A 108,049-nucleotide genomic window follows, 5' to 3' on the forward strand; every position below is an offset into this window, starting at 1 on the left:
CCCCCACGACTACCATCTGTACATCACAAATCTACCGAGAGAAGAGTTTTTCCCGGCAGATCTAGGGACGCTGTATCGGTGTCGATGGGAGGTAGAAACGCTGTTTCGTGAGTTGAAGACTCAATACGAACTAGATGAGTTCGACACGAGCAGCCCTGTTGTGGTGGAGATTTTGCTGTATGCGGCGTTGCTGTCGCTGCTAGTGAGCCGTGAGTTGTTGGATCTGGTCTCCGAGCAGGCTGACGACGAGATCGTGTTTCCACCGGAACGCTGGGCGGCGACCTTCCGGTCGCACGCCCAGCTCATTCTTCACGAACTCGGTGAGTTCCTCGGCTACTCACCACCGCCGCTGTTGGAGCGGCTGATCGAAGACGCACAAAAGATCCACCAGCAACGACCGATCTTACAAGAGACGCTCGCTACCGCTACTCAACCAAGGTGTGAGGCTTAGCTAAAGACGAATGGATCGACTGGCCGCCGACCGACGCGTCGGGCGTGCTCGCCACGAACAGCGCCGATCCGTTGTTCCGGTTCTCGTACCCCGCCACCCACGTCGTCGCCGACACCCGGGCGTTCACGCCCGCCGCCTCGAACTCCTGCTCAATGGTGAACGACTCCGGCGCCTCGCCCTCGTACCCCGCTTCCGAGGCCGCGCCAGATGGGATTCGGGCCGGGCTCGCGTCGAACTCGTAGCTCCCGTCTTCGCCGCCGGCGCAGCCGGCGACGGCGACGGACGTCGATGCGGCCATCGCCGCGAGCAGTCCACGTCTGTGCATGAGCGAAGGTAGGTATACTGGGACGCTTAAACGTATCGGCGCGAGGACTGCGATCTGATAATCGCCGTGCGCCGGGTATCAGCTCCGCGACTCGAGGCACAAAGTTCACGGTGGGGCGTGTGCGAGGTGAGTCAAATGGAACGCCGAGGACAGACGGGGCTGGTGGAAGCGCTCCTCCTTGACGTGATCCGGCTCCACGAGACGTGGATGGAACTCGTCTTCCCGCGGCAGCTCGATCCGAGTGCGGTGCTGGGGAAATGGAAACCGGAGACGCCCGTCCAGACGGTCGGATACTACCTCTGGTCGATACTCGGCGCCCCCCTCGTCGCCGTCGCGTACCCGCTTCTGCTCGTCGGGTTCGCTACGCGGTTCCACGCCGCGAAGCTCGACTCGGCGGTCGCTCGCTTCGGGGTGCTCGGGGCGGTCCTCGTCGCGACGCTCGTCTGGGGGTCGCTCACGCTCCTCGCGCACCTGCAGCTGCCGACCGAGGTGATGCTCGGTATCGCCGGCGCCAGTGTCGTGGCGGTCGTCTCCGCGGGCGCGGCCGCCGGGTTCTCGAAGCTTGGCGGGCGGTTCGTCAGCGTCCTCTTCGCGTACCCGTTCGCGATGACCGCGATCTTCCTCCCGCCGGTGGTCGCCGGGCTGCTCACGCCCTCCGTCTCGAACCTGGTGCTCGACCCGAGCTACGACCTCGCGGTTTGGATACTCGACACCTTCCTCGCGGTCGGCGGGATCAACGAGACGCTCCGCGGCGCCTTCGACTTGGAAACGTTCGGCGAGCAGTGGGGCGTCGCCGGCCTCGGCTACGTGCTGATGTGGGTTGGCATCTCCGTCCCGCTCGGGTGGTTCCTCGGGGTGCTCGTCGCCCTCGCGAACCTGATCCGCCCGAAGCCCGACGCCTGAGGACGGACCGCGCGAGCGACTCGCCGCGGATGGAGCGCTACCCGCGCTCGTCGAACCGCTCGCTGGCCGTCTCGAAGGCCGACTCGGACTGCTCTTTGCTCCGGCGGCTCTCCCGCTCCGCGATCGCTTCGGGATCCGGGCTCGCGTCGTCGTCGATCCGCGCGAACGACTTGTGGACCTTCGTGTGACACCAGCGACACAGCGCGACGGTGATCTCGTGGGGGCCGGCGTCGTCGGCGTCGCCCGCCTCTCCGTCGTCAGTGTCGCCCGCCTCTCCGTCGTCAGTGTCGCCCGCCTCTCCGCCGTCAGTGTCGCCCGCCTCTCCGCCGTCGGCGTCGCCCTCACTACCCGTACCGCCGTACGAGAGGTGGTGTTCCTCCACCAGCGGCCGATCGCCGTCGTGGGCGAGCCTGATCTCCTCGAGCCCGCAGCGACGGCACTCGCGGCCGTCGGTCGTCGAGCGGTAGTGGGGACACCGCCGCCACGCGTCGTCGGCGCCGACGTGGCAGGCGTAGTCGTCGGCGCGGCGGGCCGCGGAGAACTCCGGGTCGTCGCCGGCGCGCGTCAGCGCGAAGCGACAGCGGCCGTCGTCGGTCAGGTGGTCACAGACGCCGGCGACCGCGTACGGGTCGTCGACGCCGACTGGGGTCCCGTCCGGCGTCCGTTCCATGTCGGGTCAGATCAGGCTCGCGCCGTCGAGATCGGTCCGCCCGTAGTCGACGTCGAGGAGCCGCAGGAGGGTCGGTGCGACGTCGAGGAGGTCCGCGTCCTCGACCTTCGCGTCGGGGTGGTCGACGAAGAGGGCGGCGTCCTCGAAGGTGTGCATCCCCGTCCGCGGGCCGTCCGGGTCGAACACCTCGTCGTGGGGGCGGAAGCCGGACTTGAGGTCGAACCCCTCGTTCGGGATGACCACGAGGTCGGGCGCGATCTCGTCGTGGTCGCCCCGGAAAACGGTCTCGCGCTCGACGACGCGCTTCGCGACCGGCTTCCCCTCCGGGCCCTCCCACGCCTCGAGGGCCGACTGCAACTCGGCACGCACGGACTCGTACTCCGACTCGGGGACGACTCCGTCCGGCTCGCGGCCCTCCAGGTTGATGTAGAACCGGCCGGGGACCAGCGAGTACGCGCGGGTGTCGCCGTCGATGTCGGCCAGCGCGCCGTGGTCGTCGCCGTCGGCGTACGAGAGCCACCCCTCCCGCTCCAGCCACTCGTTGCAGTAGACGTCGTGGCGGAGCCGCGTGAAGCCGTGGGTCGAGCCCACGACGAGCCGTACGTCCTCGGGGAGCGCCTCGCGGATCGCACCGATGTGTTCGTCGAGCGCGGCGTAGAATTCGAGGAACTCCTCGTGGTACTCGCCCGACTCCGCGTAGTCGCCCCACAGGAAGTGGTTGATCCGGTCTGGAGCGGTGAACACGCCGACGAACAGGTCCCAGTCGTCGCGCTCGACGTACCGGGAGAAGGCGGTCGCTCGGGCGTCGAGCGTCTCGCGGGCGTGCTCGATGAACTCCGACTTGTCCGCTTTGTGCCCGAGCTTTGCGTTCACCGACAGCCGGTAGTCGCTCCCGGTGAGGTACTCGCGGAGCTCTTCGGGGTGGGCAGCCTTGTCGACGTCGGGCGAGAGGTAGCCCGACACCATCCGTTGCACCGTTCGCTGGGGCGGGAACGTGACGGGGACGTTCATCACCGTCGCGTCGAGCCCGGCGTCGGTGGCGCGGTCCCACACGCGGGTCGCCTGGACGTCTCTCCCCATCGGCACGTAGGTGTCGTACGAGCCGACCTCCCGGTCTTGGAAGCCGTAGACGCCGGTCTCGCCCGGGTTCCGGCCGCTGGTGAGCACGGGCCAGCACGCGCTCGACTCCGGCGGCACGGCGCTGTCGATCGGCCCCCCGTCGCCGGCGTCGGCGATCGCCGACAGCGTCGGGAACGCGTCCGGGTTGTCGGCGACGAGACCGTGTGGGAGACCGTCGATCCCGAGAAATGCCACGCGCGGGGTGTCGGCTCCGCGCAACCGGTCGAAGAGGCCCATACGGCTACATCCGGCGTGGAGGGCAAAAGGGTTGAGATCGCTCCGGGCCGGCTCGGGACCCTTTTTTACCGCGCCCCCGCGAGGGTGACGTATGGAGACGCGACGCGCGCTGCTCGTCGACGCGTTCACGGACGAACCGCTGGCCGGGAACGTCGCCGGCGTGGTGCCGGACGCGCCCGGCCTGAGCGACGACCGGATGGGGAAGATCGCCGCCGAACTCGGCGCCTCCGAGACCGCGTTCCTGTCCGACGCGGGCGACGGCGCCGACGAGCGGGTCCGCTACTTCACCCCCTCCACGGAGGTGGACCTGTGCGGCCACGCCACGATCGCCGGCTACGCCGCGCTGTACGCCGCCGGGGAGATCGACGCCGGCGAGCGCACCCTCCGGACGGCCGTCGGCGACCTCGAGATCCGGGTCGACCCCGACGGCACCGTCTGGATGCGCCAGAACCCGCCGACGGTCGAGACGGTGGAGGAGAGCGAGCTCGACGCCGACCGCCTCGGCAACGCGCTCGGGATCGACCCCGCGGCCCTCCGGGACGTGGGCGCCGACCTCCCCGTTGCCGTCGCCTCGACCGGGCTCCCGTGGCTCGTCGTCCCGGTCAACTTCTTAGAGCGGCTCGGCGAGGCCGACCCCGACGCGGCCGCCGTCGAGGCGATCTCGAACGAACACGACGCCGCCGGGATATACGCGTTCACGTTCGACGCGCTCGACGCGGAGTCGACGCTCCACGGCCGGGCGTTCGCGCCCGCCGTCGGCGTCGCCGAGGACCCCGTCACGGGCACGGCGAGCGGCGCGGTCGGGGCGTACCTCGAGGCCGTCGACGCGTTCGACGGTGACCTCCCCGAGGAGCTCCGGTTCGAGCAGGGCCACTTCCTCGACCGCCCCGGCCACGTCAGGGTCCGGGTCGACGGCGACGAGGTCCGGGTCGGCGGCCGCGCGGTCGTCTCGACGGAGGGCGAACTGACGCTGCCGGACGAGGAGGAGGGCGACGACATCATCGAGGCGTGAGCGACCGCGCGGCGCCGGCGAGAGCCGCGCCCCGCCCCCGCCGATCCCCGGGACGCGGTCGCCGTCGCCGAGCCGAACGTTTACGCTGTCCCGGGACGTAACCCAGCTATGGAGTTCGACCTCCCACGCGCTGCAGCGCTGCTGGTACTGATCGTCGCGGTCGGCACCGCGGGACTGATCGGAAGCGGAATGATGCCGCTCCAGACCACGCTGATGATGGTCGCCCCGTCGATGCTCCTTTTCGGAGCGCTCGCGTTCGCCATCGGCGTGAAACACGGCCAGTTCCGGGCGGCGCACGCCTGATCGGCTCCGCGCCCTCGCGAGTGCCCGCCGTCTGGCTCGCGTCGACGTGAACCACGGCGCTTTTTAAATAGCCCCGACAACCGGAAGCCGTGTTGATCGGGTCGCCGCTCACCGAACTCTTGCTTCTCGTCGGTGGTGCCGCGCTCCTCTACGCGGGCGCCGAACTGCTCGTCAGGGGGGCCAGGGACCTGGCGCTCGCCGTCGGCCTGAAGGCGTCGACCGTCGGGGTCACCGTCATCGCGTTCGCGACGACCGCCCCCGAGCTGTTCGTCTCGCTGCTCGGCGCCGTGACGGTGTCGACGGACGTGGGGCTCGGGACGATTCTCGGGTCGAACATCGCCAACATCGGGCTCGTGCTCGGCGTCTCCGCGCTGATTCGACCCCTCGACGTCTCCGACACGGTGTTCGAGCGCCACGTCCCGTTCATGGTCCTCGCCGCGCTGCTCCTCGTCGGGCTCGGGTGGAACGGGCGCATCGGTCGGCCCGGGGGGCTCCTCATGCTCGGGACGCTCGTCGCGTTCACGGTCGTTGTCATGCGCCGGATCCGGCGGACGCAGTCCAACATCTCTACCGCGGATCGCGCGGAGATGCCGGACGCGAGCCTCCGCGACATCGCCGCCGTCGTCGGCGGGATCGTCGCCCTCGTGCTCGGCTCGCAGTGGCTGATCGACGGCGGGGAGTCGCTGCTCTCCGCGGCCGGCTTCTCCGACATCTTCATCGGGCTCACGGTGCTCGCGCTCGGCACCTCGCTCCCCGAGCTGGCGGCGAGCCTCGTCGCCGCCGTCCGCGGCGAGGCGGAGTTCAGCGTCGGCAACGTCGTCGGGTCGAACATCTACAACGTCCTCGCCGTCATCGGGATCATCGCGGTCATCCGCCCGATCGGCGTGAGCGCCGGCGTGCGTGGCTTCGAGTTCCCCGCGCTGCTCGCTTTCACCGCCGTCCTCGTCGGGCTCATGTACCGCGGCGAGCGCATCTCGCGCGTCGACGGCGCGGCCCTCGTCGTCGGGTACGGAATTTTCGCGTACCTGCTGTTCCCGTGAGCGCGGGAAATCTCGCTGGATGGGTGCCTGACGCCTGTAACCCTTATAAATAGAGCCGAGAATCCGCGGCGGCGCGCGCCTCCGAGTGGCCGCCTCTGGCGGCCGCGAGGAGCGCGTGCGAGGGAGTCAGTCGTCCGGAGCGAAGCGGAGGACGACTGACGAGGCTGGGGAGGTGTGAGGTGCCGTGCGGTTGCGGTCGGGGTGGGATCCAAAGGGGCAGGCGCGAGGGCGAAGCACGCCGTAGCAAGCACCGCAGCGAGCGATAGCGAGCGAGGAGCGCAGCAAGGCGCGCGAGCCCTCGCGGCTGGGGCTTTGGAGGTGTTCTCGGCCACAGCGACCGCAACAACGTATAGCCGAGCGGCTGGGGCTTTGGAGTGGTTCACCGACGGTCCGCTACCGACTATTTATAAGCGAGCGGCTGGGGCTTTGGAGGTGTTCACCGCTGATCCGGTATCAGGCAATTACAACCGACCGACTGCTCCCTCAGACCCGCCTGACGCCAACCACGCGACATCGTATCGCGTTCGAACCGACGCCTATTCGGCCGCCCGCCCCCGACCGGAGTCCGTGATAGCGATCGTCGTCAGCCGGGCCGACAGCGCCTCCGAACACATCGGCGAGCGCCTGCTCGCGGTCGGTGACTGGGAGCGATACGAGGACGAGACTCGCCCCGATGCTGTGGGCGGCGGGACCTACTACCGGGCCGACGGGTTCGAACTCCGGGAGTTCGACGACCTCCACATCGAACTCGACGATCCGGTGGCCGCGTTCGGCGGCGATACGGACGACACGGGTGACGCCGCCGACACCACCCCCGACTTCCTCGTCTTCGTCTCCAGGCACTCCGGGGAGACGGGGGAGCTCCTGACCGCCCACGTCACCGGGAACTTCGGCCCGGCGCCGTACGGCGGCGAGCCGGAGACGCTCGCGAACGCGGCCCCCGGCGCCGAGAAGCGCGTCGTCGAGGCGCTGGCGACGCACGCCCCGGAGGGGTACGACGTCGGCATCGAGTGCACCCACCACGGGCCGACGAGCGTCTCCGTCCCCTCGCTGTTCGTCGAGCTCGGTTCCGACGAGCCGCAGTGGGCGGACCCGGACGCGGCCGAGGCGGTCGCGCGGGCGGTCCTCGACCTCGAGGGCACCGGCCCGGACCTGGTCGACGGCGACGCCGACAACGCGGGCGGCTCCGACGACTCGGGCGACCCCTTCCCCCGCCACGTCGTCGGCTTCGGCGGCGGGCACTACGCGCCGCGGTTCACCCGGATCGCCCGCGACACCGCCTGGGCCGTGGGCCACGTGGGCGCCGACTGGGCGCTCGGCGAGATGGGCGCGGCCGAGGCGAACCGCGAGACGGTCGAGCAGGCGTTCGCGCGCAGCCGCGCCGACCGCGCCGTGATCGAGGGCGACAGGCCCGAGCTCGCCGCGGTCGTCGAGGAGCTCGGCCACCGCGTCGTGAGCGAGACGTGGGTCCGCGAGGTCGGCGACCGCCCGCTCCCGCTGGTCCAGCGGCTCGAGGCCGCCCTCGCGACCGTCGACGACGGGCTCCGGTTCGGCGGGGTCGTCCCCGCGGAGCCGGACGCCGACGCGATCGGGCTCCGCGAGCTCCCGGGCGCCCTCCTCTCGCGGGCGCAGGGGATCGATCCGGACGCGACCCGCGACGCGGTCGCGGCGAACGCGGTCGCCTTCGACACCGAACAGGCCGGGACCCGCGCGGCGGGAGCGGTCGCCTTCGCGGACGACGCGGACGCTCCCGGGTACGCCGACCTCGTCGACGGGCTCGCCGAGGTGCTCGCGGAGGGATACGACTCGGTCGAAGTGGGAGACAGCGCGGTCGTCGCTAGCGAGACCGCGTTCGATCCCGACCTCGCCCGGGTCCGCGGCGTTCCGGAGGGGCCGGCGTTCGGTCGGCTCGCCGACGGCGAGCCGGTTGAGGTCGACGGCGAGACGGTTGCCCCGGGCGACGTGTCGCGGGCGCGGACGGACCGGTTCCCGATCGACGACGAGGGCCCGGCGGAGTGACTCGCGAACCCGGGCAAGGACGCCGATCGCGACCTCGCGCCGGACCCCGAGCCAGCCGTCCCACGCGTCGTGGACGCTCTCTGCCGGTCCGCCGACGTCTGACCCCCGTCAGACGATCGGGCAAAAATAAATACGTCCGGGTCGCAACCACACCACATAATGGACTCTATCGTAGAGGACGCCATCGACGAAGCCGAGGAATCCCCGGCGGACGGCGCCGGGGAGGCCGGCACCGGCGCGAGCGACGCGACCGGCCCCGCCCCGCCACAGTCCGGAACCATGACCGACGACGAACTGGAGGACGTCCTCCAAGACCTCCAGACCAACATCACCGTCGTCGGCTGCGGCGGCGCCGGCGGGAACACGGTCAACCGGATGACCGAGGAGGGGATCCACGGGGCGAAGCTGGTCGCGGCCAACACCGACGTCCAGCACCTCGTCAACATTGAGGCCGACACGAAGATCCTCATGGGCCAACAGAAGACGCAGGGCCGCGGCGCCGGTTCGCTCCCGCAAGTGGGCGAGGAGGCGGCCATCGAGTCCCAAGAGGAGATCCAGGACGCCATCGACGGCTCCGACATGGTGTTCGTCACCGCCGGGCTCGGCGGGGGCACGGGGACCGGCTCGGCGCCGGTCGTCGCGAAGGCCGCCCGCGAGTCGGGGGCCCTGACCATCGCCATCGTCACGACGCCGTTCACGGCCGAGGGCGAGGTCCGCCGGACGAACGCGGAGGCTGGCCTCGAACGGCTCCGCGACGTGAGCGACACCGTCATCGTCGTCCCCAACGACCGCCTGCTCGACGCGGTCGGAAAGCTCCCGGTCCGGCAGGCGTTCAAGGTGTCCGACGAGGTGCTGATGCGCTCGGTGAAGGGCATCACGGAGCTCATCACGATGCCCGGGCTGGTCAACCTCGACTTCGCCGACGTCCGCACCGTCATGGAGAAGGGCGGCGTCGCGATGATCGGCCTCGGCGAGTCCGACTCCGACTCGAAGGCGCAGGACTCGGTGAAGTCGGCGCTCCGCTCGCCGCTGCTCGACGTCGACATCTCGGGCGCGAACTCCGCGCTGGTCAACGTCACGGGCGGCACGGACATGTCCATCGAGGAGGCTGAGGGCGTCGTCGAGGAGATCTACGACCGGATCGACCCCGACGCCCGGATCATCTGGGGGACCTCGGTCGACGACGACTTGGAGGGCGAGATGCGGACCATGATCGTCGTGACCGGCGTCGAGTCGCCCCAGATCTACGGGAACAACGGCGAGCCGCCGGAGGGGACGGACCCGGAGATGGAAGACATCGACTACGTGGAGTGACGCGCCGGCGACGCGCCCCGTCCCGATAGAGTTCCTTCTGGCGGTTTCCCTCCGCGGACCGACGGACGCCTCGCATCAAAAGGTAAAAACCGTCTCGCCTCGAAGCGCGTCGTAACATGGACGTTCCGTACGACCTCAACAGCTACGTTCGGGTGCTGAAACTGGCGAGCACGCCGAGCACCGACGAGTTCCTCCAGGTGTCGAAGATCGCCGGCGCCGGCATCCTCCTCGTCGGCTTCATCGGCTTCCTGATGTTCGCGATCATGAGCCTCCTGCCGGGGGTCGGCGTCTGATGCCGATCTTCTCGGTCAAGACCACCGCGAGCCAGGAGCGGACCGTCGCCGACATGCTCGCCGAGAAGGAGATGCCGGAGATCCAGGCGGTCATCGCGCCCGACCAGCTCACGAGCTACGTGATGGTTGAGGCGACGGACGGCAGCGTCTTCGCGCGGATCCTCGACGAGATCCCGCACGCCCGCGGCGTCATTCAGGGCGGCGACGGGCCCGCCAGGAGTCCCTTCTCCGAGGTCGAGCACTTCCTCTCGCCGACCCCCGACGTCGAGGGGATCGCCGAGGGCGACATCGTCGAGCTGATCGCGGGACCGTTTAAAGGCGAGAAGGCCCGCGTCCAGCGCATCGACGAGGGGAAAGACCAGGTGACCGTCGAGCTGTACGAGGCGACCGTCCCGATCCCGGTCACCGTCCGCGGCGACCAGATCCGGGTGCTCGACTCCGACGAGCGCTGACCGCGCCGGGCCTCGCTTTCTCCTTCGGCCTCTCTCTCGTCTCCCGCTTTCTCCGCCGCCTCTCCCCCGAGCGACCCGACCGATCGTCGGCAACGACAAGGGCTTTATTCGACGACGACCGATGGATTCGACATGTTCGGTCCCGGCGTGCCGGCGATACTGAGCCTGGTCCCCGACACGTTCACCTTCGCCTGGCTCGTCGCGATCCTCTTTGCCGCCTCGTGGCTGCTCGACAGCCGCGGGCTGGCCGCGGGCCGGTCGCTCGCGGCGGGCACGTGGGCGCTGTTCGGGCTCTTCTGGCTGACGACGGTCCCGTACTTCGCGTTCGAACACCAGAGCTACGTCGAGTCGATCCTCGCCTTGGTCGGCGTCCCGGCCTGCGTCTACGCCGGCTACCTGCTGTATAACGGCCGCGCCTCGTTGTTCACGCTGACGCGGGCGATCGCGATCATGCTGCTCATCTACCTCCCGTTCGAGACGATCCCGGCGTTCTCGGTCGCCGGCTTCGCCGTCCCCGAGCCGCGCCGGATCCTCATCGAGGCCGTCGCGACCCAGACCGGGTTCCTCATCGACCTCCTCGGCTACGCCCCGGAGCGCGTGGCGAGCTACGAGGGGTACGACGCGGCGTACGCGTGGACGCTCGCCGACGGCCACACCGTCACGATCCACGTCGTCCTGGCGTGTACGGGGCTCGGGAGCATGGCGATCTTCGGCGGCCTCGTCGCCGCCGTGAAGGCGCCGCTCTCGCGCAAGCTCCGCGCGCTCGCGGTGTCGATCCCGCTCATCTACGTGCTCAACATCTTCCGGACCACGTTCATCTCCGTCGTCGCGGGCAACCAGTACATGCAGTGGCAGACCGACCTCGTGCTCGCGATGTTCGGCGCGACCGACCCGTACCGGGTCTCCTTCCTCATCTCGGACCGGATCATGAGCCAGCTCCTCGCGGTCGTGGCGCTGATCGGGATCACGTTCCTCGCGGTCCGGGAGCTCCCGGAGCTCGCCGTCATCCTCGAGGACGTCCTCTACCTGCTCACGGGCGACGAGCACGACCTGACGGAGTCGCTGGACCTCCCGCGGGAGCCGACGAACCGGTGACCGCCGGGGCGGACCGCGAGGGACGGACGGCGCGGCCCTCATGACAAAATATAGGGTCGGCTGCGCGGAACACCGGCCCATGCGCGAGACGACTCCCCCGACGCGGCAGCGGCCTCGGCGGGGTGGGCAGCCGTGACGGGTCCGGTCGCGTTGACGGCGGTCGACCCCCTCGTCTACCTCCAGACCAACGTCGCGAAGCTCGTCTTAGCGACCGCGCTCGGGATGTTCCTGGGGCTCGAGCGGGAGTGGTCACAGAAGTCGGCGGGGATCCGGACGTTCGCGCTGATCAGCCTCGCGGCGGCGGTGTTCTCGCTGCTCGACGACGACGGCCTCCTGATCGTCGGTGGGGTGCTGATCGTCGCCAGCGCAGTGCTGCTCGCGGTCCGGAGCTTCGTCGAGGAGGACGTCGACGGCCTCTCACTCACCACCTCGGTGTCGATGCTCGTCACGTACGGGGTCGGGGCGCTCGTCGCCGAGGAGTTCTTCATCGAGGCGGTGACGGTGGCGATGCTCTCCTCGCTTTTGCTCGTGTTGAAGCGGGAGCTCCACGAGTTCGCGTGGGGGCTCTCCCGGGAGGAGGTCCGCAGCGCGGTGGAGTTCACCATCCTCGCGTTCGTCGTCTTCCCGCTGCTCCCGGCGGAGACGGTCGACCCGTGGGGCGCGGTCCAGCCGCGGCTCATCTGGTCGCTCGTCGTCGCCGTCAGCGCCATCGGCTTCGTCAACTACGTCCTCGTGAAGCGGTATCAGGGGCGCGGCTACGCGGTCACCGGCTTCTTCGGCGGCCTCGTGAACTCGACGGCGGTCGTCGCGGAGATGGCGAAGCGGGCGAAAGGGGAGTCCGACCTACTCGACATCGCGGTGGGATCGATCCTGCTTGCGAACGCCGCGATGGCCCTCCGGAACGCCGCGGTCGTCGCCGCCTTCGTCCCGGAGGCCGCCCTGGTGGTCGGCGCGCCGCTCGGCGCGGTCACGGTCGTCGGCGTGCTCATCGCGGTGTGGCGAAGCGACTGGCGGACGACGATGGAGGCGGAGCTCACCTCCCCGTTCAGCCTCCGGAACGCCCTGACGTTCGGGGCGCTGTTCGTCGCGGTGCTGCTCGCCTCTGCCGCCGCGGAGCGGGCCTTCGGCGCGGGCGGGTTCGTCGTCACGTCGTTCCTCGCGGGGCTCGTCTCCTCCGGGACCGCGACGACGACCGCGGTCTCGCTGCTCGGGACCGGTCAGATAACCGTCGACACCGCGGTCGCCGGCGTCGTCGCCGGGACGGCCGCGAGCATCCTGGTCAAGACCGCGTTCGCGGCGAGCATCGCCCGCGAGCTGGTCCGACCGGTGCTCCTCTGGAACCTCGTGCTGATCGCGGTCGGCGTCGCCGTCGGCGTCCCGCTGCTTCTGTTCTGAGCGGCACGCGGCGTTGTCGCGACGCGCTCAACTCACGAGAGGTGCGCCGCCACGTCGGTCGACGAGACCATGCCGACGTAGTCGTCGTCGACGACGGGGAGGTGTTTGACCTCGTACATCGTCATCATCGCCGCGACCTCCTCCATCATGAGGTCCGGCGTCACCGTCTCCACGTCCTCTGTCATCACGTCGCGGACGACGGCCTCGTCGAGGTCGCGGCCGGCCGCGACGGCGCCGACGATGTCACTCTGCGTGACGATACACCCGCCGCCCGTCGTCACGACGAGCGCGCTGATGCCGTCGCCGTCCATCCGACGCGCGACCTCTCGCAGCGGCTCGCTCGCCCCGATCGTCTCCAACGGCGTCGACATGATCTCGCTGACGCGGGTCCGGTCGTTCAGATCCATACCGTGACATGTGCTACCGAATTTGATTACTCTTCCGGTGCGTTTCGTACTCTCCTCGGTCCAACGGTTTCGGCCCGGGCCGGGGGTCCCCTCCGAGGGGACGTGACGCTGTCCGACCGAGCGTATATACGCGTCCGAACATACACTACTCATATGTCAGGGGTTCTCGGCTCGCTGGACGACTTCGGGACGCGGTCGCTACTCACGCACGCCATCATGTCGGTGACGCTCCCGCTCGGATTCCTCATCGGGCTCACCGTAGACTCGCAGCTCGGAGTAGTGTCGTTCGTCGCGCTACTGAACTTCACCGCGGGAATGTGGATCTGCCAGTCCATCCACTCGCTCGGGGCGGAGGCCAACGAGGACGGGTACGACGGCGTCATCAACGAACTCAGAACATATGTCGAGTGACAACGGGATCGACGTCGCGCGCCTCGGGCGGCTGCTGCTGCTGATCGGGTTCGTCACGGCCGTCTCGCTGCTGACGTCCGCGCGGGTGCTCCCCGGCGACTTGTTCTCGATCGCCGTCGTGGCTATCGGGAGCATCGCGCTCGTCACCGCAATAATCGGCTTCCTGATCGCGGCGGGCGCGACGTACGACGACCAAGTGAACGCGTCGGGACGCTGACCGGCCGGACGCGCGACCGCTCGTTTTCCCGGCTCGGACCGCGCTTCGTCGCGAGGCTCACCGCCGTCCCGAGAGGTACGCCGTCAGGTCCGTCGTCGACAGCATCCCGACCAGCTCGCCGCCAGCGGCGACCACCGGCAGGTGCGTGTACCCGCGGTCCGTGGGATCCGAGAGCTCCTCGACGGGGTCGTCGGGGGAGACGGTGACGACGTCCGTCGTCATGAACGCCTCGACGGGCGTCTCGTCTTCCGGGTCGTTCCGCCGGACGAGCGAGACGAAATCCGTCGCGGTGATCAGCCCCACGAGGCGCCCGTCCCCGTCGACGACGACGAGAGAGCTCACCCCCGTCTCCAGCATGCGGTTCGCCGCGTCCGCGGCGGCGGCTCCGGGGGCGGTCGTGACGAGGTCGGTCGACATCAGCCGCTCGACGGTGTCTTCTCCCATGAGACGTGATAACGCGGAACGGGAATATCAAACGTCCGGTTGTTCGCGGCTCACTCGCCGACGAGATCCGCCGGCGCCCCGGCGAACCCGGCGAGCGCGTCGGCCTCGACGTGGTGGAGGTCGCCGGGGATCACGAGGAGGTGAAGCGGGTCGCCGAACTCCCGGTCGGCCAGCGCGCCGAGGCGGTCGGCGACGACCACGGGGTCTGGTGAGCCCGCGCGGGCGACGACGACGGCGAGCTCGTCGCGCCACCCCTCAGCGAGCAGGCCGGCCGCGACGTCGGCGGTCATGTACTCCTCGTGGTCCGGATCGGGACCGCTCGGCCCGGTACCGACCTTGATGTCGAGGTAGACGACGCTGTGGAGCCCGCGCTCGCGGTTCGCCTCGATCGTCTCGATCACGCTTTCGGGCACGTCGTCGCCGCCGTGGGCGTACGGGAAGGGGAGCGTCGTCGCCTTGCCGAACCGGTAGTTCTGAAGCCCGGTGAGGCTCGAGGCGGCCGACTGGGCGGTCACGCCGTGGATCACGCGGGTCTCGATCCCGCGCTCCTCCGCGCGCAGCCGGAGGTCCGTGTGGGTCGTCGAGATCATCGTGTCGCCGGCGGTACAGAAGGCGACGTCGCCCTCGGCGGCGGCCGCAAGGATCGGTTCGGGGTCCCGCTCGACCCCCTCGCGCGCCCGGACCTCGACCTCGACGCCGTGGTGCGCCGCCAGCTCGTCGACGCCGGCGCCGACCAGCTTACTGGTGTAGAACTCGGCGAAGACCCGATCGGCGGCGCGTAGCGCCTCGCGCCCCTCGACCGTGACCGACCGCTCGTCGTAGAGACCGAGCCCGATGAACGTGAGCATATCGGCAGTCGGGCGGGTGGCGGGTAAAAGGGCGCGGAACGACGGTCCTCCTTCGACCTAAAGGTCTTTCATGATTGATCCTTGTGATTCCATAGCAAGCCCTAAGAGGTAACCAACACAACGACGGGGTACGAGGCCCTCACGGGCTCACATACCACTATGACTGACGACGAACTCATCTGGCGGATATCGGGGGGATCCGGCGACGGGATCGCTTCGACGAGCCAGAACTTCGCAAAGGCCTTGATGCGATCGGGGCTCAACGTGTTCACGCATCGCCACTACCCGTCCCGCATCCGCGGCGGTCACACCTACACCGAGGTCCGCGCCTCGGGAGACCCGGTGACCTCCCGCGGGGACGGCTACAACTTCCTGCTGGCGCTCGGCGACTCGTTCGCCCGGAACCCGCAGGAGGAAGCCGTCTACGGGAACGAGGAGATCAAGCCGCTCTCGGAGAACTTAGACGAGCTCCGGGAGGGCGGCGTCATCGTCTACGACGAGGGGCTCTTGGACGCCTCCGAGATCCCGAACTTCGAGGAGCGCGCCGAGGAGAACGACTGGCACGTGTACCCCCTCGACCTCCGCGGACTTGCGCGCGACCAGGGCCGAGAGGTCATGCGCAACACCGCCGGCGTCGGCGCGACCTGCGCGCTGACAGGGATGGACCTCGACCACGTCCAGGACCTCATGCGCGACGCGATGCCGGAGAAGATCCTCGAGCCGAACCTCGAGATCCTCCAGATCGCGTACGACCAGGTGCGCGACGAGCACGACGTCGACGCGCCGGACGTCAACGTCCCGACCGGCGAGCACGACGAGACGCAGCTGCTCATGTCTGGCTCGGACGCCATCTCCTACGGCGCCATCGACGAGGGCTGCCGGTTCATCGCCGGCTACCCGATGACGCCGTGGACCGAGGTGTTCACTATCATGACGAAGAACCTGCCGAAGCTCGGCGGGATCTCCGAGCAGGTCGAAGACGAGATCGCGGCGGCCGCGCTTGCGGTCGGCGCCTCGCACGCCGGCGTGAAAGCCATGTCCGGCTCCTCCGGCGGCGGCTTCGCGCTGATGTCGGAGCCGCTCGGGCTCGCGGAGATGACGGAGACGCCCGTCGTCCTCGTCGAGGCCATGCGCGCCGGCCCGTCGACCGGGATGCCGACGAAGCCGGAGCAGTCCGACCTCGAACACGTCCTCTACACCTCGCAGGGCGACTCCCAGCGCGTCGTCTTAGCGCCCGGGACCGTCGAGGAGGCGTACGAGCAGTCGCGGATCGCCTTCCGACTGGCATACGAGTACCAGATCCCGTCGATCCTCCTGTACGATCAGAAGCTCGGCGGCGAACTGGTGAACGTCCCGAAGAGCCACTTCGACCGCGAGCCGAACCCGACGCTCGGGAAGACCCTGAGCGAGGACGCGCTCGCCGACGAGCCGCATTCGCCCGACGGGAAGTTCCACCGCTTCCAGCACGACGTCGAGGACGGCGTCTCCCCGCGCTCGATCCCCGGCCAGAAGGGCGGTCGCTTCCTCGCGACCGGCAACGAGCACAGCCCGACCGGCCACATCGAGGAGTCGCCGGACAACCGCGTCGCGCAGATCGACCGCCGGACCCAGAAGCTGGAGGCGATCCGCGCCGACCTCGACACGGTCGACACCGGCTCGTACGCCGGTCCCGATGACGCCCAGTACGGTATCCTCACCTTCGGGAGCCAGCAGGGCACCGTCGAGGAGGCCGTCGGCCGGCTCAACGACGCCGGCGTCTCGGTGAAGTCGTACGGCGTCTCCGACATGGCGCCGTTCCCGACCGAGCAGGTCGAGGCGTTCATCGAGAGCGTCGACGAGGTGCTCGTCGTCGAGATGACCGCGTCGGCACAGTTCCGCGGGCTCGTCCAGAAGCACCTCGGCCGCTACGGCGAGAGGCTGTCGAGCCTGCTGAAGTACAACGGGAACCCGTTCGAGCCGGCGGAGATCGTCGACGGGTTCGAGGCCGCGGTCGTCGAGGGCGACGGCGACGCGTCCGGCCATCAGACCACCTTCGTCCCAGCTGCAGGTGATTAACCAATGAGCACGTTTTCAGCCATCGGAGACGAGCGGGAGATCGACCGCGACGAGTACACCCCCGGCGTCGAGCCGCAGCCGACCTGGTGTCCGGGCTGCGGTGACTTCAGCGTCCTGAAGGCGCTGAAGCAGGCGCTTCCGGAGGTCGGGCGCACGCCCGAGGAGACCCTGCTGTGTACCGGGATCGGCTGTTCGGGCAAGCTGAACAGCTACCTCGACACGTACGGCTTCCACACGATCCACGGGCGCTCGCTGCCCGTGGCCCGCGCCGCGAAGCTCGCGAACCCCGACCTCGAGGTCATCGCCGCCGGCGGCGACGGCGACGGCTACGGGATCGGCGGGAACCACTTCATCCACACGGCCCGGGAGAACCACGACATGACGTACATCGTCTTCAACAACGAGATCTTCGGGCTCACGAAGGGACAGACCTCCCCGACCAGCCCGAAGGGCCACAAGTCGAAGACGCAGCCGTCCGGCAGCGCTAAAGAGCCCATCAAGCCGCTCTCGATGTCGCTGAACGCCGGTGCCTCCTACGTCGCCCGCACGGCCGCGGTCAACCCCAATCAGGCGAAGGAGATCATCACCGAGGCGATCGAGCACGACGGCTTCGCGCACGTCGACTTCCTCACGCAGTGCCCGACCTGGAACAAGGACGCGCGCCAGTACGTCCCGTATATCGACGTCAACGAGTCCGACGACTACGACTTCGACAAGACGGACCGCGTCGAGGCCGCGGAGATGATGCGCGAGACCGAGGAGTCGCTCCACGAGGGCGAGGTCCTCACCGGGCGCTACTACGTCGACGAGGACCGCCCTTCGTACGGCGAGGAGAAGCAGGCGATCGGCGAGATGCCCGACGAGCCGCTGGCCGAGCGCTACTGGGACGACGAGTACGAGTGGGAGCGCTCCCACGACATGTTCCTCGAGAAACACGCCTGACACCTCGACAGACGACCCTTAGGCGGCGGTAAGCCGGGATCGACGGCCGATCCCGCCCTGGTTCGTCGTTCGTTCGTCTCGTTTTTCGCTTCGCAAGGTATTTTTTCCGTGCCGACAAAGCGTACGCATGAGCACGGTATCGACGGAAGAACGGATCCTATCGGTGTTAGAGGAGGACGCGCAGGCCTCCTGCGCGGAGATCGCCGACCGAGCCGACGTCTCGAAGCCGACGGTGCGGAAGTACATTGACCGGTTGGAAGAGCGGGGCGTGATCGTGGGCTACTCGGCCGAGATCGACCCGAAGAAGCTCTCGTCGCAGTCGATCGCCATGGTGGGGATGGACGTCGACTCCGGGAAGTACGTGGGCGCGACCCGCGACCTGAAGGAGCTCGACGAAGTGCAGGCGCTGTACACCTCCTCCGGCGACCACATGCTGATGGCCGAGGTGCGCGCCGGCGACGGTGACGAGCTCGGCGACGTCATCTCGGAGCAGCTGCTGGCCATCGACGGCGTCACCGCCGCGCACCCCTCGTTCCTGCAGGAACGCCTGAAGTAAGGGCTCGAAGGCCGGACGGTTCGGTCCCGGTGGAAAGCTTCTATTGGTAGGCGAGTTCGACTAGGCGCCCGGTCACCGCCGCGACGCTTGGCGGCGCGACGCCCGGCGCCCCGACGGCGAGCGCCGACCCTCGCCCGCGCGCTACCGCAGCTCGTCCGCGTCGGCGGCGACGATCGACTCTTCGCCCGCGTGACCGCGCCGAGTGCCGCGCGGGCTGAACCCGTGCGCGGCGAAGAACTCCTGTGCGCCCGGGCTGTCCGCGGGGACGGTCGCCCGGAGCGTGTCGACGTCGCGGTCGGTCACCGACGACGCGACGCGCGAGAGCAGCTCGGCGGCGACGCCCTCGCCCGCGTGGTTCGGATGGACCCACAGCGCGAGCAGTTCGGCCTCCGATCCACCGACGTCGGGGTGGGCGATGGCGACCCCGACGGGTCCGTCGTCGTCCTCCATCAGGAAGGACCACTCCGCCTCCGCGGCGGCCTCGCGGACGCCGGCGGCGGACACGTCGAGAAGGGGGGATCCGATGTCGTCGAAGACGGTCGTCTCGCGGGCCCGCGAGACCGCCGTCCGAAGCGTCTCCGCGTCGTCGGGCCGCGCCGCCCGGACATGCATACATTACTGTACGTAAAGAACTCACCTATAGGTTTCGGGATGAGAATTGTTGACACAGGAGCGGCGGTCCGAACGAAAAGCGCGATCAGTTCCCCGGTCGACCCGTCTGCCGCGCGGCTGATGCGCGTCTGCGGGACCGACGCTCCACGCGACCGGCGCCCAACGCGGTCGTCGCTCCACGCGGTGGCGCCCTACGCGACCGGCTCGATCCCGATCGTGACGGCGACGTCCTCAACGTCCCACTCCTCGACGAGCCCGCCATCGGCGTTAGCGGCGTCGCTCGGGTCGTCAAGCCACTCGTCGGCCCGCACCTCGCCGGCGATGAGGTCGGCGTGCTCGTCGACGAAGCCGGCGATTCGGTCGTCGTCGACGGCGACCCCGACGCGGATCCGAGCCTCGACGTCTAACTCGAGCTCCTTGCGCATCTCCTGGATCCGGCGGATGACGTCGCGGGCGTACCCCTCCGACTCGATCGCGGGGGTGAGCGAGGTGTCCACGTAGACGGTCCCGCCGTCGAAGTCGGCGCCGGAGACGTCCTCGGGCGGTTCGGCGACGTACTCGACCATCGCGTCGTCGAGGTCGACGGGCTCGCCGTCGACGGCCACATCGCCGCCCTCGACCGCCGCGCGGGTCGCGCCCTGCACCGCGTCCATCACCTTCTGGGCGTCGGCGCCGAAGGCGGGCCCGATCTCGGCCATCTGCGGCTCGGCGGTCTCGACGAGCTCGTCGAACGCGTCGGTGACGGTCACCTCGCGGGCGTTGACGCGCTCGCCGATCAGGTCGGCGAGGCGCTCGACCGCGGCGGTCACCTCGTCGTCGTCGCTCTCGACGACCACGCGCGGCACGGGCCACCGGAGCTTGCGGCCGGCCTGCTGGCGGGCGTTCGCCGCGGCCTCCTCGACGTCGCGGAGGACGGCCACGTCGCGCTCCAAGTCCGGGTCGCGCAGGTCGTCGTCGGGCTCGGGGTAGTCGAGCTGGTGGACGGTCGCGGCCTCGCCGTCGAGCGTCTGGTACATGCGCTCGGTCAGGTACGGCGCGATCGGCGCGAGCAGCCGGATCACCTCGTCGAGGACGGTCGCGAGCGTGGCGTAGGCCCCGCGCTTCGAGGCGGAGTCGGCCTCCTCCCACATGCGGTCGCGGACCGCCTTCACGTAGAACCGCGAGACGTCCTGCGTGACGAACTCGATGATCGCGTTGACGGCGTCGCTGACGCGGTAGTCGGCCCACGCCTCGGTCACCTCGGTCTCGACCGACTGGAGCCGGGAGAGCACCCACTCGTCGGCGAGCTCGAGCTCGCCGTCCGAGAGGTCGGCCTCGGCGGGGTCGTAGCCGTCGAGTTCCATGTACTCCAGCGGGAAGCGGAAGACGTTCCAGAGGATGTTGAGCTTCCCCTGGAGCTCGCCGAGCCCGTCCCACTCGAACGCGAGGTCGACCCCCTGCTGGTCGTGGCTGAGGAGGTACGTGCGGAGCGGGTCGCGGCCGGCGCGTTCGATCGCTTCTTCGGGCGTGACGATGTTCCCCACCGACTTCGACATCTTGCGGCCGTCCTCGTCGTTGGCGAACCCGTGCATCAGCACCTCCTTATACGGGACCTCGCCGACGGCGGCGGTCCCCATCCCGAGCTGCGACCAGAACCAGCCCCGGGTCTGGTCGTGTGCCTCGACGATGAAGTCGGCGGGCCACAGCTCGTCGTGGGCGTCCTCGTCGCTCGGGTACCCGAGCGTGCCCCAGCTGGCGACCGAGGAGTCGAGCCACACGTCGAATACGTCCTCGACGCGGCGGTACGTGGTGTCGTCCTCGACGATGGTCAGGTCGTCGACCGCGGGGCGGTGGAGATCGATCGCCTCGGGATCGATGTCCTCCTCGACGCGCTCGGCGAGCTCCTCGCGGGTGCCGACCACGATCATGTCCTCGTCGAGGTTCCCGGCCTCGGCGTCCTCCGGCACCCAGATCGGGATCGGGACCCCCCAGTAGCGCTGGCGGGAGACGTTCCAGTCGGGCGCGTCCTCGATGAAGTCGCGGAACCGGTTGTCGCGGGCCCACTGGGGGTGCCACTCGGACTCCTCCATGTTGTCGAGGAGGTCCGCTTTCACGTCCGTGATCGAGATGAACCACTGGTCGGTGACCAGCTGGATGATCCCGGTGTCGCAGCGCCAGCAGTGCCCGTAGCTGTGGTCGACGGTGCCGTGCGCAAGCATGTGGCCGTCGGCGACCAGATCGTCGACGATCTCGTCGTTGGCGTCGCGCACGAACTGCCCCGCGTACTCGCCCGCGGCCTCGGCGAACTCGCCGTTGGGACCGACGGGGCAGTGGATGTCGAGTCCCAGCTCGGTGCCGCGGTGGAAGTCCTCCTCCCCGTGGCCCGGCGCGGAGTGGACCAGTCCGGTACGGTCGGCCTCCACGTAGTCGGCGGCGTACACCTGTCCGGCGCCCTCGAAGTCTGGGTACTCCGCGACGCGGTCGGCGAGCGGGTGGTCGTACGCCAACCCGACGAGCTCCTCGCCCGTCAGCTCGGTCTCGACCTCGTACGACTCGTAGCGGCCCTCCCCGAGCACGTCCTCGACGCACTCGGCGGCGACGTAGAGCACCTCCTCCTCGCCGTCCCTCTCGGCGCGGACCGCGTTGTACGTGAGCTCCTCGTCGACGGCGACGAAGGTGTTCGCGGGGATCGTCCACGGCGTCGTCGTCCAGATGACGAGGCTCCCCTCGCGGTCCGCGAGCGGGAACTTCACGTAGATGGAGGGGTCCTCGACGTCCTCGTACTCGACCTCGTTGTTGGCGAGCCCGGTCTCGCAGCGCGGGCACTGCGAGATGGAGCGTTTCCCCTGCTCGACGAGCCCGTTGTCGGCGACGTTGGAGAACGCCCACCACGCGGCCTCCATGTACTCGGGGTCGATCGTCTCGTAGGGGTTCTCCCAGTCCATCCAGACGCCGATGGACTTGAAGTCCTCGTCCATCGCCGCGCGGTTGGTGACGGCGAACTCCTTGCATTTCTCGATGAACGGCTCCATCCCGTACTCCTCGATGTCTCGCTTGTTCTCGAAGCCGAGCTCCTCCTCGACTTTCACCTCGATCGGGAGCCCGTGCATGTCGTAGCCCGGGCGGTCGGTGACCCGGTGGCCGGTCATCCGCTTGTGGCGGATGATCGCGTCCTTCAGCGTCTTGTTCCACGCCGTGCCGAGGTGCATCTGGCCGGAGGTGTACGGCGGCCCGTCCACGAAGAAGAAGGGCGGGTCGTCGGCGTGCGCCTCCTTTGCCGACTCGTAGGCGTCCACGTCGTCCCAGTACTCGTCGACCGCCGACTCGACGTCCGCGGGCGCGTACTGGTCGTCGATCTGCTCCATACGCGTTGGTCTGCGCGCGCGTATTTGAATACGGCGGAGTCGGGGTCAACGCCGCGGAAGGTACGACGAAGTCGGGGTCAACGCCGCGGAAGGTACGACGAAGTCGGGGTCAACGCCGCGGGCGAGGCGAGGCGGGGCGGACGCCGCACGAAATCGGGGTCAACGCCGTGGGCAGCCCGAGTAATCGGCTCATACCAATATATCATTCCGACTCCTATCTCCGACTATGAACGTTGCACGCGTGGCTCTCGTGGGCGCGGCTGTACTGGTCGTCGCGATTGTCGCGACCGGCGGCGCGGTCGGTCAGAACGCCGATCCGGTCACGCTCACTGTCTCGGTGGCCGACCAAGACGGCGACGCCGTCAGCGGCGTGGCCGTCGAGGCGACGTGGGAGACCGACTCGGGCGAGACGGGGACCGCGTCGGGCACGACGGCGAGCAACGGCAACGTGCTTCTGGACGTCCCCGAAGGAGCGAGCGTCGATCTGGACGTCGACGACGACACCTACGTCCGGAACCGGCCCTTGGAGATCGCCAGCGCGAGCGGGGGAGACGTCGCGCTCGGGGTCTCTCGCAGCGGCACCGCCACGGTAGCGGTCGTCGACGATCAGAACCGGTCGCAGGCCGGCGCGAGGGTGACGGTCCGCGAGGACGGACGGAGGGTCGACCGCGGCGAGACCGACGGAGACGGCGTCTACGAGACGGCCCGCCTCGAGCGCGGCACGTACGAGTTCACCGTCGTGAAGCCGGGGTACTACGAGAGCGAGCGCGAGGTGTCGGTGTCGCTGAACACGGAGGCGACGGTCGGTATCGAGCGCGGCACCGTCACGCTCGACGTCCAGACCCTCGACGACCACTTCGACCCGCCCGCCGCGATCGAGACGGGGTCGGTCCGGGTGTCCTCGTCGGTGTACGACGCCGAGGTGAGCGTGACCGAGGGGACCGTCTCCCTCGCCGTTCCCGTGAACGCCGCGTACACGGTGGCGGTCGTGAAGGACGGGTACGACGCCTCGCCCGAGCGGGTCAGGGTGCGCGAGTCCTCGGCGAGCGTGAACGCGACCGCCCAGCGGACGCCCACGCTGTCCGTCAGGCCGGCGAACGAGCGGGTGCTCGTCGGGGAGACTACCCGGGTGACGGTGCGGAACGCGTACGACGAGCCGGCGGTCGGCGCGACCGTCGAGGTCGACGGCGAAGCGGTCGGCGAGACCGACGATCGCGGGGAGGTCGGCCTCCCGATATCGTCCGCCGGCGACCGGACGATCGTCGCGCGCGACGGGGACGTCGAGTCCGATCCGGTGACGGTTGAGGGCGTCGAGACCGCGGCGGAGGCCGACGGGAACGGCTCGGACGCCGAAAACGCCTCCGACGACGCCGACGAGGGTTCGGGGAGCACCGACGACGGCGCTCCCGGCTTCGGGGCCGTCGCGGCGGTCCTCGCGGTGCTCGCCGCGGCCGGCGTCGCGGGTCGCCGGCGCGGTCGCTGAGGGGAAACGGCGCGCCTCCCGTCACCACGCTGAGCGCAACACGCCCTCGATCGCCTCCGGCGTCGGGTCGAGGCCCTCGGGAGCGCGGTCCATACACCAGTCGTCGACGACGTACTCGGCGATCGCCGGGAGGTCGGCCTCGTCGGCCGCCGGGATATCCCGGAGCCGCCCCGGAACCGCCAGCGCGTCGCGGACCGCGGCGACGGCGTCCACGACGTCCTCCGCTATCGCGTCGTCGTCGCGGCCGTCGGCGTCGACGCCCAGTCCAGCGGCGAGCGCCCGGCGGCTCGCGTCGACCTCGTCGAAGAGGTACGCGAGGACGTGCGGCGCGACGATCGCGTGGACGTCGCCCTGCTGGACGTCGTAGCGTCGCGCGAACCCGTGGCCGAACGCGTGGATCACCGAGATCCGGCGGTCGAACTGGACGAGCAGCGCGCCGACCACGGCCCGGTCCATCGCGGTCTCGCTCGCCGGCCGGTCTCCGGCCACTCGGGGGAGTGCGTCGGTGAGGAGCCGCAGCCCGTGGACCGCGCTCGCGTCGCTCACGGGTGTCGCGTCGCTCGCGTACGGCGTCTCGATCCCCTTGTCGAAGCCGTTCATCGCCGACCCCGCGAGCGCCGACTCCGGAGTCGTCTCGAACAGCGCCGGGTCGGCGAGGTCGACGACCGGCATCGGTCCGTCCCCGCTGACGGTCAGCGGCTGACCGGTGGGCGACTCGTCGGCGGAAAGCACCTCCAGCGAGCCGCCCGTGGAGAGGTCCGCGCCTGCGAACGTCGTCGGGACCACGGCGACCGGGAGCGAGGGGTCGACCCCGGGCGCGAGCGACCCGAGCGCGTCGGGGCCGTCCGCCGCGTCGGCGCGGAGCCCGTTGAGGTCCCGGCTGTCGACGTCGAGCATCGCCGCCTGCCGGGCGACGTCGAGGCTGCTGCCACCGCCGACCGCGACGAGGGCCTCCGCGCCGACCTCGGCGCGCTTATCCAGGAGGTCGTACGCCGTCTCGACGCGCTTGCCGGGAGTCGTCCCGTCGAAGACGCCGGCGAACCGGTCGCCGAGCCCCTCCCGGACGGGGTCCATCAGGTCGTCGTTGGCGCCGACGTTGGAGCCGCAGACGACGAGCGCGTCGCCGAGCCCCCTCTCGCCGAGGACCGCGCTCAGCTCGCTCGCGCGACCCCGTCCGTACAGGATCTCACAGCCCCGGTAGTCGTGCTCGAAGGTGTCCGCGATCGGTAGCATCGCGGTCGCCTACGCCCGGCTGCCGCTTGTAGCTGTGGGAGTCGGCGGTCCGCCGGGCGATCGACGGTGCCGGTCGGAGCCGCCTCCACAAGAGCCAACCCGCTGCGGGTCGGAGCCTCAGGTCCGGTCGATCGACCGACACACCATGCACCGGTTCCCCCCGCTCCCCGACCTCGACGCCCCGGAGACGCCCGACGACCTCCTTCAGGGCCACCTCTGGCTCCTCGAACTGATCGACGGGACGGGCCTACGCTTCTCGATGGACGAGTCCGGACTCCTCCGGTTCGGCGGTCCAGAAGCGACGTACGCCGACCTCGACGCGGTCCCGATCGCGCTCCGGCCCGCGGTCAGAGGCGTCCGCGAGCGGTTCGACCGAGAGGCGCTCCGGAGCGCCGTCGACGAGCCCGCCGGCGTGACGTTCCTCGGCGTCGCGACCCGCCGCCGCGGGACGGACTACGACTGGGACCGGATCCCGCCGTTTCTCGGCACCGACGTGTGGGTGGGAGCGGCCGACGAGGCGACCGCGCGCGAGGGAGCGGGCGCGAGAGCGGGAGAGGGGACCTTCCGACCGCCCGACGCCGCCGCGGCGATCTTCGACGGGATCGGACTGGAGCCGGTCAACGCGGTGGCGCGCGAGGTGAACGCCCGCGACTTCGACCCCGACGACTACGCGGTCCCGGCGTCGGCGTGGCGCGACGGCCCGGCCGCGGGCGTCGTCGTCCGGAACAAGCGCGGCGGACGCGGGATGATTCGGAGAGCGGGCGACGACGCGGACCCCCTCGTCGGGGACGAGCGCGCGGCCGACGGACGAGACGGCTGTCCTGCGGACCTCGAGGAGCTCGCCGCGACCCACGCCGTCTCGAAGCGGTTCGAGCCGATCGTCGCGGCCCTCGAGCGGCGCGGCGAGCCGGCGACGGTCGACGGCCTCGCGGACCGGACCCTCGAGGCGGTCGCTAGGGAGACAGCCCTGCAGTTCGGGGAGGGAGAGACTGGCCCCCACGAGGTCGACATTGCCCGGTTCCGCGCGTCGGTCGTCGATCGTGCACGGGCGTTTCTCGACGAGCGCCGCGGCGGGTCGGGCGGCGCGGCGTCGCTCGGGCGTACGGACGAGGAGTGACTCGGTCCTCTGCCGGTCGCGCCCCTCACGCCCGCGTGCGCGTGCGCCGGGTTTATAACCCGCCGAGAACTAGTTAAGTCAAGTTCTATGTCAGAGCAGAGTGAATACGGAGCCGGCCAGATCCAGGTCCTCGAGGGACTACAGGCCGTCCGTAAGCGTCCGGCGATGTATATCGGGTCCACGGACGGTCGAGGGTTACACCATCTCGTCTACGAGGTCGTCGACAACTCCATCGACGAGGCCCTCGCGGGCCACTGCGACGAGATCACCGTGACGATTCACGGAGACGGCTCCGTCAGCGTCAGCGACGACGGGCGCGGGATCCCGGTCGACACCCACGAGAAGTACGACCGGCCGGCGCTCGAAGTGATCATGACCGTCCTCCACGCCGGGGGGAAGTTCGACTCCAAGTCCTACCAGGTCTCCGGCGGCCTCCACGGCGTCGGCGTCAGCGTCGTCAACGCCCTCTCTGAGCGCCTGGAGGTCGAGGTGAAACGCGACGGCGGCGTCTACCGTCACGAGTTCGCCCGCGGCGAGCCCGTCGAGGACGGGTTCGAGCGCGTCCGCGACATCGACGAGGGCGAGGACACCGGGACGTACATCCGCTTCTGGCCCGACGGCGAGATCTTCGAGACGAACGCGTTCGAGTTCTCGACGCTCGCCAACCGCCTGCGCGAGTTGGCCTTCCTCAACTCCGGCGTCGGCGTCACGCTCGCCGACGAGCGCGATGCGGACACCGACGCCGACGACGCGGGCGACGAGGAGACGTTCCGCTACGACGGCGGCATCCGCGAGTTCGTCGGCTACCTCAACGAGACCCGGACGCCGATTCACGAGGACGTCATCTACTTCGAGGACGAGGACGAGGACATCCACGTCGAGGTCGCAATGCAGGCGACAGAGGAGCTGCAAGGCTCCGTCCACGCGTTCGCGAACAACATCAACACCCGCGAGGGCGGTACCCACCTCACCGGGTTCAAGACCGCCCTCACGCGGACCGTCAACGACTACGCCAACGAGCACGGGCTCGTCGACGACCTCGACGCGAACCTCAAAGGCGAGGACGTGCGCGAGGGGCTCACGGCCGTCATCTCGGTGAAACACCCCGACCCGCAGTTCGAGGGGCAGACGAAGACGAAGCTCGGCAACAGCGAGGTCCGCGGCATCGTCGAGTCCGCGACCCACGAGAAGCTCGGGACCTTCTTCGAGGAGAACCCCGACACTGCCCGCAAAGTCGTCCACAAGGCCGCGGAGGCCGCGCGAGCGCGCAAGGCCGCGAAGAAAGCCGAAGAGCTCACCCGCCGGAAATCGGCGCTGGAGTCGACGGCGCTGCCCGGCAAGCTTGCCGACTGTCAGACGCGCGACCCGACCGAGGCGGAGCTGTTCGTCGTCGAGGGCGACTCCGCGGGCGGCTCGGCCAAGCAGGGCCGCAACCGCGAGAATCAGGCGATCCTCCCGCTGAAAGGGAAGATCCTCAACGTCGAGAAACACCGGCTCGACCGCATCTTAGAGAACGACGAGATCCGTGCGCTGATCACGGCGATCGGCGCGGGGATCGGCGAGGAGTTCGACATCGACGACGTCCGGTACAACCGGATCATCCTGATGACGGACGCCGACGTCGACGGCGCGCACATCCGGACGCTGTTGTTGACGCTCCTCTACCGGCACATGAAGCCTCTCTTAGAGGCAGGTTACGTCTACGCGGCCCAGCCGCCCCTCTACCGCGTCCGCTACCGCGGCGAGACGTACGACGCGATGACCGAGGCCGAGCGCGACCGCCTCGTCGAGGAGAAATGCGACGGCAACCCGGACCAGGTCCAGCGGTTCAAGGGCCTCGGCGAGATGAACCCCGAGCAGCTGTGGGACACGACGATGGACCCGGAAAATCGCATCCTCAAACGGATCAACATCGACGACGCCGCCGCGGCGGACCGCATGTTCAACGTGCTGATGGGCGACGCGGTCGAGCCGCGCAAGCAGTTCATCAAAGAGCACGCGACCGAGGCCGAGTGGGTGGACATATGAGCTCCGACGTACCAGACGCCGACCCGAACGACATCCGCGCCGCACAGGTGACGAACGCCCGCATCGAGGACGAGATGGAGCAGTCGTACATCGACTACGCGATGTCGGTCATCGCGGGGCGCGCGCTCCCCGACGTCCGCGACGGGCTCAAGCCCGTCCACCGGCGCATCCTCTACGCGATGCACGAGGCGGGCGTCACGAGCAACTCCTCGCACCGGAAGTCGTCCTCCATCGTCGGCGAGACGATGGGCGACTACCACCCGCACGGCGACAGCGCCATCTACGACACGCTCGCGCGGATGGCCCAGGACTTCTCGATGCGGTATCCCCTCGTCGACGGGCAGGGGAACTTCGGCTCCGTCGACGGCGACCCGCCGGCGGCGATGCGGTACACGGAGGCTCGGATGGCCCCCATCGCCGAGGAGCTGCTGGCCGACATCGACCGCGACACCGTCGACTTCTCCGCCAACTACGACGACCGCTTGGAGGAGCCCGAGGTGTTGCCCTCGGCGGTGCCGCACCTGCTCGTCAACGGCTCCTCCGGGATCGCGGTGGGGATGTCGACGAACATCCCGCCGCACAACCTCGGCGAAGTCGTCGACGCCACGGTCGAGCTGATCCAGAACCCGGACGCGACCGTCGAGGACCTGATGGAGCACGTCGAGGGCCCGGACTTCCCGACTGGCGCGAACATCGTCGGCCGGAACGCGGTCCACGAGGCGTACAAGACGGGTCGCGGTCGCCTCCGCGTCCGCGCCGAGTTCGAGGTTGACGAGGAGGAGGGCCGGATCGTCATCTCGGAGCTCCCCTTCCAGCAGAACAAGTCCCGGCTCGTCGAGTGCATCGCCGAGGACGTCAACGAGGGCGCGATCGAGGGAATCCGCGACCTCCGCGACGAGTCCGACCGCGACGGGATGCGCATCGTCATCGAGCTCAAGCGCGACGCGATGGCAGAGGTCGTCAAGAACCAGCTGTTGGAGAGCCACCTCGAGCGCACCTTCGGCGTCATCAACCTCGCGCTGGTCGACGGCTCGCCGCAGGTGTTGGATTTAAAAGAGACGCTCCGTCACTACGTCGAGCACCGCCGCGAGGTCGTGCGTCGGCGCTCCGAGCACGAGCTCGGGGAGCGCGAGGACCGCGCGCACATCCTCGAGGGGCGCCTGAAGGCGCTCGAACGGGTCGACGACGTGGTCGAGACGATCCAGGACTCCGACGACCGCGACGCCGCGAAGGCCGCGCTGGAGGCCCAGTACGAGTTCAGCGAGGCGCAGGCGGCCCACATCGTTCGGATGCAGCTCGGGTCGCTCACCTCGATGGAGACCCAGGAGATCGAGTCGGAGTACGAGGACGTCACCGCCCGGATTGAACGGCTGGAGACGATCCTCGCGGACCCCGACGAGCTCGACGCCGTGATCGTCGACGAGCTGCACGAGATGAAAGCCGAGTACGGTGACGAGCGCCGCACGAGCTTCATCGAGGACGTCGGTAACGTCACCCACGAGGACCTGATCCCGGAAGAGGAGTGCGTCGTCGTGATGAGCGAGGACGACTACATCAAGCGGATGCCGCTCGACACCTTCCGGGCGCAGAACCGCGGCGGCAAGGGAATCATCGGGACCGGGCTCAAGGAGGGCGACCGGGTCTCCTCCGTCTTCGCCGCCAACTCCCACGACTACCTGCTCGTCTTCACCAACCGCGGGCAGATCTACGAGCTGAAGACGTACGAGATCCCGGAGATGTCCCGGACGGCCCGGGGGAAGTCCGCGGTCAACCTCCTGGATCTCGACGCCGGCGAGGAGATCGAGGCGGTCGTCAACACGGAGGACTTGGACGACGACGAGTTCCTCACGATGGTCACCGCCGACGGCTACATCAAGCGGACCGCGGTCGACGAGTTCGCTAACATCATGTCGACGGGGATCCGCGCGATCCGGCTGGAGGACGGCGACGAACTCGTCGACGTCGAGGTGACCGACGGCGACGCGGACATCGTCATCGGGAGCCGGAACGGGATGGCGATCCGGTTCGACGAGTCGGAGGCACGCGCGATGGGCCGGACCGCCCGCGGCGTGATCGGGATCGACCTCCGCGAGGGCGACGCGGTCGCCGGTGTGGCCGCCATCGACGAGGACTACCACAACTGGGTGCTCACCGTCACGGAGAACGGCTACGGGAAGCGCTCCGACCTCGACGAGTACCGGCCGCAGTCCCGCAACGGGAAGGGCCTCGTCGACATCAAGACCGGCGACCGGAACGGCGAGGTCGTCGCCATCGAGGCGGTCACCCGCGGCGACCACCTGGTCGCGATGAGCGGCGAGGGCCAGATCATGCGGACCCGCGTCGAGGAGATCTCGACCGTGAGCCGCAACACGAAGGGCGTCATCGTGATGAACCTGGAGCCGGACGACGCGGTCGCCTCGGTCGACATCGTTCCCGAGGCGACGCACGCCGCCGAGGAGGCCGGCGACGACGCCGGGATGGACGGAGCCCCGGAGGACGACGCCCCCGGCGTCGACGAGGTCATCGACGCCGAGTAGCGTCCCCGCCGTAGCAGCGAGCGTCCCGGCCCGGGGTGACGCGTACCCCAGGAAAATTACTTAGGGTCACCGCGGAAACTCTCGGACGGGATGGACGAGTACGAGGGGATAGACGAGATCGTACACGAGCCTACTGAGGCGTTCGCCGAGTCGACGAACGTCGCCGCGTTCATGGACGAGTACGGGATCGACGACTACGAGGCGCTGATCGAACGCACCACCTCGGAAGTCGCCGGCGAGCCCGAGTCCGGCGTCGACTGGTTCTGGGACGAGGTCGTCGACTACCTCGATATCGACTTCTACGCCGACTACGATGCGGTCCGAGACGACGCCGACGGGCCGCAGTTCGCCGACTGGTACCCCGGCGGCGAGATCAACGTCGCGCACAACGTCGTCGACCGCCACGCCGCGGCCGACGCCCCGAACCGCGACCGAGTCGCGCTGATCTGGGAGGGGGAACCCGGCGACGTTCGGGAGGTGACCTTCCGCGAGTTGGCCCGGCAGACGAACCGCGTCGCCAACTACCTCGACTCGGTCGGCGTCGAGACCGGGGACACCGTGGGGCTGTACATGCCGATGGTGCCCGAGGTCGCTTCGATCCTCTACGCCTGCCTGAAGGTCGGCGCCATCGCGGTGCCGATCTTCTCGGGGTTCGGCACCGAGGCGACGGCGACCCGGATCGCCGACGCCGAGCCGGCGGTCCTGTTCACGGGCGACGGCTTCTACCGCCGCGGGAGCGAGGTGCGGCTGAAGGCGACCGCCGACGAGGCGATCGCGGACGCGGGGCACGTTGAGCACACCGTGGTGTACGACCGCTTGGGCGCGACGCCGGCGAGCGACGAGGGCGGCGAAAGCGACGCGGCGAGCGCCGCCACCGATCCGGCGGGCGCCGCCACCGATCCGGTCCCGTGGCATCCCGACCGCGACGCCACGTGGGACGAGGCTGTCGCCTCGCGACCGACCGACTACGAGACGAAGCGACTCCCCAGCGACCAGGCGTCCATGCTGCTGTACTCCTCGGGGACGACGGGCGAGCCGAAGGGGATCGTCCACACCCACGCGGGCGTCCTCACGCAGTGCGCCAAGGAGATCCACTTCGGCTTCGACCGGAAGCCCGGCGACCGCTTCTTCTGGGTCTCCGATATCGGCTGGATGATGGGGCCGTGGACGCTAATCGGGAACCACGCGTTCGGCGGCACCGTGGTGATGTACGAGGGCGCGCCGGACCACCCCGAGCCCGACCGCTTCTGGGAGCTGATCGACCGCCACGGGATCACGCAGTTCGGCATCTCGCCGACCGCGATCCGCGCGCTCCGGAAGCACGGCAGCCGTCGGACGGGGTCCGACGAGCCATCCGACTCCGAGGGAGTCGGAGACGACGAGTGGGTCGAGGGCCACGACCTCTCCTCGCTCCGGATCTTGGGTTCGACCGGCGAGCCGTGGGACCCCGAGTCGTGGCGCTGGTTCTACGACGCGGTCGGCGGCGGCGACTGCCCGATCATCAACATCTCCGGCGGCACCGAGATCTGCGGCTGCTTCCTGATGCCGATGCCGAACCGGCCGCTGAAGCCCTGCACGCTCGGGGGCCCCGGGCTCGGGATGGACATCGACATCGTCGACGAGGCGGGAGAGTCCGTCAGGGAGTCGGGCGAGCGCGGCTACCTCGTCGCCCGCGACTCCTGTCCGTCGATGACGAAGTCGCTGTGGTCCGGCGACGAGCGCTACCTCGAGGAGTACTGGTCGACGTGGGAAGACCTGTGGGACCACGGCGACTTCGCGCAGAAGGACGACGACGGCTTCTGGTTCCTCCACGGGCGCGCCGACGACGCCCTGAACGTCGCCGGGCGGAAGGTCGGCCCGGCCGAGATCGAGGGCGTGCTCATCGACCACGACGCCGTCAACCAGGCGGCCGCGGTCGGCGTTCCGGACGACACGACCGGCACCGCGGTGGTCGCGTACGTCGTCCTCGAACCGGGCGTCGAGCCGGGCGACGACCTCCGCGCGGAGCTGCGCGCGCTCGTGGGCGAGGAGCACGGGAAGCCGTTCCGGCCGCGCGAGTTGCTGTTCGTCGACGCCTTTCCGAAGACGCAGTCCGGGAAGATCATCCGGCGCGCCATCGAGTCGGTATATAAAGGGGAGGACCCCGGTGACCTCTCGTCGATGGAGAACCCGGAGGCGTTGGCGGACCTCCGCGACGCGGCCTGACGGTCGCGACGGCAGCGCTATTCGGCCGCGTCCGCGACCGCCGCCGCCAGCGCGTCGTAGTCCGGCTCCTGTCCGGCGTTCTCCGCGAGCCAGCGGTACGTCACGACGCCGTCGCCGTCGATCACGAAGACGGCCCGCCGTGCGACCGTGTCGACGCCGTAGTGGTCGAACGACTCGATCACCTCGTACGCCTCTATCGCGCGGTGGGCCGGGTCGGCCACGAGCGCGAACGGGAGCTCGTACTCCGTCCGGTAGGCGGCCAGCGCGTGCGGGAGGTCGGTGCTCACGCCGAACAGGGTGCAGTCACCGCGGTCGAACCCGTCTCGGAGCGCCTCCATCTCGTCGGTGCAGGTGTTCGAGAAGGCGGCCGGAAAGAAGGCGAGCACCACGGGCTCGTCGCCGAGGTGGTCGGCCAGTCGGAACGGCTCGATGTCGTCGTCCACGAGCGAGGCGGTGAAGTCGGGGGCGTCGTCGCCGACGGCTGTCATACCCGTCGGTTGCGCCGCGGGCGTATCACGGTTTCGCCGTCCGCCGGTCGGGTCACCGATACGGTGGAATTTCCGGGGGCGTTGCCCCGCTAACGACGACCTCGCGTCGGCTCACCGAGGCAAAAAGACTATAATCGCAAGCGGGCTACAGCCGGATAGAGATGGCAAGTGCGATTCCACTAATCGGCGGCATTCCGGCGGGCCCTGAGCTCCTCATTATCCTGCTCGTGCTGGTCCTCCTGTTCGGAGCGAACAAGATTCCGAAGCTCGCTCGGTCGACCGGCCAGGCGATGGGCGAGTTCAAGAAGGGACGCGAGGAGGTAGAGGACGAACTACAGCAGATGCAGGGCGACGAGGACTCGGCGGTCGAGGCGGACTCGACGGTCGACGCCGACTCGACCGTCGACCGGGACGCGATCGTCGACGAGGACGAGGACCTCGAGACCGAGAAAGAGACGAGCGCGTAGACCGCCCGGCGACGCCGACCGATCCCCGCCGCGACATCTTCTCCACCCGCGTTGGGCGCGTGGCCTAGCGGACAGGGCGAGAGGTTCCTAACCTCTCGATCGCGGGTTCGAATCCCGTCGCGCCCGTATCTCACTCCGTTCGATACGGGCGCGACTGGCTCCACGCTCGCTCACTCCGTTCGCTCGCGTGGATCCCGCCGCGCCCGCTACCTGCGAACGAAATGAGCAGTAGCGGCACAAGCGGGATTCGAACCCTATCAGTCGCGCGCAGCGAGCGAGCACGTCTGATTCCGGTTCGAATCCCGTCGCGTCCGTTCCTTCGCTTCGCTCAGTCACGGGCGCGACTGGCTCCACGCTCGCTCACTCCGTTCGCTCGCGTGGATCCCGTCGCGCCGCACCTTTTTAAAAAGAATCGTCTAATCGCGGGAACGACCGCCACGCGAGCCACACCGCTCCGACGGCGATCGCGAGCGTCGCGCCCGCCAGCAGCGGGCCGGGCTCGTACAAGAGGGGCGGGTGGTAGCCGAGCCCGTAGTCGAGGGCGACGTTGCCGACGGCGAGCGCGAGCGCGAGCCCCAGCGCGCCGCGGGTCGTCCGGCCGAACGCCGGGAACAGCAGCGCGAGGCCGACGAAACAGAGGTGCGTGCCGAGCACGCCCCAGTAGTAGATCCACGCGTCGGGGGCCGCGACGTACCGCGAGAAGGCGAGGTTCAACGACACCAGCGGCCAGAGGCCGAACGTAACCAGCCAGACGAACGCGAGGGTGTGGAGGTACGCCAGCGCCCGTGACGTCCGCGCGTCGGCGACGCGGCCACCGCGGCGCACCGCGGGTACGAGGCTTAAAAGGACAACTCCGCCGAGCGCGACTGCGACCGCCGAGTCCGCGTACAACGGCCACAGGGGGACCGGTACGTCGCCGGCGGTCGGGGCGTAGTAGCCGATTCCCACCGCGAGCATGAACGCGACGAACGCGAGCACGACGCCGAGGCTCCGAGGCGTGCCGAGCAGCTCCTCGGCGATCGCCGCGCGAACGCGACGGCGCACGGCCGGTCGTCGGAGGCGACCGAGCGCGTCGCGGACCGAAGCGTCGTCTGGGGATGCCACGCCGTCGCTTCGGCGCGCATTGACCTAAAAGCCGACCCTCTCAGTCGGTGATTATCAGTCCCGGGGTTTTGCGAGACACCTTTTTCAACGGTCGACCTGTTTTCGCACGCATGGCAACCGAGGACGCCGAGCGCTCGCCGCAGTCGCCCGACGAGGCGGCGGCGGAAGCGCCGCTGGCGTCCGTCGCGCCCGTCACGCGCGGCCGCTACTCTTGGCGGTCGTTCCTGACCGACCGCGGCCGCGCCGACGCCGCGGCGGAGCTGTACGCGGACGTCGGCGAGGAGCCGGCAGTCCCGGCGAGCGCCGTCGCCGCGCACGCCGAGAGCGGCGCCGACCGCGTGCTCCGCGCGTCGGGCGTCGGCGAGCCGTTCGTGGCCGACGGCGACACGCCGGTCTCCGGTCACGGGACGCCGGACGCGGGGACGTTCGTGGTGGGCGAAGACCACGTCGTGCTCACCGGTGACGCCGTCGTCCCCGACGGCACATCGACGGCGGCGGTGGACTCCGGGGCGTTCCAACCGTCGGGCGACGAGGAGGAGGACCCGACCGGCGACGAGGGGGAAACCGACGATACCGACGGGGAGGCCGTCGAAGACGCCGAGCGCGACGGTGCCCTCGACGACGACCTCGGAGACGGCGACGCCGCGGACGATCCGAACGGCGAGACCGACAGGTTCGACTCCGACACGGCCGAGTCCGACGACGAGCCGGGGATCGAAGTCGGCCCCGACTGCGTCACCGGAACGGTCGCCGTCGCCGCCGCCGACGTCGAGGCCGTTCCGAGACGCGCGCCGACCGCCGAGGAGTGGGCGCGCGTCGACGTCGACCCGAGCGAGTCCCTCGGGTTCGAACCGTCGGAGACGGGGTACCGGGTCCGGGCGGCCGCGGCCGTCGGCGACGTTCTCTGGGACCTGTGTGCGGCCCGATACGACCCGTACTCGGTGCCGGTGCTCAAGCGGTACTACACGTGGGACGACTACCGCGACGAGTACTTCCTCGACGAGGAGGGAACCCCCCCGACCGACGAGGACGAGGAGCCCCTCGAGTTCACCCACGAGGACAAGACGGACGCGCTGGGGTTCGACCCCGACCGGACCGAGGAGCTGCTGGGCGCGGGCGGGGGAGCCGCCGACGAGCTCGCCGACCTAGTCGACGAGCGCACGGTGAACGTGAACCCCGAGGTCGACGAGGACGAGTTCTTCTCGACGGCCGGGGGCGACACCACCCTCGCGAACCGGTACGACTTGGAGAAGGCGGTGCCGATGCCGAAGAAGACCCACTTCCGCGAGATCGAGCGGTACTGGGTGAACAAGCCGTACGCGTTCGTGATCGTGTTCCGCTCGACAAAAGAGAACGAGGTGAAGTACTACGCGGTCCAGCCGTACCGGACCGAGATCGAGACGGACCTCGTCGAGTTCCTGACCGGGAAGCTCCGGACCTCGATCAAGTACGCCGACGAGGGGATCGCCGGCGGCGACGAGGAGTTCCGCAAGGACGTGATCGTCGACGAGGCGCTCACCCTCCTCGACCGGTACGAGCTCTACGAGCGCGAGGCGGGCGACCGCGGGGTGATCGACGACCTCGTCGACGAGGCGGTCGATCGGTTCGGCTTCGACGTCACGGAGGGGATCGCCGCCCGGATCTCCGAGTCGCTCGGCTACGAACCCCCGACGGAGTCGGAGCCGGCACCGGCGAAGATCCTCGCTCGACCCGAGCCCGCGGTGCTGGCCGAGGACCCGGAGACCCTCTCCGAGCACCAGGTCGAGAAGCTGCTGTACTACCTCAAGCGGGACTTCATCGGCTACGAGCGCATCGACCCGATCAAGTACGACATCAACGTCGAGGACATCTCCTGTGACGGGTACGACTCCCCCGTCTTCGTCTACCACTCCGACTACGAGCAGATCATCACCAACGTCTACCACGGGACCGACGAGCTCGACGACTTCGTCGTGAAGCTCGCGCAGCGCTCCGGGAAGGGGATCTCGAAGCGGCGCCCGCAGGTGGACGCCACCCTGCCGGACGGCTCCCGCGCCCAGCTCACGCTCGGCCGCGAGGTGTCGGACCACGGCACCAACTACACCATCCGGCAGTTCAACGAGATCCCGTTCACGCCGATCGACCTGATCAACTGGAAGACATTCTCGCTCGACGAGATGGCGTTCCTCTGGCTCTCGATCGAGAACCACAAGAGCCTGATCTTCGCGGGGGGCACGGCCTCCGGGAAGACCACGAGCCTGAACGCGGTCTCTCTGTTTATTCCCTCGAACGCCAAGATCGTCTCGATCGAGGACACCCGCGAGGTCGAGCTCCCCCAGCGCAACTGGATCGCCTCCGTCACCCGCCCCTCTTTCTCCGACGACGACAAGGGCGACATCGACGAGTTCGACCTGCTGGAGGCCGCGCTCCGCCAGCGCCCCGACTACATCGTGATGGGCGAGATCCGAGGCGAGGAGGGCCGGACCGCCTTCCAGGTGATGTCCACCGGTCACACCACCTACACCACCTTCCACGCCGACACGGTCGGCGAGGTGCTCAAGCGGTTCACGACCGAGCCGATCAACGTCTCGAAGACGATGTTCACCGCCCTCGACCTGGTCTCCGTCCAGACGTCGACCCGGGTGCAGGGCAAGAAGGTGCGCCGGAACAAGTCGCTCACCGAGATCAACCACTACGACGCCGAGAACGACGAGATCAACGTCCAGGACGTGTTCCAGTGGCAGGCGGAGACGGACGAGTTCCTCCAGATGGGCGACTCGAACACCCTCGAGGATATCATGTTCGACCGCGGGTGGAGCCGCGAGACGCTGAACGACGAGCTCCGGAAGCGGCGAGTCGTGCTGGCGTACCTCATCGACCGCGAGCTCAACAGCTACGCGCAGGTGGCGGCGACGTTCCAGGCGTTCATCAACGACCCCGAGACGGTGCTCGCACTGATGGCCAACGAGGAGCTGGAGCGCTCGCTGGAGGACCTCCGGGAGATGGAGTCCGTCCTCATCAACGTCGACCGCGACAAGGAGGAGATGGTTCCCCGGCCGGACCCGGACGAGGCGGGCCGCCGGGAGGTCGAGCGGATCCTCGCCGAGGCCGAGGACCTGTTCGCCGAGTACCGCGGCCGGATGCCCGACTCCGTCGCCGACGCGCTGCTTGACGTGGCCCCCGCTCGCGACGTCGAGGCGACGCCCGACGCCGACCACGAGACCCTCGCGGAGACGGCGCGCGAGGCGTCCGCGCTCCACCCCGAGGCGGCCGGTCCTGAGCGGCCAGAGGCCGACTCGGACGGCGCAGGTGCGCCCTCCGACGGAGCGCCGACCGACGCCGACACGAGCGTCGCGGCCGACGGCGTCGAGCCCGAGGGCGACCCTTCGTCGATCGAACCCGTCGCCGACGAGGACTTCCGGGGAGTTGCCGACGCCAGCCCGGTGGACGGCGGTCCTCGCGTCGGCCCGAGCGACCGAACCTCGGGCGGAGACGGACGCACGGAGGCGACGAACGGCTCGGCGCCGGGCGACGGCCGCTCGGAGGTGGACCGGACGGAGGCGACGAACGGTTCGGCACCGGGCGACGGCCGCTCGGAGGTGGACCGCACGGAGGCGACGAACGGTTCGGCCCCGGGTGACGACCGCTCGGCGCCGGACGACGGCCGCTCGGAGGCGGAAGGCCCCGACCCGGACGGCGAGGGCGACGAGATCGACTTCGACGAGCCGTTCGCGGAGGGGGTCGACGTGTTGGACCCGGCCGCCGAGGAGAGCGACGAGCCCGAGGAGCCGCCCGAAGACGAGGATGAGACCGGGGACGAGGGCGACGACATCGACGACTGGGGGTTCGGCACGGTCGAATCCCCGGAGGAGCGGTAGCGCCGTGTCCCCCACGAGGTGGGTCGCGTGAGTCTCGACACGGGGGTCGGCGACGGCTCCGCGGACGGCGACGTCCTCGCGGCGCTGTTCTACCCTGTCTTCGAGCTGCTGTTCGACGCCGACGGCGACTTCGTCGGGGACGTCGAGCGCAAGCTCGCGGAGGCGCGGATGCCGGACCAGGTGGAGATGTACGTCTCCCGGGCGCTCGGCGCCGGGCTGCTCGTCGGCGGGCTCCTCTGGGCGCTCGGGACGCTGCTCGGGTACGGCGCGTTCTCGCTCGGGCTGGTCGCCCCGAGCTCGCTGTCACTCGGCATGCCGGCGCCGACGCCGGCGATTCGGAACCTGCTGCGGTCGCTGGTCGTCCCGACCGCGGTCCTGATAAGCGGGCTCGTCTTCGGCTCGCTCGGGTTCGCGCTCGGGTTCGGCGGCGTCGTCGCGATCCCCTACTCGCGGGCCTCCTCGCGGGAACGCGAAATCAACCTTCTGCTCGCGGACTCCGTCTCGTTCATGTACGCGCTCTCGGTCGGCGGGCTCAACCAGCTTGAGATCCTCCGCGCGATGGCGACGGCGGAGGACACCTACGGCGAGGTCTCCCGCGAGTTCCAGAGCATCGTCAACGAGACGGAGTACTTCGGCACCGACTACCGGAACGCGATCCGCCAGCAGTCGATGGAGACCCCCTCCGACGAGCTCTCGCAGTTCCTCGCGGACATGCTCTCGATCGTCAACTCCGGCGGGGACATGGAGAGCTTCCTGGAGGACAAAAAGGAGAAACACCTCCGGACGTCGAAACAGGAGCGCGAGATGACCCTCGAGACGCTGGAGCTGTTCGGCGAGATGTATATGACGCTCTCGCTTTTTCCGCTCCTCCTCATCATCATCCTCGTCATCATGGGGATGATGGGCGAGGCCGACGACCGCCTGCTGTACGCGACGGTGTACGCCCTGATCCCGCTGACCGGGGTCGGCTTCCTCGTGCTCGTCTCAACGGTCAAGCAGGACGAGCCGGGCGACGGCTACCTCCGCCCCGACGGGGGCAGCGAGCGGCTCAGACAGACGAGCAAAGAGGGGCTGCTCCACTTCGGCCTGATCGAGGGGTTCGTCGGTCGCTTCGGGGTCTTCGACCGGATCCGCGAGCGGGAAGGGACGTACAAGACGATGCAGATCGTCTCGGCGCCGCACGTCTTCCTGCGCGACAACCCGCTGTACACGCTGGCGCTGACCGTGCCGGCCGCGATCGCGATCGTCGGCATCGCCGCGCTCACCGGCAACGCGCCGACGACCTTCGACGGGTGGGTCGCCCGCCCCGTCTGGTCGGCGTTCGTCTGGGTCTACGTCCCGGCGTACCTCGTGTTGCTCCCGCTCGCCGCCTTCCACGAGTGGAGCCAGCGCTCGAAGCGGGCGATCACCGGCAAGCTCTCCGAGAGCCTCCGGAAGCTCTCCTCGGCGAATGACACCGGCCAGACCCTGCTGGAGTCGGTCCAGACGGTCTCGGAGACGTCCACGGGGCAGCTCGCCGAGGAGTTCGAGGTGATCCACGCGAAGGTGAACTACGGGATGAGCCTCCGGGACGCCATGGTCGAGTTCAACAACAAGTACGCGGTCCCGCGGCTCGCCCGGACGGTGAAGCTCATCTCGGAGGCGCAGGAGGCTTCCTCGCAGATCACGGACGTGCTGACGACGGCGGCGCAGGCCTCCGAGAACCAGGACGACATCGAGCGCGATCGCGTCTCCCGAACCCGGATGCAGGTGGCGATCATCGTCATGACGTACGTCACCCTGCTCGGCGTGATGGCGATCCTCCAGACCCAGTTCATCGACGTGATGGGCGACCTCTCCTCGCAGGCGGACGGCGGGGGCGGGGGCGCGGGCGCCGGCTTCGGGGGGGGTGGCGGCGTCGACCCCGACGTCCTCTCGATGCTGTTCTTCCACGCGGTGACCCTGCAGGCGGTGCTGTCCGGCTTCATCAGCGGCTACATCCGCAACGCCGACATCATCTCCGGCGTCAAGTTCGCGGTGGTCCTGATGACGCTCGCGCTGGGGGTGTGGATCTATGTCGGGTGAGCCGCGGACGCGGGGGCCCGCGTTGGGCGAAACGGCCCGCGCTCAGACCCCGATCGACTTCGCCATCGGCGCGAGCGTGTTCCTGCTGACGCTCGCGTTCGTCGTCGCGTTCGTCCCGACGCTGTTCGACCCGTTCACCGCGGCCGACACCGCCTCGCCGCTCGTGAGCGATCGCGTCGCGGCGGGGCTCGCCGGCGATCTGCTCGCGGCGTCGCCGGCGGAGCCCGGCGTGCTGTCGCCGGCCTGCACCGTCGCCTTCTTCGAGTCCAACGCGACGCTCGGGACCGACGCCGACTGTCACCCCGCCGCCGCCGAGAGCCCGACGGCTCACTTCGGGATCGACGGCGACGTCCAGGTCGTGATCCACGCGCTCAACGAGACCCGTCCGAGCGAGAACGCGTCGACCCTCACGATCCCGACCCGCCACGGGACGTTCGAGGACGTCGAACTCTCCCGCTCGACGGACGGCGGGGGCGCGACCGGGGGCGGCGACGTCACCGTCTCGCGGCGACTCGTCTCGCTCGACGGGACGCAGTACCGGCTCACGGTGCGGGTGTGGTGACCATGTTCCGGAGCGACGACCGAGCGCAGGCGCACACTCTGGAGGCGTTTGCGGCCGCGATCCTGCTCGTCGCCGGGCTCGCGTTCGCGCTCCAGGCGACCGCCGTGACGCCGCTCTCCGCCAGCACCTCGAACCAGCACATCGAGAACCAGCAGCGGGCGGTCGCGACCGACCTGCTGGCGACGAGTGCCGAGAACGGGGACCTCCGGGAGGCGCTCCTCTACTGGAACCCCGAAAACGGGACGTTCGCGGGGGCTCACCCCGAGTTCGGCACCTACACCCGCGCCGGGCCGCCGAACGGGTTCGGCGAGGCGCTGAACCGCACGTTCCTCGACAGACGGGTCGCGTTCAACGTCGAGGTCCGTCACGGCGACCGGAACCGGACCGAGGTCGTCGACATGGGGTCGCCGAGCGACAACGCCGTGACCGCGACCCGCGCGGTGTCGCTCCCGGACGACGCGAACCTGACCGCGCCGGGGTACGAGGAGACGACGCTGGCGGGGCTGGCCGACGGGAACGACTCCGGCGCGTTCTACGCCGCGCCCGACGGCGACGGCGCGGTGTACGACCACGTGGAGGTGCGAATTACCGTATGGCGGATGTGAACGCTCCGCCTCCGGCGAGCGGCCGATCCGACGGCTCCGGGCGGTTCCGCGATGCCGACCGCGGGCAGCTCCTGCTCGTCGCCGGGCTGGTCATGGCCGTCTCGCTGGTGACGCTCGTGATCCTGTTGAACGCTACCATCTACAGCGAGAACCTCGCGACCCGCGGCGTCGAGGCGGCCGACGGCGAGGCGCTGGAGGTCAGGGCGGCCGCGGTCGAGGGGGCCGGGTCCGTCGTCGACGCGACCAACCGGAACGCCACGAACGAGAGCACGCACGCCGAGGTGCGAGACGGGGTGAGCGACGGAATCGCCGCCCTCGACGAGGACCTCCTCCGCACCTACGCGGGGAGAGGGGGGACCCTCAGCCTCGAGACCGACTCCTCGGCGATCCGGAACGGGAGACGGATCGACGCTGGGATTCCGGAGACGGCGAACGAGACCACCGTCGCCGGAGGGGTCAACCGGACCCGTGGGCTCGTGCTCGACCTCAACGCGTCGGCGCTCGCGGAGACGAGCGCGGCGTCGGCCCCCGACGACGCGTTCCACGTCGTCCTCAACGCCTCGGGGGGCGGGACCGATGAGGTCTACGTGTACCGGAACGAGTCGGCGACCGACCTGGTCACGGTCGCGGTCGGCGACGACGGAGACCCACCGTCTGTCCTCTGTGAGATCGGCGCGAGCGGGGACGACCGGGTCGCGGTCGACCTCACCGGCGGGCGGCTCGGCGGCGAGCCCTGTCCGGGGCTCTGGCCGACGGCTCTCGTCGACTCGGGGGACGCGTACGACGTGGGCGTCGAGAACGCCGACGCGGCCGACGGCGAGCTGACCGCGACCGTCCTCCCCGAGTCGGGCGACGCCGTCGCCTCGGACCTCGACCCCACGGCCGCGGTGTACGACGCGGCGATCGACCTCCGATACCGGACCGCGGAGCTCCGGTTCGAGACGACGATTCGGGTCGCCCCGGGTGAGCCGGATGCGTGACCGGGTCGGCCGCGGCGGACGGCGAGGCGGTTCGGGAGACCGAGGGCGCGATCGCCGCGCCGGGCCCGATACGAGCCGTCTCCGCGACGACGACCGCGGCGTGAGCGTCGCGGTCGGGTACGTCCTCACCCTCGCGATCGGCGCGGTCGTGCTCTCGGGGGTCGTGATCGGCGTCGGTGGCGTCGTCGACTCGCAGACTGACCGGGCCGTCCGCGGCGAGCTTGACGTCCTCGGGGAGACCGCCGTCGCGAACCTCGAGAGCGCCGACCGCCTCGCGCGCGCGGCGACCGAGGACCGACCGTCGTCGGGTATCGACCCGGCCGTCTCCGTGGCCGTCGACCTTCCGACCCGGGTCGCCGGCACCCCGTACCGGATCGAGTTCGGAAACGAGAGCGTTACCCTGCGAACCGACGCCCCGGCGGCGAGCGTCGAAGTGCCACACGCCGCGCGCCTGGACGTCGCGCCGACGAGCGTGCGGGGCGGACCGCTTCGGATCGCGTACGTCGACGACGGGGCCGGTGACGGCGAGTTGGAGGTGACGGAGCGGTGACCCGGCGCCGTCGGCCGAGCGTCTCGATCGGCGGATCGGACGGGTTCGCGGGGGACGAGCGGGGCGTCAGCGACGTCGTGGGGTACGTTCTCGTGTTCTCGCTCATCACGGTCACGATCGGGTCGGTGTTCGCGGTCGGGATCACCGGTGTGGAGGACAGACGGGAGGCCGAGCAGGTCGCGAACGTCGAGCGCGCGTTCGACGTGTTCGACGACAACCTGCGTGACATCCAGCGCTACGACGACCCCGGCAGGTCCACCGAGATCAGGCTCAGCGGCGGCACGCTGTCGCTGTCCGAGACGACGACGGTGACGCTGACGAACGAGACCGGCGACGTCGTGCTCCGGCGTGAGCACCGCTCGCTGACGTACGCGAACGGCGACGCGACCGTCGCGTACGAGACGGGCGCCTGGTTCCGCGGCGACGGCGACGGCGCGGTGATGCGCTCGGAGCCGCGGTTCGTCGCCGCCGACAACAGGACCACTCTGCCGCTCGTGCTGCTGTACCCCGGGGACGACGACCCGACCGTCCGGGGCGACGGGACCGTGCAGGTGGCCGCGAGCCGCCGCTCGACCACCGGCCCCGACTACGCGACGGCGAACGACGCTCCCTACCAGCTCCGGATCAATTCGACGTACGCCGAGGCGTGGGAGCGGTACTTCGATCGGACGGACGGGTTCGCGGTCAACGGGACGGCGACGGACGCCGCCGACGGCGCCGTCGTCGTCGATCTCACTGACGACGAGGCGGTGTACGCCCCCCGGATCGCGCTTGACATCGCGTTGCGTCGCTGACGGGACGCCGTTCCGAAAGCCGACGCGCTCGGGGTCTCGACGCATGGTATAAGCCGGCGGCGCCGCTCCGTTCGGACATGACCGAGGAGCTGTACCTCGCCGACGACACGGTGACAGCGTTCGAGGCGACCGTCGAGCGCGCGCTCGACGACCGCGTCGTCCTCGACCGAACGCAGTTCTACCCGACGGGCGGCGGCCAGCCGCACGACACGGGGACGCTCCGCGTCGCCGACGAGGGGTGTGACGCCCGGTGGCGGGTGGTCGACGTACGGAAGAAGGACACGGTCTACCACACCCTCGAACCGGGGGACGAGGGGGAGGCAGACGCGCCCTCGCCGCCCGAGCCCGGGACAGCGGTCGTCGGCGAGATCGACGCGGTGCGTCGGGGCGCCCACTCGAAGTACCACACCGCTCAGCACCTGCTGTCGGCGCTCCTTTTAAACCAGTTCGACGCGCCGACCACCGGAAACCAGCTGTACGACGACCGGGCGCACCTCGACGCAGCGTACGACCGCTTCGACGATGCGGACCTCGACCGGATCGAGGCCCGGCTCAACGAGCTCGTCGCCGAGGAGCGCCCTGTGACGAGCTACCTGATGGACCGGGCCGAGGCGGAGGCGACGCTGGACCCCGAACGCACCCGCATCGGGCTCCTCCCCGACTCGATCGAGGAGCTCCGGATCGTGGAGGTCGGCGCGGCGGGCGCCGCGGAGGCGGGCCCGGAGATCGACGCCGACCCCTACGATCGCACCGCCTGCGCCGGGACTCACGTCGGGAACACCGCCGAGATCGGCGAGGTCGTCGTCACCGGCCGGGAGACGAAGGGCGGTGACGAGGAGCGCGTGCAGTTCGCGCTCGCCGAGCACCTCGACGGGGACGGATAGCGCGCGGATCGCTGTCGGCGCCCGGTGGAACCGTTTGTCCGCGATCCCGTCGTTTATATACGATCCGCGGTTGGTTCCGCCATGAAGTTCTGCGACGAGTGCGGTTCGATGATGAAGTCCGGCGAGGGCGAGGACCACTGGGTGTGCGGCTCCTGCGGCAACGAGATCGGGCGCGACGACGACGACGACGAGTGGACCACCGAGTCCCAGGTCGAGTCCGAGGTCATCGACGTGAGCGACGCGGAGGATAAGGGGCTCCCGAAGACGACCGCGCACTGTCCAGAGTGCGGCAACGACCGCGCCTACTGGTACATGCAGCAGATCCGCGCGGCCGACGAGTCCGAGACCCGCTTTTTCGTCTGTACCGACTGCGAGCACAAGTGGCGCGAAGACGACCACTGAGCCGGCCCTCGCCGCCTCGCGACGGCCCGCTCTCGCGGCACACCGACGTCCCGACCCGCGCCCCGTTTTAATTACCCTCCCGGCGAACGGCGACCATGGACCCGCCCGTCGTGCCCGCCGACCGCCTCGACGGCTGGCGACGCGTCACCGAGACGACGGACAGACCGTTCGCCGCCGGCCCGGTCTCCGTGACCGCGAGCACGGTGCGGTACGAGCGGGCTGACGCCCCGGTCCCGCGGCCCTTCTGCTTCGCGAGCCGCCTGCGGATCCGCCCCGAAACCGCGCCGAACGCCGCGCTCACGCGGCTCGTCGAGCGACGGGCCAGAGAGGGGTTCCGCGACCGGCTCGCCGAGCGCGACATCGAGGCGGTCGAGCGCCGGGGGGACCGCGAGGTCGCGGTCGACGACCCGGCCGGCTCGCGGGCGACGCTCTGGACGTTCCGCGGGGACTGCCGGACCGACGGGACCGACCGAAAAGACGACGACGGCGACACCGGGGAGGGCGGCCCGGGCGACGCGATTCCGATCGAGGCGCTGCTCGCCGTCTGGGCGACCGACGAGTACCTTCTCGCCGGGGGCGCCTACGCGCTCGACGCAGACGCGTACCCGCCGGGTCGGAGCGCCGGAGACGCGCGGCGAGAGCTGTTGCGGCTCGTTCGCGGCGTCCGGTCTCCGGCGGACGGAGACGACGGGGAAGGCGGCGAGTAGCGGGGCGCCGCCGAGCGACGAGTAGCGGGATTAGGAGCCGCGAGCCGCGGCTCTCGGACCGGATCAGCAGTCCACGGCTCCCGCGCCCGACTCGATCGGGGAGCCGTCGTCGCGGTAGTCGGGATCGTCGATCGCGCCCCCGAACATCGGGAGGTTGAGCTCGTAGGCGTACAGCACGTCGAACGCCGCGAACGGGTCGATCCCGTTCGCGACGGCCTCCCGCGCGGTGAGCCGGACGCCCGCGGCGAGCGTCACGATCGAGTCGCCGCCGATGGAGCCGACCGCCTCCAGCCCGAACTCGTTCCCGGCCGTGGGGTCGGTCAGCACGGAGAGGTGGACGATCGCGTCGATCGTCGCCCCCCTCTCGCCGATCGAGATCGGGCGTCCGTCCCCCGCGAAACACCGGGTCGGCGGCGTGGCGGCGTCGTCGGAAGTGTCGCCGTCGAACCCCCCGTCCTCGGGGGTGTCACCGCCCGTCTGCGCCGCCGCGTCCCCGACGGCCGCGCCGCTCGCGGCGAGCGCCGAGAGGAGGACCAGCGCGGCCGCCAGCGCCGCGAGCCGGGCCATCGGGTGGCGAGTCATCTGTGCGAGGTACGACGGGCGGACCTAAAACGCCGCGGCCCCGATATCCGATCTGATACTCGGCGGCGGACCGGCGTCACGTCGAACCGAGCAGCCCCTCGACGAGCAGCTCGCCGGAGGCGACGTTGGTCGCCAGCGGGATGTCCTTCACGTCGCAGACGCGCAGCAGCGCGGAGATGTCCGGCTCGTGCGCCTGCGCCGTAAGCGGGTCGCGGAGGAAGACGACGCCGTCGATCGCGTCGTTCGCGATCATCGCGCCGATCTGGAGGTCGCCGCCGTACGGACCCGACGACTGCCGGTTCACGGCGAGCCCGGTCTCGTCCGCGATGCGTTTCCCGGTCGTCCCCGTCGTCACGAGCTCGCACTCGTCGAGGGCCGCGGCGTGTTTCGTGACGAACTCCACCATCTCGTCTTTCAGCTCGTCGTGAGCGATGAGCGCGATGCGCATGAGTCGACGTCGCCGCGTCGCAATGTAAAAACTCGCGTCGGCGCAACGCGGGGGGGAAACTCCGCCGAGGTCGGACTATTTAAACCGGAACGTCTCCAGGTTCTTCGGCGCGAACGTCCGCATGTTGTAGTCGTGGTACAGCGCCGACGAGAGGTCCTGCACGGAGCGCTCGTCGCCGTGGACGCACAGCACCTTCTCGGGGCGCGGGTTCATCGTCTTCACGAAGTTCTCTAACCCCTGCCGGTCGGCGTGGCCGGAGAAGCCGTCGACGACTTCCGTCCCCATCTGCAGCGTGAGCGTGTCGCCGCGGCTCCCGCCGCCCCAGCCGTCGACCGGGATCTCGTCCCAGCCGTTCTGGATCCGGCGGCCGAGCGTCCCCTGCGCTTGGTAGCCGACGAAGACGAGGTTCGAGTCCGGGTCGGGGCCGATGTGGCGGAGCCACGACATGATCGGCCCGCCCTCGATCATCCCGGAGGTGGAGATGACGATACACTCGTCGCCGTCGGCGACCTCCTGCCGCTCGTCCTCGCCGGCGTCGATGTGGTTGAACTGGTCCGCCAAGAACGGGTTCTCGTCGTCGTGGAAGATCCGGTCGCGGAGGTCGTCACGGAGGTACTCCGGGTAGGTCGTGTGGATCGCGGTCGCCTCCCAGATCATCCCGTCGAGGTGAACGGGCATCGTCGGGATCTCCCCCTCGCGCATCGCCTCCTCCAAGACGAGCATGATCTCCTGCGAGCGCCCCACGGCGAACGCGGGGATGACGACCTTCCCGTCCTGCTCGTACGTCTCATTGATGACCTCCTTGAGCGCCTCCTCGGAGTCGGCCTGGTCGGTCTGGTAGTCGTCGCGGCCGCCGTAGGTGGACTCCAGGACGAGCGTCTCGACCCGGGGGAAGTCGTTGACCGCGCCGTTGAACAGGCGGGTGTCCTCGTAGTGGATGTCGCCCGAGAACGCGATGTTATAGAGCCCGTCGCCAATGTGGAAGTGCGTGACCGCGCTCCCGAGAATGTGGCCTGCGTTGTGGAAGGTGAGCTTCACGTCGGGCGCCACGTCGGTGACGTCGCCGTACTCCAGCGGGATGGTGTGTTTGATCGCGTCGCGGACCTGCGCCGACTCGTACGGCGGCGTCCGCCCCTCCTTGGCGGCGACGTCGAGGTAGTCCAGCGTGAGCAGGCCCATCAGGTCGCGGGTCGGCTCGGTCGTGTAGATCGGACCGTCGTAACCGTACTTGAACAGGAGCGGGATCAGCGCCGAGTGGTCGAGATGGGCGTGCGTGAGCACGACGGCGTCGAGCGTCGCCGCGCCGGCCCCGAGCGCCTCGGGGATCTGAAGGTACGGTACCTCCCCTTCCGCGCCCGGCTTGTCGCCGCAGTCGACGAGGATGCGCGTCTCGGGCGTCGAGACGATGAAGGCCGCGCGACCGACCTCGCGACAGCAGCCGAGCGTCGTGATCCGGACCCACTCGTCGTCGGACATCTCCTCGCGGTGGATCTGGCGGCCGACGCGCTCGAGGATGTCGCGGCGCTCCTCGCGCTCGTTCTTCAGGAAGCCGCGCACGTTCGAGACGGTGGAGGACTCGATCGGGGGCGTCCGAACGACCTCGGGGGTCCAGCCGACCTCTTGGGTGATCTCGCGCAGCGTGGAGCCGCGGCGGCCGATCACCATCCCCGGCTTCTCCGCCTCGATGACGACCTCGCCGGTGTCCTCGTGGAAGTCGAGGTCGGTCACGCCGGCGTCGTCCGGGATCACCTCCCGGACCTCCTCCTCGGCGCGCGCCGGGGGGGAGAGGGCGCTGGGGTCGGGGCGGACCGTGATTCGTTTCCGGAGCTTGGAGGCGAGCCGGCGGATAAGGTCGCCGTCGCCGGCGAACTGCTTCGGGTCGCGAGTGTACACGACTAGTTCCGGGCCCTCGTACTTGACGTCGGTGACCGTGATGTCGTTCGGAATCTCCTGTTCGATCTCTGATTTCAGGGTATCGAGCTGCTTGTCGACTTGGCTCATATCTTACCGCGGGTGGGGTCGCCGCCGCCGTCGAACGCGCCAGCGCGCCGGTCCGTGGCTCGTCGCCGAACGGTCGACCGTGACGGGAGAGGCATAGTGGTAGTACTGTCCGTAGGTGGTTCCGTGCGGGAACAGCCGTCGAAAACCCGCTTATAAGGACGTACTGCCCGGTTATTATAAAACCCTTCGCAAAGGGCAAACCCCTTTCCCGGTCCCGGCGTTCGAGCCCGCATGCGCGTCACCCCCGAGACCGTTCGCGACGAGCGCGCGTGGGTCCGCGACCGGGCGCCCGTCGTCGTCCCCGTCATCAACGAGACCCGCGAGCGCCTCGGAGCGCTGTTCGAGACGGACGTCGACCCCGTGACCCGCGAGGCGTACCGCGGCGAGGTCGACGCCGTCTTCGCCGACGGCGAGGTCGCGGTCAACGTCGCCGGCTGCGTCGCCCTCCTCCGCGACCTCGACGTCGCGGGCGACTACCCGGGCTTCGTCGTCGACGAGGTCCTCGGCCGCGAGCTGGCGGCGACCGTCGCCGGCGGCCGACCGCTCTCGCTGCTCGCGCAGGCGACGTTCCACTTCGTCGACGTCCGCGTGAGCGAGGACGAGACCGCCGACGGCGCGGGCACGGCCGGCGCCGACGACCTCGACGCCGCGCTCGCCGCGGGCTTTCAGACGCGGCTCCCGGGCTGCGAGTGGCGGGAGACGAAGAGCCCGTTCGCGGTCGGTTCAGCGCCCGAGGAGTGAGGTCACGACGTGAACTTCCGGACGAACTCGTACCCGCGATCGAGCAGCGCGTCGGGGAGGAACCGCGCGAACACGCCGACCTGGGCGGCGGTGCCCGGCTGGACCCGCGCCGGGGGCCGCGTCGCGCTCGCGGCGTCGTAGATGGCGTCAGCGACCAGCTCGGGCTCGACGGCCCCGGGACCGTCGCCGCCGATCAGCTTCGCGTCCTCGAACATCGCGTAGAACTCCTCGTAGGCGCCGGTGCGGTCGAGACCGTCGCCGGATTCGGCGTCCGGCGCGCGGTCCTCGCCCGCGTCGTCCCCGTCCCGATCCGGATCGACGCCCGCCTCCTCCTGGGCGCGCTTCGAGAAGTTCGTCTTGACCGGGCCGGGCTCGACGACGACGACGTCGACTCCGAACTCGGCGACCTCGTTGCGGAGCGCGTCCGACATCGCCTCGACCGCGAACTTCGAGCCGGAGTAGACGCCGCCCCCGGGGAACGAGACGCGTCCCGCGACCGACGAGACGTTGACGATGGTCCCTTCGCGCTCGCGACGCATCGCCGGCAACACCGCCTTGATCAGTCGGTGGGGCCCGTACACGTTCACGTCGAACTGCTCGTGGACCTTTTCGGTCGACACGTCCTCGATCGGTCCGAACTGGCCGTACCCGGCGTTGTTGATCAGGGCGTCGATCGCGCCCTCCTCGTCCAGTATCCGGTCGACGACGCGGTCGACGTCGGACCCGTCGGTGACGTCGAGCGTGGCGAGCTCGCAGCCCGCCTCGCCCAGCGTCTCGACGTCCGCGGGGTTCCGCGCGGTCGCGTACACGGTCCACCCCTCGTCGTTGAACGCGTGCGCGGCGGCGCGGCCGATACCCGAGGAACAGCCGGTGATGAGTACCGTCTTCTGCACGCGTCGACGGTCGGCCCCCGCCGGCATAACTCTCCCGACCGCGGGCCGAGGTCCGTGGTAAAAGGTCCAGCGGCGGGCGCCTTACTCCTCGTCGTCCGCCTCGTCCGCGTCGTCGCCGTCCTCGGCGTCGGCCTCCTCGTCCTCCTCGCTCGCGAGCAGGTCGCGCTCCTCGAGGATCGCCTCGATCTCCTCGTTCGACCGCTCGCTGTAGCCGTCGTCGTCGTCGACGGTGATCGTGGCGACGCCGACGCCGTCGGGCGCCAGCTCGCCGTCGTTCGACTGCGCGAGGGTGTCGAGCGCGAGCCCGAGCGCCTCCTCGGTGGAGAGGCCCTCCTCGTACTCCTCTTCGAGGTAGTCGCGGAGGTCGCTCCGGTCGGAGCCGATCGAGAGCGCCTGCCACTCGTAGGGGGTGCCGGACGGGTCGGTCTCGAAGAGGCGCGGCTCGCCGTCCTCGATCCCGCCGACGATCAGCGCGACGCCGAAGGGGCGCGCGCCGCCGACCTGCGTGTACTGCTGGATGTGGTCGGTGATGTTCTTCGTCAGCGTCTCGATGCCGACGGGCTCGCCGTAGCGGAGCCGGTTCACCTGCGCCTGCCGGCGCGCGAAGTCGATGAGCTGGCGGGCGTCGGCGACGTGGCCCGCGCTCGCGACGCCGACGTGGTCGTCGGCCTTGTGGAGTTTTTCGATGCTCTCCGGCTCCATCAGCGGGGAGCGGGCGCGCTTGTCGGCCGCGAGGACGACGCCGTTCTCGGCCCGGACGCCGACGCTCGCCGTCCCGCGTTTCACCGCCTCCCGGGCGTACTCGACCTGGTAGAGCCTGCCGTCGGGAGAGAAGATAGTGATTCCTCGGTCGTACGCCTGCTGTTGGGATTGGCCCTGCATGATATCACTCGATGTCGAACGCCGCCGCGCCGACGTACCCCGACTCGACCCGCACGTCGCACGCGTCCCCGCGCACGACGGCAGATCGCTCGGCATCCCCGAACGCGACGTCTCGCTGTGTTGAAAGTGGGTCCGCGCGACGCATATATCTTTCCTCACAGGCACGCACCGTCCCCGAGATCCCACGGACGTGGATCCCGACCGGGTCGCCGTCGACCTCGCTCACGCAGGCGATCGCCGCGCGCGCCTCGGCGACGTGGCCGTGCCGCACCTTGATCACCGCCTCGCCCGCCCCGTCGCCGTGCGAGAAGGACAGCAGCGTCAGGTCGGCGTCGGCGCTGCCGGCGTCGCCGATCAGGTTCCCGGCGGCGTACCAGAGCGCGCGCTGGAACGCGCGGCGCCCGAGGTCGGCGTCGGGCCACGTCTCGATCCCGACGGCGACGTACCGCCAGCGCGGCCGAAGGTGTTTGGGGAGGTGTTTCATCGCTATTTCTCGCCTAACTCGTCGCCGAGCCGCTCCGCGACGATCACGGCGACCTGGTCGTGGACGCGCTCGACGGCCGTCACAGCGAACCCCTCGGCGGTGAACGCCTCGACGAGGGTGCCGACGGTTGCGGGGTCGTCGACCTCGGGGCCGTAGAACGGCGCCTCGGGGTCCGGGTCCTCGAAGAAAGCCACGTCGCCGAGGACGACCCGCCGCGCCCCCGTGGCGGCCATCTCGCGGATCGCCTCGCGCTTCTCGTCGTCCGCGAGGTGGTGGAGCGCGAAGTTCGAGGTGACGACGTCGACCCGCCGGTCGGGGTCAACCTCGGGGGCCCGGAACTCGCCGTACGCGAACTCGACGTTTTCGAGGCCGCGCTCCTCGGCCTTCCGACGCCCCTCGTCCATCATCCCCTCGCTGATGTCTCGCGCGAGCACGCGCCCGGCCTTGGGCGCGAGCGCGAGCGCGACGGCGCCCGTGCCGGCGCCCAGGTCGAGGACGACGTCGTCGGACCCCGGGTCGGCGTAGTCGATCACGAGGCCCGCGCAGGCGTGGTACTCGTCGCTCTTCGAATCGTCGTACTCGGCGGCCTTCTCGGAGAAGCGCGCGGCGTGCTCCTCAACCGTCTTCTTCATACCTGCCACGTCGGACCCCCGGCTCTATGAAGGCCTCGGAGCGCCGTTCCCGGTTTCGGGCCGCGATCTCCCCCCACGCCCGCAGCCCCGCCCCGACCCACTCCGGGTCGAACCCGACCGCCTCCGCGGCGGCGACCAGCTCGCGGGGCGCGCGGAGCTCAAGGTGGGACCGCGGGTTCGCGCTGACGACGTGCGGGGCGTCGTAGTAGGCCACGATCTCGCGGAGCTTCCGGAGGTCCGAGAGCGCCCGCACCCGCCCGCCGCCGCTCGCGCGGAGCAGCGGACCGAGGTCGAACTCCACGTGGACCCCGTTGTCGCGGGCCGCCTTCGCGAGGACGTGGTTGAAGTCGCCCCGGCCGTCCATCGGTCGCGCGAGCACGTCGACGCGCGGCTCCTCGACCGCGAAGCGGTTGAGGCCGTCGCCGCCGCCGACGAGACAGACGACAGTGCGTTCGGACCGGTAGTTGCCGACCGCGCCCGACGCGCTCGTGGCGTCGTCGGCGTCGATCTCGACCGCGTCGACGACGTCGACCCCGTACTCGTCGCGGAGCGCGGCCGCCTCGCTTGAGGGCTCGCCGTCCTCGCCGGCCGGGTCGAGCGCGTCCCGCGTGCGGACGACGACCCCCTCGTAGCCGTATCGCGCCGCGGTGGCCGCGTGGCGGGCGACGGTCGCGTCGCCGTCGGGGTGGGCGTGGACGGCCTCGTACATACCCGCCCGTTTCGGCTCGGGGGGTATCGTCGTTGCGCTTCCGGACGGTGGGGGCGCGGGGCGGAAGCGGCGGGGCCTTTTTAAACCGCTCGCGGGAATCGGAGCGCATGAGCGCCGACTTAGCAGAGAAGACGGACCGCTACGAGCGCATGCTCGCCGACGCCCTGGCGGCCGCGGAGCCGCGGCCGCCGGCGGAGACGCCTCTCGGCGAGGCCGCGACCGACGTCGTCGAGATGGCCGAGTCGTACCTCGACGACGGGCGGCACTTCCGCGAGAGCGACGACCCGGTGAACGCGCTCGCGTCGTACTCGTACGGCTACGGCTGGCTCGACGCCGGCGTCCGGCTGGGGCTCTTCTCGGTCCCCGACGACAGCGAGCTGTTCACGACGTGAGCGGTTACGATGTGAGCGGTTACGACGTGTCGCGTGACGCGAGCGTGAGTGTCTCGTTGTCTCCACTCGATCGCTTATAAATGGTGACTGGTAGATCTACGGTGAACACCTCCAAAGCCCCGCCCGACCGCACCGCGACCGCACCTCGCGCCTCCCCAGCCTCGTCGGGGCGGCGCAGATGCGCCGCGCCGACTCCCTCGCACGGACTCCTCGCGCCCGCTGGGCGCTCGGAGGCGTGCGCCACGGCACCGGTTATTGATAAGACCTCACGTGGCTATCGCTCGGTCTTTATAGGTGGATACTCCGTTAGAAAGCCTCACTCGTCCCGCTCGCGCAGGTCGGCCAGCACGCGTGCGGTCCCGTCCATGTACGACTCGTCGAGGACGACGTCGGCCGTGTCGCGGGCGGTCGCGTCCGCGTTGGCGACCGCGTACGACTCGCCGACGACGCCGAACGTCGAGGCGTCGTTCTCGCTGTCGCCGACCGCGACGAACGCCTCGGGGGCCACGTCGAGCGCGTCGGCGACGCGTTCGAGGGCCGCCCCCTTGCTCACGGCGGGCGATTTGACGTGGTACGCGTAGCCGGTGTCGACGACGACCACGTCGCCGTCGGCCGCCGCGGCGACCTCGCGGAGGAGCGCCTCGTCGGCGTCGAGCGACAGCGCTACCTCCGTCTCGCGCCAGCGGTTGACGGTGTCGCCGGGCCCCCACCCGATCTCCCCGCCGCGTGCCTCGAACTCCTCCGCGACGGCCCGCGGGACCGCCGGGTCGCCGAGGACCGCCGTCTCCCCGTCGACGTACGCGATCCCGCCGTTCTCGGCGACCACGGTCTCCGGGCGCCCGAGGAAGTGCGCCAGCGCGACCGGGTAGGGGAACGACTTGCCCGTCGCGAAGACGACCGGCGCGTCCCAGCCGGGCAGCAGCTCGAAGACGCGGGGGTCGATCCGGCCGCTCGGCGTCGTCAGCGTCCCGTCGATGTCCAGCGCGAGGGGCGGCACCATACCGGCGGTGAGGCGGCCGGGCGCAACTGTCTTGCGTTCGCACGCGACGACGCCGGCCGCGCTCGCGCCGACGGCGAGAAGAGGGACCGCGGGCGCCGCCCGCGGCGGCTTGGTCGAGCGGGACGCCTCAGACCGACCACGACGGCCGGTCGAACAGTTCACGGAAGACGAGCGTCGGGAATCGCGGGACGAGCCGACTCGGGGGGCGGCCCTTCCCGTCGCTCCGGCGGACCGTCACCCGGTCGAGCAGCCCCGCGTCCGCGAGCTCGTAGAGCACCCGGCGCACCGTGGACGCCGAGAGTTCGACGGCGGGCCGCGAGGCGATCGTCTCGGTCGCGGCGCTCACCGACGAGCGGTCCTCGTCCGGCAGACTGACGAGCTCGTACAGCAGCCGGCGGCGGCTCTCGGAGAGCGCGAGGACGCGGCCCAGCGCCGCGCCGGGCCTCGGCACTTCCTCGATCCCCGCGTCGAGGTCGGCCGGGCGGATCGTCGAGGCGCCGGCCCGCTCCGCGCTGATCGCGGCGCCGGTGATCGCGGCGAGCGCGTCGTGGGCGTCGCCCTCGGCCCACTCGCCGACCTCGCGGATCTGGTCGTGGCTGATCGCGTCGCGGCCGAGCCCCGTCGAACACCGGCTCGTCAGTAGCTCGACGAGCACGTGCCGGCGGTACGGCTCGAACGCCACGCGCTCGTCGGGCTCCCACTCGATCGCCTCGGGCGGCTCCCGGCCGAGGCAAACGGGCGCGACGTGCCCGTTGACGTCGGCCAGCCAGTCGACGACGGTCGTCGCGTCCGGCGTCTCCGACTCGTTCGTGTGGTCGACCGCGACGACCACGTCCGGACCGGTGCGCACGGCGCTCCGGAGCTCGTCGGCGAGCTCGTCGGTGCCGATCCCGTGCTCGGGGATCGGGCCGTCGCCGATCTCCGAGAGGATGTCGTGGTAGAGCCGGAACCGAGTCGAGCCGCGCCGCGCGTCGACGTAGACGAATCCCGGCAGCGTCGGCTCCACCGCTCGCGTCGTGGTCTGTATCGCCCGACGCGGGCCGCTGTGGGACGCGAGCCGGTCGAACAGCGCCGAGACGGCGGCCGACTTCCCGCTGCCCTTGGGGCCGTGGACGTAGGTGCTCGGCGGCAGCGACCCGGAGAACGCCGGGCTGAACGCGTCGAGCAGTCGCTCGAACACCGGTCCCCGACCGGTCGGGGACGCGGCGTGCGAGACGGGGGAGACGGCGTCGATGTCGACGAGGACGCCGGCGCCGGCGTCGTATCCCAGCCGGCGTTCGATCCGGTCGTCGATATTCACGGTCGCCCCTCCGCGGTACCCCGATAAAACGGATTCGAACTCAGAACCACAGGCAGTCGCGTCGCCCGGCCCGTCAGTTCGCTCGGGCGGCCCGCTACCAGTGGTCCGGTTTGTACCGATTTATCAGTACAGTCGAGGCGACGAACACGGCGGCGGCGACGATGCCCACGACCGCGCCGGCGACGACGCGCGCGCCGACCGGGCCCTCCGCGGTCACTGACACCGCGGTCGTGACGATTCCCGCGACCACGAGCATGTTGCGACCGTCGCGTTTCTCGAGCCCCAGCGTGCCCACGTTCATACCACCGTCTCACGTCGAGCGAGGTTAAATCTCCCCCGACCGATTCGGCTCGATTCCGGTCGCGTCGTTGGGCGATTCGAGTCGCGTCGGCGACGACGAGGGAGCCGATCGCCGCGACGTCCCCAATCTTAATCTGCCTGCCCGTCTCCGGTGGAGTATGTCCGAACCAGAGTTCGACAAGTCGGTCGTCAGGGCCGACAAGTGGAGCAAGGTGGTTGCGTTGCTCGTTGCGATCGCCGCATTCCTCATCGTTCGCGAACTCGTCATCGACGTTCAGTTCGCATCGATCGCCGCGGCGACCGCCGGTATCGGCACTCGACTGTATATCCCGTATCACGCGAGCGTTCGGGTTCCGGAATCGGACCGGACGTCGATCAGCGAACACCCGATGGCCGGTGCGTATCACCACGGCGCCGCTGGTATCGGGCTGGTGGTGTTGTCGATCGTCGCCGTCACCGCGTTCGCGTTCACTCAAGGGTTTGTTACCTCGATTGGAATCGGGATCATCGCTGGTGTCGGTTTATACGTGGTTCTGTCCTCGGTGCTTCCAAAAGGATGAAAAATTGGAAGCCGTGGTTATGTGCCTGGCACCCAGATCGAGCCGAGAACTCCCAGAATCGCCAGGACGGCGAGGATCGAGGAGGTGATGAAGATCGCCGCCGCCGGCGGGTCCACGTGCGTGTCTCCGTGCGCGTAGAAGACACGCTGGAAGGCTTCCCCGATCACCGCGCCGAGCAGACCGAACCCGGCCCCGGCGATCAGTCCGACCGTGCCGCTGAAGCCCGCACCGGTGAACGCGGCCCACGCCGTCGCACCCGGAAGCGTCATGTGGTGGGTGACCGGAATCCGTTCGACGCCGAGATTCAGGAACAGCAGCGTCGCCGCGCTGATACCGAATCCGAGGAACACGTTGCCGGTCTGGATCGCGGCGTACGCCGCGGCCAGCCCGGAGACCGCACCGATCGCCGCAACGTGTGACCACTGGTACATATTCGGTAGCCACGGCTCGACCGCGAGCCGGTCCTCGCTGGACTTGTCGCCGTCGCCGGGCACCTCGTTCGAGTCACGCATCTCTTCGCGCTCGAACGGTCCCATGTCGAAGTAGCCGCTCGCTTTGCTGCTGACGTTACCGATCACGGAGTAGCCGAACACCGCTCGGTGGACGAGCGCGCTGGCAACGACGGTGAACGCGATCGGGTCCGTCGGGATCGCGAGGTTCCGAAGAGTCTGCTCGAACACGATGCCGAACACACCGAACCCCGCACCGACGGCCAGGATGTCTGGACGACTCCCCAGCGCGAAGCCGATATCCTTCGCGTTGTGGTAGTCGAAGCCGGACTCCATCGCGCCCTTTTTCGCCGCGTACGCTGCCGCCGCCGCACCGCCTGCGAAGGAGATGTGCGGCCCGAAGACGGGACCGAAACCGACGCCGACGCCGGCGCCCGATGCGGCGTCACCGCCGAAGACGCCTGCGATGACGAGGAAGCCGGTGAAGATGAACGCCGGGAGCGCACCGAGCGCGGCGCCGAACGCGCCGCCGGCCGCCGCGCCGAGCCAGATGGTCGGGTCAAGCAGGATATCGAGTACGGCGCTGATCGAGCCTCCGTTCCACTGTGCGAGTACGTCGGCTGACATGAGCAACGCCGAAGCCTCTGCGCTCATCTATGCTTCCTCCTGCGCCCAGTCGCGGGAGCGGTCGACCGCGTCGTCCCAGCGGTCGTACAGCTTGTCGACTTCTTCCTGCTCCTTCTCGGGGCTGAACTCGTGGTCCACCTGCCAGTTGTCGCGGAGTTCGTCGACCGTGTCCCAGTAGCCGACGGCGAGGCCGGCGGCGTACGCCGAGCCGAGCGCCGTGGTCTCGTCGACCTCCGGACGGACGATGTCCGTCTGGATGATGTCCGACTGGAGCTGACAGAGGAAGTTGTTCTTGACCGCGCCCCCGTCGACGCGGAGGCTCGTCATCTCGACGCCCGAGTCGGCCTCCATCGCCTCCGCGAGGTCGCGGGTCTGGTAGGCGATGCTCTCGAGCGTCGCGCGGACGATGTGCTCCTTGCTCGTCCCGCGGGTCATCCCGACGATGGTCCCGCGAGCGCGGCCGTCCCAGTGCGGGGCGCCGAGCCCGGTGAACGCCGGGACCATGTAGACGCCGTCGGTCGAGTCGACCGACCGAGCCAGCTCCGCGGTCTGGGCGGCGTTGTTGATCAGGTCGATGTCCTCGAGGAACTCGATCGCCGCGCCGGCGATGAAGATCGACCCCTCCAGCGCGTACTGGACGGGTTCGCCGGACATCTGGAACCCGACCGTCGTGAGCAGGCCGTTGTCGGACGCGACGGCCTCCTCGCCGGTGTTCATCAGGTAGAACGCACCGGTACCGTAGGTGTTCTTCGCGTCGCCCTTGTCGAAGCAGGTCTGTCCGAACAGCGCGGCCTGTTGGTCGCCCAGCGCCCCGGCCACGGGGACCTCTTCGCCGAGGAACCCGTCCGCGTCGGTGTGGCCGTAGTAGTCGTCGTCCGAGGACGGACGGACTTCGGGGACCATCTCCCTCGGCACGTCGAACTCGTCTAAGAGCTCGTCGTCCCACTCCATCTCCCGGATGTTGTACAGCATCGTCCGGGAGGCGTTGGTGACGTCCGTGATGTGGTTCCCCGTCAGGTTGTGAATGAGCCACGAGTCGATCGTGCCCATGATGAGCTCGCCCTCGCGAGCGCGTTCACGGAGGTCGCCGCCGCGGGAACTCTGCATCTTGAGCGGCTCCGCGTTGTCGAGGATCCACTCGGTCTTGGTCGCGGAGAAGTACGCGTCGCACTCCAGTCCGGTCTTCTCGCGGATCTCCTCGACCTTGCCCGCCTCCTGGATCTCCTCGACGCGATCCGTCGTCCGCCGGTCCTGCCACACGAGGGCGTTGTGGACCGGCTTCCCGGAGTCTCTGTCCCAGACGATCGTCGTCTCGCGCTGGTTCGTGATCCCGAGCGCTTCGAGCTGGCTCGCCTCGAGTCCGGCGTCCGCGAGACCGTCGAGGACGACTTGCTTGGTGTTCTCCCAGATCTCTATCGGGTCGTGTTCGACCCAGCCCGGGTTCGGGTAGATCTGTTCGTGCTGTTCGTACGCGTTCGCGACGACCTGGCCCTCATGGTCGAACACCATGAATCGGGTGCCGGTCGTCCCCTGGTCTATCGCACCGACGTACTGTGTCATGTTTGGATCCCTCCTGTGGCGCTGGTCCGCGTCCGGCGACGCCGCCGATCCCGCCTCGGGCGGCACCCGAGGGGGTCGCGTCCCGGTCGGGCCGGGAGTCGGCTCCGCGCGGCGACTCGTCCCGAGAGACCGCGTCCGGTCCGCGTACCGGCCGCACACCCCTCGTTCGGGAGCCACCGCCGCCGTCACCGCGGCATATCTTCACGGAAGCTACCACGCCGTTCGTGAACATAATGTACTACCATAATAATCTACCCCTTAAAATCCGCTTCTGAGCGCTATTCAAAAAGGTCACATATAAACAAATCGCTCACGCCAACGCTTGCACCACTTGAACGTCCCTGATAGTTATGAGAGCCCGTGCGGAGGAGGTAAAGTAAAGTGGACAGGGTCCAAGCCCTCGGGCATGGACCAACAGGTTGACGTCGTCGTCGTCGGCGGGGGGTCGACGGGTTGCGGCGTCGTCAGGGACCTCGCGCGACGGGGGCTCGACGCGGTGCTCGTCGAGAAGGGGAACCTGACGCACGGTACGACGGGACGGATGCACGGGCTCCTCCACAGCGGGGGCCGGTACGCCGTCTCCGACCAGAAGAGCGCGAAGGAGTGCATCGAGGAGAACCGGGTGCTCCGCGACATCGCCGCCCACTGCGTCGAGGAGACGGGCGGGATGTTCGTCAAGCGGCCCGAGGACTCCGAGGAGTACTTCCAGGAGAAACTGGAGGGGTGCCGCGCGTGTGACATCCCCGTCGAGGTGCTCGACGCCGAGGAAGCCCGCCGCCGAGAGCCGTACCTCGCGCGTGACATCGAGAAGGCGATCGCGCTCCCGGACGGCGCGGTCGACCCCTTCCGGCTCTGCGTCTCCAACGCGGCCGACGCCCGCGAGCACGGCGCGCGGGTCGAGACGCACGCCCCGGTGACCGACGTGCTCGTCGAGGACGGCGAGGTCGTCGGCGTCGAAATCGAACACGAGACCGGCCCCGGCAAGCGGGTCCACCGCGAGCCCGGTACCACGGAGGAGGTCCGCGCGCGTCACGTCGTCAACGCGACCGGCGCGTGGGCCGGCAACGTCGGCGAGATGGCCGGCGTCGACGTGGAGGTGCGCCCCTCGAAGGGCGTGATGACGGTCATGAACACCCGGCAGGTCGACACCGTCGTCAACCGGTGCCGGCCGAAGGGCGACGCCGACATCGTCGTGCCCCACGAGACGGCTTGCATCCTCGGCACGACCGACGAGGAGGTCGACGACCCCGAGGACTACCCCGAGGAGGACTGGGAGGTCGATCTGATGATCGAGACGCTCTCGGAGCTCGTGCCCGCGCTGAAGGACGCCCGCACGCTGCGGTCGTTCTGGGGCGTCCGCCCCCTCTATGAGCCCCCGGGGACCGGCACCGAGGACCCGACGGACATCACCCGCGACTACTTCCTGCTCGACCACGGCGGGCGCGACGACCTCCCCGGGATGACCACTATCGTCGGCGGGAAGCTCACCACCTACCGGATGATGGCCGAGTCCATCTCCGACCACGTCTGTGACCTCCTCGGCCACGAGGCGACCTGCGACACCGCCGACGCGCCGCTGCCGGGGTCGGAGAGCGAGGCCCGGATGGAGGAGCTCATGGACGACTTCGGCCTCCGATCGCCGGTGGCCCGTCGGTCCGGCCAGCGGCTCGGGTCGCGCGCGGACGACGTGCTCTCGGAGCAGGACCCGAACCCGGTCGTCTGTAACTGCGAGGGCGTCACGCGCGCCGAGGTGCAGGACGCCATCGGCGACGCGGGCAGCGACCTCAACGCGGTCCGACTCCGCACCCGCGCCTCGATGGGCAACTGCCAGGGCGGATTCTGCACTCACCGGATCGCCGCGGAGCTGGCGCAGGAGTACCCCGAACCCGTCGTCCGCGATGCGGAAGACGAGCTGTACCAGGAGCGCTGGAAGGGCCAGCGACACGCGCTGTGGGGCCGCCAGCTCTCGCAGGCGATGCTGAACCACATGCTCCACGCGACGACGATGAACCGCGACGGCGACCCGGCGACCCTCGACGACGGGGTCGACTTCGGCGCGTTCGACGCGGGCGCGAGCGCCCCGGGCCCCGGCGACGGGGGCGACGCCGGGACCGCGGCGGCTGACGGGGGGCGCGCAGATGACGACGCGGCCACCGACGGGGGGCGCGCAGATGACGACGCGGCCACCGACGGGGGGCGCGCAGGTGACGACGCGACCGCAGACGGAGGGATCGATGGCGATCGATAGCGACGTCCTCGTCGTCGGCGGCGGGCTGGCGGCGATCACGGCGGCGATATCGGCGTCCCGCGAGGGGGCCGACGTGCGGCTCGTCTCCCACAAGGCGAGCACGCTCCGGCAGGCCTCCGGGCTGATCGACGCGCTCGGCTACGTCCCGGCGACGGAGCCCGCGACGCCGCTCCGCGACGGCCCGCCGACCGCGGGCCGCGAGCTCGACCGCGACGAGTGGCCCGACCCGGAGGGCCCGCTCGCCGACCCCTTCGAGGGGATAGAGCGACTCCCCGAGACGCACCCGTACCGGATCGTCGGCGGCGACGCGCTCCGGGAGGGGCTGGACCTGTTCGACGAGCTCGCGGGCGACGCGTACCGGGGGAGCCACACCGACCGGAACGCCCTCGTCCCGACCTTCGGGGGGAGCGTGAAGCCGACCGCGCGCTACCCGGCGGCCGCCGAGGCGGGGCTCGCCAGCGACGACCGGCCCGCCCTCATCGTCGGGTTTCGATCGCTCACCGAGTACGACGCGCGGGCGTTCGCGGGCCGACTGGAGGCCGCCGGCGTCCCGTTCGATGTCGCCGGCGCGGAGGTGGAGTTCGCCGAGGCGTTCCGGGCCGACGCGAAGGTCACCCGGCTCGCGAAGGCGCTCGACCACGACGAGGCGATCGACGCCACCCCCGCCCGCGAGGCCCTGGCGAAGGCGGTCGCCCCGCACCTCCACGACGTCGTCGACGAGACCGGCGGCGTCGACCGCGTCGAGCGCGTCGGCTTCCCGGCGTTCCTCGGCGACGACCGCGGCGACGAGGTGCGCGCCGAGCTCGCCGACCGGCTCGGCGCCGACGTCTTCGAGATCCCGATGGGGCCGCCGAGCCTCCCCGGGCTCCGACTGGAAGACCGGCTCTTCGACGCGCTCGACGCCGAGGGCGTCCGGTTCGAGACCGGGAACCCCGTCGTCGGGATCGAGACCGAGTCCGACGGCCGGGTCGAGACGGTCGCGGTCGACCGGAATGGCCGCGAGACGCCGTACGGCGCCGACGCGTTCGTGCTGGCGACCGGCGGGCTCGTCGGCAAGGGGCTCGACTCGGACCGCGAGGGCGTCCGCGAGCCCGTCTTCGACCTCCACGTCGAGCAGCCCGCGGACCGCTACGAGTGGTTCGTCGACGACGCGTTCGGCGACCAGCCGTACGCGCGGTTCGGCGTGCGCCCCGACGAGCGCGCGCGCCCGGTCGGCGGCGACGGCGAGGCACAGTACCCGAACGTCTTCGCGGCCGGCGGCGTCGTCGGCGGCGCGGACGCGGCGCGGGAGAAGTCCGCGAGCGGGGTGTCGCTCGCGACCGGCATCGTGGCCGGGCGGCAGGCGGCGACGGAGGCGACCCAATGACACGAGACACAGACGACGAGACGGACGGAACGGGGGCACAGAGCGACGAGAGCGAGGGACGGGCCAGTCCCGGCGTTCCGACGGCGGGCCGCGACGAGCAGCCGTCGATCTCCGTCCCCGACGACGGCGAGGCGCCGGAAGCGGACGCGACCACCGGGCACGGGGAGAGCCCCGCGGCCGGCGACTCAGCGGAGCGGCCGGCCACCGACGGCGGCGTCGAGAGCGCGACCGGCGGCTCCGAGTCGACGGAGCTCGACCCCGACGCGTACGACCCGGTCGACGTGTTCCCCGGCGGCGACCTCGACCTGAGGGACGGGGCCGACTCCTGTTATAAATGCACCAGCTGTGACACCGCCTGTCCGGTCGCCGAGGTCGACGACGAGTTCCCGGGACCGAAGTTCCAGGGTCCCGAGCAGTGGCGGCTCAAGCGCAAGGACGACCACGACATCGACGAGTCGATCACCTCCTGTTCGAACTGCATGCGCTGTGACGACGCCTGCCCCTCTTCGGTGCCGCTCTCGCAGATGCACAACGAGGCGCGCGGGCAGTTCGTCGAGTCGCAGATGGAGAAGCTCTCCGTCGAGTACGTCCGCAACCGGATCTTAGCGAACTACCACACCTCGGCCCGGCTGGCCAGCGTCTTCCCGCGCACCGCCTCGTTCGCGATGAACTTCGGGCCGGTCCGGTGGGTGATGGAGAAGGCGATGGGCATCCCGAAGGAGCGCGACTTCCCCGAGTTCGCCACGGAGACGTTCCGCGAGTGGTGGAAGGCCCGCGGCGGCGCGCAGGTGGAGAACCCGGACAAGCGCGTGGCGTACTTCCACGGCTGTTACTCCAACTACAACACGCCGGAGGTCGGCAAGGCGATGGTTCGCGTGTACGAGCACTTCGGCTACGAGGTGATGGTACCCCCGCAGAAGTGCTCCGGCACGCCGATGTTCGCGAACGGGATGTTGAAGGACGCGCGCCGACACGCGGAGACGAACGTCGAGAGCCTCATCGAGGCCATCGGTGAGGGCGCCGACGTGATCGCCTCGTGTACCTCCTGCTCGATGTCGCTCCGGCAGGAGTACCCCGAGCTGTTCGACATCCACGGGATCGAGGACGTCTCCGAACACACCTACGAGGCGTTGGAGTACCTCCGGATCAACGAGGACTTGCAGGGAGAGCTCGCGGACGCGCGGCTCGCCGACGAGCAGTCGTTCGCCTACCACGCCCCGTGTCACGCCCGGAATCAGGGGCTCTCCCGGCAGGCGGTCGAGACCTTCCGCGACGTCGACGGCGTCACCATGGAGGACGTCGGCGACTCCTGTTCCGGCATCTCGGGCACGTACGGCTGGAAAGAGGAGAAGTACGAGAAGTCGATGGAGATCGGCGAGGAGATGTTCGAGCACATGGAGGACGCCGAGGGCGACGTGGGGATGACGGAGTGCCCCACCTGCGCGATGCAGATGGAACACGGCACCGGCTACGAGATCAAACACCCGCTCCAGCTGCTCGAAGAGACCGTCGGCGCCTGAGTCGACAGCGGTCGGAACCGCCCCGAAAATACCCGCCCGCACCCGCCGTTTCTCAAACGCGATAACCACGGACGAACGTTTATTTTTCGGGGTTTCAGAGTCATAGCACGTGACTCTCGTACAGCTCCTCGACCAATTCGACAGCCCCGAGCGATCCATCGTGGTCGTCAACCGCACCGACCCCGACCCCGTTCTCAACATGCTCGCCGACACCTTCGGCGAGGGCGGCGTGGACGTGACGGACGGGACCCTCTCGAGCGACGGGGGCGCCGCCGAGTCGAGTCGCGCCGGCGCTCGATCCGACCGCATCACCGGCGGTCGGGGGATCTCCTCAGAACGGCTGACGATCCGCTCCGAGGCCGCCGGAGAGGGGCCGGTGATCGATGTCGACGCGCTCCGTCGGAACGACGCGGTCCCGTTCGACGGCGAGGACCCCGAGCAGGTGGAGAACCTCGCGCTGCTCGTCGAGGGCGACGAGGTCGTCGCCGGCTCGACGCTCGACGACCTCGGCGACGCGGTGCTGTTCGTGAACTCGGACCTGTACGTCACCGGGAGCCGGACGCTGGAAGACGTCGACCTCCCCTCGGTGATACGCGGCCTCGACGACACAACGTTCACCCTCCGCGGCTACCCGGAGTCGAACCGGGAGAAGCTCCTCCTCATCACCATCTCCCGGTTCATCGAGCGCGCGGCGTGGACGGCCGGCGACGGGACGCTTCGGTCGTCGTTCCAGCGCCTCTCGCGGATCGACGATGAGGTCGGGACACGCGACGTGTACGAGAGCGTGGTCGACGCCGGCGTCGACGCCCACCTATACGGCGTGCCGGACGACCTGCCCCACGGCCTCGACGCGGTGATTCACGGCGGCGACAGCCCCGATTTCACCGACAGCTGGTTCGTCGTGTACCGACCTCCGGAGGGACCGCACTCGGTCGAAGACGACCCGGATTCCGGCCTCCAACGCGGCGTGGAGGGCGGAGTCGGCCTCCTCGCCGTCGAGACCGAGCCGCGGGTCTGGCGCGGCACGTGGACGTTCGACGCGACGCGCCTCCGCAAGCTGAACCGCTACATCGAGCGGAACCTATAGCTCGGCGTCACCGAAACGCGTCGGGAACGGCGCGCGGCGAACCCGCATGTATCTCCTATGCGGTGAACTCAACCCGTGAGTTCATATTCCCCGAGCGGTGACAGGCTGGCATGTTCACGGAGCGGTCCGACCTCGCCGGCGCCGACGACCCGATGCGCGGGTACGGCGTCGCGGTGACACCGGGACGAGACGGGCCGCTCGTCTTCGTCGCCGGCTACGGCGAACCGAACCGACTGTACGCCCGAGACGGCGACCGACTCGTCGACACCGCCTGCGGGATCGTCGCCGACGGGACTCGCCACGGGATGGGCGTGTGCGCGGCTGACCTCGACGCCGACGGCTGCGAGGAGGTGTACGTCCACAACTGCGCCAAGGGCGTCGACGGCGGGGGCGACCCCGATCTCCTTTTAAACCGGCTCGAATCGGACGGTTACCGCTGGACCGACGTGTTCGCCCTCGACGTGAACGCGGACCGCCTCGACGTGCGCGCCGGCCGGTCCGTCGCCGCGCTCGACCGACTGGGGACCGGGCGGTACGGGGTCGCCGTCTCCGGGTACGCCGCGCCCCTCGCGTTCTACGAACTCGGTGACGACGGCGAGATAACCGATATGGCCGACGCCGTCGGCTTGGAGGTCGACGGCGGCTGCCGGTCCCTACTCGCCGTCCCGCACTGCTCGGGGGCGGGCGACCTGTTCGCCGGCGTCGAGCGCGGCCCGAACCGCCTGTTCCGGAACGAGAACGGCCACTACGACCCGACCGGCGGGGGCGCACTGTCCGATCCCGCTGGCGGTACCCGCGGCGCGGCCCTCGTCGACGAGGGCGGGACGTTCGCGTTCGCGGTCGGCAACGAGGAGGGCCCGAACCGCCTCCTCCGTCACGCCTCGGCCGGCGGCTTCGAGGACGTCGCGCCGCCGGCTCTGCGGGAGCCCGACCGCGTCCGGACCGTCGTCGCGGCCGACTTCGACAACGACGGCCGCGAAGAGCTGTTTTATAACGTCCTGGGCGAACCGAACCGGCTCTACGAGCGGATCGGCGGGGACGGGTCGGACGCGGGCGACGACGCCCCCCACTGGCGACCCGTCGACCTCGGCCCCGCCGCCGAACCGGACGGCTTCGGGACGGGCGCGGTGGCGGCCGACCTCGACGGCGACGGCGCCCTGGAGCTCCTCGTCGTCCACGGCGAGGTGGCCGCGCAGCCGATCGCGGCCTACGACGTCCCGGGCGCCGCCGACGCCGGGTGGCTCCGCGTCCGACCGACGACCCGCCACGGGGCGCCCGCCCGCGGCGCCGTCGTCAGGCTGGAGACGACGACCGGGGTCCAGCGCCGCACCGTCGACGCCGGTGGCGGCTGCCTCTGTCAGACGGAGCCGGTCGCGCACTTCGGGCTGGGCGGAGCGGCGCCGCGCCGGGTCGTCGTCCGGTGGCCAGACGGCCGCGAGCGGGTCCTCTCTAACCCCGCGCTCGACACGGAGTTAACGGTCGAGCATCCCTCGAAACGCCGGTCAGCCGCGAGCGAGAGCCGCGGGGCCCGAGGCGATCGGTCGCTCGGGCGGTAGGGCGCGGGCGCCGTCCCTCGATCGGCCGGCCAGAACTGCCGCCCTTCGCGGGTTCAAGTGTCCGGGGACGCACGGACGGGTATGGTAGACCCGACTTCCGACCTCGAGGAGGACGTCGACGAGGAGTCCGCGCCGCGCTGTGCGACCTGCGGAGAGCCGGCGCTGGGCGTCGACCGTCAAACCGTCACCTGGGTCGAGGGCACCGACGTCGAGCACCGGCAGTTCTGCTCGGAGTCCTGTCGCGACGAGTGGGAGGACGACCGGTCAGAGGAACCGCCGTAGGACGAGACGAGCGATTCACCAAACTCCCGAGGGCGACGGTATCGGCTCGGGGCCTTTTAAATAGTGGACGGGCCCGCTGCGCGCAGCCGTTCGCGTCCCAACTTCGGGCGTCGCTAGCCTCGTCGAGAACCGTCTGAGCGTCAGTGAACGACGGCCGCTCGGTTCGAACGAAACCCGAGAGCGGCGCCGGCGTCGACCCGCTCGCGTTCGCACGGAATCCGCGTCTCCGAATCCCCCCGGCTCCGCCGCGGGAGGCTTTTTCAGTACGGGGGTGGTACCTCCAGGTATGATATCGCTCGACGAGGCCGTGACGGCCCGACTGGAGTCGCACGGCGAACGGTTCGAGGTGCTCATCGACCCGGAGGCGGCGCTCGCGATGAAACGCGGGGAGTTCGACGGCGAGTTGGAGGACGTGATCGCCGCCGAGGACGTGTTCGAGAACGCCTCGCGCGGCGACCGCCCGGCGGAGGAGGACCTCGAGACCGTGTTCGACACGACCGACTCCCTCTCGATCATCCCCGATGTCGTCGAGCGCGGGGAGATCCAGATCACCGCCGAGCAGCGCGAGGAGATGCAAGAGCGCAAGCACAACCAGCTCGTCACCACCATCACCCGCAACGCCGTGAACCCGCAGATGGACGACTCTCCCCACCCGCCAGAGCGGATCGAGCGCGCGTTGGAGGAGGCGGGGTTCCAGATCGACCCGATGGAGCCGGTCGAGAACCAGGTCGACGACGCGCTCGAGGCGCTCCGCCCGGTCATCCCGATCCGGTTCGAGGAGGTGACGATGGCGGTGCAGCTCCCAGCGGACTACGCCGGCTCCGGACAGGCGCAGATCCGCGAGTTCGGCGACCTGGAGCGCGAGGAGTGGCAGAACGACGGCTCGTGGGTCGGGGTGCTCACGTTCCCCGCCGGGCTCCAGAACGACCTCTACGACCTCGTCAACGAGGTCACCTCCGGCGAGGGCGACGCCCGCGTGGTCAAGGACAAGGACGAATTGCGGACGCGGTAGGGCGTCGGCGGCTCCGCGCTCTTTCCGACCGCCAGACGTGCCGCGGCCGAGAGCTTCATACTCCGCCGTGAGCCTCTTGACCCCATGCACGAGCGCGCTGCGGAGTTCGCGGCACGGGCGCGGGACCGGTACGGCGTCGACCTCGACGTGCTGGAGTTCGACGCCGGCACGGAGACGGCAGCCGCGGCGGCCGACGCCGTCGGCTGTGACACCGCCGCGATCGCCTCCACGATCGTGGCGTCGCTCTCGGGCGGCCGGGTCGATGGCGCCACCGCCACCGACGAGGACCGCCTCGTCGCCGCGATCACCAGCGGCGCGAACCGCCTCGACTTGGACGCGGTCGCGGCTCACTTCGGGGCGGCCGAGGCGACGATGACGGACCCGGCGCGCATCCGCGAGGCCGTCGGCTGGAGCATCGGCGGTGTGCCGCCGCTGTGTCACGACGCCGCGCTCCCGACCGTCTTCGACCCGACGCTGGCCGAGTACGACACCGTCTACGGCGCGGCCGGGACGCCGAGCGCGGTGTTCGCGATCGACCCGGAGGAGCTCGCGGCGCTCGCGGAGGCGACGACCGTCGACCTCACGGAGTGAACGCTCGGCGGCGCGCCCGCCGACGGCGCTCGACGACCCGGCGGGCGTTGTTAATGGACCGCGCTCTCGGGCGCCGTATTATTAACTCAGGGTTGTTATTTCATAATACTTTTCTATTAAGAGTGGATAGAGAGCGGTATGAGTCACTCACGTCGGTCGGTGTTGAAGCGCGGGGCGGGCCTGCTGACCGCCGGAGCGGCGACCTCGCTCGCCGGCTGTTCGGGCGGCGCGGACGTCGGTTCCGGCGGCTCCGGCGGATTCGACGGCGGGTACGCCGCCTTCTTCACGCTCACCGACTGGACGAACGAGGTCGCGGGCGACCGCGCGAGCTTCGAGGACCCCGTCGAGGTCGGGCGGCTCGGGCACGGCTGGACGCCGGACGGGACGCTCGCCGCGGACGTCGCCTCGACGGACGCGTTCGTCTACCTCGACAGTCCCGAGTTCGCGTGGGCGCAGGACCTCGCGGCGACGCTGGGGGCCGACTACGACTCCGTGGCGGTCATCGACGCGCTCGCCGACGTCGAGGGCGATCTCCTCGACTGGAACCATTCGCACGAGGGCGATGGAGCCGAAGGCGGACACGACGAGGGGGCGGAAGACGAAGCGAGCGGGGGCGACCGCCAGTACGACCCCCACGTCTGGGTCGACCCGGTCCTCGCGGCGCGGATGGTCGAGACGATCGCGACGGGGCTCGGCGAGGCGGACCCCGAGAACGCCGACGCCTACGCCGACAACGCGGCCGCCTACGGCGAGCAGCTCGCCGCGGTCGATTCCGCCTTCGAGTCGGTCGCCGAGGACGCCGACCGCGACGTGGCCGTCATCGGGGGCCACAACTCCTTCCAGTACCTGGAGGCGCGCTACGGGTTCCGCCTCCACTCGCCGGTGGGCGTCTCGCCGCAGAACGAGCCGAGTCAGAGCGAGATCGCCGACACCATCGAGCTGGTGAACGACGAGGGGATCGACACCGTGCTCTACGACCGGTTTGAGTCCACGACGCTCGCCGAGACGATAGTCGAGAACAGCGACGCGACGGAGACGAGGGCCGTCACCCCGGCCGGCGGGACCACCCAGGAGTGGAACGACGCCGGCTACGGCTACCTCGAACAGATGACCGAGGTCAACGTCCCCGCCTTCGAGCGGGCGTTCGGGGTACGGTGAGTCGCCGTTCGGACGCGTCGCCGGTGGCGGTCCGTTTCGGGGACGCCGGCGACGGCGAACGCGGAGTAAAAGAGCTAAACGTTCGGCCCGCCCAGAGACGGGACACGCAGTGACCGCAATCGTCGGCCTCGACCGCGTGACGTTCGCCTACGGCGACACCGTCGCCGTGAGTGACGTCTCTCTGACGGTCGAGGCGGGCGACTTCCTCGGGCTCGTCGGCCCCAACGGCTCCGGCAAGACGACGCTCCTCCACCTCATGCTCGGGCTCCACGAGCCCGACGAGGGCTCCGTCGAGCTGTTCGGCCGCCCGGTCGACGAGTTCGATGACGGCGGCCGGATCGGCTACGTCTCCCAGCAGGCGACGAGCCGCGGCGGGGCGATGCCCGTCACGGTCCGCGAGTGCGTCACCATGGGCCGGTTCGCGCACGCGGGCCGGGGGCGGCTCTCCGACGCCGACCGCGCCGCGGTCGCCGACGCGATCGAGACGGTCGGCATCGGCGATCTCGCCGACCGGCTCGTCACGGAGCTGTCCGGCGGGCAGAAGCAGCGCGCGTACATCGCCCGCGCGCTCGCGAGCGACGCGGACCTCCTCGCGCTCGACGAGCCGACCGTGGGTGTCGACGCCGAGTCGCGCGACGCGTTCTACGCGCTGCTCGACGACCTCAACGACGACGGGATAACCATCATCCTCATCGAGCACGACATCGGCGTTGTCACCGACCGCGCGAACCGCATCGCCTGTGTCAACACCGAGCTGTACCACCACGGCGACACCGAGTCGTTCGTCGAGAGCGACGCCCTCTCGGAGGCGTACGGCGCGACCGGCCAGGTCGTCCACCACCACCACTGATGAGCGAGACCGCGACGCCGGACGGCGAGGGAGACGCGGGCACGAACGCGGACGCGAGACCCGACCGCGGGCTCCGCCGGAACGTCGAACTCGCCGGAGTCGGGCTCACGGCCGCCGTCGCAGTCGGGATGCTCGGCTTCCTCCTCCTCTACTGGGCGCAGGACCTCCCGGTCGCGAGCGAGCTGTACGCCGCGTTCCGCGCGCTCGGCCTGGGCATGGACGCCGCCTTCGGGACGAACGTGTTCCGCCACCCGATCATGTGGCAGTCGATGGCGGTCGGCGTGCTCGTCGGCGTCGTCGCGCCGCTCGTCGGCTCCTTCCTCGTCCACCGGGAGATGGCGCTGATCGGCGAGACGCTCGCGCACACGGCGTTCGCGGGGGTCGCCATCGGCATCCTCGTCAACGCCTCGACCGGGTGGGACAGCTCGCTCCTGCTCGTCGCGCTCGGCGTCGCGATCGCGGGGGCGCTCGCGGTCCAGTGGCTCACCGAGCGCACCGACGCATACGGCGACGTCCCCATCGCGATCATGCTCAGCGGGAGCTTCGCGGTCGGCACCCTGATCGTCAGCTACGGGCGCGGGCTGACGGCGATCAACATCGAGGGGTACCTGTTCGGCAACCTCGCGGTCGTCACCGCCGAGGGCGCGCGGCTGATGGGCGCGCTCTCCCTGCTCGTCGTCGCCGGCGTGGCGCTGACGTACAAACAGCTCCTCTTCATCACCTTCGACGAGCAGGCGGCGCGGGTCGCCCAGCTGAACGTCACCGGCTACAACACGCTGCTCGTGGTGATGACCGCTGTCGTCGTCGTCGGCGCGATGCAGGTGCTCGGCGTCATCCTCGTCGCCGCGATGCTCGTCGTCCCCGTCGCGGCCGCCTCGCAGGTCGCGCGGAGCTTCCGCGAGACGACGTACCTCGGCGTGATCTTCGGCCAGCTGTCGGTGGTCGGCGGCTTCGCCGTCTCGATCGGGCTCGGCCTCCCCTCCGGCGGCTCGATCGTCGTCGTTGCGATCGCCGTCTACCTCGCGAGCATCGCCTTCTCCGGCTTCTCGGTGAAGGCGATCTCCGCGCACGGGTGACCGCCTCACCGGCCCTCAGCCGACCGCGTGTACACCGATCGCGCGCGCTTTCCACAGACCCTTATGTCCCGACTGCGAGTAGGCTGTATGGGAGAAACGGAAACCTACACGATCACCGGTCCCGACGGTGACGAGGAGTCGTTCGAACTGCCCGCCGGTCTCGTCGACGTGCTCAGCGAGCAGGGCGAGCAGGGTACCCGCGTCGTCAGCGACGTCGTGGTGCAGGCGATGGCCCAGCAGGCGCACGTCATCGTCCACCACAGCGAGGGCGACGTGCCCGAGGACATCGCGGAGATGAACGACACGGCCGCGGAGCTGTTCGAGGAGCGGTTCGGGCAGTCGCTGGAGGACGCGCTCGGTCACTCGCACTGAGACGCGCTCGCCCCTTTCGCCGATTTTCGGCCTCTTTGTGCGCTGGTTCCCGCGTCGGCCGGCCGCTTAAGCCGCCGCGGGACGTACCGTTATCCATGAGTCACGACTCGGACGCGCCGGTGCTGATCTTCGACGGCGACTGTCCGTACTGCTCGGTCGCAGCGCTCGCGCTCCGCCGGCTCGAGGGCGTCGTCGCGGTGCCGTGGGAGGCCGAGCCGGTCGGGCCGTTCCTGGACGCGCAGTTCGGCTCGCGCCCGTTCGCGATGGTGTTCGTCGACCCCGGCGAGCGCCGCGTGTACGCCGGTCGATCGGCCGCCGAGGAGCTCGCCGACCGCGCGGGCACTCCCGGGATCGTCGGCGGGCTCGTCCGGGACAACTACGACCGGATCGCCGACGTCGTCGGGACGCTGTCCGGTCGCGGCCGCGACCCGGACGACGTCCACGAGACGTACCGGCTGAGAGACCCCGCCCGCGACCTCGTCGACGAGCTCCGGCCGGCCGCGAGCGACCCGCCGGAGGCGCTGTCGTGAGCGGGCACGGCAGCAGCGGTAGCGACCCCGAGAGCGACGCGCCGCTCGGCGACTCCGCCGGCGGCACCTACACCCTCCTCGTCGAGCTCGCGGCCCCCGCTACCATCGAGGTCGGCGCGCTCGGCGAACGTCGCTTCGACGCGGGCGCCTACGGGTACACCGGCAGCGCGCTCGGCGCGGGCGGGTTCTCGCGCGTCGACCGTCACCGCCGGACCGCCCGGGGCGAGCACGACGTCCGCCACTGGCACGTCGACCACCTGCTCGGCCACCCGGACGCCCGAGTCGACCGCGTCGTCCGGAGCGTCGGCGCCGACGTCGAGTGCGCGGTCGCCGACCGCCTCCCGGCCGGCCCGGTCGACGGGTTCGGCGCGTCCGACTGCGGCTGTGAGAGCCACCTCGCCGCCGGGGACGGGGAACCGCTTGACGCGTTCGCCGCGCGAGTCAGGGACGCGCACGAGGCGGCGGTCCCGACGTCCGGCGAGGGAGGGGTCGCGAGCAGGGCGGCCGAGCCCGGCCCGCGCGTCGACGTTGTCACCGGCGAGTAGCGCTCGTCTAGTTATAAATCGTACCGTTTGACGATGTCGGTGAGCTGCTCGCGTCGCCCCTCGATCGCCTCGTCGCGCAGGGCCGTCTCCTCCGGCGTCGGACAGGTCAACTCCGGGACGGTCGCCGGCGAGCCATCCTCGGCGAGCGCGACGAACGTGAAGTAGGAGGTGGTCGTCCGGCGCTCCTCGTTGGTCCGCGGGTTCTCCGCGCGCACGTCGACCTTCACGTCGAGGCTCGTGCGCCCGACGCTGAACACGTACCCCTCGATCACGGCGACCTCGCCGGTCTCGATGGGCGCGATGAAGTCCACGTGGTCCATCGAGGCGGTGACCACCTGCCGGTTCGCGAAGCGCATGCCGGCGATCGCGCCGCAGATGTCCATCCAGTGGAGGACCGCGCCCCCGAGCGCCCGGCCGAGGTTGTTCGTGTCGTTCGGGAGCAGCATCTCGGTCATCTCCGTGTACGACTCCGCGACGGTTGCCGTCTCGTCCATACCGCCGATGGACGGGCGGGCGACTTGAACCTCAGGCTCTCGGTGTTCGGGCCGCGGCGTCTCGGCCTTGACGCCCAGAGCGCCGCCCTGTCAGGAGCCCTCGGGGGGACCGTCGTCGAAATGAACGGAGTCCGGGGAGCGCCCGGCCTCGTCGATCACCTCGTCGGAGACGACGACCGGGCAGTCGATCCGCACGGCGAGCGCGAGCGCGTCGGAGGGACGGGAGTCGAAGACGAACTGCTCGGGCTCGCCGTCCTCGTACCGCTCCGCGTCGACCTTCGCGTAGAAGGTGCCGTCGCGGAGGTCGTCGACGCGAACGCGGTCGATCGCCCCGCCGAACTCGGTGAGGATGTCGACGAGCAGGTCGTGCGTCAGCGGTCGGTCGAACGGCTCGCCCTCCAGCGCCATCCCGATCGACTGCGCCTGGTCGGCGCTGACGAAGATCGGGACGTACTCGTCGCGGACGGAGAGGATGACAGCGGGCACGTCGCCGCCCGGCGCGGAGCCCGCTCCGACTCCGACGACCTCGGCTTCGTGTTCCATAACGGATCGTGGCGGCGGCGGCATGAATAGCTGTCCCATGCGGGGGCGGCTCCCGGCGCGAGTCGAGCGCTCACCGGCCGGCGCCCCGGTACCAGTACGCCCACGCGACCGTGAACACGAGCGCCGCGCCGACGAAGAAGACGACGCCGGGTTCGAGCGCGGAGACGGCGTACTCGGCGACCGGGTCGACGACGTACTCGACTGTCCCGTCGACCGCCGTATCGCCGCCGTCGGCGGCGGTCTCGGTCCCCCCGCCGTCGGCCGCGTCCTCGGTCGCGCCCCCCGCGTCTCCGCCCCCGGTCGTGGTCGTCACGCGGGCCGTCGGCCCCGCCACCGCGAGGAGGCGCTGGGCGACGACGGCCGCCATCCCGATGAGCCCGTACCCGCCGAGCAGCCGCATCAGCGCGCTCTTGATCCCGGCCGACTCCTCGCTGCCCCCGGCGAACAGCACGAGGGGCTCGTCGGCGGCCGCGTACACGTCCATCTCGCGGCCCTTCTCGGAGTAGGTCGTGTCGACGACGTCGACGAGGTCGGCCCCGTCGAGCTTCGCGAGGTGGTACTGCACGTTCTGGAGTGAGGTGTCGACCGCACCCGCGAGCTCCGACTTCGTCGCCGGCTCGTCGTGGAGGCGACTGAGTATCTCGCGGGCGGTCTCGGAGCCGAGCGCGGCGATGAGCTCGTCCGCGTCCTCGTCGTCGACGCCCACGACCCGCGGGTCCCTGTCGTCGGGGGTCGCGTCGGGGAGGGAGGGCAACAGCCGCGACATGAGCGGGATTCTGCGCCGTGCGGATACAAATTTGTTGGATCGGCGACGGCCTCGACGGCTCGATACCGACTCACAAACCCTAAACGCGGCGAGGGGGTACGTCCGGGCAATGACAGAGACGCCAGGGGGCTCCGACGGCGCGTCCGCGCCTCCGACGGCGAGCGACTCCGGGGCGGCGTCCGCGGCGGACCCTCCCGACCGCGCCGCCGAGGCCGGCTCCGTGGCCGTCGTCGGCACCGCGCACGTCTCCGAGCGCTCGGTCGACGAAGTCGAGGAGACCATCGAGCGGGAGCGGCCGGATGTCGTCGCCGTCGAGCTCGACGAGGGCCGGTACCGCCAGCTCCAGGGCGAGACCCCCGACGACCTCGACGCGGGCGACCTCCTGCGCGGGAACACGGTCTTCCAGTTCCTCGCCTACTGGATGCTCTCGTACGTCCAGACCCAGCTCGGCGAGCGCTTCGACATCGAGCCGGGCGCGGACATGCGCGCGGCCATCGACGTCGCCGAGGGGCTCGGCGTCGACGTGGCCCTCGTGGATCGGGACATCCAGACGACGATCCAGCGCTTCTGGGCCCGGATGACTCTCACGGAGAAGCTCCGGATGGTCGGCGGGCTCGCGTTCGGCGTCACCGACTCCCGGATCGTCGGCGTGCTCGCGGGGCTGTTCGTCGGGATCCTCGCGGGCCCGGCGATCGGCCTATTCGGCGGCGCCCTCGGGGTCACGAACGCGCTCCTGACGAGCGTGACCGGCGGCGTGCTCGTCGCCGTCGCCGTCGGCGTCGCCGTCGATCAGGTCGGCAAGGCCGCGCTGTCGCCGGACGGCCGGCTTTACGCGGCGAGCGGGCTCGGCGTGGCCGCCGGGATCGCCGCGGCGGCCTCCGGGGTCGCGAACGGGCTCGTCTCGACGTACCTCGGCGGCTTCGCCGTGACGGCGATCGGTAGCCTCGCCCTCGGGGTCTCGCTCGGGCTGACGCTCGGCGCGGTCGTGGCGGCGCTGCTCGGCCTGACCGACCGTGGCGAGGAGCCGGACCACGGCGGCATCGAGGAGCTCGGCGTCGAGGAGCTCACCGACACCGACGTGGTGACGATGATGATGGAGGAGTTCCGCCAGTTCTCCCCGGGCGGCGCCGAGGCGCTCATCGACGAGCGGGACGCCTTTATCGCTCACCGGCTCGTCGCCCTCCGGGACGCCGGCAAGGACGTCGTCGCCGTCGTCGGCGCGGGCCACCGGGCGGGGATCGAGGGATACCTCGCGAACCCCGAAACGCTCCCCCCGATGGAGGGCTTGGTCGGCCGCGAGCGGGGCGGGAGCAGGCTGCCGTGGAAGAAGGCGATCGGCTACGCGATCACCGTCGGCTTCGTTGGCTTCTTCGTCCTCTTGGCGCTGGCGGGCGTCGAGAACGCCTTCCTCTTCCGGCTGTTCGGCGCGTGGTTCCTCATCAACGGGGTGTTCGCGTTCGGCTTCGCGAAGCTCGCTGGCGCGCGGTGGAGCTCGGCCGGCGTCGGCGGCGCGGTCGCGTGGATGACGTCGATCAACCCCGTGCTCGCGCCCGGCTGGTTCACCGGCTACGTCGAGCTCCGCCACCTCACGGTGAACGTCGGCGACATCGGCACGCTCAACGAGCTGCTCTCCGACGAGACGCTGTCCCCGTCCGGTCTGGTCTCCCGGATGCTGGACGTCCCCCTCTTCAAGCTCATCGTCGTCGTCGCGATGACGAACATCGGGAGCATCGTCGCGAGCTTCCTGTTCGCGGTCTACGTGATCCCGGCGATGTTCGGCGACGTGGGCGGCGTCGACGAGGTGGGACGGCTCATGGTCGAGGGCGCGAGGACCGGCGCGGAGCTGATTCGAGGCGCTCTCGCGGGCGGGGGTGGGGCGTGACCCGACTCACGCTCGGGGGGCGAGCATGAGCTCGGCCCTCGGAGGCCGCCGGATCGCCGGGCTCTACTTCAGCGGCACGGAGCTGCGGGACCTGCTCGTCGCGTGGCTCGCGCTCGGCGTCGCGTTCACCCTCTTTTTCGTCAACGGCACCGCCGGCTTCGACCGGCTGCTCGCGGCGGGCGTCCTCCCGCCGCTGCTCGTCGGCCTGCTCACCGCCGGGGTCGCGTTCCTCCTCCACGAGATCGCCCACAAGGTCGTCGCGGTCCACTACGACCAGGTCGCCGAGTTCCGGGCCGACAACAGCATGCTGTTCTTAGCCGTGATGAGCTCGCTTCTGGGGTTCATCTTCGCCGCGCCCGGCGCGGTCCACCACCGCGGCCGGCTGACCCCGAGGGAGCACGGTCACATCGCGCTCGCGGGCCCGGTCGTCAACCTCCTGCTCACGCTCGTCTTCCTGCCGGCGCTCCTGCTCGGCCCGGTCGTCGGGAGCCCGGTGATCACCCTCATCGGCTCCCGCGGGATCGCGATCAACGTCTTCCTCGCCGCCTTCAACCTGATCCCGTACGGCCCCCTCGACGGGAAGACCGTGCTCGACTGGAGCAAGGCGGCGTGGGCCGGCTTCTTCCTCGTCTCCGCCGCGCTCACCGTCGGGCTCGTGTTCGTCCTCGGGCTCGGCTTCGGCGGGCCGTTCTGAGGCGGTCGGCGGCGGCCCGTCACCGGCCGCTCGCTCGCCACCGACGGCTCGCCCGCCCGACGGGAACGGTGCGCTTTTGCTCCGCGGGCGTCCCTCGACACACATGACCGAGGGCGACGGCGGAGACGGTGGACACGCGAGCGAGGGGGGAGAACCGAGCGAGGGCGACGAGGAGCTCACCTACGCCGACGCCGGCGTCGACATCGACGCGAGCGAGGCGGCGACCGCGGCGCTGATCGGCGCGGTCGGCGAGGCCGAGGGCGACTACGCCGGCCTCCTCGACATCGGCGACCGGTACCTCGCGCTCGCGACCGACGGCGTGGGGACGAAGCTCCTCGTCGCCGAGGCGCTCGGCGACTACTCGACGGTCGGCATCGACTGCATCGCGATGAACGTCAACGACCTCGTCGCCGCCGGCGTCCGCCCCGTCGCGTTCGTCGACTACCTCGCCGTCGACGAGCCGGACGAGCGGTTCGCCGAACAGGTGGGCGACGGGCTCTCGCGCGGCGCCGAGCTCGCCGACATGGAGCTCGTCGGCGGCGAGACGGCCGTGATGCCCGAGGTGGTCCGCGGGCTCGACCTCGCGGGCACCTGCGCCGGGCTCGCCGCCAAGGATGCGGTGTTCGACGGCGCGGCCCGGCCGGGCGACGCCCTCGTCGGCTGGCGCTCCTCCGGAATCCACTCGAACGGGCTCACGCTGGCGCGGGAGGCCGTCACGCGCGACCACGCCTACACCGATCCCTGCCCGTTCGAGGGGTACGAGACGCTCGGCGAGGCCCTCTTGGAGCCGACTCGGATATACACCGACCTGCTCGACCCGATGCGCGCACACGGCGTCCGCGGCGCGGCCCACGTGACGGGCGGCGGCTGGACGAACCTGACGCGGCTCGGGGATCACCACTACGCGATCGAGGACGCGTACGACCCGCAGCCCGTCTTCGAGTTCGTGCAGTCCGAGGGGCGCGTCTCCGACGAGGAGATGCACCGGACGTTCAACATGGGCACCGGCTTCGTGGCCGCGCTCGACGCCGCCGACGCCGAGTCGCTAGCCGACGAGACCGAGGGTCGTGTGATCGGGCGTGTCGAGGAGAGTGAGGGCGACGAGGGGAGCGTCGCGATCCGCGGATTAGACATATAAATGGTCGCTGTCGGTGGGGAGCCGGCTGCTGTCGGCGCGGATCCGGTTGCTGTCGACATCGTCGTCGTTCATTTATAAATGGCTGCTGTCGTGGGGGCGTCCTCTGGAGAGGCTCCGCGCGTTCACTCATAAATCGTTGCTCGCGCGGTGAACTGTTTCGGATTCTCATTCGCTCATTTATAAATGGTTGATAGCAGATCGGCAGCGAACACCTCCAAAGCCCCAGCCGTTTATTTATAAGTAGTTGACGCCGGATCGACGGTGAACAGCTTCAAAGCCCCAGCCGCGAGGACTCGCGCGGCTCGCTGTGCTCCTCGCTCAGTCGCTAACGCTCCTTCGCTACGGTGCTTGCATCGCCATGCTTCGTCCTCGCGACTGCCCCTTTGAGTCCCATCCCGCACAGCACCGCACGGCACCTCATACCTCCCCAGCCTCGCGGCTCGCGCTTGTCAGCGGTCGCCGCGTCCAGCGAGGGACCTCCGGTCCCTCTGGCAGCCGGCGCGTAGCGCCGGCGACCTCGCGCGTGCGACTCGCGCCCTGTCGGGCGCTCGTCGGCACGCGCCACCGCACCGCCTCGTTTATTTATAAAGAGTCGTCGTCGCCGTTCTGCGCGGCTTCGACGCGGTCCGCCGTCGACTCCAGCGCCTCGGCCAGCGTTCTCGCTTGCGCGGGCGAGAGGTCGATCTCGTCGGCGTGGGCGGGGAGGTCGTCGATCGCCGTGTTGTCGAGTTCGACTTCCAGCGTGACCTGCTCGGGGTCCTCGCGGGGCGCGGTGACGTTCACGACACCGGGCGCGTCGGCCTCGAACTCGTGGCCGCGGGCGCGGCCGTCGACGAGATCGAGCGTCGTATAGGCGTTCACGCGGAGCAGTCGGTCGGACATCTCAGTCGTCCGCCGGCGTCGAGGGCGCGTCCTCCATCGAGTCGTTCTCGGCGTACGGGTACCAGGTGCGCTTCGTGTTGTGCATCATCGGGTCCTCGTAGTCGGTCTCCTCCGGGTCGACGAACGCGTCCAGCTCGTCGTCGTCGTGGCCGGCGACGAACGCGCGGAACGACTCGTCCTCGTCGCGCTCGGCGGCGAAGCTCTCGACCAGGTTCGCGATCGCGCCCGGCACCTCGTCGACGGGCACGCGCTGGGTGACCCACCGAGCGAACTGCGGGTCCTCGCCGAGCCCGCCGCCGAGGCCGACGTCGAGCGCCTCGACGGGGTCCCCGTCCTTGCGGGTCTTCATCCCGCGCAGGCTCACGTCGGCGATCTGCGGCTGCGCGCAGGAGGCCGTACAGCCGGAGAGGTGGATGTGGAACTCGTCGACGTCGTCCGGGAGGTCGACGTTGGCCTTCAGCCAGCGGGCGAACCGGACCTGCCGGTTCTTCGTCTCGACGATCGACAGCGAGCAGAACTCGGTGCCGGTACACGCGACCGAGCCGCGCATGAACGGCGAGGGGGACGGCGAGTAGTGGTCTAGGAGGGGCTCGTCGAGGAACTCGTCGATGGCGTCGTCCGGCACGTCGGTGACGATGACGTTCTGGCGCTGCGAGAGCCGCACCTCGCCGGAGCCGTACTCCTCGGCGAGGTCGGCCAGATTGAGGACGTCGGCGGCGCCCATCCGCCCGACGAGTACGTTCAGCCCGACGAAATTCGTCCCGTCCTTCTGGCCGTGGACACCGATCAGGTCGTTGCGCTCGCCCTCGCCGGCGTTGTAGCTGTACTCCTCGCGAACGTCGCGCCCGGCGGTCTCAAGTTCGAAGTCGACGTACTCCTCCTGTAGCGTCTCGCGGACTTCGTCCGCGCCCCACTCGTCGACGAGGAACTTCACGCGGGCGTTGTACCGGTCCTCGCGGTCGCCGTTGTCGCGGAACAGCGCGGAGAGCCCGCCGGCGACGTCAGAAACGCGCTCCGGCGGCACCCAGACGTCGATGTCGCGGGCGAGCCGCGGCTCGTTACGCGCGAGCCCGCCGCCGACGCGGACGTTGAAGCCGACGACGTCCTCGGTCTCGTCGCCGTCGCCCGCCCCGCCGACCGTCTTGTACGCGGGCTCGAACGCGAGGTCGTTGATGTCGCCCTGCCCGGAACCGTCGGCGGAACCGGTCACGGAGACCTTCCACTTCCGCGGGAGGTTCGCGTGGTCGTCGTTCCCCTTGAACGTCTCGTTGAGCTCGGCGATGACGGGCCACGCGTCGATCACTTCCTGCCCGTCCTTGCCCGCGACCGGGTTCCCGACGATATTCCGCCAGGAGTCGCCGCAGGCCTGCTGGGTGGAGAGGCCGTTTTCCTCCAGCTTCTCGAAGATCGCCGGCACGTCCGACAGCTCGATCCAGTGGAGCTGGATCGACTGTCGGGTGGTGAAGTCGGCGTAGGCGTCGCCGAAGACCGGGTTCGTCCCGGGCCCGCGGGCGTACTCGTCGGCGATCTCGCCGACGGTCCGGAGCTGTCCGGGTTCGAGCACCCCGTTCGGGGTCCCGATCCGCATCATGAAGTACCCCTCCTGCCCGTTCCGCTGGTGGTAGAGGCCCCACCACTTGAAGCGCTCGAACCACGCGTCCCGCTCGTCGTCCGGGATCGACTCGTACCCCTCCTCAGCGAACTCGAACAGGCGGTCACGGACCTCGTTCCCGTACGCCTCCGACTTCCAGTTTTCGACGTCTGTTGGCATCGATCCCGCCTACACCGGACACCCACATAGGCGACCGCGTCGGGTCAACGTTCCCCGGTGCCCCACCGATGAAGCATATGTTGCCGCTTTCCTCAGGGCCCCACGCGGCGGACCGCGGAGCGGTCGATTTCGGTGAACTCGCCCCCGCGTACCCGCCCGATCGGGACCCATCCGGTCGTCCCCGTCGCCCCGCACGCGATACACTGGCCGTAGACGCGGGCCTCCACGCCCGCGCCGTCGACGCCGACCTCTTGGAAGTTCTCGACGACCAGATCGACCAGATCGCAGGCGCAGAAACCGGGCGCGTCGAGCCGCCACAGTTCGCTCACACGCACTTCCCGGCTGTCGTCGACGGATATCCACGCCCCGTCGTCGAGGACGCGCAATCGAGTGGTCACGGCCGTCGTTCGCCCGCGACGACCCAATGGGTGACGGTGGTCGCAATCGGCGACCGTGTCGGTGACGCCGCGAGATCGGAAACCCGCCCGACTGCACCGACCTCTCCCGTAAAATTAGCATCCGAACTATCGGACACAAAATCCGGTATCCGAGAGCGGTGGTCCGATTTACAGGTGTACCGATGCTTATGGCTCGTGCCCGCTTACACCCGTGTGATGACCGATTCGGTTCCCGACTCCACCGGCGATCGACCCGTCGGCTTGACCGACGACGAGTACCGACAGCACGCCTCCGCGGACGTGGCGCCCGAGCTCTTCGCGCGCACGGCCGAGCGACGATGACCGAGCGCCGTGACCCCGAGACGCGGAACGACGAGCGAGGAGACGCCGAGGCCGACGCGGACGACGAAGCGGATGCCGGTCTCCAGCCTGACGCGGACGACGAGGCGGGCTCCGGCCCCGAGCCCGACGAGGACACGGGACACCTCGACGACATCGAGGACGGCGTCGGCTGTACCGAAATCTGGGAACGGCTCTCAGAGCAACGAGAGGGGTAGCTCACCGTCGCACGCCGATCGGCCCCGCACGTCGGCCGATCCCGCACGCCAGGGCGCGCGCGGCGCGGCGTCGGTCTCGACGAGTACGCTGCGGAAGGGGTCTACGACAGGTGCGCGGCGATGTCAGCCTCGGTGAGGATCCCGACCGTCTCGCCGCCCTCGGTGACCATCACGGCCTTGTAGTGGTCCAGCAGGTTCCGGGCCTCGTCGACGGTCGCGCTCGTCGCGACCGTGGGGAACGACTCGCTCATCACCTCGCTGACCGGGTGATCGCCGACGTTCTCGCCCGCGTGAACCACGTCACCCTGGCTGATCGAGCCGACGGGCACGCCGTTCTGGAGCACCGGAAGCTGCGAGTACGCCTCTCCTTCCATCAGGTCGACCGCCTCGCGCACCGCGTCGTCGGGCGCGACGCTGATCACCGTCTCGTTCATCAGGTCGGTCGCCCGCACGACCTCGCCTTCCGCCTCCTGGAGCGCGTTGACGATCCGCCGGAGCGTCGAGAGCCGCGGGTCGACGTCGCCGCCCTCGATCCGGGCGATCAGGGGCTGGGAGACGTCCGCCGCGTCCGCCAGCTCGCTCTGAGTCAGCTCCAGCGTCGTCCGCCGCTCGCGGAGGTCCTGTGGCGTCGGGAGTTCCATACGTCGAATAACTCCGGGTTATTAGAAAAGGTTTCGACGGCGACCGATATCGCCCCGACCGTCGCCGCGAGTGCGGGAGGAGGCGGAGAGCCTACTCGTCGCCGTCGTCGTCCTCGTCGCCCTCCGTCTCGGCGATCTCGATGACCTCGAGGGGGACGTCTCGCAGCGCGCCGCCGACCTCGCTCTTCGCGATCCGCTCGGCGTGCTCCTCGCTGTCGGCGTTGAAGATGTCGATCTCCAGGAGGAGGCCGACCAGGGCCGTGTTCGCCGCGAGGAACGCGGCGTCGAACGGCTCGCCGCAGGCCGGACAGCCGGTGAGGCCGGGCTCGACCTCGACGTACTGCTTGTCCGTCTCGTTGAGTCGCTTGCCGGCTTCGCTGACCGCGACGCCGATGGCGTCGTCGGTCTCCTCGACGTCGCGGACCAACCAGGCGGCTTCCATCGCGACTTCGTAGTTGCTCATACCCGAGTCGAGGGACCGCAGGGTCTCCTTTCTTGTGGTTCGCCCGCGGTCCCCGTGAAAACCGGCGTCCCGAGAGTGACGAGAACGGCCCCTCGCCTACAGCCGGTCGACGATCGCCGCAGTGACCTCGTCGGTCGTCGCGTCGCCGCCGAGGTCGCCGGTGCGGGGGCCGTCCGAGAGCACGCCCTCCACGGCGTCGCGCACGCGCTGTCCCTCCTCGCCGTAGCTGAGGTACTCCAGCAGCATCGCGGCCGACAGTACCGCCGCCGTCGGGTTCGCGATCCCCTGGCCGGCGATGTCGGGCGCCGTGCCGTGGACCGGCTCGAACAGCGCGTTGTCGTGGCCGACGTTCGCCGACGGGAGCAGGCCGAGCCCGCCGACGAGCCCGGCCGCCAAGTCCGAGAGGACGTCGCCGGCGAGGTTCGGGCAGACGACCACGCCGTACTGCGTCGGGTCGAGCGGGAGCTTCGTCGCGAACGCGTCCATCAGCTCCTCGTCGGCGTCGACGCCGCGCTCCTCGGCGACCGAAAGCACCTCATCGCGGAACCGGCCGTCCGTCTCGCGCATCACGTTCGCCTTGTGCGCGACGGTGAACCCGTCTTCGGGGCCGCCGACGGGCCCGCGTCCGTCCGTGACGAACTCGCAGGCGAACTCCGCCAGTTCGCGCGAGGCCGACGAGGTGACGACCCGCGTGAGCGTCGAGAGGTCCTCGGAGAGCCGGCCCTCGTGGCCCGAGTAGACGCCCTCGGTGTTCTCTCGCAGGAAGACGACGTCCGTCTCCGGGCGGACCGCGTCGACGCCGGGGTACGCCCTCGCCGGCCGGACGTTGACGAACGAGTCGACGGCGTCACGCAGCGGGAGGATGACGTCGGCGGCGGTCTCGCCGGCCGCGCCGAACAGCGTCGCGTCCGCGTCCGCGGCGAGCTCGTAGGTTTCCGCCGGGAGCGCCTCACCGGTCGCCTCCTCCGTCGCGTCGCCCGCCTCGGCGGAGACGAACTCGAAGCCGAGGTCGAACGCCTCAAGCACCTCGAGGGCGGCCGGGACGACTTCTCGGCCGATCCCGTCGCCCTCGATGACGACGATCTCCTCGCCCATTCAGTCGTCACCCTCGACGTAGGGGAGCCCGTCGACGGTCGCGTCGACCTTGCTCCGATTCGAGTACATCAGCGCGGTCGTGTCCCAGATGCCGTCGATCAGCGCCTCCCGCATCGCGTCGTCGACGTCGACGTCGATGACGGTGTCGCCGTACGCCACGGTCTTGGCCTCGACGTCGATCTCGACGTCGCCGTCGGGGTTGTCCTCGATCCACGCCTGGAGCTCCGTGACCGTCTCGTGGTCGGCGGTGACCGCCGGGATCCCGAGCGACTTGCAGTTGTCGCGGAAGATCTCGGCGTACGACTCGCCGACGACCCCGTCGATCCCCCACCGCATCATCGCCTGCGGGGCGTGCTCTCGGGAGGAGCCGCAGCCGAAGTTGGAGTTGACGACCGCGATCGACGCGCCCTCGAAGCGATTGAGCGGGTGGTCGTTGAACTCCCCGTCGTCGTCCCGCCGGGCGTCGTAGAAGAGGTAGTCCGCCATGTTGTCGAACGTGACCTCCTTCATGAACTTCGCCGGCAGGATCTGGTCGGTGTCGACGTCGTCGCCGGGGATCGGCACCCCGGTGCCGGCGACGTCGGTGATGTGCTGGTCTTCGCTCATCGCGTCTCACCTCCAGTGAGACCGATGACGAAGACGTCGTCGCGCGACTCCGTCGTGCGACGGAAATCCGCGCCCGGATCGGCGTCGGGGGCCATCAGTCCGCCACCTCCTCGACGCCGCCGGCACCGCCCGTCGGCCCATCGTCTAGGTAGTCGCGCGCGTCGGTGACCTCGCCCTCGACGGCCGCGGCCGCGACCATCGCGGGGCTCATCAAGACGGTGCGGCCGTCCTTCGACCCCTGCCGCCCGACGAAGTTGCGGTTCGAGGAGGAGGCGCACACCTCGTCGCCCTCCAGGGCGTCGTCGTTCATCGCGAGGCACATCGAGCAGCCGGCGCGCCGCCACTGGAAGCCGGCGTTGATGAAGACCTCGTCGATGCCGCGCTCCTCGCACTGCTGACGCACGGTCTCGGAGCCGGGGACGGCCAGCGCGCGGACGTCCTCGTCGACCGTGTTGTCCTCGAGGATCTTCGCGGCCTCCTCGAAGTCGGAGAGGCGGCCGTTCGTGCAGGTGCCCAGGAACGCCACGTCGACGTCGTAGCCGAGCATCGACTGGCCCGGCTCGATCTCCATGTGGTCGAGCGCTTGCTCTGCGGCCTCCCGGTCCGTCCGGGCCTCGAAGTCGTCCGGGCCCGGGACCGGGTCCGAGATCTCGATCACCTGCCCGGGGTTGATCCCCCAGGTGACGAGCGGGTCGAGCCCGTCGGCGTCGACCGTGACGACGTCGTCGTACTCGGCGTCGTCGTCCGACGCGACCGACTCCCAGTACGCCTTCCGACCCTCGAAGGCCTCGCCCTCGGGGGCGTACTCGCGGCCCTCCAAGTACTCGTAGGTCGTCTCGTCCGGGTTGATGTAGCCGGCGCGGGCGCCGCCCTCGATAGACATGTTACACACCGCGAGCCGGCCCTCCATGTCGAGCGCCTCGATCGCGGGGCCGCCGTACTCGTACACGTGACCGACGCCGCCGTCGACGCCGAGGTCCTGAATCACCTTCAGGATCACGTCCTTCGCGTAGACGCCCTCGCCGAGCTCGCCCTCGACCTCGACCCGGCGGACCTTCTGTTTGTCCGCCGCGATACAGCCCGTCGCGAGCACGTCGCGGATCTGGCTCGTCCCGATGCCGACGCCGATGGAGCCGAACGCGCCGTGGGTCGCCGTGTGGCTGTCGCCGCAGGCGACGGTCATCCCCGGCTGGGAGAGGCCCAGCTCGGGGGCGACGACGTGGGTGATCCCCTGTTTGCCCGACTCGAAGCCGAAGAAGGTGATCCCGTTCTCGCTCACGTTGCGTTCGAGCGCGGAGAGCATCTCCTCGGCCTGGTCGTCGGCCAGCGGGCGCTCGCGCTTGTCGGCCTCCGTGGGCGCGATGTGGTCCGTCGTCGCGAACGTCCGCCCCGGGTACGCGACGTCGAGGTCGCGCTCGCGCAGCATCCCGAACGCCTGCGGGCTCGTCACCTCGTGGACGAGGTGGAGCCCGACGAACAGCTGGTCCTGGCCGTTCGGGAGCTCTGTCACCTTGTGTCGCTCCCACACCTTGTCGTACAGCGTCCCCTCGCTCATCAGGCCGACACCTCGGCCGACTCCTCCTCGCCTTCGTCGGCCTCCTCCTGCCACGCGAACAGGTCGCGCAGCTCCTCCCCGACGGCCTCGATCTCGTGGTTCTTCTCGGCGTTACGGAGCTGGGTGTACGCCGGCCGGCCGGCCTGATTCTCGGAGATCCACTCACGAGCGAAGGTGCCGTTCTGGACGTCTTCGAGGACCTCCTCCATGTTCGCGCGGACCTGATCGTCGATGATCTCGTCGCCTCGGCTGAGCCCGCCGTACTCGGCGGTGTATGAGACGGAGTCCCACATGCCGCCGAGCCCGTCCTCGTACATCAGGTCGACGATGAGCTTGAGCTCGTTGAGCACCTCGAAGTACGCCATCTCCGGCGAGTAGCCGGCGTCGACGAGCGTCTCGTACCCCTGCTTAATCAGCGAGGTGACGCCGCCGCAGAGGACGGCCTGCTCGCCGAACAGGTCGGTCTCGGTCTCCTCGCGGAACGACGTCTCGACGACGCCGGCGCGGGTACAGCCGATGGCGGCCGCGTACGCGAGCCCCTTGTCGTGGGCCTCGCCCGTGGCGTCCTGGTAAATGGCCAGCAAGCCGGGGGTCCCCTCGTCGTTCTCGTAGTTGCGGCGGACGAGGTGACCGGGGGACTTCGGCGCGACCATCGTCACGTCGACGTCCTCGGGCGGCTGGATCTGGTTGTAGTGGATGTTGAATCCGTGCGCGAACTGGAGCGTGTCGCCGGCCTCCAGATTCGGCTCGACGGCGTTCTCGTACACGTCCGGCTGGACCGTGTCGGGGACGAGGACGCTCACGACGTCGGCCTCAGCGGCCGCGTCCGCGGGGGTCTCGTACCGGAGCCCGTCGCTCTCGGCGGCCGCTCGCGAGGAGCTGTCCTCGCAGAGGCCGACGACCACGTCCACCCCGCTCTCGGCGAGGTTCTGCGCGTGGGCGTGGCCCTGCGAGCCGTAGCCGAGGACGGCCACGGTCTCGTGCGCGATCGCCTCCTCGTCGGCGTCGTCGTCGTAGTATACTGTCGAATCGAACGTCTGCGTGTCTTCGGTCATGTGTATCGTGTGGTCCGCGTGTCAGTCGTCGTGGGTGGTCGGTTCGCCGGCCGTTCCGGGTTTCTCTCCGGGCGCAGTCGGGGTATCGCCGCGCGCGAGCGCGGTCTGGCCCGTCCGGGCGATCTCGATAATGCCGAACTGGCGGAAGGCGTCGAGCGCGTCGTCGATCCGTGCCTCGTCGCCGGTGAGCTGGACGGTGATCGTCCGCGGCCCGGCGTCGAGCGTCCGACCGTCGTACATCTCGGCGACGGCGTGGACCGCCGCGGGGTCATCGGCCTCGACCTTCAGCAGGACGAGCTCGGCGGTGACCGCGTTGCCGGACACCTCCCCGACGGAGATCACCGGCTTCAGCTTGGCCATCTGCTTTTCGATCTGGTCGATGCCGGGGTCCGTCTCCTCGACGACCATGGTGATCCGCGAGTGGCCGTCCACGGTCGTCGGGCCGACGGTGAGGCTCTCGATGTTGAACTGGCGCCGGGAGACGAGCCCGGAGACGCGCGCGAGCACGCCCGGTTCGTCCTCCACGAGCGCCGAGATGACGGCCCGGCGCGACTCGTGTTCCGCCTCGACGACGGGGTCGATCCGGATCCCTTCGAGGTTCCGGCGTCCGGTCGGGTGGTCCCGCTCCTCGGGGCCGGGCTGCTCGCTCGGCGCTGGTCGCGGGTCGGGCTCGGGTACGCCGGCGTCGGAGGGGGAGCCCCCGTCGGCCGCGGGTCGAGAGTCGGGCGAATCGCCGCTCATAGCTGGTCCTCCGCGGCGGCGAACTTGCCGTTCGCGCCGCCGCTCGGCACCATCGGCAGGACGTTCTCCTCGGGGTCGACGTGGAAGTCGATCACGGCGGGCCCGTCGTAGTCGAGCGCCTCCTCGACCGCGGGGGCGACCTCGTCGTAGTCGTCGACGCGGAGGCCGAGGGCGCCGAACGCCTCGGCGAGCTTGTCGAACTCGGGCATCCACGTGTAGTCGGACGCCATGTGGCGCCCCTCGTAGAAGGCGTCCTGCCACTGCCGCACCATGCCGATGTACTCGTTGTTGAGCACCGCGACGGTGATGTCGAGGTCCTCGCGGACGGCGACGGAGAGCTCCTGCATCGTCATCAGGAAGGAACCGTCGCCGTCGAAACAGACCACGTCGCGGTCCGTCTCGCCCATGTTGTCGGCGGCGACACGCGCGCCGACCGCGGAGGGCACGCCGTACCCCATCGTCCCCAGGCCATGTGAGGAGACCCACGTCCGGGGGTCCGTGTACGTCCAGAACTGGGAGGCCCACATCTGATGTTGGCCGACCCCGGTCGTCACGATGGTGTCGTCGTCGGTCGCCTCGTCGAACGCCTCGACGACGAACTGCGGCTTCAGCGGCTCGTCATCCGGCGTCGCGTACGTGAGCGGATACGTCTCCTTCCACTCGGCGCAGCGCTCGCGCCACGCCTCGGCGTCGGGCGCCGCGCGGACCGCCGCGGTGAGCTGGTCGATGACGCGCCCCGCGTCGCCGATCAGCGGGTGGTCCGCGTGGACGTTCTTGCTGATCTCGGCGGGGTCGATGTCGACGTGGACGACCTCGGCCTCCGGCGCGAACGTGTCGATCCCGCCGGTGAGTCGGTCGTCGAACCGGGTCCCGACCGCGATCAGGCAGTCGGTATGGGTGATCGCCATGTTCGCGTAGCCGGTGCCGTGCATCCCGGCCCACGAGAGGCTCAGATCGTCGTCCTCGGGGAAGGATCCGATCCCGGGCATCGTCGTCGTCACCGGGATCCCGTACGTCCGCGCGAACGTCCGCGCGGTGTCGCTCGCCTCGGCCTTGATCACGCCGCCGCCGAACAGACAGAGGGGGCGCTCGGCCTCCTCGATAGCGCGCGCGGCCGCCTCGACCGCGTCGGCGTCGGCGTTCGGGTCGGGGTCGGTGCCGGCCGGCGGCGCCGCCGGTCCCGGCGTCCGGTCGGTCTCGTCCTGCGTGACGTCCTTCGGGAGGTCGACGAGCGTCGGTCCCGGGCGGCCGGCCCGCGACAGCTCGAACGCCTCGCCGACGGTGTCGCCAACGCTGTCGGCGCCGTTCGCGAAGTAGTTGTGCTTCGTGATCGGTCGCGTGACGCCGATCGTGTCGGTCTCCTGGAACGCGTCGTTGCCGACGAACTCGGTCGGCACCTGCCCGGTCAGCGCGAGCATCGCGTCCGAGTCCATGTCCGCGTCGGCGATCCCGGTGACGAGGTTTGTCGCCCCGGGCCCGGACGTGGCCAGGCAGAGCCCCGGTTCCCCGGAGACGACGCCGTACGCGTCGGCCGCGTGGACGGCGCCCTGCTCGTGGGCCATCGTGACGTGGTCGATCGACGAGCTGTACAACGCGTCGTAGACGGGCATGATCGCCCCGCCCTGAACGCCGAAGGCGGTCTCCGCGCCGGCCGCCTCGAGGGCGGCGACGACCGACTCCGCGCCGGTCGAAACCGCCCCCGCGGCGGGGGTCTCGTCGAGGTCGCCGTCGGGCGCCCCGTCGGCCCCCTCAGTCGGCTCCTCGGAGCCCTCCGGGTCGTCCTCTCGTGGGTGTGCTGCTGTGTCGCTCATTGTCGTGGTAGTGTTCGGTGGTGCATCTCTCGCGCGTGGGGGTTCGGTCCGAACGCCGAAATCGCGGGCGAGCCGCGGCGCGCCCTCTGGCGTTCGTCGGTGCGTCGAGTCGGTGAGGAAGGGGTAGCGTAGGGGGTCAGACCCCTACGATGATCGGCGCGACGGCTCCGGCGACGTCGGCTGTCGTCGGGGTCGCGGTGCGCCGTCGCATCTCGCTCTGACCAACGGAGTCTGGGTATAAATCCCTGTCGGGGCACCGGTCCGGCGGACCGGCTTCCTGTCCCGCGGCGACCCGCGGCGACCCGGCCCGCGGGAGCCCTCGCCGGCGCGCTCGGCGGTCGCTCCGCGGGCTCCCCGCTCAGGGGGGCGGCCATCAGACCCGGACCTCCTCCTCGCGGTCGATGCCGGCCTCCTCGGCGAACCGCTCGACGTCGCCGGCGGTCACCTGGCGCTTGCCGGCGCCGTACTCCTTGACGCGTTTGGTGATGTGCCGGACCTCGCCGTCGCTCGGGTCGAAGCCGGCCTCCACCAGATGCTTGCGCACGCTGTGGGTGCCGGTGTGTTTCCCGAGCACGAACTCGCGCTCGGCGCCGACCATCTCGGGCGTCATCACGCCGGTCTCGAACGTGTCGCTGTTCTCGATGACGCCGGCGGCGTGGATGCCCGACTCGTGGGCGAACGCGTTCCGTCCGGTGACCGGCTTGTTCGCGGGCACGGGGATGTCGGACGCCTCCTCGACGATCCGCGCCAGCTTGGTGATCTGGGTCGTGTCGATGCCGGTGTCGACGCCGTACACCGACTCGACCGCCATCACGACCTCCTCGTAGGCGGCGTTGCCGGCGCGCTCGCCGATCCCGTTGACCGACACCTGCGCCTGGTGGGCGCCGTTCTCGAAGCCCATGACCGCGTTCGCCGCGGCCATCCCGAAGTCGTCGTGGGTGTGCACGTCGACGCGCGCGTCGGTGGCGTCGACGACCGCCTTCACCGTCTCGCCGAAGCTGCTCGGCATCCCGACGCCGCAGGTGTCGGGGATGTTGATCCAGTCGGTGCCGGCGTCCGACACCGCCTCGACAATGTCGATCAGGTAGTCCGGGTCGGTCCGCGTCGCGTCCATCGGCGAGAACATGCACTCGACCCCGGCGTCTTTTACCTGCTCGACGGCGTCGATCGCGCGCTGTTTCGCCTCCTGTCGGGTCGCGTGCATCGAGTCCTCCAGCTGGACGTCGCTGGTGGAGACGAACACGTGGACCATCTCGACGCCGGAGTCGATGGCGGCGTCGATGTCGCCCTCGACGACCCGCGCCAGCCCGCAGACGGTGGTGTCCGTCGCGGCGGCGATGTCGCTTACGGCCTCGAACTCCGCGTCCGAGTTCACCGGGAACCCCGCCTCGATGACGTGGGTGTTCATGTCGTCCAGCGTCGCCGCTATGCGGCGCTTCTCGTCGTAGCTGAACGACGTACGTGGTGACTGTTCGCCGTCTCGTAACGTCGTGTCGAAGATCCGTACAGGACCGATATCGATGTTAGAAGCTATCGTGCCCTGGAAGAACTCGATCCGCCGGGGTGTCCGACGAAGCCTCCGTGATGTCTGTCATCGACTGTCGAAAGCACGGTCGAGAACTTAACGCTTGTGCCGCTCGCAAAAACGGCTCGGCGTCGACGGCTTCGTGGCGACCTCCGCCGTCGGAAGACCGCCCGACACCAACGACCCCCAAATCCCTTATATTATTTATATTCAGGTCGGCCAGATCCGGAAATGTGGTTTCGGAACCGAGTTCATAACCCCGATCGACGTTCGTCTCGTTTCGGCCGCGCCCCGCCCGCGAGCCGTCGGCCGTCGGAACCCCCGTCGTGACTGACACCGGAACCGATCGGCGTCACGCGTCACGCGGTCGACCGGCGTCGGGGTCGCGCTCGCGGACCGCGTCGAGCAGGGCCCCCCCGTCGACGTCGGCGTCGACCTCGACGAGCCGGTCGGCCGCCGCGAGGACCGCCGCGTTCGGGCCGGACCGGTCGCCTCCGGCCGAAGCGCCGGTGCCGTCCTCCGTGGCCCGACCGACGGCGACCGTCGCGTCGGCGTCGCGAGCGAGCGCGGCCGCGGCCTCGCGCCTCGCCGCCTCGACGGGTTCGAACGGGGGGGCGGCGACGACTTCGGCGTCGGCGTCGCGGGCGGTCTCGGCGGCCGCGTCGCCCTCGGGGACCACGCCGACCGAGAGCTCGTGACCGTCGGTCGCGAGGCGGGCGACGACCCGGGAGGCCGCCCGTCCCGTCCCGACAACGTGGAGTCGTCGCGCGGGCACGCTGCTCTCGTCGCGGTCCCCGACCCCGTCGAACGCGGTGACCGCGGGGGTCCCGGTTGCGGGGTTCCGCCCGACGAACGCCTCGGCGTCGAACGCGGCCCGCAGCGCGTCCGCGGTCAGCACCTCGTCCGGCGGGCCGGCGGCGTGGACGCCCCCGTTCGCCAGGACGACGATCCGGTCGCAGTACCGGGCCGCCACGTCGAGGTCGTGGATCGCCGCGAGCGCGCCCCGCCCGTCGTCGACGAGGTCGCGGACGAGCTCGAGGGTGCGCACGGCGTGGTTCGGGTCGAGGCTCGCGGTCGGCTCGTCGAGCAGCAGCGCTCGCGTCCCCTGCGCCAGCGCTCGCGCGAGCAGGACGCGCTGACGCTCCCCGCCCGAGACCGCCGTGATCGACCGGTCGGCGAAGCGCGCGACCCCCGCCGCGTCCATCGCCTCCCGGACCGCTCGGTCGTCGTCGGCGCTGTGGCCGTCGAACCGACCCAGGTGCGGGGTCCGCCCCATCTCCACCACGTGGCGCACTCGGAAGTCGAACGCGAGACTCGTCTCCTGCGGGACGCTGGCGACGCGCCGGCCGGCCTCCCGGGCGGAGAGGTCGCCCGCGGCCTCGCCGTCGAGCCGGACCTGTCCCGAATCGGGCGTCAGCGCCCCCTTGATCGCCCGGATCACCGTCGTCTTCCCCGCGCCGTTCGGCCCGACGAGCCCGACGAGTTCGCCGCGCTCGACCCGGAGGTCAACCCCGGAGACGACCGGCACGTCGCCGAACGACACCGCGAGGTCGGCGACCTCGACGAGGGGGTCGTCCCCGGTGTCGGTGGGCGAGAGGTCGCCACTCTCCCCGTTTTCGCGCCCCTCAGCGGTCGATTCAGCGCTCACAGCTCGTGCACCTCCCGGTTCACGAGCAGGTAGACGAAGAAGGGCGCGCCGACCGCGGCGGTGACGATCCCCACCGGCAGCTCCGTGCTCCCGGCGCGGGCGACCGTGTCGGCGGCGACGAGGAACGAGCCGCCCGCGAGCGCCGCGGTCGGCAGCAGCACCCGGTGGTCGGGGCCGACGACCAGCCGGAGGATGTGGGGGACGATCAGCCCGACGAAGCCGATTATCCCCGCGAAGGCGACGCCCGCGGCCGTGATCAGCGCCGAGGCGCCGAGCAGGATCCGCTTGGTGCGCTCCACCGCGATCCCGAGCCCGCGCGCCTCCTCCTCGCCGAGCAGGAGGACGTTGAGGTCGCGGGCGTACACTAAGAGGAGGACGAAAAGCGGCGGTACCACGACCGCCGTCGCGGCGACCTCGCTCCAGACGACGCCGGAGAGGTGACCCATCAGCCACGCGACGACCCGTCGGAGCGACTCGCCGGCCTGCAGCTGGAGGTACGAGATGACCGCGCCGAGGAACGTCTGGACCGCGACGCCCGCGAGCAGCAGGGTCGCCACCGGCGTCCGGCCGTGTCGCGTCGCGATCGCGTAGACGCCGAAGGCGGCCGCCAGCGCCCCGACGAACGCGAAGAGGCTGACCCCCGCGCCGTGCGAGAGCCCCACGTCGACCGCGCCGATCAGGGGGAGCGTCACGGTGGCCGACAGCGCCGCGGGGAAGACGATGAAGGCGACGGCGCCGACCGCCGCCCCGGAGGAGACGCCGATGATGGAGGGGTCGGCCATCGGGTTCCGGAAGAACCCCTGCATGACCGTCCCGGCCGCCGCGAGCGCGAAGCCGACCAGCGCGGCCATCAGGATCCGGGGGAGTCGGACGCCGACGACGATCTGCGCGTGGACGTCGTCGATCGGGTACGCGAACGGCGAGGCGTACCTGAGACCGGCCTTCGGAAGCGTCAGTGCCCCCGTCTGGGCCGAGCTCGTCTCGACCCCGACCGGCACGCTCACCGCGTTCAACACGGCCTTGACGACCTCCGCGGGTGGGATCCGGACGGGACCGATCGCGGCGCTCACCACGACCACGGCGAGGAGCGCGGCGGCTAATCCCGCCGACCAGACGGACGCCCGCGTCCAGGCACTCATTCGTTTTCCAAGAGGACTTGTAGTAGGTAAGTACTTATTGGACGAGACGCGAATTCGGTCTAATGCGAACAAGGTACGTCATCGCGATGGCCCTGCTCGTGACGGCCGCCCTGGTGGGCGGCGTCGCGGGCCCGGCCGCGGGCGCACAGCCGACGACTGAGTCGCCGACCGTCGAGGGGGCCGCCGACGGCCCGAGCGTTCACCAGACCGACGACGCGTGCGGGTTCCCGGTCGAGCTGACCGACGCGACGGGGACGACGATCACGCTCGACGAGGCGCCCGAGCGGATCACGACGACGAACCCGTCGGCCGCCCAGACGCTCTGGGAGCTCGGCGAGCGGGACCGCGTCGTCGGCGTGACCCAGTACGCCGCCTACCTCGACGGGGCCGGCGAGCGGACGAACGTCTCGGCGGAGGGGCTCGGCGTCAGCGTCGAGCGCGTCGTCGGCACCGAGCCGGACCTCGTGCTCGCGCCGAACGCGTCGGCGGGCCAGGTCGAGGCGCTCCGCGAGCAGGGGCTCACGGTGTACCACTTCCCCGAGGCGACCTCCATCGGGGCTATCGCAGAGAAGACCGAGACCGTCGGCCGCCTCGTCGGGAACTGCGAGGCCGCCGCCGAGACGAACGCGGAGATGAATCAGGCCGTCGCGGACGCCGAGAACCGGACCGCCGACCTCGACCGTCCGAACGCGCTGTACCCGCTCAGCAGCAACTTCGTCGCCGCGAACAACACGTTCATCAACTCGATCATGGACGCCGGGGGCGTGAACAACGTCGCGGCCGCGGAGGCCGACGGCTACCCGCAGCTCTCGGACGAGGTGATCCTCCAGACCGACCCCGACCTGATCTTAGTGACGACCCCCGACGCGGTGGTCCTTGGCGAAGAGCCGTACGCCAGCACGACCGCCGGGGTCGAGGGGAACTACGTCGTGATGAACGAGAACTACCTCAACCAGCCGGCGCCGCGGAGCGTGATCGAGTCGACGACCACGCTCGCGACCGCGGTCGAGGAGCTCCAGACCGAGGGCGACGGTGAGACCGCGACCGACGGCGACGGTGACACCGACGACGGTGAAACGGACGGAGACGACGGCGAGAGCGGAACAGATGGCGGTGACGGATCGACCGGAGACGGAAGCGACGGTGCGGCCGACGGCGACAACGATAGCACCGGCGACTCGGCGCCCGGATTCGGCGTCGTCGCCGCGCTGGTCGCGGCAATTGCGGCGGCGCTGATCGCGCGGCGACCGTAGGCGTCGACCGGACAGAAGCCGACGCAGGGAGAGAGAAAGCCGTGACCGGCTCCGGCGACCCCTACTGGTTCGCCGACCGGGCGTCCAGCGCGACCGGAATCGACCGGGCGGCGACGTCGCCCGCGAACGCCTCGCCGTCCGCCTCGAGCTTCTCGAAGGTGTCGTAGTGGATCGGGACGACCAGGTCCGGGTCCATCGCCTCGGCCAGTTCCGCGCTCGCGCGGCGGTCGGAGACGATGCCGCCGCCGCCGATGTTCGCGAGGAACACCGAGACCTCCAGCTCCGCGAACGCGTCGAGCGCGTCCGAGTCGCCCGGCCAAAAGACGGTCCGGTCGCCGAGCCCGAGGAGGAACCCGCAGCCGAGCCCCGGCGGGTGCGTCACCGAGCCGTCGGGCCCGGCGTTCGGCCCCTCGGGGTCGTTGTGGGCCGCGACCGACCACACGGTCGCCTCCCCGGCGGGCGTGTCGACGTCGACGCGCGACTCGTCGTCGACCCGGATCACGTCGTAGTCCTCGGCGAGCGAGTCGATCGGCTCCACGTCGCGGTCGATCTCCGCGGGCTCGACCGCCTCGTATATCACGAGCGTCGCGGTCTCGGTCGCCACCGACCGGATCCCCTCGGGGTCGTAGTGGTGGTCGTGGGTGACGACGACGAGGTCGCCGTCGCGCGCCCAGTAGTCGTCGAGGACGCCGTACCGCCCCGGGTCGGTGTAGGCGACCGGGCCGTCCTCGGGCGCGAGCCGCGCCGTCGCGTAGCCGAGCCACTCCGCCGCGAAGCCGTCGTAATGGACCGTCACGGCTCCTGATCCGACTGCGGGCGCCTTGAGGGTGGCTATGCGGGTCGACGGGTCGGCCGCTACGAGGCCCGCTCGCCACGACCCCCGACCGCTACGACGAGTCGACCGCGTCGACGCGGATCAGGTCCCACGCGTCGTCGATGACGGCTTCCGCGCCGTCGCCCTTCTCGCCCTCGCTTCTCCGCTCGGGCGCGACCGCCGCACCGAGCGCGTGCTCCGGGACGATGGGCATCGGGATCGGGACGTACCCCGCGGACCGCATCGGCGCGAAGCCGCTGGCGCTCTCGACGACTTCGCCGTCGCTCCCGCGCCGCACCCGGAACCGCTTGTCGTCGGGGTGGCGGCTGTACGCGTACGGGAACGCCTCCGCCGGCGGCTCCCGGAGGCTTTCGACGCCCGCGAGCACCGCCACGACCCGCCCGTCGACCTCGCAGACCAGCCGCGGGACGACCGGGCTCCCCGCCTCGTCGACGGGGGCGGCGTCGACCCCCGGCCCCGCGGGGACGGGCCCAATCGGCGTGTCGGTCTCGCGCCACGCGAACGTCGGCTCGCCGAGCCCCTCGGACCGGACACAGGCGTACCCGCCGCCGGGGACGGGGATCCGGTCCGGACCGGCGTGGAACGTCCGGTGCCCGTCGCGCTCGGCGACGAGGAGCGACGGGTCGGCGAGCAGGGACCGCACCGTCTCGGCGGTCGCGTCGTCGTCGACGACGAAGCAGGCGCGGTGCTCGCGGTCGAGCGCGTGCGCGAGCCGCGACGCGATCACTGTCGCGGTCGCGTCGTCGGGCGTGAGCGGCTCGACCGCGAGCGCCGTTCCCCCGGATCGGGGGGTCGCGACCGCCGGCGGTTCGGTCCGCGTCTCCGGGTGCGCGACCTCGTAGCCGTCGTCGTCGAGTCGGGCCGCGGCCGCGTCCGTCAGCCGCCGTCGCGTCGCGTCCCCGAGCGGGCCTGGCATGAAGGGTGGTAGGACCCGGAGGCTGAAGCGGGTTTCGCGTGGCCGGTCCGCGCCCGGTCGTGGGCGCGGACGCCTGTTAAACGGATTCCGCCGAGTCGCCGGCGAGCCGCGCGACCCGCTCCAGCGAGTCGGCGTCCCCGACCGACTTGTCCTCGCGCACGCCGACGAACCGGGGGAACCGCAGCGCGTAGCCCGACGAGTACGTCGGCGACGTCTGGATCTCCTCGTAGCCGACCTCGATGACGACCGCCGGGCTGATCGAGAGCTCGGTCCCGTCCTCGCTCACGACGTGAGGCTCCAGCCGCTCGGTGAGGGCGGCGAGCTCCTCGTCGGTGAGGCCGGTCGCGACCTTGCCGATCGCGGCGAACCCGTCGCCGTTCCCCCCTCCACGCGCCGAGTCCCCTCCGTCCGCCCGCACTCCGAGCAGGAACGTCCCGAACAGGTCCGCGCGGCGCCCTTCGCCCCACTCCGCCCCGACGACGACCGCGTCGAGCGTCTCCACGTCTGGCTTGCGCTTCAGCCACTCCCGACCGCGGTCGCCCGGGGTGTAGGTCGCGTCCGGGTCCTTCAGCATGACGCCCTCGTGGCCCGCCTCCAGCGCGGCCGCCTCGGCCGCCTCGATCGCCTCGGCGTCGCTCGCGAGCTCCAGCGTCGCGGCCGCGCCCGGGAGGACGTCGACGAGGCGCTCGTGGCGCACCCGGAGCGGCTCGTCGAGCAGGTCCGCCCCGTCGGCGTGGAGGCAGTCGAAGGCGTGGAGCCGGAGCGACACCTCGTCGCGCATCCGGTTGACGTCGTGTTTGCGGCGGAACCGGCGCAACACCTCCTGGAACGGGAGCGGGTCGCCGTCGTCATCGACCGCGACGACCTCGCCATCGAGGATGACCGGGACGTCGACGCGGTCCGCGACGCGCTCGACTACCTCCGGGAGCGCGTCCGTCACGTCGTCCATGTTCCGGGAGTAGAGCTCCGGCCCAAGTCCGCCTCCGTCCGCCCCCCTTCCGCCCTCTGGCACGTAGTGGACCTGCACGCGCGCCCCGTCGAACTTCGTCTCGACGGCGGCCTCGCCGAACGCCTCGACCGCGTCGGTCGCGGTCCCCGCCTGCGCGAGCATCGCCTGCACGGGGCGCCCGACGACGAGGCCCTCCCCGCGGAGGCCGGCGAGCCCCTCGTCGCGCGCGAGGACCGCGACGCGGCCGTAGTCGTTCGTCACCTGCAGCGCGCGCTCGACGGCCGCGACCGCCTCGTCGCCGGCGCGGAGGGTCGGGTCGTCGTCCGCCGTCTCGGCACGCTCCCCGTCGTCGCCCTCGCCGGCGTCTCCCGGCGCTCCCGCGAGGAACGCCTCCGCGACCGCGTCCCGGACGGTGCCCTCGCCGACGCCGATCCGCATCTCGCCGAGCACGAGGCGCGCGAGGAACTTCGCCTCGGCAGGCTCGCAGCGGTTGAAGAGGCCGAACAGCGCGTCGAGCTTGCGCGACTCGCTGCCGTCGCCCGACGCGGCCGCCAGCTCCCGCAGCGCCGAGTCCAACGCGGCGACGGTGAGCGCGTCGCGCCCCTCGCCGAAGGCGGCGAGGCCGCGCTGGCCGCCGAACTCGAAGCCGGCGGCGACCGCGCCGATCTCCCCCGCCGACGCGAGCCGGTCCTCGACGTCGGCGGCGGTCACGTTCGGGCCCGCGGCGCGGGCGATCGCCGCTCGGCACAGCGCCGGGCCGACGTCGAGCGTCCGGGTGTCGTGCGCCGGGAAGACGCGACCGAGCAGGAAGCGGGTGACCGTCGCGAGGTCGTCGCCGTCGGCCGCGCAGGACAGATCGGCGACCGCGAGCGTCGTCTCGATGTCGCCCGGATCGGCCCCGATCCGCTCCGCCCGGGCGGCGAACGTGGCGAACTCCATGCGTTCAGTCGGCGATCCGCGGCCAAAAGCGCGCCGATGCGTCCGCTGTTCCGTGGGATCGCCGCTCCCCCTCTCCGCCCCGACAACCGTCCCCACGCCGCCGATCGGCCGCAGGCCTTTTTACCAGCCCGACACGTCGACCGTCGCATGAGCACGGAGTCGGCCCTCGCAGACGGCGTCCGCGAGGCGCTCGCTATCGACCCCGACGAGTTCGCCGCGCGCGTCGAGGAGGAGGCGGAGATCGTCAAACAGGAGCTCCGCGACGGCTCCTTCGACAACCACCAGTCGATCGTCGGTTTCGAGTACGAGTTCTACGCGGTCGCCGACGGGCGCTGGAGCGAGGAGTCGCGGGCGGGCAAGTACGCGCTGATGCGCGTTCCCCGGCGGCTCCTGGAGCTGATGGGCTTCGAGAAGGAGCTCGGGCTCCACAACGCGGAGATGTCGACGAGCCCGCAGCCGCTCTCCGACCACGGGCTGCACGCGCAGCTCTCGGAGGTGCGGGCGCGGCTGGAGGCCGCGGAGAACACCGCGGGCGTCGAGGGGATGCGGCTCGTCTCCGACGGCCTCTGGACCATTCCCCCGACCGGGGAGACGGCCCGCGAGTACCTCACGGACTGCGTCGACGTTGATGGCGTCACCGTCGCGGTCAACATGAGCGACGCGGTCCGGTACCACGCGATGGCGAACACGGGCGACGACGAGCGCCTGGGGACGGCCGTCGAGGCGCCCGGGGTGTCGCTCGCGGCGGACACCGTGATGCCGGAGAGCCTCATCACTTCGATACAGCCGCACTACCAGGTCGCGCAGGCCCGGACGCTTCCGCGGCACTTCCGCTACGCGCTCCGAATCGCGGGCCCCCTGCTCGCGCTCGGCGTCAACTCCCCGTTCTTCCCGCCGGAGCTGTACGACGAGGGGTGGGACGGCGAGCGCGTCCTCGCCGAGGGCGCCGCGGGGAACCGGATCCACGTGTTCGAGTCGGTGCTTAACGCCCGGACCGACGACGACAAGGTGCGGTTCCCGCGCGACGTCCACGACGTCGAGACCGCGATCGACCGGATCGTCGCCGACGAGACGCTCATCCCGATGCCGGAGCCCGAGGGGACCGACCGCTTCGACGACGCGTTCGCGACGTTCCGGACGAAACACGGCAGCTACTGGCGGTGGGTCCGCCCCGTCTTCGAGGGGGCGAGCCGGTCGAGCGCGAACGCCCGGATCGAGTTCCGACCGATCGCGGCCCAACCCACCGTCCGCGACTCGATCGCCTTCCAGGCGGCGTTCGCCGGGCTGATGCAGTCGCTCCCCCAGCGCGACCACCCGGCCATCGGCCTCAGCTGGGAAACCGCCCGCGAGAACTTCTACGCCGCGGTCGCCGACGGGCTCGACGCCGACATCCAGTGGATCGACACCGACGGCGGGGCCACGACCGACACCGACGCGGTGTACGCCGACCTCCTTGACCACGCCGAGGCCGGGCTCCGGACCGCGGGCTGTCCGGAGGAGGAGGCGGCCTCGTGGCTCGCGCCGCTCCGGTGGCGCGTCGCGAACCGAACCACTCCCGCGAGCTGGAAGCGGGACCGCGTTCGCGCCCGCCTCGACGACGGCGACGACTTCGAGACCGCGGTCCGCGACACCCAGCGCGAGTACGTCGACCGGCAGTCCGAGACGCTCGTCGAGGGCGGCTTCTCCGCGTGGAAGGACAGCGGTGAGACGAAGTAGCGCTTATAAACGCTGACGGCTGCAGACCACGCCGACCCACCCGGCGCGCCCCGGCGAGCGGCCCGGAGGGCCGCGAGCCGACGGCGCGAGGGACGCGGTGAGCGCTCGAAGAGCGCGAACCGCGAGGCTGGGGAGGTGTGAGGTGAGGTCGCGGTGCGGTCGGGTGGGACTCAAAGGGGTATGCACGAGGAGCGCGGAGGCGACGCAAGCACCGCAGGAAGCGAGTGGAACGAGCGACTGAGGAGCGCAGCGAGCGTTCGCGCTCCTCGTGCCTGGGGCTTTGGAGGCGTTTGCCGTCGATCCGCGATCGATCATTTATAAACGGGCGCCCGTGGCTTCAGAGGTGTTCACCGTCGATTCCGAATTAACCTCTTATAAATAAGCGTCTGTGTCGCCAATCGAGCACAGCTCACGCTCACCGACTAGAAACGCGTATGAATGGCGGACAGGCGGGGTGGCCCGGCGTTCCGGCGCGGGGTATCCCGGTTGCCTTCTCCACCCCGCGACCCGACGAGCGACTGGCGTTCGGCGATGGGCTGCTCGCTTCCGCGCCTGACCCAATGTCACCGACGAACCGCGACGGACCGCTCCTGCGAGCGGGCGGCGCGGACCGCTGTCCCCGGCGGACGAGGCTTCCACGTTGGCTCTCGGGGCCCGCGCCGGTCAGACCGGACGCGCCCGCTGTTCGGTCCCCGCTAAAGACTACCTCGCGGGTGACGAGCGGGGCCTAACCGCCCGACCTAGTCCATCTGACGGTATTCGGGTCCGGCATAAGGGCCTTTCGTTCGGCGACCGCGAGGCCCCTCGTCCGCGGCGCCGGCAGCGGCCGTGGGACAGGGCGCGACTCCCGACCTACGGCAGGATCGCCTTGGCGTACCCCGCGGCGGAGAGCGGCACGGGGACCGACAGCGCGACGACGGCGCGCGCGTGCCACACCAGCCAGAGGTTGTCGCGGAACACGGGGCTCGGCTCGATCGCGACCGCCCAGCTCGCCGCGCTCAGGGTCGTCGCGGCTCCGAGCACGACCGCGACGCCGGCGAGCGTCCCCGGGTCGAGGTTCCCCTGTTCGACCGAAGCGATGACGACGGCGCTCAGCAGCGCGAACAGCGCGATCCCGGCGGCGCCGACGATCCCGGACGCGTAGTAGTCGGCGAGCTGTGTCGCGTACTCCGGCCCCGAGATGAGCGCGTACGGGGCGCCGAGCACGACGACGGTGGCGACGGCGGTGGCGATTCCCGCCCGGCGCGAGACGTCGCGGAGGTCCATACCTATCGGTCGGTCCGGGACCGCGGTAAAAGGACCGGATCGGCGGCGGGGGCGGCACCGCGCCGCCCGCACCCCCGCGCCGACCGCCGACCCCCGTACCGTTTTGAGTCGCCGGCGCGGAGTGGGGGACATGACCCTCGACGTCGACCCGCCGGAGCCGCCAGAGCTCGCCGCCGTGGACCCGAACGAGTACGAGCACGCCGAGGTCGCCGGCGGCGAGTACCGCCGCGACGACATCGAGGCGCTCCTCCGCGAGGGGGCGTGGGCGGAGGCGTTCGCGGAGTGGGCCGCCGGGAGCGAGATGGACGAGTCGGACTGGCAGATCGCCGTCGACCTCGGGCTCGTCTCCCGGTTCGACAATAACCAAACGACTCGTTTGTTATTCTAGTCGAAATCGGGAAGATCGTCTGGCGCTTCATATTCGCTCTCCCAGTCAATATACTCGTCCTTCAGTACATCACACACAGTTTGCCCTAGCTGGGTTAGTGCGGCGTTGATTCCCGAAGTGGTCCCCCAACTGTCTAAATCAGGGTGGTAATTCCGTTCCTTCCAGTCTTCCGGAATTCCGGGCGCGTGGTAGCCGACGCGCTCCGCAAAGCCATCCCAAAAAAAATCAAACTGCTGTATCATGTCCAAATCGGTCAGGATTTCAAATTCTCTCTCATCAAGATCCGTGCCGTCCGCCCACTCCGTGAACGCGTCTTCCCACGCACCCTGTCGAAGTAGTTCCTCTATCTCATCGCGTTTATAGTCCGTATCGCCCACTACATCGGCATCGTCATATTCATTAGGGTCCATCTCTTCAAGCTCGGGCCGATCGGGCGTCGGCACATCCAGCGTCATATTTCTATATGAACCGGCGGGGGCATAACTTCACTACATAGGGTGTCATAGAAGAGTTGCCACAATATTTATTTCGTGAGTTTACAGCCGAATCGGCCGATAGAATATACCTGCGAATCTTGCGCTCACGGTCTCGCATTCCGCAATTGATAAAACAACTCATGTATTTTAAATAGTATGCAAATTTTTCACACACCCTTAACCATCTCAGGGGACCTAAGTACGGTTCGCTGGGGGCTTTTTCTCATTTTCATCGGGATTGCGGTCAGTTGCTTCGTGGGTGCTGCGTACGGCTCACGGCTGCGGCGACGAGATACGCAGCTCGGGCTCAGAGCGGTCCTCCTTACCAACGGATTGTGGCTGGGGTTTCAAGCGCTCGGGCTGACTACCACCAGCGAGTCGCTTAGCAACGCGCTCTACATTGGGGGGCTCATTTGGGGACTCACGGGCGTGGGTGCATGGATGTATTTTATTTCAGCGTACACTGGTCGGTCATACCACCGCGACCGGCGTTACCGCGGACTCGCTGTCGGCACCTATCTCGGGCTCCTCATCGTTAAGCTCACGAACCCGCTGTACGGACTGTACGTCTCGACGGAGCTACAACAAAGCCCGTATCTACATCTCGTCGTTGAGCCGCAGCTGTTCTACTGGGTCTCGTTTTCTCTCACGTACGCACTTGTGGCACTCAGTTTCTATTGGCTACTCACGACGCTGCGTGAATCGGTGTTTCCAAGTGGAAGTCTCGGGGCGCTCGGAGTCCTCGCGCTGTCACCGATCATCCCGCGGTTGGCTGTCAGCACGCTGCCGACCGAGATACTACCGCCTATTATGCTGGGATTGAGCTTCGAACCGGTCGGTGTGACCGCGTTTCTCGCAGGAGTGTTAGTGTTCGTTGAGAGACCCTTCCGGCAGATCGAGCAGTCCGCTCGCTCGCGATTCTTCGAGAAAGCCGACGACGCGACGTTCGTGTACGACACTGGCGGCGAACTCGTCGAAACAAACACGCAGGGACGGGAGCTACAGTCAGCGACCGATACCGACCTTACGACTATCGAGGCGTTCGAGCGGGCGTTCAGTCCGGATACCGAGCTCGATGGTACGGATCCTGTCCCTGTGGAAGTTGACGGTTCCACCCGATACTTCGAGGTAATAACGAACCGAATGGCCACCGGAGCTGAACTTGTCGGGACGGTCGCAACCGTTCGAGACGTTACCGAGCGGCGAGCGCGAAAGCGCGCGCTCAATGAGCGGAAGAGAGAGCTCGAACTGAAAGAGCGAGCGATGGACGAGGCCACCGTTGGGATCACGATCAGCGACCCCGACCGCGAGGACAATCCGCTGATATACGCTAACGACGGGTTCGTCGAACAGACCGGCTACACCAAAGAGGAAACACTCGGACGGAACTGTCGATTTCTCCAAGGAGACGATAGAGATCAGGAGGCGCTTGACGAACTCCGTGAGTCGATTGCCGCCGACAAACCGGTGACCGTCAATCTGCGGAACTACCGCAAAAACGGCGAGCAGTTCTGGAACCGCCTGTCGGTGACGCCGGTGTACGATGACGGCGAATTGGTCAACCACATCGGTATCCAGCAGGACGTAACCGATGAAGTGCGCCGCAAACAGCGGTTGTATGAGGAACGCGAACAGTTCCGCCTGCTCACCGAAAGCGTCACCGAGTACGCCTTCATCGTCGTTGACGAGGACGGAACCGTTCAAACGTGGAATACCGGTGCCGAAGAGCTCTTTGGATACGACGCTGAGGCGGCGATCGGAATGCCGATGGCTGAACTTCATCCAGAGTCCGACCGCGAGTCCGGCCTTCCCAAGCGGTTGATACAACAGGCGCGTCTCGCCGGCGAGAGCGCCGACGAGGGGTGGCGAGTTCGCGCCGACGGGTCGGAGTTCTACGCCGACGTGCGGTACGCGCCGCTCGAATCCGACGACGGGGTGTTTCGCGGATATGCGGTGATTGTCCGAGATATGACCGAACGCCGCCGCCAACGGCGCCGAACCGAGCTATTCGTCGAAGAGTCCGAGGACGTCGTCACAGTCCTCGATCCCGACGGGACAATCACCTACACCAGCGGGTCGGTGACGCGGGTGTTCGGCTACGACCCCAACGCCCTCATTGGCGAGAATATCTTCGATTACGTTCATCCAGACGGACGCGAGCACGCGATGGAGGCGTTCTTTAGTTCCGTTGAGGAAACCGAAAGCGTCACCGCAGAGTGTCGATTCAAATCTCCGGACGGCGGGTGGTTCAACATCGAAAGTCGATACCGGAACATGCTTGACGACGACGCCATCGACGGAGTGATTGTCTATCTCAGGAACGTGACCGAAGCCAAAGACCGTGCTCGACGGTTCGAGAGCATTTTCAACCAGACGTTCCAGTTCACGGCCTTGTTGGACACCGACGGGACGGTCATTGAGGTCAACGACGCCGCCCTCGAGTTCGGCGGGTTCGAGCGCAGCGACGTCGTCGGGAACCCCTTTTATGAGGCCCAGTGGTGGACACACTCCGAGACAGTCTACGATCGGGTTCAGGACGCGATTAAGCGGGCCACAAGCGGGGATTTCGTCCGCTACGAAACGGAAGTGCGGGGCGCTAACGGCCTCGCGACGATCGACTTCTCGATAAAACCCGTGACAGATGAGGACGACGAGATTACGCTACTCGTTGCTGAGGGACGCAATATCACGGCCCAGCAGCGGTATGGTCGGCACTTGAACGTCATGCAGCGCGTGATGCGACACAACATGCGAAACGACTTGACAAAGGTCCGAGGCTGGACAGAGCTGATGAGCAGAGAGACGGACGCAGAAAAACGGGCGGAACAGTTCGAAACTGTCGAACCGATTCTCGACAAGTGGGAGAAGATGATGGAGAAGATGAAACAAATAAAACGAGTCCTCAATCTGGAAGGTGGTGGGGCAGCCACGACAGAGGCTGGCCCACTGATCGGAGAGGTTGTTAGTGAAATCCGAGAGGAACACGAGGACGCAACGATCTTGACTGAGACATCTAACGACGGGTCGGTGCAGCTACAGACGACGCTCGGAGAAGCTATCCGTGAGTTGGTAGAAAATGCCGTGAAGCTGAACGATAACACGACAGTCGAGATCGAACTCGTCGAGTTGGAAAACGAGTGGATTGAGGTCCGCGTGCGAGATGACGGCCCCGGCATGCCGGAGATGGAGGCGGATATCCTCGAAACGGGAGAAGAGACGCCGCTCAATCACGGCGGAGGGCTCGGTCTGTGGATGGTTCGAATGATCGTCACGCAAGCCGGCGGTGATGTGTCCGTAGCGACAACCGACGGGACGGAGGTTAAGTTGCGGGTGCCGGCGTAGTTGTCATCAGAGGCAATCTGCGTCAAATCGAATGAACGTTGGTTATGCGAGAACACGGTTGAGAGTGAAACGGTGGGAGGAATGTCTTCTCGGCACGCCGCCGAGGTTTAATTATTTGTGCTGATTGTAACTTCCACATATTTCACCAAATTTCTAACGGATATAAGGTAGATCATTATTCGTCGCGGTATATGTGTACCCTGTACTGAGCGGGCGGTGTTCAGATAAGGATTGAAAGGTGAGGCGGTGCGTTTTCAAAGTGTCTATGCCCGAAAACGACC

At 69.7% G+C, this 108,049-nt stretch carries 102 protein-coding genes, 1 tRNA gene, 1 other RNA gene and 2 pseudogenes; 59 read left to right on the forward strand and 47 right to left on the reverse strand.

Annotated features, from left to right (window positions below; all coding sequences use genetic code 11):
- On the forward strand, window positions 1–451 hold a 451-nt coding region (locus N5096_RS08300), incomplete at its 5' end, for a transposase (RefSeq protein WP_267663911.1).
- A gap of 10 nt (window positions 452–461) precedes the next feature.
- Here the strand turns inward: N5096_RS08300 and N5096_RS08305 are convergent.
- A pseudogene (locus N5096_RS08305) lies at window positions 462–776 on the reverse strand (DUF6517 family protein); the annotation flags it as partial.
- A gap of 162 nt (window positions 777–938) precedes the next feature.
- On the opposite strand from N5096_RS08305, the gene N5096_RS08310 reads away from it, so the two are divergent.
- Window positions 939–1,679, forward strand: a complete 741-nt coding sequence (locus tag N5096_RS08310) for a hypothetical protein (protein WP_267664047.1) — start codon at window positions 939–941, stop codon at window positions 1,677–1,679.
- Window positions 1,680–1,716: 37 nt separating this feature from the next.
- Here N5096_RS08310 and N5096_RS08315 read toward each other — a convergent pair whose 3' ends face one another.
- Complete coding sequence (locus tag N5096_RS08315; RefSeq protein ID WP_267663913.1) at window positions 1,717–2,349, reverse strand: DUF7097 family protein; 633 nt, start codon at window positions 2,347–2,349, stop codon at window positions 1,717–1,719.
- A gap of 6 nt (window positions 2,350–2,355) precedes the next feature.
- Window positions 2,356–3,705, reverse strand: a complete 1,350-nt coding sequence (locus N5096_RS08320; protein ID WP_267663914.1) for an alkaline phosphatase family protein — start codon at window positions 3,703–3,705, stop codon at window positions 2,356–2,358.
- A gap of 91 nt (window positions 3,706–3,796) precedes the next feature.
- On the opposite strand from N5096_RS08320, the gene N5096_RS08325 reads away from it, so the two are divergent.
- The 9 genes from N5096_RS08325 to N5096_RS08365 all read left to right on the forward strand — a co-directional run bounded on the left by N5096_RS08325 (window position 3,797) and on the right by N5096_RS08365 (window position 12,628).
- Window positions 3,797–4,717, forward strand: a complete 921-nt coding sequence (locus N5096_RS08325; protein ID WP_267663915.1) for a PhzF family phenazine biosynthesis protein — start codon at window positions 3,797–3,799, stop codon at window positions 4,715–4,717.
- A 108-nt stretch (window positions 4,718–4,825) separates the two neighbouring features.
- The gene (locus tag N5096_RS08330) at window positions 4,826–5,020 is read left to right on the forward strand and encodes a DUF7333 family protein (protein ID WP_267663917.1); all 195 of its coding nucleotides are present in this window, start codon (window positions 4,826–4,828) and stop codon (window positions 5,018–5,020) included.
- Between the two features lie 89 nt (window positions 5,021–5,109).
- Window positions 5,110–6,060 (forward strand): calcium/sodium antiporter, encoded by a 951-nt coding sequence (locus N5096_RS08335; protein WP_267663919.1) that lies wholly within the window; start codon window positions 5,110–5,112, stop codon window positions 6,058–6,060.
- A gap of 567 nt (window positions 6,061–6,627) precedes the next feature.
- Window positions 6,628–8,079, forward strand: a complete 1,452-nt coding sequence (locus N5096_RS08340; RefSeq protein WP_267663921.1) for a D-aminoacyl-tRNA deacylase — start codon at window positions 6,628–6,630, stop codon at window positions 8,077–8,079.
- A 159-nt stretch (window positions 8,080–8,238) separates the two neighbouring features.
- A complete protein-coding gene (gene ftsZ / locus N5096_RS08345; protein ID WP_267663922.1) occupies window positions 8,239–9,393 on the forward strand; it encodes a cell division protein FtsZ in 1,155 nt (384 codons plus the stop codon).
- 116 nt (window positions 9,394–9,509) lie between these two features.
- The gene (locus N5096_RS08350; protein ID WP_092566712.1) at window positions 9,510–9,686 is read left to right on the forward strand and encodes a protein translocase SEC61 complex subunit gamma; all 177 of its coding nucleotides are present in this window, start codon (window positions 9,510–9,512) and stop codon (window positions 9,684–9,686) included.
- On the forward strand, window positions 9,686–10,138 hold the full coding sequence (locus tag N5096_RS08355) for a transcription elongation factor Spt5 (protein ID WP_267663924.1): 453 nt from the start codon (window positions 9,686–9,688) through the stop codon (window positions 10,136–10,138). Before N5096_RS08350 ends, N5096_RS08355 begins: the two co-directional genes overlap by 1 nt.
- Window positions 10,139–10,270: 132 nt before the next feature.
- Window positions 10,271–11,233: an archaeosortase A gene (artA, locus tag N5096_RS08360; protein WP_267663925.1), complete on the forward strand. Its 963-nt coding sequence runs from the start codon at window positions 10,271–10,273 to the stop codon at window positions 11,231–11,233.
- Between the two features lie 150 nt (window positions 11,234–11,383).
- Window positions 11,384–12,628, forward strand: a complete 1,245-nt coding sequence (locus N5096_RS08365) for an MgtC/SapB family protein (protein ID WP_267664048.1) — start codon at window positions 11,384–11,386, stop codon at window positions 12,626–12,628.
- Between the two features lie 32 nt (window positions 12,629–12,660).
- Here N5096_RS08365 and N5096_RS08370 read toward each other — a convergent pair whose 3' ends face one another.
- The gene (locus N5096_RS08370) at window positions 12,661–13,035 is read right to left on the reverse strand and encodes a CBS domain-containing protein (protein WP_267663926.1); all 375 of its coding nucleotides are present in this window, start codon (window positions 13,033–13,035) and stop codon (window positions 12,661–12,663) included.
- A 153-nt stretch (window positions 13,036–13,188) separates the two neighbouring features.
- Between N5096_RS08370 and N5096_RS08375 the strand changes: the two genes are divergently transcribed.
- Window positions 13,189–13,446: a hypothetical protein gene (locus tag N5096_RS08375; RefSeq protein ID WP_267663927.1), complete on the forward strand. Its 258-nt coding sequence runs from the start codon at window positions 13,189–13,191 to the stop codon at window positions 13,444–13,446.
- Window positions 13,436–13,663: a hypothetical protein gene (locus N5096_RS08380; RefSeq protein ID WP_267663928.1), complete on the forward strand. Its 228-nt coding sequence runs from the start codon at window positions 13,436–13,438 to the stop codon at window positions 13,661–13,663. Before N5096_RS08375 ends, N5096_RS08380 begins: the two co-directional genes overlap by 11 nt.
- Window positions 13,664–13,720: 57 nt before the next feature.
- On the opposite strand, the gene N5096_RS08385 is transcribed toward N5096_RS08380, so the two are convergent.
- Window positions 13,721–14,107, reverse strand: a complete 387-nt coding sequence (locus tag N5096_RS08385; protein ID WP_267663929.1) for a CBS domain-containing protein — start codon at window positions 14,105–14,107, stop codon at window positions 13,721–13,723.
- Window positions 14,108–14,157: 50 nt separating this feature from the next.
- Window positions 14,158–14,955 carry a diphthine synthase gene (gene dph5 / locus N5096_RS08390; RefSeq protein WP_267663930.1) on the reverse strand — a complete coding sequence of 266 codons (798 nt, stop codon included), beginning with the start codon at window positions 14,953–14,955 and terminating at the stop codon, window positions 14,158–14,160.
- Between the two features lie 159 nt (window positions 14,956–15,114).
- Here dph5 and N5096_RS08395 point away from each other — a divergent pair, with 159 nt between their 5' ends.
- From N5096_RS08395 to lrpA1, 3 genes are all read left to right on the forward strand, one after another.
- Window positions 15,115–17,010 (forward strand): 2-oxoacid:acceptor oxidoreductase subunit alpha, encoded by a 1,896-nt coding sequence (locus N5096_RS08395; protein WP_267663931.1) that lies wholly within the window; start codon window positions 15,115–15,117, stop codon window positions 17,008–17,010.
- Window positions 17,011–17,013: 3 nt separating this feature from the next.
- The gene (locus N5096_RS08400; protein WP_267663932.1) at window positions 17,014–17,952 is read left to right on the forward strand and encodes a thiamine pyrophosphate-dependent enzyme; all 939 of its coding nucleotides are present in this window, start codon (window positions 17,014–17,016) and stop codon (window positions 17,950–17,952) included.
- A 127-nt stretch (window positions 17,953–18,079) separates the two neighbouring features.
- Complete coding sequence (gene lrpA1, locus N5096_RS08405; protein WP_267663933.1) at window positions 18,080–18,508, forward strand: HTH-type transcriptional regulator LrpA1; 429 nt, start codon at window positions 18,080–18,082, stop codon at window positions 18,506–18,508.
- A 141-nt stretch (window positions 18,509–18,649) separates the two neighbouring features.
- Here the strand turns inward: lrpA1 and N5096_RS08410 are convergent, their stop codons facing one another.
- Together N5096_RS08410 and ileS are read right to left on the reverse strand one after the other, a co-directional pair.
- On the reverse strand, window positions 18,650–19,120 hold the full coding sequence (locus N5096_RS08410) for a GNAT family N-acetyltransferase (RefSeq protein ID WP_267663934.1): 471 nt from the start codon (window positions 19,118–19,120) through the stop codon (window positions 18,650–18,652).
- Between the two features lie 191 nt (window positions 19,121–19,311).
- The gene (gene ileS, locus N5096_RS08415) at window positions 19,312–22,464 is read right to left on the reverse strand and encodes an isoleucine--tRNA ligase (RefSeq protein ID WP_267663935.1); all 3,153 of its coding nucleotides are present in this window, start codon (window positions 22,462–22,464) and stop codon (window positions 19,312–19,314) included.
- A gap of 226 nt (window positions 22,465–22,690) precedes the next feature.
- Between ileS and N5096_RS08420 the strand changes: the two genes are divergently transcribed.
- Entirely contained in the window at window positions 22,691–23,947 is a 1,257-nt protein-coding gene (locus N5096_RS08420) for a carboxypeptidase regulatory-like domain-containing protein (RefSeq protein ID WP_267663937.1), read from the forward strand.
- A gap of 21 nt (window positions 23,948–23,968) precedes the next feature.
- On the opposite strand, the gene N5096_RS08425 is transcribed toward N5096_RS08420, so the two are convergent.
- Window positions 23,969–25,180 carry an iron-containing alcohol dehydrogenase family protein gene (locus tag N5096_RS08425; protein WP_267663938.1) on the reverse strand — a complete coding sequence of 404 codons (1,212 nt, stop codon included), beginning with the start codon at window positions 25,178–25,180 and terminating at the stop codon, window positions 23,969–23,971.
- 145 nt (window positions 25,181–25,325) lie between these two features.
- On the opposite strand from N5096_RS08425, the gene N5096_RS08430 reads away from it, so the two are divergent.
- From N5096_RS08430 to N5096_RS08445, 4 genes are all read left to right on the forward strand, one after another.
- Complete coding sequence (locus N5096_RS08430; protein WP_267663940.1) at window positions 25,326–26,297, forward strand: hypothetical protein; 972 nt, start codon at window positions 25,326–25,328, stop codon at window positions 26,295–26,297.
- Between the two features lie 87 nt (window positions 26,298–26,384).
- Window positions 26,385–28,325, forward strand: a complete 1,941-nt coding sequence (gyrB, locus tag N5096_RS08435; protein WP_267663942.1) for a DNA topoisomerase (ATP-hydrolyzing) subunit B — start codon at window positions 26,385–26,387, stop codon at window positions 28,323–28,325.
- Window positions 28,322–30,862 carry a DNA gyrase subunit A gene (gyrA, locus tag N5096_RS08440; protein WP_267663943.1) on the forward strand — a complete coding sequence of 847 codons (2,541 nt, stop codon included), beginning with the start codon at window positions 28,322–28,324 and terminating at the stop codon, window positions 30,860–30,862. The genes gyrB and gyrA overlap by 4 nt, the downstream gene beginning before the upstream one ends.
- A gap of 90 nt (window positions 30,863–30,952) precedes the next feature.
- Entirely contained in the window at window positions 30,953–33,067 is a 2,115-nt protein-coding gene (locus N5096_RS08445; RefSeq protein WP_267663945.1) for an AMP-binding protein, read from the forward strand.
- Window positions 33,068–33,084: 17 nt separating this feature from the next.
- On the opposite strand, the gene N5096_RS08450 is transcribed toward N5096_RS08445, so the two are convergent.
- The gene (locus tag N5096_RS08450) at window positions 33,085–33,555 is read right to left on the reverse strand and encodes a redoxin domain-containing protein (protein ID WP_267663946.1); all 471 of its coding nucleotides are present in this window, start codon (window positions 33,553–33,555) and stop codon (window positions 33,085–33,087) included.
- A gap of 161 nt (window positions 33,556–33,716) precedes the next feature.
- On the opposite strand from N5096_RS08450, the gene N5096_RS08455 reads away from it, so the two are divergent.
- Together N5096_RS08455 and N5096_RS08460 are read left to right on the forward strand one after the other, a co-directional pair.
- Complete coding sequence (locus N5096_RS08455) at window positions 33,717–34,022, forward strand: Sec-independent protein translocase subunit TatA/TatB (protein WP_267663947.1); 306 nt, start codon at window positions 33,717–33,719, stop codon at window positions 34,020–34,022.
- A 53-nt stretch (window positions 34,023–34,075) separates the two neighbouring features.
- Window positions 34,076–34,148: transfer RNA gene (locus N5096_RS08460), tRNA-Arg, on the forward strand.
- Window positions 34,149–34,424: 276 nt separating this feature from the next.
- Here N5096_RS08460 and N5096_RS08465 read toward each other — a convergent pair.
- Complete coding sequence (locus N5096_RS08465) at window positions 34,425–35,126, reverse strand: DUF1405 domain-containing protein (RefSeq protein WP_267663948.1); 702 nt, start codon at window positions 35,124–35,126, stop codon at window positions 34,425–34,427.
- Window positions 35,127–35,236: 110 nt separating this feature from the next.
- Between N5096_RS08465 and N5096_RS08470 the strand changes: the two genes are divergently transcribed.
- The 10 genes from N5096_RS08470 (at window position 35,237) to N5096_RS08515 (ending at window position 46,531) form a co-directional block, all read left to right on the forward strand.
- Window positions 35,237–38,983, forward strand: a complete 3,747-nt coding sequence (locus N5096_RS08470) for an ATPase, T2SS/T4P/T4SS family (protein ID WP_267663950.1) — start codon at window positions 35,237–35,239, stop codon at window positions 38,981–38,983.
- Between the two features lie 27 nt (window positions 38,984–39,010).
- Window positions 39,011–41,047 carry a type II secretion system F family protein gene (locus N5096_RS08475; RefSeq protein WP_267663952.1) on the forward strand — a complete coding sequence of 679 codons (2,037 nt, stop codon included), beginning with the start codon at window positions 39,011–39,013 and terminating at the stop codon, window positions 41,045–41,047.
- The gene (locus tag N5096_RS08480) at window positions 41,037–41,609 is read left to right on the forward strand and encodes a DUF7287 family protein (RefSeq protein WP_267663954.1); all 573 of its coding nucleotides are present in this window, start codon (window positions 41,037–41,039) and stop codon (window positions 41,607–41,609) included. The genes N5096_RS08475 and N5096_RS08480 overlap by 11 nt, the downstream gene beginning before the upstream one ends.
- 2 nt (window positions 41,610–41,611) lie before the next feature.
- On the forward strand, window positions 41,612–42,214 hold the full coding sequence (locus N5096_RS08485; protein ID WP_267663956.1) for a DUF7288 family protein: 603 nt from the start codon (window positions 41,612–41,614) through the stop codon (window positions 42,212–42,214).
- Window positions 42,202–43,194, forward strand: coding sequence for a DUF7261 family protein (locus N5096_RS08490; protein ID WP_267663957.1), 993 nt, complete (start codon window positions 42,202–42,204; stop codon window positions 43,192–43,194). Before N5096_RS08485 ends, N5096_RS08490 begins: the two co-directional genes overlap by 13 nt.
- A gap of 100 nt (window positions 43,195–43,294) precedes the next feature.
- Window positions 43,295–43,744 (forward strand): DUF7266 family protein, encoded by a 450-nt coding sequence (locus N5096_RS08495; RefSeq protein WP_267663958.1) that lies wholly within the window; start codon window positions 43,295–43,297, stop codon window positions 43,742–43,744.
- Window positions 43,741–44,538, forward strand: coding sequence for a DUF7289 family protein (locus N5096_RS08500; protein ID WP_267663959.1), 798 nt, complete (start codon window positions 43,741–43,743; stop codon window positions 44,536–44,538). Before N5096_RS08495 ends, N5096_RS08500 begins: the two co-directional genes overlap by 4 nt.
- Before the next feature lie 77 nt (window positions 44,539–44,615).
- Complete coding sequence (locus N5096_RS08505; protein WP_267663960.1) at window positions 44,616–45,422, forward strand: alanyl-tRNA editing protein; 807 nt, start codon at window positions 44,616–44,618, stop codon at window positions 45,420–45,422.
- A gap of 81 nt (window positions 45,423–45,503) precedes the next feature.
- Window positions 45,504–45,824, forward strand: a complete 321-nt coding sequence (locus N5096_RS08510) for a transcription factor S (protein WP_267663961.1) — start codon at window positions 45,504–45,506, stop codon at window positions 45,822–45,824.
- Between the two features lie 95 nt (window positions 45,825–45,919).
- Window positions 45,920–46,531, forward strand: a complete 612-nt coding sequence (locus N5096_RS08515) for a DUF6517 family protein (RefSeq protein WP_267663962.1) — start codon at window positions 45,920–45,922, stop codon at window positions 46,529–46,531.
- Between the two features lie 63 nt (window positions 46,532–46,594).
- Here N5096_RS08515 and N5096_RS08520 read toward each other — a convergent pair whose 3' ends face one another.
- From N5096_RS08520 to N5096_RS08530, 3 genes are all read right to left on the reverse strand, one after another.
- Complete coding sequence (locus N5096_RS08520) at window positions 46,595–47,113, reverse strand: DUF7332 family protein (protein WP_267663963.1); 519 nt, start codon at window positions 47,111–47,113, stop codon at window positions 46,595–46,597.
- A gap of 76 nt (window positions 47,114–47,189) precedes the next feature.
- Window positions 47,190–47,561, reverse strand: coding sequence for a methylglyoxal synthase (locus N5096_RS08525; RefSeq protein ID WP_267663964.1), 372 nt, complete (start codon window positions 47,559–47,561; stop codon window positions 47,190–47,192).
- A 75-nt stretch (window positions 47,562–47,636) separates the two neighbouring features.
- Complete coding sequence (locus N5096_RS08530; protein ID WP_267663965.1) at window positions 47,637–49,562, reverse strand: beta-CASP ribonuclease aCPSF1; 1,926 nt, start codon at window positions 49,560–49,562, stop codon at window positions 47,637–47,639.
- A gap of 231 nt (window positions 49,563–49,793) precedes the next feature.
- Between N5096_RS08530 and N5096_RS08535 the strand changes: the two genes are divergently transcribed.
- Window positions 49,794–50,303 carry a DUF7984 family protein gene (locus N5096_RS08535; RefSeq protein ID WP_267663966.1) on the forward strand — a complete coding sequence of 170 codons (510 nt, stop codon included), beginning with the start codon at window positions 49,794–49,796 and terminating at the stop codon, window positions 50,301–50,303.
- A 2-nt stretch (window positions 50,304–50,305) separates the two neighbouring features.
- Here N5096_RS08535 and N5096_RS08540 read toward each other — a convergent pair whose 3' ends face one another.
- The 5 genes from N5096_RS08540 to N5096_RS08560 are packed head-to-tail and all read right to left on the reverse strand — an operon-like array spanning window position 50,306 to window position 53,903.
- Complete coding sequence (locus N5096_RS08540) at window positions 50,306–51,223, reverse strand: SDR family oxidoreductase (protein WP_267663967.1); 918 nt, start codon at window positions 51,221–51,223, stop codon at window positions 50,306–50,308.
- A gap of 54 nt (window positions 51,224–51,277) precedes the next feature.
- On the reverse strand, window positions 51,278–52,078 hold the full coding sequence (psmA, locus tag N5096_RS08545; protein WP_267663969.1) for an archaeal proteasome endopeptidase complex subunit alpha: 801 nt from the start codon (window positions 52,076–52,078) through the stop codon (window positions 51,278–51,280).
- 4 nt (window positions 52,079–52,082) lie between these two features.
- The gene (locus N5096_RS08550; RefSeq protein WP_267663971.1) at window positions 52,083–52,562 is read right to left on the reverse strand and encodes an Rpp14/Pop5 family protein; all 480 of its coding nucleotides are present in this window, start codon (window positions 52,560–52,562) and stop codon (window positions 52,083–52,085) included.
- Between the two features lie 2 nt (window positions 52,563–52,564).
- On the reverse strand, window positions 52,565–53,194 hold the full coding sequence (locus N5096_RS08555; RefSeq protein WP_267663973.1) for a class I SAM-dependent methyltransferase: 630 nt from the start codon (window positions 53,192–53,194) through the stop codon (window positions 52,565–52,567).
- Complete coding sequence (locus N5096_RS08560) at window positions 53,178–53,903, reverse strand: RNase P subunit p30 family protein (RefSeq protein ID WP_267663975.1); 726 nt, start codon at window positions 53,901–53,903, stop codon at window positions 53,178–53,180. The genes N5096_RS08555 and N5096_RS08560 overlap by 17 nt, the downstream gene beginning before the upstream one ends.
- 107 nt (window positions 53,904–54,010) lie before the next feature.
- Here N5096_RS08560 and N5096_RS08565 point away from each other — a divergent pair, with 107 nt between their 5' ends.
- A complete protein-coding gene (locus tag N5096_RS08565; RefSeq protein WP_267663976.1) occupies window positions 54,011–54,295 on the forward strand; it encodes a DUF357 domain-containing protein in 285 nt (94 codons plus the stop codon).
- Window positions 54,296–54,611: 316 nt separating this feature from the next.
- Here the strand turns inward: N5096_RS08565 and N5096_RS08570 are convergent, their stop codons facing one another.
- From N5096_RS08570 to N5096_RS08580, 3 genes are all read right to left on the reverse strand, one after another.
- The gene (locus N5096_RS08570; protein WP_267663978.1) at window positions 54,612–55,295 is read right to left on the reverse strand and encodes an HAD-IIB family hydrolase; all 684 of its coding nucleotides are present in this window, start codon (window positions 55,293–55,295) and stop codon (window positions 54,612–54,614) included.
- A gap of 127 nt (window positions 55,296–55,422) precedes the next feature.
- Window positions 55,423–56,595 carry a Cdc6/Cdc18 family protein gene (locus N5096_RS08575; RefSeq protein ID WP_267663980.1) on the reverse strand — a complete coding sequence of 391 codons (1,173 nt, stop codon included), beginning with the start codon at window positions 56,593–56,595 and terminating at the stop codon, window positions 55,423–55,425.
- A 94-nt stretch (window positions 56,596–56,689) separates the two neighbouring features.
- Window positions 56,690–56,896, reverse strand: coding sequence for a hypothetical protein (locus N5096_RS08580; protein WP_267663981.1), 207 nt, complete (start codon window positions 56,894–56,896; stop codon window positions 56,690–56,692).
- A 157-nt stretch (window positions 56,897–57,053) separates the two neighbouring features.
- Here N5096_RS08580 and N5096_RS08585 point away from each other — a divergent pair, with 157 nt between their 5' ends.
- Window positions 57,054–57,455, forward strand: coding sequence for a hypothetical protein (locus N5096_RS08585; protein WP_267663982.1), 402 nt, complete (start codon window positions 57,054–57,056; stop codon window positions 57,453–57,455).
- Between the two features lie 17 nt (window positions 57,456–57,472).
- Here the strand turns inward: N5096_RS08585 and N5096_RS08590 are convergent, their stop codons facing one another.
- Window positions 57,473–58,531: a DUF7973 family transport facilitator gene (locus N5096_RS08590; protein ID WP_267663983.1), complete on the reverse strand. Its 1,059-nt coding sequence runs from the start codon at window positions 58,529–58,531 to the stop codon at window positions 57,473–57,475.
- A 27-nt stretch (window positions 58,532–58,558) separates the two neighbouring features.
- Window positions 58,559–60,091: a glycerol kinase GlpK gene (glpK, locus tag N5096_RS08595; protein WP_267663985.1), complete on the reverse strand. Its 1,533-nt coding sequence runs from the start codon at window positions 60,089–60,091 to the stop codon at window positions 58,559–58,561.
- 406 nt (window positions 60,092–60,497) lie between these two features.
- On the opposite strand from glpK, the gene glpA reads away from it, so the two are divergent.
- From glpA to N5096_RS08665, 14 genes are all read left to right on the forward strand, one after another.
- Entirely contained in the window at window positions 60,498–62,339 is a 1,842-nt protein-coding gene (gene glpA, locus N5096_RS08600; RefSeq protein WP_267663986.1) for an anaerobic glycerol-3-phosphate dehydrogenase subunit GlpA, read from the forward strand.
- Entirely contained in the window at window positions 62,326–63,705 is a 1,380-nt protein-coding gene (gene glpB / locus N5096_RS08605; RefSeq protein ID WP_267664049.1) for a glycerol-3-phosphate dehydrogenase subunit GlpB, read from the forward strand. Before glpA ends, glpB begins: the two co-directional genes overlap by 14 nt.
- The gene (locus tag N5096_RS08610; RefSeq protein ID WP_267663987.1) at window positions 63,702–65,225 is read left to right on the forward strand and encodes an anaerobic glycerol-3-phosphate dehydrogenase subunit C; all 1,524 of its coding nucleotides are present in this window, start codon (window positions 63,702–63,704) and stop codon (window positions 65,223–65,225) included. Before glpB ends, N5096_RS08610 begins: the two co-directional genes overlap by 4 nt.
- A 109-nt stretch (window positions 65,226–65,334) precedes the next feature.
- Window positions 65,335–66,312, forward strand: a complete 978-nt coding sequence (locus tag N5096_RS08615; protein WP_267663988.1) for a hypothetical protein — start codon at window positions 65,335–65,337, stop codon at window positions 66,310–66,312.
- Between the two features lie 110 nt (window positions 66,313–66,422).
- A complete protein-coding gene (locus N5096_RS08620; protein WP_267663989.1) occupies window positions 66,423–67,868 on the forward strand; it encodes a CRTAC1 family protein in 1,446 nt (481 codons plus the stop codon).
- An 81-nt stretch (window positions 67,869–67,949) separates the two neighbouring features.
- Complete coding sequence (locus tag N5096_RS08625; RefSeq protein ID WP_267663990.1) at window positions 67,950–68,150, forward strand: DUF7576 family protein; 201 nt, start codon at window positions 67,950–67,952, stop codon at window positions 68,148–68,150.
- Window positions 68,151–68,436: 286 nt separating this feature from the next.
- The gene (locus N5096_RS08630) at window positions 68,437–69,162 is read left to right on the forward strand and encodes a ribosome assembly factor SBDS (RefSeq protein WP_267663991.1); all 726 of its coding nucleotides are present in this window, start codon (window positions 68,437–68,439) and stop codon (window positions 69,160–69,162) included.
- An 84-nt stretch (window positions 69,163–69,246) separates the two neighbouring features.
- A complete protein-coding gene (locus N5096_RS08635; RefSeq protein WP_267663992.1) occupies window positions 69,247–69,753 on the forward strand; it encodes a YbaK/EbsC family protein in 507 nt (168 codons plus the stop codon).
- 138 nt (window positions 69,754–69,891) lie between these two features.
- Window positions 69,892–70,911: a metal ABC transporter solute-binding protein, Zn/Mn family gene (locus tag N5096_RS08640; RefSeq protein WP_267663993.1), complete on the forward strand. Its 1,020-nt coding sequence runs from the start codon at window positions 69,892–69,894 to the stop codon at window positions 70,909–70,911.
- Window positions 70,912–71,020: 109 nt separating this feature from the next.
- Entirely contained in the window at window positions 71,021–71,761 is a 741-nt protein-coding gene (locus N5096_RS08645) for a metal ABC transporter ATP-binding protein (protein ID WP_267663994.1), read from the forward strand.
- Entirely contained in the window at window positions 71,761–72,837 is a 1,077-nt protein-coding gene (locus tag N5096_RS08650; protein WP_267663996.1) for a metal ABC transporter permease, read from the forward strand. The genes N5096_RS08645 and N5096_RS08650 overlap by 1 nt, the downstream gene beginning before the upstream one ends.
- An 87-nt stretch (window positions 72,838–72,924) precedes the next feature.
- Complete coding sequence (locus tag N5096_RS08655) at window positions 72,925–73,209, forward strand: DUF7545 family protein (protein WP_267663997.1); 285 nt, start codon at window positions 72,925–72,927, stop codon at window positions 73,207–73,209.
- A gap of 95 nt (window positions 73,210–73,304) precedes the next feature.
- Window positions 73,305–73,739 (forward strand): thioredoxin domain-containing protein, encoded by a 435-nt coding sequence (locus N5096_RS08660; protein WP_267663998.1) that lies wholly within the window; start codon window positions 73,305–73,307, stop codon window positions 73,737–73,739.
- On the forward strand, window positions 73,736–74,284 hold the full coding sequence (locus N5096_RS08665; protein WP_267664000.1) for a GIY-YIG nuclease family protein: 549 nt from the start codon (window positions 73,736–73,738) through the stop codon (window positions 74,282–74,284). Before N5096_RS08660 ends, N5096_RS08665 begins: the two co-directional genes overlap by 4 nt.
- A gap of 11 nt (window positions 74,285–74,295) precedes the next feature.
- Here the strand turns inward: N5096_RS08665 and N5096_RS08670 are convergent, their stop codons facing one another.
- The 3 genes from N5096_RS08670 to N5096_RS08680 form a co-directional block, all read right to left on the reverse strand.
- Window positions 74,296–74,778 (reverse strand): acyl-CoA thioesterase, encoded by a 483-nt coding sequence (locus N5096_RS08670; protein ID WP_267664002.1) that lies wholly within the window; start codon window positions 74,776–74,778, stop codon window positions 74,296–74,298.
- Window positions 74,779–74,868: 90 nt separating this feature from the next.
- Window positions 74,869–75,321: a bifunctional nuclease family protein gene (locus N5096_RS08675; protein WP_267664004.1), complete on the reverse strand. Its 453-nt coding sequence runs from the start codon at window positions 75,319–75,321 to the stop codon at window positions 74,869–74,871.
- A gap of 70 nt (window positions 75,322–75,391) precedes the next feature.
- The gene (locus N5096_RS08680) at window positions 75,392–76,087 is read right to left on the reverse strand and encodes an ArsR/SmtB family transcription factor (RefSeq protein WP_267664006.1); all 696 of its coding nucleotides are present in this window, start codon (window positions 76,085–76,087) and stop codon (window positions 75,392–75,394) included.
- Window positions 76,088–76,196: 109 nt separating this feature from the next.
- Between N5096_RS08680 and N5096_RS08685 the strand changes: the two genes are divergently transcribed.
- From N5096_RS08685 to purM, 3 genes are all read left to right on the forward strand, one after another.
- Window positions 76,197–77,969 carry a TraB/GumN family protein gene (locus N5096_RS08685; RefSeq protein WP_267664007.1) on the forward strand — a complete coding sequence of 591 codons (1,773 nt, stop codon included), beginning with the start codon at window positions 76,197–76,199 and terminating at the stop codon, window positions 77,967–77,969.
- Window positions 77,970–77,994: 25 nt separating this feature from the next.
- Window positions 77,995–78,663, forward strand: a complete 669-nt coding sequence (locus tag N5096_RS08690; RefSeq protein WP_267664009.1) for a metalloprotease — start codon at window positions 77,995–77,997, stop codon at window positions 78,661–78,663.
- 103 nt (window positions 78,664–78,766) lie between these two features.
- Entirely contained in the window at window positions 78,767–79,801 is a 1,035-nt protein-coding gene (gene purM, locus N5096_RS08695; protein WP_267664011.1) for a phosphoribosylformylglycinamidine cyclo-ligase, read from the forward strand.
- 582 nt (window positions 79,802–80,383) lie between these two features.
- On the opposite strand, the gene N5096_RS08700 is transcribed toward purM, so the two are convergent.
- From N5096_RS08700 to N5096_RS08710, 3 genes are all read right to left on the reverse strand, one after another.
- Complete coding sequence (locus N5096_RS08700) at window positions 80,384–80,683, reverse strand: DUF6360 family protein (protein WP_267664013.1); 300 nt, start codon at window positions 80,681–80,683, stop codon at window positions 80,384–80,386.
- 1 nt (window position 80,684) lies between these two features.
- Window positions 80,685–82,454 carry a nitrite/sulfite reductase gene (locus tag N5096_RS08705; protein ID WP_267664014.1) on the reverse strand — a complete coding sequence of 590 codons (1,770 nt, stop codon included), beginning with the start codon at window positions 82,452–82,454 and terminating at the stop codon, window positions 80,685–80,687.
- A 92-nt stretch (window positions 82,455–82,546) separates the two neighbouring features.
- A complete protein-coding gene (locus tag N5096_RS08710; RefSeq protein ID WP_267664016.1) occupies window positions 82,547–82,852 on the reverse strand; it encodes a DUF8134 family protein in 306 nt (101 codons plus the stop codon).
- A gap of 216 nt (window positions 82,853–83,068) precedes the next feature.
- Between N5096_RS08710 and N5096_RS08715 the strand changes: the two genes are divergently transcribed.
- Together N5096_RS08715 and N5096_RS08720 are read left to right on the forward strand one after the other, a co-directional pair.
- A complete protein-coding gene (locus N5096_RS08715) occupies window positions 83,069–83,194 on the forward strand; it encodes a hypothetical protein (protein ID WP_267664018.1) in 126 nt (41 codons plus the stop codon).
- Window positions 83,191–83,409, forward strand: a complete 219-nt coding sequence (locus N5096_RS08720; RefSeq protein ID WP_267664020.1) for a hypothetical protein — start codon at window positions 83,191–83,193, stop codon at window positions 83,407–83,409. Before N5096_RS08715 ends, N5096_RS08720 begins: the two co-directional genes overlap by 4 nt.
- A gap of 101 nt (window positions 83,410–83,510) precedes the next feature.
- On the opposite strand, the gene N5096_RS08725 is transcribed toward N5096_RS08720, so the two are convergent.
- The 11 genes from N5096_RS08725 to btuC all read right to left on the reverse strand — a co-directional run bounded on the left by N5096_RS08725 (window position 83,511) and on the right by btuC (window position 95,688).
- Window positions 83,511–84,050 (reverse strand): CBS domain-containing protein, encoded by a 540-nt coding sequence (locus N5096_RS08725; RefSeq protein ID WP_267664021.1) that lies wholly within the window; start codon window positions 84,048–84,050, stop codon window positions 83,511–83,513.
- A 91-nt stretch (window positions 84,051–84,141) separates the two neighbouring features.
- Window positions 84,142–84,513 carry a DUF555 domain-containing protein gene (locus tag N5096_RS08730; protein WP_267664022.1) on the reverse strand — a complete coding sequence of 124 codons (372 nt, stop codon included), beginning with the start codon at window positions 84,511–84,513 and terminating at the stop codon, window positions 84,142–84,144.
- A 96-nt stretch (window positions 84,514–84,609) separates the two neighbouring features.
- Window positions 84,610–85,608 carry an isocitrate/isopropylmalate family dehydrogenase gene (locus N5096_RS08735; RefSeq protein WP_267664023.1) on the reverse strand — a complete coding sequence of 333 codons (999 nt, stop codon included), beginning with the start codon at window positions 85,606–85,608 and terminating at the stop codon, window positions 84,610–84,612.
- On the reverse strand, window positions 85,609–86,214 hold the full coding sequence (leuD, locus tag N5096_RS08740) for a 3-isopropylmalate dehydratase small subunit (RefSeq protein ID WP_267664025.1): 606 nt from the start codon (window positions 86,212–86,214) through the stop codon (window positions 85,609–85,611).
- Window positions 86,215–86,308: 94 nt separating this feature from the next.
- A complete protein-coding gene (gene leuC / locus N5096_RS08745; RefSeq protein ID WP_267664026.1) occupies window positions 86,309–87,769 on the reverse strand; it encodes a 3-isopropylmalate dehydratase large subunit in 1,461 nt (486 codons plus the stop codon).
- Window positions 87,769–88,824, reverse strand: a complete 1,056-nt coding sequence (ilvC, locus tag N5096_RS08750) for a ketol-acid reductoisomerase (RefSeq protein ID WP_267664028.1) — start codon at window positions 88,822–88,824, stop codon at window positions 87,769–87,771. The genes leuC and ilvC overlap by 1 nt, the downstream gene beginning before the upstream one ends.
- Window positions 88,825–88,845: 21 nt before the next feature.
- Window positions 88,846–89,565: an acetolactate synthase small subunit gene (gene ilvN / locus N5096_RS08755; RefSeq protein ID WP_267664030.1), complete on the reverse strand. Its 720-nt coding sequence runs from the start codon at window positions 89,563–89,565 to the stop codon at window positions 88,846–88,848.
- On the reverse strand, window positions 89,562–91,376 hold the full coding sequence (ilvB, locus tag N5096_RS08760) for a biosynthetic-type acetolactate synthase large subunit (protein ID WP_267664032.1): 1,815 nt from the start codon (window positions 91,374–91,376) through the stop codon (window positions 89,562–89,564). Before ilvB ends, ilvN begins: the two co-directional genes overlap by 4 nt.
- A 373-nt stretch (window positions 91,377–91,749) precedes the next feature.
- Window positions 91,750–92,931, reverse strand: a complete 1,182-nt coding sequence (locus N5096_RS08765) for a LeuA family protein (protein ID WP_425493563.1) — start codon at window positions 92,929–92,931, stop codon at window positions 91,750–91,752.
- A gap of 322 nt (window positions 92,932–93,253) precedes the next feature.
- Window positions 93,254–94,549 (reverse strand): ATP-binding cassette domain-containing protein, encoded by a 1,296-nt coding sequence (locus N5096_RS08770; protein ID WP_267664033.1) that lies wholly within the window; start codon window positions 94,547–94,549, stop codon window positions 93,254–93,256.
- Window positions 94,546–95,688, reverse strand: coding sequence for a vitamin B12 ABC transporter permease BtuC (btuC, locus tag N5096_RS08775; RefSeq protein WP_267664036.1), 1,143 nt, complete (start codon window positions 95,686–95,688; stop codon window positions 94,546–94,548). The genes N5096_RS08770 and btuC overlap by 4 nt, the downstream gene beginning before the upstream one ends.
- A 62-nt stretch (window positions 95,689–95,750) precedes the next feature.
- Here btuC and N5096_RS08780 point away from each other — a divergent pair, with 62 nt between their 5' ends.
- Window positions 95,751–96,941: a PGF-CTERM-anchored ABC transporter substrate-binding protein gene (locus N5096_RS08780; protein ID WP_267664037.1), complete on the forward strand. Its 1,191-nt coding sequence runs from the start codon at window positions 95,751–95,753 to the stop codon at window positions 96,939–96,941.
- Window positions 96,942–97,002: 61 nt separating this feature from the next.
- Here the strand turns inward: N5096_RS08780 and N5096_RS08785 are convergent, their stop codons facing one another.
- The 3 genes from N5096_RS08785 to ligA all read right to left on the reverse strand — a co-directional run bounded on the left by N5096_RS08785 (window position 97,003) and on the right by ligA (window position 100,580).
- Window positions 97,003–97,737 carry an MBL fold metallo-hydrolase gene (locus N5096_RS08785; RefSeq protein WP_267664039.1) on the reverse strand — a complete coding sequence of 245 codons (735 nt, stop codon included), beginning with the start codon at window positions 97,735–97,737 and terminating at the stop codon, window positions 97,003–97,005.
- A 91-nt stretch (window positions 97,738–97,828) separates the two neighbouring features.
- Window positions 97,829–98,692 (reverse strand): hypothetical protein, encoded by an 864-nt coding sequence (locus N5096_RS08790; RefSeq protein ID WP_267664040.1) that lies wholly within the window; start codon window positions 98,690–98,692, stop codon window positions 97,829–97,831.
- A gap of 76 nt (window positions 98,693–98,768) precedes the next feature.
- Window positions 98,769–100,580, reverse strand: a complete 1,812-nt coding sequence (ligA, locus tag N5096_RS08795) for an ATP-dependent DNA ligase LigA (RefSeq protein WP_267664042.1) — start codon at window positions 100,578–100,580, stop codon at window positions 98,769–98,771.
- Window positions 100,581–100,727: 147 nt separating this feature from the next.
- Here ligA and N5096_RS08800 point away from each other — a divergent pair, with 147 nt between their 5' ends.
- Window positions 100,728–102,296 carry a glutamate-cysteine ligase family protein gene (locus N5096_RS08800; RefSeq protein WP_267664043.1) on the forward strand — a complete coding sequence of 523 codons (1,569 nt, stop codon included), beginning with the start codon at window positions 100,728–100,730 and terminating at the stop codon, window positions 102,294–102,296.
- 439 nt (window positions 102,297–102,735) lie between these two features.
- On the opposite strand, the gene ffs is transcribed toward N5096_RS08800, so the two are convergent.
- Both ffs and N5096_RS08810 read right to left on the reverse strand, forming a co-directional pair.
- An RNA gene (gene ffs, locus N5096_RS08805) (signal recognition particle sRNA) lies at window positions 102,736–103,047 on the reverse strand.
- A gap of 101 nt (window positions 103,048–103,148) precedes the next feature.
- Window positions 103,149–103,562 (reverse strand): DUF7548 family protein, encoded by a 414-nt coding sequence (locus N5096_RS08810; protein ID WP_267664044.1) that lies wholly within the window; start codon window positions 103,560–103,562, stop codon window positions 103,149–103,151.
- Window positions 103,563–103,692: 130 nt separating this feature from the next.
- Here N5096_RS08810 and N5096_RS08815 point away from each other — a divergent pair.
- Window positions 103,693–103,920 (forward strand): annotated as a pseudogene (locus N5096_RS08815) (DUF7992 family protein); the annotation flags it as partial.
- Window positions 103,921–103,946: 26 nt separating this feature from the next.
- Here N5096_RS08815 and N5096_RS08820 read toward each other — a convergent pair.
- Window positions 103,947–104,405: a DUF7992 family protein gene (locus tag N5096_RS08820; RefSeq protein ID WP_267664045.1), complete on the reverse strand. Its 459-nt coding sequence runs from the start codon at window positions 104,403–104,405 to the stop codon at window positions 103,947–103,949.
- A 177-nt stretch (window positions 104,406–104,582) separates the two neighbouring features.
- On the opposite strand from N5096_RS08820, the gene N5096_RS08825 reads away from it, so the two are divergent.
- Complete coding sequence (locus N5096_RS08825) at window positions 104,583–107,768, forward strand: PAS domain S-box protein (protein WP_267664046.1); 3,186 nt, start codon at window positions 104,583–104,585, stop codon at window positions 107,766–107,768.
- Window positions 107,769–108,049 lie beyond the last annotated feature (281 nt).

Source organism: Halorubrum yunnanense (assembly GCF_026586675.1).
GTDB classification, from domain to species: Archaea; Halobacteriota; Halobacteria; order Halobacteriales; family Haloferacaceae; genus Halorubrum; species Halorubrum yunnanense.

Bases quoted from the DNA above. Each gene is read 5' to 3' on its own strand.
- N5096_RS08650 (WP_267663996.1), top strand. From the start codon at position 71,761: ATGAGCGAGACCGCGACGCCGGACGGCGAGGGAGACGCGGGCACGAAC.
- gyrA (WP_267663943.1), top strand. From the start codon at position 28,322: ATGAGCTCCGACGTACCAGACGCCGACCCGAACGACATCCGCGCCGCA.
- N5096_RS08620 (WP_267663989.1), top strand. From the start codon at position 66,423: ATGTTCACGGAGCGGTCCGACCTCGCCGGCGCCGACGACCCGATGCGC.
- N5096_RS08470 (WP_267663950.1), top strand. From the start codon at position 35,237: ATGGCAACCGAGGACGCCGAGCGCTCGCCGCAGTCGCCCGACGAGGCG.
- psmA (WP_267663969.1), bottom strand. From the start codon at position 52,078: ATGCAGGGCCAATCCCAACAGCAGGCGTACGACCGAGGAATCACTATC.
- N5096_RS08375 (WP_267663927.1), top strand. From the start codon at position 13,189: ATGTCAGGGGTTCTCGGCTCGCTGGACGACTTCGGGACGCGGTCGCTA.
- N5096_RS08350 (WP_092566712.1), top strand. From the start codon at position 9,510: ATGGACGTTCCGTACGACCTCAACAGCTACGTTCGGGTGCTGAAACTG.
- ftsZ (WP_267663922.1), top strand. From the start codon at position 8,239: ATGGACTCTATCGTAGAGGACGCCATCGACGAAGCCGAGGAATCCCCG.
- ilvN (WP_267664030.1), bottom strand. From the start codon at position 89,565: ATGAGCGGCGATTCGCCCGACTCTCGACCCGCGGCCGACGGGGGCTCC.
- N5096_RS08485 (WP_267663956.1), top strand. From the start codon at position 41,612: ATGTTCCGGAGCGACGACCGAGCGCAGGCGCACACTCTGGAGGCGTTT.
- N5096_RS08400 (WP_267663932.1), top strand. From the start codon at position 17,014: ATGAGCACGTTTTCAGCCATCGGAGACGAGCGGGAGATCGACCGCGAC.
- N5096_RS08505 (WP_267663960.1), top strand. From the start codon at position 44,616: ATGACCGAGGAGCTGTACCTCGCCGACGACACGGTGACAGCGTTCGAG.
- N5096_RS08320 (WP_267663914.1), bottom strand. From the start codon at position 3,705: ATGGGCCTCTTCGACCGGTTGCGCGGAGCCGACACCCCGCGCGTGGCA.
- N5096_RS08550 (WP_267663971.1), bottom strand. From the start codon at position 52,562: ATGAAACACCTCCCCAAACACCTTCGGCCGCGCTGGCGGTACGTCGCC.
- N5096_RS08570 (WP_267663978.1), bottom strand. From the start codon at position 55,295: ATGGTGCCGCCCCTCGCGCTGGACATCGACGGGACGCTGACGACGCCG.
- N5096_RS08385 (WP_267663929.1), bottom strand. From the start codon at position 14,107: ATGGGAGAAGACACCGTCGAGCGGCTGATGTCGACCGACCTCGTCACG.
- N5096_RS08610 (WP_267663987.1), top strand. From the start codon at position 63,702: ATGACACGAGACACAGACGACGAGACGGACGGAACGGGGGCACAGAGC.
- N5096_RS08355 (WP_267663924.1), top strand. From the start codon at position 9,686: ATGCCGATCTTCTCGGTCAAGACCACCGCGAGCCAGGAGCGGACCGTC.
- N5096_RS08540 (WP_267663967.1), bottom strand. From the start codon at position 51,223: ATGCCGGCGGGGGCCGACCGTCGACGCGTGCAGAAGACGGTACTCATC.
- N5096_RS08380 (WP_267663928.1), top strand. From the start codon at position 13,436: ATGTCGAGTGACAACGGGATCGACGTCGCGCGCCTCGGGCGGCTGCTG.
- ileS (WP_267663935.1), bottom strand. From the start codon at position 22,464: ATGGAGCAGATCGACGACCAGTACGCGCCCGCGGACGTCGAGTCGGCG.
- N5096_RS08790 (WP_267664040.1), bottom strand. From the start codon at position 98,692: ATGCCAGGCCCGCTCGGGGACGCGACGCGACGGCGGCTGACGGACGCG.
- artA (WP_267663925.1), top strand. From the start codon at position 10,271: ATGTTCGGTCCCGGCGTGCCGGCGATACTGAGCCTGGTCCCCGACACG.
- N5096_RS08565 (WP_267663976.1), top strand. From the start codon at position 54,011: ATGAGCGCCGACTTAGCAGAGAAGACGGACCGCTACGAGCGCATGCTC.
- leuC (WP_267664026.1), bottom strand. From the start codon at position 87,769: ATGAGCGAGGGGACGCTGTACGACAAGGTGTGGGAGCGACACAAGGTG.
- N5096_RS08660 (WP_267663998.1), top strand. From the start codon at position 73,305: ATGAGTCACGACTCGGACGCGCCGGTGCTGATCTTCGACGGCGACTGT.
- gyrB (WP_267663942.1), top strand. From the start codon at position 26,385: ATGTCAGAGCAGAGTGAATACGGAGCCGGCCAGATCCAGGTCCTCGAG.
- N5096_RS08655 (WP_267663997.1), top strand. From the start codon at position 72,925: ATGGGAGAAACGGAAACCTACACGATCACCGGTCCCGACGGTGACGAG.
- N5096_RS08635 (WP_267663992.1), top strand. From the start codon at position 69,247: ATGCACGAGCGCGCTGCGGAGTTCGCGGCACGGGCGCGGGACCGGTAC.
- N5096_RS08480 (WP_267663954.1), top strand. From the start codon at position 41,037: ATGTCGGGTGAGCCGCGGACGCGGGGGCCCGCGTTGGGCGAAACGGCC.
- N5096_RS08525 (WP_267663964.1), bottom strand. From the start codon at position 47,561: ATGCGCATCGCGCTCATCGCTCACGACGAGCTGAAAGACGAGATGGTG.
- N5096_RS08510 (WP_267663961.1), top strand. From the start codon at position 45,504: ATGAAGTTCTGCGACGAGTGCGGTTCGATGATGAAGTCCGGCGAGGGC.
- lrpA1 (WP_267663933.1), top strand. From the start codon at position 18,080: ATGAGCACGGTATCGACGGAAGAACGGATCCTATCGGTGTTAGAGGAG.
- N5096_RS08700 (WP_267664013.1), bottom strand. From the start codon at position 80,683: ATGTCCGACCGACTGCTCCGCGTGAACGCCTATACGACGCTCGATCTC.
- purM (WP_267664011.1), top strand. From the start codon at position 78,767: ATGACCGAGGGCGACGGCGGAGACGGTGGACACGCGAGCGAGGGGGGA.
- N5096_RS08680 (WP_267664006.1), bottom strand. From the start codon at position 76,087: ATGTCGCGGCTGTTGCCCTCCCTCCCCGACGCGACCCCCGACGACAGG.
- leuD (WP_267664025.1), bottom strand. From the start codon at position 86,214: ATGAGCGAAGACCAGCACATCACCGACGTCGCCGGCACCGGGGTGCCG.
- N5096_RS08410 (WP_267663934.1), bottom strand. From the start codon at position 19,120: ATGCATGTCCGGGCGGCGCGGCCCGACGACGCGGAGACGCTTCGGACG.
- N5096_RS08735 (WP_267664023.1), bottom strand. From the start codon at position 85,608: ATGGGCGAGGAGATCGTCGTCATCGAGGGCGACGGGATCGGCCGAGAA.
- N5096_RS08455 (WP_267663947.1), top strand. From the start codon at position 33,717: ATGGCAAGTGCGATTCCACTAATCGGCGGCATTCCGGCGGGCCCTGAG.
- ilvB (WP_267664032.1), bottom strand. From the start codon at position 91,376: ATGAGCGACACAGCAGCACACCCACGAGAGGACGACCCGGAGGGCTCC.
- ligA (WP_267664042.1), bottom strand. From the start codon at position 100,580: ATGGAGTTCGCCACGTTCGCCGCCCGGGCGGAGCGGATCGGGGCCGAT.
- N5096_RS08800 (WP_267664043.1), top strand. From the start codon at position 100,728: ATGAGCACGGAGTCGGCCCTCGCAGACGGCGTCCGCGAGGCGCTCGCT.
- N5096_RS08825 (WP_267664046.1), top strand. From the start codon at position 104,583: ATGCAAATTTTTCACACACCCTTAACCATCTCAGGGGACCTAAGTACG.
- N5096_RS08705 (WP_267664014.1), bottom strand. From the start codon at position 82,454: ATGCCAACAGACGTCGAAAACTGGAAGTCGGAGGCGTACGGGAACGAG.
- N5096_RS08530 (WP_267663965.1), bottom strand. From the start codon at position 49,562: ATGAGCCAAGTCGACAAGCAGCTCGATACCCTGAAATCAGAGATCGAA.
- glpB (WP_267664049.1), top strand. From the start codon at position 62,326: ATGGCGATCGATAGCGACGTCCTCGTCGTCGGCGGCGGGCTGGCGGCG.
- N5096_RS08715 (WP_267664018.1), top strand. From the start codon at position 83,069: ATGACCGATTCGGTTCCCGACTCCACCGGCGATCGACCCGTCGGCTTG.
- N5096_RS08430 (WP_267663940.1), top strand. From the start codon at position 25,326: ATGCACCGGTTCCCCCCGCTCCCCGACCTCGACGCCCCGGAGACGCCC.
- N5096_RS08520 (WP_267663963.1), bottom strand. From the start codon at position 47,113: ATGACTCGCCACCCGATGGCCCGGCTCGCGGCGCTGGCGGCCGCGCTG.
- N5096_RS08425 (WP_267663938.1), bottom strand. From the start codon at position 25,180: ATGCTACCGATCGCGGACACCTTCGAGCACGACTACCGGGGCTGTGAG.
- N5096_RS08820 (WP_267664045.1), bottom strand. From the start codon at position 104,405: ATGACGCTGGATGTGCCGACGCCCGATCGGCCCGAGCTTGAAGAGATG.
- N5096_RS08395 (WP_267663931.1), top strand. From the start codon at position 15,115: ATGACTGACGACGAACTCATCTGGCGGATATCGGGGGGATCCGGCGAC.
- glpA (WP_267663986.1), top strand. From the start codon at position 60,498: ATGGACCAACAGGTTGACGTCGTCGTCGTCGGCGGGGGGTCGACGGGT.
- N5096_RS08450 (WP_267663946.1), bottom strand. From the start codon at position 33,555: ATGACAGCCGTCGGCGACGACGCCCCCGACTTCACCGCCTCGCTCGTG.
- N5096_RS08810 (WP_267664044.1), bottom strand. From the start codon at position 103,562: ATGGACCTCCGCGACGTCTCGCGCCGGGCGGGAATCGCCACCGCCGTC.
- N5096_RS08420 (WP_267663937.1), top strand. From the start codon at position 22,691: ATGAACGTTGCACGCGTGGCTCTCGTGGGCGCGGCTGTACTGGTCGTC.
- N5096_RS08685 (WP_267664007.1), top strand. From the start codon at position 76,197: ATGACAGAGACGCCAGGGGGCTCCGACGGCGCGTCCGCGCCTCCGACG.
- N5096_RS08690 (WP_267664009.1), top strand. From the start codon at position 77,995: ATGAGCTCGGCCCTCGGAGGCCGCCGGATCGCCGGGCTCTACTTCAGC.
- N5096_RS08580 (WP_267663981.1), bottom strand. From the start codon at position 56,896: ATGAACGTGGGCACGCTGGGGCTCGAGAAACGCGACGGTCGCAACATG.
- N5096_RS08535 (WP_267663966.1), top strand. From the start codon at position 49,794: ATGCGCGTCACCCCCGAGACCGTTCGCGACGAGCGCGCGTGGGTCCGC.
- N5096_RS08370 (WP_267663926.1), bottom strand. From the start codon at position 13,035: ATGGATCTGAACGACCGGACCCGCGTCAGCGAGATCATGTCGACGCCG.
- N5096_RS08315 (WP_267663913.1), bottom strand. From the start codon at position 2,349: ATGGAACGGACGCCGGACGGGACCCCAGTCGGCGTCGACGACCCGTAC.
- N5096_RS08445 (WP_267663945.1), top strand. From the start codon at position 30,953: ATGGACGAGTACGAGGGGATAGACGAGATCGTACACGAGCCTACTGAG.
- ilvC (WP_267664028.1), bottom strand. From the start codon at position 88,824: ATGACCGAAGACACGCAGACGTTCGATTCGACAGTATACTACGACGAC.
- N5096_RS08555 (WP_267663973.1), bottom strand. From the start codon at position 53,194: ATGAAGAAGACGGTTGAGGAGCACGCCGCGCGCTTCTCCGAGAAGGCC.
- N5096_RS08670 (WP_267664002.1), bottom strand. From the start codon at position 74,778: ATGGACGAGACGGCAACCGTCGCGGAGTCGTACACGGAGATGACCGAG.
- N5096_RS08675 (WP_267664004.1), bottom strand. From the start codon at position 75,321: ATGGAACACGAAGCCGAGGTCGTCGGAGTCGGAGCGGGCTCCGCGCCG.
- N5096_RS08725 (WP_267664021.1), bottom strand. From the start codon at position 84,050: ATGGAACTCCCGACGCCACAGGACCTCCGCGAGCGGCGGACGACGCTG.
- N5096_RS08330 (WP_267663917.1), top strand. From the start codon at position 4,826: ATGGAGTTCGACCTCCCACGCGCTGCAGCGCTGCTGGTACTGATCGTC.
- N5096_RS08780 (WP_267664037.1), top strand. From the start codon at position 95,751: ATGCGAACAAGGTACGTCATCGCGATGGCCCTGCTCGTGACGGCCGCC.
- N5096_RS08515 (WP_267663962.1), top strand. From the start codon at position 45,920: ATGGACCCGCCCGTCGTGCCCGCCGACCGCCTCGACGGCTGGCGACGC.
- N5096_RS08630 (WP_267663991.1), top strand. From the start codon at position 68,437: ATGATATCGCTCGACGAGGCCGTGACGGCCCGACTGGAGTCGCACGGC.
- N5096_RS08720 (WP_267664020.1), top strand. From the start codon at position 83,191: ATGACCGAGCGCCGTGACCCCGAGACGCGGAACGACGAGCGAGGAGAC.
- dph5 (WP_267663930.1), bottom strand. From the start codon at position 14,955: ATGCTCACGTTCATCGGGCTCGGTCTCTACGACGAGCGGTCGGTCACG.
- N5096_RS08625 (WP_267663990.1), top strand. From the start codon at position 67,950: ATGGTAGACCCGACTTCCGACCTCGAGGAGGACGTCGACGAGGAGTCC.
- N5096_RS08730 (WP_267664022.1), bottom strand. From the start codon at position 84,513: ATGAGCAACTACGAAGTCGCGATGGAAGCCGCCTGGTTGGTCCGCGAC.
- N5096_RS08560 (WP_267663975.1), bottom strand. From the start codon at position 53,903: ATGTACGAGGCCGTCCACGCCCACCCCGACGGCGACGCGACCGTCGCC.
- N5096_RS08490 (WP_267663957.1), top strand. From the start codon at position 42,202: ATGGCGGATGTGAACGCTCCGCCTCCGGCGAGCGGCCGATCCGACGGC.
- N5096_RS08640 (WP_267663993.1), top strand. From the start codon at position 69,892: ATGAGTCACTCACGTCGGTCGGTGTTGAAGCGCGGGGCGGGCCTGCTG.
- btuC (WP_267664036.1), bottom strand. From the start codon at position 95,688: ATGAGTGCCTGGACGCGGGCGTCCGTCTGGTCGGCGGGATTAGCCGCC.
- N5096_RS08325 (WP_267663915.1), top strand. From the start codon at position 3,797: ATGGAGACGCGACGCGCGCTGCTCGTCGACGCGTTCACGGACGAACCG.
- glpK (WP_267663985.1), bottom strand. From the start codon at position 60,091: ATGACACAGTACGTCGGTGCGATAGACCAGGGGACGACCGGCACCCGA.
- N5096_RS08590 (WP_267663983.1), bottom strand. From the start codon at position 58,531: ATGTCAGCCGACGTACTCGCACAGTGGAACGGAGGCTCGATCAGCGCC.
- N5096_RS08585 (WP_267663982.1), top strand. From the start codon at position 57,054: ATGTCCGAACCAGAGTTCGACAAGTCGGTCGTCAGGGCCGACAAGTGG.